The sequence below is a fragment of the Pseudoalteromonas gelatinilytica genome (assembly GCF_001641615.1).
GTDB classification, from domain to species: Bacteria; Pseudomonadota; Gammaproteobacteria; order Enterobacterales; family Alteromonadaceae; genus Pseudoalteromonas; species Pseudoalteromonas gelatinilytica.
Map to the genome: position 1 here is coordinate 173,015 of NZ_LRRU01000023.1, position 115,343 is coordinate 288,357.

102 protein-coding genes (2 of these 102 running past the window's edge) are annotated in these 115,343 nt (G+C 41.3%); 34 read left to right on the top strand and 68 right to left on the bottom strand.

Annotated features, from left to right (window positions below; all coding sequences use genetic code 11):
• Positions 1–412, top strand: partial view of a glycosyltransferase family 25 protein gene (locus NH153_RS20885; RefSeq protein ID WP_063707488.1) — the 3' portion only. 383 nt of this gene lie to the left of the window's left edge; 412 of the gene's 795 nt are visible here — the last part of the coding sequence; its start codon lies beyond the left edge, outside the window; its stop codon occupies positions 410–412.
• A 20-nt stretch (positions 413–432) separates the two neighbouring features.
• Here the strand turns inward: NH153_RS20885 and NH153_RS20890 are convergent, their stop codons facing one another.
• A complete protein-coding gene (locus tag NH153_RS20890) occupies positions 433–2,214 on the bottom strand; it encodes a M61 family metallopeptidase (protein ID WP_063707489.1) in 1,782 nt (593 codons plus the stop codon).
• 201 nt (positions 2,215–2,415) lie between these two features.
• On the opposite strand from NH153_RS20890, the gene NH153_RS20895 reads away from it, so the two are divergent.
• From NH153_RS20895 to ilvN, 9 genes are all read left to right on the top strand, one after another.
• Positions 2,416–3,951 carry a GGDEF domain-containing protein gene (locus NH153_RS20895; RefSeq protein WP_063707490.1) on the top strand — a complete coding sequence of 512 codons (1,536 nt, stop codon included), beginning with the start codon at positions 2,416–2,418 and terminating at the stop codon, positions 3,949–3,951.
• 71 nt (positions 3,952–4,022) lie between these two features.
• Positions 4,023–5,366 carry a nucleotide 5'-monophosphate nucleosidase PpnN gene (ppnN, locus tag NH153_RS20900; RefSeq protein WP_063707491.1) on the top strand — a complete coding sequence of 448 codons (1,344 nt, stop codon included), beginning with the start codon at positions 4,023–4,025 and terminating at the stop codon, positions 5,364–5,366.
• Between the two features lie 11 nt (positions 5,367–5,377).
• Complete coding sequence (xni, locus tag NH153_RS20905) at positions 5,378–6,151, top strand: flap endonuclease Xni (RefSeq protein ID WP_063707492.1); 774 nt, start codon at positions 5,378–5,380, stop codon at positions 6,149–6,151.
• A 71-nt stretch (positions 6,152–6,222) separates the two neighbouring features.
• Positions 6,223–6,606 (top strand): DUF3192 domain-containing protein, encoded by a 384-nt coding sequence (locus tag NH153_RS20910; RefSeq protein WP_063707493.1) that lies wholly within the window; start codon positions 6,223–6,225, stop codon positions 6,604–6,606.
• Between the two features lie 18 nt (positions 6,607–6,624).
• Positions 6,625–8,310: a hypothetical protein gene (locus NH153_RS20915; protein ID WP_156503662.1), complete on the top strand. Its 1,686-nt coding sequence runs from the start codon at positions 6,625–6,627 to the stop codon at positions 8,308–8,310.
• 215 nt (positions 8,311–8,525) lie between these two features.
• A complete protein-coding gene (locus tag NH153_RS20920) occupies positions 8,526–9,533 on the top strand; it encodes an isocitrate dehydrogenase (RefSeq protein ID WP_063707498.1) in 1,008 nt (335 codons plus the stop codon).
• Between the two features lie 333 nt (positions 9,534–9,866).
• The gene (locus tag NH153_RS20925) at positions 9,867–10,841 is read left to right on the top strand and encodes a transposase (RefSeq protein WP_063707501.1); all 975 of its coding nucleotides are present in this window, start codon (positions 9,867–9,869) and stop codon (positions 10,839–10,841) included.
• Between the two features lie 759 nt (positions 10,842–11,600).
• Positions 11,601–13,325 (top strand): acetolactate synthase 3 large subunit, encoded by a 1,725-nt coding sequence (locus NH153_RS20930; RefSeq protein ID WP_063707503.1) that lies wholly within the window; start codon positions 11,601–11,603, stop codon positions 13,323–13,325.
• On the top strand, positions 13,325–13,822 hold the full coding sequence (ilvN, locus tag NH153_RS20935; RefSeq protein WP_063707505.1) for an acetolactate synthase small subunit: 498 nt from the start codon (positions 13,325–13,327) through the stop codon (positions 13,820–13,822). The genes NH153_RS20930 and ilvN overlap by 1 nt, the downstream gene beginning before the upstream one ends.
• Before the next feature lie 82 nt (positions 13,823–13,904).
• On the opposite strand, the gene NH153_RS20940 is transcribed toward ilvN, so the two are convergent.
• From NH153_RS20940 to NH153_RS21010, 15 genes are all read right to left on the bottom strand, one after another.
• Entirely contained in the window at positions 13,905–14,180 is a 276-nt protein-coding gene (locus tag NH153_RS20940) for an HU family DNA-binding protein (protein WP_036972004.1), read from the bottom strand.
• A 204-nt stretch (positions 14,181–14,384) separates the two neighbouring features.
• Positions 14,385–14,918 (bottom strand): DUF3833 domain-containing protein, encoded by a 534-nt coding sequence (locus tag NH153_RS20945; protein WP_063707507.1) that lies wholly within the window; start codon positions 14,916–14,918, stop codon positions 14,385–14,387.
• Entirely contained in the window at positions 14,911–15,408 is a 498-nt protein-coding gene (locus tag NH153_RS20950) for a chalcone isomerase family protein (protein WP_063707510.1), read from the bottom strand. The genes NH153_RS20945 and NH153_RS20950 overlap by 8 nt, the downstream gene beginning before the upstream one ends.
• A 55-nt stretch (positions 15,409–15,463) precedes the next feature.
• Positions 15,464–15,958: a DUF2878 family protein gene (locus tag NH153_RS20955; protein WP_063707512.1), complete on the bottom strand. Its 495-nt coding sequence runs from the start codon at positions 15,956–15,958 to the stop codon at positions 15,464–15,466.
• Positions 15,936–17,198, bottom strand: coding sequence for an SAM-dependent methyltransferase (locus tag NH153_RS20960; protein WP_063707514.1), 1,263 nt, complete (start codon positions 17,196–17,198; stop codon positions 15,936–15,938). Before NH153_RS20960 ends, NH153_RS20955 begins: the two co-directional genes overlap by 23 nt.
• Positions 17,199–17,202: 4 nt before the next feature.
• A complete protein-coding gene (locus NH153_RS20965) occupies positions 17,203–17,952 on the bottom strand; it encodes a DUF1365 domain-containing protein (protein WP_063707517.1) in 750 nt (249 codons plus the stop codon).
• Positions 17,945–19,201, bottom strand: coding sequence for an NAD(P)/FAD-dependent oxidoreductase (locus tag NH153_RS20970; protein WP_063707521.1), 1,257 nt, complete (start codon positions 19,199–19,201; stop codon positions 17,945–17,947). Before NH153_RS20970 ends, NH153_RS20965 begins: the two co-directional genes overlap by 8 nt.
• On the bottom strand, positions 19,198–19,908 hold the full coding sequence (locus NH153_RS20975) for an SDR family NAD(P)-dependent oxidoreductase (protein ID WP_063707525.1): 711 nt from the start codon (positions 19,906–19,908) through the stop codon (positions 19,198–19,200). Before NH153_RS20975 ends, NH153_RS20970 begins: the two co-directional genes overlap by 4 nt.
• The gene (locus NH153_RS20980; RefSeq protein WP_063707527.1) at positions 19,908–20,354 is read right to left on the bottom strand and encodes a nuclear transport factor 2 family protein; all 447 of its coding nucleotides are present in this window, start codon (positions 20,352–20,354) and stop codon (positions 19,908–19,910) included. Before NH153_RS20980 ends, NH153_RS20975 begins: the two co-directional genes overlap by 1 nt.
• 1 nt (position 20,355) lies before the next feature.
• Positions 20,356–21,747 carry a deoxyribodipyrimidine photo-lyase gene (gene phrB / locus NH153_RS20985; RefSeq protein WP_063707529.1) on the bottom strand — a complete coding sequence of 464 codons (1,392 nt, stop codon included), beginning with the start codon at positions 21,745–21,747 and terminating at the stop codon, positions 20,356–20,358.
• Complete coding sequence (locus NH153_RS20990) at positions 21,747–22,700, bottom strand: YbgA family protein (protein ID WP_063707535.1); 954 nt, start codon at positions 22,698–22,700, stop codon at positions 21,747–21,749. Before NH153_RS20990 ends, phrB begins: the two co-directional genes overlap by 1 nt.
• A 10-nt stretch (positions 22,701–22,710) precedes the next feature.
• Entirely contained in the window at positions 22,711–23,361 is a 651-nt protein-coding gene (locus NH153_RS20995; protein ID WP_063707538.1) for a ChrR family anti-sigma-E factor, read from the bottom strand.
• Entirely contained in the window at positions 23,354–23,977 is a 624-nt protein-coding gene (locus NH153_RS21000) for a sigma-70 family RNA polymerase sigma factor (protein ID WP_063707542.1), read from the bottom strand. Before NH153_RS21000 ends, NH153_RS20995 begins: the two co-directional genes overlap by 8 nt.
• A gap of 62 nt (positions 23,978–24,039) precedes the next feature.
• Positions 24,040–24,618, bottom strand: a complete 579-nt coding sequence (locus tag NH153_RS21005) for an LON peptidase substrate-binding domain-containing protein (protein WP_063707545.1) — start codon at positions 24,616–24,618, stop codon at positions 24,040–24,042.
• A 220-nt stretch (positions 24,619–24,838) separates the two neighbouring features.
• Entirely contained in the window at positions 24,839–25,117 is a 279-nt protein-coding gene (locus NH153_RS21010) for a hypothetical protein (protein ID WP_063707548.1), read from the bottom strand.
• A 258-nt stretch (positions 25,118–25,375) separates the two neighbouring features.
• Here NH153_RS21010 and trhA point away from each other — a divergent pair, with 258 nt between their 5' ends.
• A complete protein-coding gene (gene trhA / locus NH153_RS21015; RefSeq protein ID WP_063707551.1) occupies positions 25,376–26,005 on the top strand; it encodes a PAQR family membrane homeostasis protein TrhA in 630 nt (209 codons plus the stop codon).
• On the opposite strand, the gene NH153_RS21020 is transcribed toward trhA, so the two are convergent.
• The gene (locus tag NH153_RS21020) at positions 26,002–26,310 is read right to left on the bottom strand and encodes an MGMT family protein (RefSeq protein WP_063707554.1); all 309 of its coding nucleotides are present in this window, start codon (positions 26,308–26,310) and stop codon (positions 26,002–26,004) included. The two genes, trhA and NH153_RS21020, sit on opposite strands and share 4 nt — an antisense overlap.
• On the bottom strand, positions 26,294–27,205 hold the full coding sequence (locus NH153_RS21025) for a LysR family transcriptional regulator (protein ID WP_063707562.1): 912 nt from the start codon (positions 27,203–27,205) through the stop codon (positions 26,294–26,296). The genes NH153_RS21020 and NH153_RS21025 overlap by 17 nt, the downstream gene beginning before the upstream one ends.
• Positions 27,206–27,322: 117 nt before the next feature.
• Here NH153_RS21025 and NH153_RS21030 point away from each other — a divergent pair, with 117 nt between their 5' ends.
• The 3 genes from NH153_RS21030 (at position 27,323) to NH153_RS21050 (ending at position 33,287) form a co-directional block, all read left to right on the top strand.
• A complete protein-coding gene (locus NH153_RS21030; protein ID WP_063707563.1) occupies positions 27,323–28,408 on the top strand; it encodes an efflux RND transporter periplasmic adaptor subunit in 1,086 nt (361 codons plus the stop codon).
• Complete coding sequence (locus NH153_RS21035; RefSeq protein ID WP_063707568.1) at positions 28,408–31,479, top strand: efflux RND transporter permease subunit; 3,072 nt, start codon at positions 28,408–28,410, stop codon at positions 31,477–31,479. Before NH153_RS21030 ends, NH153_RS21035 begins: the two co-directional genes overlap by 1 nt.
• A 1,265-nt stretch (positions 31,480–32,744) precedes the next feature.
• Positions 32,745–33,287 (top strand): hypothetical protein, encoded by a 543-nt coding sequence (locus tag NH153_RS21050; RefSeq protein ID WP_063707579.1) that lies wholly within the window; start codon positions 32,745–32,747, stop codon positions 33,285–33,287.
• Positions 33,288–33,359: 72 nt separating this feature from the next.
• Here the strand turns inward: NH153_RS21050 and rluF are convergent, their stop codons facing one another.
• From rluF to NH153_RS21105, 11 genes are all read right to left on the bottom strand, one after another.
• Positions 33,360–34,304 carry a 23S rRNA pseudouridine(2604) synthase RluF gene (rluF, locus tag NH153_RS21055; RefSeq protein WP_063707582.1) on the bottom strand — a complete coding sequence of 315 codons (945 nt, stop codon included), beginning with the start codon at positions 34,302–34,304 and terminating at the stop codon, positions 33,360–33,362.
• 89 nt (positions 34,305–34,393) lie between these two features.
• On the bottom strand, positions 34,394–35,485 hold the full coding sequence (locus NH153_RS21060; RefSeq protein ID WP_234003610.1) for an ABC transporter substrate-binding protein: 1,092 nt from the start codon (positions 35,483–35,485) through the stop codon (positions 34,394–34,396).
• A 43-nt stretch (positions 35,486–35,528) separates the two neighbouring features.
• Positions 35,529–36,611 carry a DUF418 domain-containing protein gene (locus NH153_RS21065; protein ID WP_082874131.1) on the bottom strand — a complete coding sequence of 361 codons (1,083 nt, stop codon included), beginning with the start codon at positions 36,609–36,611 and terminating at the stop codon, positions 35,529–35,531.
• 7 nt (positions 36,612–36,618) lie between these two features.
• Entirely contained in the window at positions 36,619–37,833 is a 1,215-nt protein-coding gene (locus tag NH153_RS21070; protein ID WP_063707588.1) for an EAL and HDOD domain-containing protein, read from the bottom strand.
• A gap of 91 nt (positions 37,834–37,924) precedes the next feature.
• Positions 37,925–39,463, bottom strand: coding sequence for a glycogen synthase (locus tag NH153_RS21075; RefSeq protein WP_063707590.1), 1,539 nt, complete (start codon positions 39,461–39,463; stop codon positions 37,925–37,927).
• 122 nt (positions 39,464–39,585) lie between these two features.
• The gene (gene glgC / locus NH153_RS21080) at positions 39,586–40,887 is read right to left on the bottom strand and encodes a glucose-1-phosphate adenylyltransferase (protein ID WP_063707593.1); all 1,302 of its coding nucleotides are present in this window, start codon (positions 40,885–40,887) and stop codon (positions 39,586–39,588) included.
• Positions 40,888–40,905: 18 nt separating this feature from the next.
• Entirely contained in the window at positions 40,906–43,428 is a 2,523-nt protein-coding gene (locus NH153_RS21085; RefSeq protein ID WP_063707596.1) for a glycogen/starch/alpha-glucan phosphorylase, read from the bottom strand.
• Positions 43,421–45,478: a glycogen debranching protein GlgX gene (gene glgX / locus NH153_RS21090; protein WP_063707598.1), complete on the bottom strand. Its 2,058-nt coding sequence runs from the start codon at positions 45,476–45,478 to the stop codon at positions 43,421–43,423. Before glgX ends, NH153_RS21085 begins: the two co-directional genes overlap by 8 nt.
• The gene (gene glgB, locus NH153_RS21095) at positions 45,468–47,705 is read right to left on the bottom strand and encodes a 1,4-alpha-glucan branching protein GlgB (protein ID WP_063707599.1); all 2,238 of its coding nucleotides are present in this window, start codon (positions 47,703–47,705) and stop codon (positions 45,468–45,470) included. The genes glgX and glgB overlap by 11 nt, the downstream gene beginning before the upstream one ends.
• Positions 47,705–49,681, bottom strand: a complete 1,977-nt coding sequence (malQ, locus tag NH153_RS21100) for a 4-alpha-glucanotransferase (RefSeq protein WP_063707602.1) — start codon at positions 49,679–49,681, stop codon at positions 47,705–47,707. The genes glgB and malQ overlap by 1 nt, the downstream gene beginning before the upstream one ends.
• An 8-nt stretch (positions 49,682–49,689) precedes the next feature.
• Complete coding sequence (locus NH153_RS21105) at positions 49,690–49,989, bottom strand: isoamylase early set domain-containing protein (RefSeq protein ID WP_054562386.1); 300 nt, start codon at positions 49,987–49,989, stop codon at positions 49,690–49,692.
• A 1,207-nt stretch (positions 49,990–51,196) separates the two neighbouring features.
• Here NH153_RS21105 and NH153_RS21110 point away from each other — a divergent pair.
• Together NH153_RS21110 and NH153_RS21115 are read left to right on the top strand one after the other, a co-directional pair.
• A complete protein-coding gene (locus tag NH153_RS21110; RefSeq protein ID WP_063707606.1) occupies positions 51,197–53,119 on the top strand; it encodes a putative bifunctional diguanylate cyclase/phosphodiesterase in 1,923 nt (640 codons plus the stop codon).
• A gap of 42 nt (positions 53,120–53,161) precedes the next feature.
• Positions 53,162–54,085: a hypothetical protein gene (locus NH153_RS21115; protein ID WP_063707609.1), complete on the top strand. Its 924-nt coding sequence runs from the start codon at positions 53,162–53,164 to the stop codon at positions 54,083–54,085.
• A gap of 9 nt (positions 54,086–54,094) precedes the next feature.
• Here the strand turns inward: NH153_RS21115 and NH153_RS21120 are convergent, their stop codons facing one another.
• Together NH153_RS21120 and NH153_RS21125 are read right to left on the bottom strand one after the other, a co-directional pair.
• Positions 54,095–55,243, bottom strand: a complete 1,149-nt coding sequence (locus tag NH153_RS21120) for a transporter substrate-binding domain-containing protein (protein ID WP_063707610.1) — start codon at positions 55,241–55,243, stop codon at positions 54,095–54,097.
• Positions 55,244–55,314: 71 nt separating this feature from the next.
• Entirely contained in the window at positions 55,315–55,743 is a 429-nt protein-coding gene (locus NH153_RS21125) for an Lrp/AsnC family transcriptional regulator (protein WP_054554593.1), read from the bottom strand.
• A 203-nt stretch (positions 55,744–55,946) separates the two neighbouring features.
• Here NH153_RS21125 and NH153_RS21130 point away from each other — a divergent pair, with 203 nt between their 5' ends.
• The 6 genes from NH153_RS21130 to NH153_RS21155 all read left to right on the top strand — a co-directional run bounded on the left by NH153_RS21130 (position 55,947) and on the right by NH153_RS21155 (position 62,932).
• Positions 55,947–57,152 (top strand): aspartate aminotransferase family protein, encoded by a 1,206-nt coding sequence (locus NH153_RS21130; protein WP_063707612.1) that lies wholly within the window; start codon positions 55,947–55,949, stop codon positions 57,150–57,152.
• 46 nt (positions 57,153–57,198) lie between these two features.
• Positions 57,199–58,233: an arginine N-succinyltransferase gene (gene astA, locus NH153_RS21135; protein ID WP_063707614.1), complete on the top strand. Its 1,035-nt coding sequence runs from the start codon at positions 57,199–57,201 to the stop codon at positions 58,231–58,233.
• Positions 58,234–58,251: 18 nt separating this feature from the next.
• On the top strand, positions 58,252–59,724 hold the full coding sequence (gene astD, locus NH153_RS21140) for a succinylglutamate-semialdehyde dehydrogenase (protein ID WP_063707617.1): 1,473 nt from the start codon (positions 58,252–58,254) through the stop codon (positions 59,722–59,724).
• Between the two features lie 40 nt (positions 59,725–59,764).
• Positions 59,765–60,568: a DUF1338 domain-containing protein gene (locus NH153_RS21145; RefSeq protein WP_063707620.1), complete on the top strand. Its 804-nt coding sequence runs from the start codon at positions 59,765–59,767 to the stop codon at positions 60,566–60,568.
• A 55-nt stretch (positions 60,569–60,623) separates the two neighbouring features.
• On the top strand, positions 60,624–61,454 hold the full coding sequence (locus NH153_RS21150) for a hypothetical protein (protein WP_063707623.1): 831 nt from the start codon (positions 60,624–60,626) through the stop codon (positions 61,452–61,454).
• Positions 61,455–61,714: 260 nt separating this feature from the next.
• On the top strand, positions 61,715–62,932 hold the full coding sequence (locus tag NH153_RS21155; RefSeq protein WP_063707626.1) for a type III PLP-dependent enzyme: 1,218 nt from the start codon (positions 61,715–61,717) through the stop codon (positions 62,930–62,932).
• 90 nt (positions 62,933–63,022) lie between these two features.
• On the opposite strand, the gene NH153_RS21160 is transcribed toward NH153_RS21155, so the two are convergent.
• Together NH153_RS21160 and NH153_RS21165 are read right to left on the bottom strand one after the other, a co-directional pair.
• Positions 63,023–64,303: a flavohemoglobin expression-modulating QEGLA motif protein gene (locus NH153_RS21160; RefSeq protein ID WP_063707629.1), complete on the bottom strand. Its 1,281-nt coding sequence runs from the start codon at positions 64,301–64,303 to the stop codon at positions 63,023–63,025.
• A 78-nt stretch (positions 64,304–64,381) separates the two neighbouring features.
• Complete coding sequence (locus NH153_RS21165; RefSeq protein WP_082874132.1) at positions 64,382–65,248, bottom strand: TlpA family protein disulfide reductase; 867 nt, start codon at positions 65,246–65,248, stop codon at positions 64,382–64,384.
• Between the two features lie 201 nt (positions 65,249–65,449).
• On the opposite strand from NH153_RS21165, the gene NH153_RS21170 reads away from it, so the two are divergent.
• The 6 genes from NH153_RS21170 (at position 65,450) to NH153_RS21195 (ending at position 71,120) form a co-directional block, all read left to right on the top strand.
• Positions 65,450–65,710 (top strand): DUF3081 domain-containing protein, encoded by a 261-nt coding sequence (locus NH153_RS21170; RefSeq protein ID WP_062567116.1) that lies wholly within the window; start codon positions 65,450–65,452, stop codon positions 65,708–65,710.
• 7 nt (positions 65,711–65,717) lie between these two features.
• Positions 65,718–66,017 carry a hypothetical protein gene (locus NH153_RS21175; RefSeq protein ID WP_063707636.1) on the top strand — a complete coding sequence of 100 codons (300 nt, stop codon included), beginning with the start codon at positions 65,718–65,720 and terminating at the stop codon, positions 66,015–66,017.
• Between the two features lie 77 nt (positions 66,018–66,094).
• Positions 66,095–67,690 carry an AbgT family transporter gene (locus tag NH153_RS21180; protein WP_063707639.1) on the top strand — a complete coding sequence of 532 codons (1,596 nt, stop codon included), beginning with the start codon at positions 66,095–66,097 and terminating at the stop codon, positions 67,688–67,690.
• Positions 67,691–67,806: 116 nt separating this feature from the next.
• Complete coding sequence (locus NH153_RS21185; RefSeq protein ID WP_063707642.1) at positions 67,807–68,772, top strand: Solitary outer membrane autotransporter beta-barrel domain; 966 nt, start codon at positions 67,807–67,809, stop codon at positions 68,770–68,772.
• A 73-nt stretch (positions 68,773–68,845) separates the two neighbouring features.
• A complete protein-coding gene (locus tag NH153_RS21190) occupies positions 68,846–70,582 on the top strand; it encodes a metal-dependent bile salt hydrolase (RefSeq protein ID WP_063707646.1) in 1,737 nt (578 codons plus the stop codon).
• A 19-nt stretch (positions 70,583–70,601) separates the two neighbouring features.
• Positions 70,602–71,120, top strand: a complete 519-nt coding sequence (locus tag NH153_RS21195) for a protein tyrosine phosphatase family protein (protein WP_063707649.1) — start codon at positions 70,602–70,604, stop codon at positions 71,118–71,120.
• Positions 71,121–71,138: 18 nt separating this feature from the next.
• Here NH153_RS21195 and NH153_RS21200 read toward each other — a convergent pair whose 3' ends face one another.
• From NH153_RS21200 to dapA, 25 genes are all read right to left on the bottom strand, one after another.
• Complete coding sequence (locus tag NH153_RS21200; RefSeq protein WP_063707652.1) at positions 71,139–71,645, bottom strand: Sbal_3080 family lipoprotein; 507 nt, start codon at positions 71,643–71,645, stop codon at positions 71,139–71,141.
• 24 nt (positions 71,646–71,669) lie between these two features.
• Positions 71,670–73,916 (bottom strand): carbohydrate binding family 9 domain-containing protein, encoded by a 2,247-nt coding sequence (locus NH153_RS21205; RefSeq protein ID WP_063707655.1) that lies wholly within the window; start codon positions 73,914–73,916, stop codon positions 71,670–71,672.
• Positions 73,917–74,137: 221 nt separating this feature from the next.
• Complete coding sequence (locus NH153_RS21210) at positions 74,138–75,439, bottom strand: DEAD/DEAH box helicase (protein WP_063707657.1); 1,302 nt, start codon at positions 75,437–75,439, stop codon at positions 74,138–74,140.
• A 67-nt stretch (positions 75,440–75,506) separates the two neighbouring features.
• Entirely contained in the window at positions 75,507–75,938 is a 432-nt protein-coding gene (locus NH153_RS21215; RefSeq protein WP_063707659.1) for a hypothetical protein, read from the bottom strand.
• A complete protein-coding gene (locus NH153_RS21220; RefSeq protein ID WP_063707661.1) occupies positions 75,939–76,769 on the bottom strand; it encodes a MipA/OmpV family protein in 831 nt (276 codons plus the stop codon).
• On the bottom strand, positions 76,766–77,992 hold the full coding sequence (locus tag NH153_RS21225) for a beta-ketoacyl-ACP synthase (protein WP_063707664.1): 1,227 nt from the start codon (positions 77,990–77,992) through the stop codon (positions 76,766–76,768). Before NH153_RS21225 ends, NH153_RS21220 begins: the two co-directional genes overlap by 4 nt.
• Positions 77,992–78,717 (bottom strand): 3-oxoacyl-ACP reductase FabG, encoded by a 726-nt coding sequence (fabG, locus tag NH153_RS21230; RefSeq protein WP_063707666.1) that lies wholly within the window; start codon positions 78,715–78,717, stop codon positions 77,992–77,994. The genes NH153_RS21225 and fabG overlap by 1 nt, the downstream gene beginning before the upstream one ends.
• Positions 78,714–79,169, bottom strand: coding sequence for a hotdog family protein (locus NH153_RS21235; protein ID WP_063707668.1), 456 nt, complete (start codon positions 79,167–79,169; stop codon positions 78,714–78,716). Before NH153_RS21235 ends, fabG begins: the two co-directional genes overlap by 4 nt.
• Positions 79,156–80,319 (bottom strand): beta-ketoacyl-ACP synthase, encoded by a 1,164-nt coding sequence (locus NH153_RS21240; RefSeq protein ID WP_063707670.1) that lies wholly within the window; start codon positions 80,317–80,319, stop codon positions 79,156–79,158. Before NH153_RS21240 ends, NH153_RS21235 begins: the two co-directional genes overlap by 14 nt.
• Positions 80,320–80,321: 2 nt before the next feature.
• A complete protein-coding gene (locus tag NH153_RS21245; RefSeq protein ID WP_063707672.1) occupies positions 80,322–80,873 on the bottom strand; it encodes an ApeN family LolB-like membrane protein in 552 nt (183 codons plus the stop codon).
• Entirely contained in the window at positions 80,861–82,102 is a 1,242-nt protein-coding gene (locus NH153_RS21250) for an NAD(P)/FAD-dependent oxidoreductase (protein ID WP_063707674.1), read from the bottom strand. The genes NH153_RS21245 and NH153_RS21250 overlap by 13 nt, the downstream gene beginning before the upstream one ends.
• Positions 82,103–82,105: 3 nt before the next feature.
• Positions 82,106–84,325 (bottom strand): MMPL family transporter, encoded by a 2,220-nt coding sequence (locus NH153_RS21255; protein WP_063707676.1) that lies wholly within the window; start codon positions 84,323–84,325, stop codon positions 82,106–82,108.
• On the bottom strand, positions 84,322–84,840 hold the full coding sequence (locus tag NH153_RS21260) for an outer membrane lipoprotein carrier protein LolA (RefSeq protein ID WP_063707677.1): 519 nt from the start codon (positions 84,838–84,840) through the stop codon (positions 84,322–84,324). Before NH153_RS21260 ends, NH153_RS21255 begins: the two co-directional genes overlap by 4 nt.
• Positions 84,840–85,265, bottom strand: coding sequence for an acyl-CoA thioesterase (locus NH153_RS21265; protein WP_063707680.1), 426 nt, complete (start codon positions 85,263–85,265; stop codon positions 84,840–84,842). Before NH153_RS21265 ends, NH153_RS21260 begins: the two co-directional genes overlap by 1 nt.
• Entirely contained in the window at positions 85,258–86,802 is a 1,545-nt protein-coding gene (locus NH153_RS21270; RefSeq protein ID WP_171038295.1) for an HAL/PAL/TAL family ammonia-lyase, read from the bottom strand. The genes NH153_RS21265 and NH153_RS21270 overlap by 8 nt, the downstream gene beginning before the upstream one ends.
• 1 nt (position 86,803) lies before the next feature.
• The gene (locus tag NH153_RS21275; RefSeq protein ID WP_063707682.1) at positions 86,804–87,772 is read right to left on the bottom strand and encodes a lysophospholipid acyltransferase family protein; all 969 of its coding nucleotides are present in this window, start codon (positions 87,770–87,772) and stop codon (positions 86,804–86,806) included.
• Positions 87,772–88,509, bottom strand: a complete 738-nt coding sequence (locus NH153_RS21280; protein ID WP_063707684.1) for a glycosyltransferase family 2 protein — start codon at positions 88,507–88,509, stop codon at positions 87,772–87,774. Before NH153_RS21280 ends, NH153_RS21275 begins: the two co-directional genes overlap by 1 nt.
• A gap of 3 nt (positions 88,510–88,512) precedes the next feature.
• Positions 88,513–88,866, bottom strand: a complete 354-nt coding sequence (locus NH153_RS21285) for an ApeI family dehydratase (RefSeq protein WP_063707686.1) — start codon at positions 88,864–88,866, stop codon at positions 88,513–88,515.
• Positions 88,850–90,208: an AMP-binding protein gene (locus tag NH153_RS21290; RefSeq protein WP_063707688.1), complete on the bottom strand. Its 1,359-nt coding sequence runs from the start codon at positions 90,206–90,208 to the stop codon at positions 88,850–88,852. Before NH153_RS21290 ends, NH153_RS21285 begins: the two co-directional genes overlap by 17 nt.
• Complete coding sequence (locus NH153_RS21295; protein ID WP_063707690.1) at positions 90,195–90,761, bottom strand: COG4648 family protein; 567 nt, start codon at positions 90,759–90,761, stop codon at positions 90,195–90,197. Before NH153_RS21295 ends, NH153_RS21290 begins: the two co-directional genes overlap by 14 nt.
• Before the next feature lie 8 nt (positions 90,762–90,769).
• A complete protein-coding gene (locus tag NH153_RS21300) occupies positions 90,770–91,015 on the bottom strand; it encodes an acyl carrier protein (RefSeq protein WP_054554554.1) in 246 nt (81 codons plus the stop codon).
• Between the two features lie 25 nt (positions 91,016–91,040).
• Positions 91,041–91,298, bottom strand: a complete 258-nt coding sequence (locus NH153_RS21305) for an ApeE family acyl carrier protein (protein WP_054554555.1) — start codon at positions 91,296–91,298, stop codon at positions 91,041–91,043.
• Positions 91,295–92,080, bottom strand: a complete 786-nt coding sequence (locus tag NH153_RS21310; protein WP_063707692.1) for a lysophospholipid acyltransferase family protein — start codon at positions 92,078–92,080, stop codon at positions 91,295–91,297. The genes NH153_RS21305 and NH153_RS21310 overlap by 4 nt, the downstream gene beginning before the upstream one ends.
• On the bottom strand, positions 92,070–92,780 hold the full coding sequence (locus NH153_RS21315) for a beta-ketoacyl synthase chain length factor (protein WP_105173554.1): 711 nt from the start codon (positions 92,778–92,780) through the stop codon (positions 92,070–92,072). Before NH153_RS21315 ends, NH153_RS21310 begins: the two co-directional genes overlap by 11 nt.
• 106 nt (positions 92,781–92,886) lie before the next feature.
• Positions 92,887–93,801 (bottom strand): 4-hydroxy-tetrahydrodipicolinate synthase, encoded by a 915-nt coding sequence (gene dapA / locus NH153_RS21320; RefSeq protein ID WP_063707789.1) that lies wholly within the window; start codon positions 93,799–93,801, stop codon positions 92,887–92,889.
• Between the two features lie 160 nt (positions 93,802–93,961).
• On the opposite strand from dapA, the gene NH153_RS21325 reads away from it, so the two are divergent.
• The gene (locus NH153_RS21325; RefSeq protein WP_063707694.1) at positions 93,962–94,615 is read left to right on the top strand and encodes a DUF6058 family natural product biosynthesis protein; all 654 of its coding nucleotides are present in this window, start codon (positions 93,962–93,964) and stop codon (positions 94,613–94,615) included.
• A 235-nt stretch (positions 94,616–94,850) separates the two neighbouring features.
• On the top strand, positions 94,851–98,627 hold the full coding sequence (locus tag NH153_RS21330; protein ID WP_063707696.1) for a S8 family serine peptidase: 3,777 nt from the start codon (positions 94,851–94,853) through the stop codon (positions 98,625–98,627).
• 69 nt (positions 98,628–98,696) lie between these two features.
• Here the strand turns inward: NH153_RS21330 and NH153_RS21335 are convergent, their stop codons facing one another.
• Entirely contained in the window at positions 98,697–98,924 is a 228-nt protein-coding gene (locus NH153_RS21335; RefSeq protein WP_220095044.1) for a hypothetical protein, read from the bottom strand.
• 249 nt (positions 98,925–99,173) lie between these two features.
• On the opposite strand from NH153_RS21335, the gene NH153_RS21340 reads away from it, so the two are divergent.
• Both NH153_RS21340 and ykgO read left to right on the top strand, forming a co-directional pair.
• The gene (locus NH153_RS21340) at positions 99,174–99,425 is read left to right on the top strand and encodes a type B 50S ribosomal protein L31 (protein ID WP_063707699.1); all 252 of its coding nucleotides are present in this window, start codon (positions 99,174–99,176) and stop codon (positions 99,423–99,425) included.
• Positions 99,426–99,443: 18 nt separating this feature from the next.
• Positions 99,444–99,581 (top strand): type B 50S ribosomal protein L36, encoded by a 138-nt coding sequence (ykgO, locus tag NH153_RS21345; protein ID WP_054554561.1) that lies wholly within the window; start codon positions 99,444–99,446, stop codon positions 99,579–99,581.
• Positions 99,582–99,632: 51 nt separating this feature from the next.
• Here ykgO and NH153_RS21350 read toward each other — a convergent pair whose 3' ends face one another.
• Positions 99,633–100,019, bottom strand: coding sequence for a cytochrome b562 (locus tag NH153_RS21350; protein WP_062565726.1), 387 nt, complete (start codon positions 100,017–100,019; stop codon positions 99,633–99,635).
• 310 nt (positions 100,020–100,329) lie between these two features.
• On the opposite strand from NH153_RS21350, the gene NH153_RS21355 reads away from it, so the two are divergent.
• Positions 100,330–103,176, top strand: a complete 2,847-nt coding sequence (locus NH153_RS21355; protein WP_063707701.1) for a TonB-dependent receptor plug domain-containing protein — start codon at positions 100,330–100,332, stop codon at positions 103,174–103,176.
• A 150-nt stretch (positions 103,177–103,326) separates the two neighbouring features.
• Entirely contained in the window at positions 103,327–104,370 is a 1,044-nt protein-coding gene (locus NH153_RS21360) for an ABC transporter substrate-binding protein (protein WP_063707703.1), read from the top strand.
• 35 nt (positions 104,371–104,405) lie between these two features.
• On the opposite strand, the gene NH153_RS21365 is transcribed toward NH153_RS21360, so the two are convergent.
• The 8 genes from NH153_RS21365 to upp form a co-directional block, all read right to left on the bottom strand.
• The gene (locus NH153_RS21365; protein ID WP_063707706.1) at positions 104,406–106,031 is read right to left on the bottom strand and encodes a di-heme oxidoredictase family protein; all 1,626 of its coding nucleotides are present in this window, start codon (positions 106,029–106,031) and stop codon (positions 104,406–104,408) included.
• 43 nt (positions 106,032–106,074) lie between these two features.
• Positions 106,075–107,226, bottom strand: a complete 1,152-nt coding sequence (locus tag NH153_RS21370; RefSeq protein ID WP_063707708.1) for an imelysin family protein — start codon at positions 107,224–107,226, stop codon at positions 106,075–106,077.
• Positions 107,227–107,238: 12 nt separating this feature from the next.
• Positions 107,239–108,642, bottom strand: coding sequence for a hypothetical protein (locus tag NH153_RS21375; protein WP_063707711.1), 1,404 nt, complete (start codon positions 108,640–108,642; stop codon positions 107,239–107,241).
• Between the two features lie 259 nt (positions 108,643–108,901).
• On the bottom strand, positions 108,902–110,671 hold the full coding sequence (locus NH153_RS21380) for an alpha-amylase family glycosyl hydrolase (RefSeq protein WP_063707713.1): 1,770 nt from the start codon (positions 110,669–110,671) through the stop codon (positions 108,902–108,904).
• A 12-nt stretch (positions 110,672–110,683) separates the two neighbouring features.
• On the bottom strand, positions 110,684–111,904 hold the full coding sequence (locus tag NH153_RS21385) for a glycosyltransferase family protein (RefSeq protein WP_063707715.1): 1,221 nt from the start codon (positions 111,902–111,904) through the stop codon (positions 110,684–110,686).
• The gene (locus NH153_RS21390; RefSeq protein ID WP_063707717.1) at positions 111,897–113,639 is read right to left on the bottom strand and encodes an HAD-IIB family hydrolase; all 1,743 of its coding nucleotides are present in this window, start codon (positions 113,637–113,639) and stop codon (positions 111,897–111,899) included. Before NH153_RS21390 ends, NH153_RS21385 begins: the two co-directional genes overlap by 8 nt.
• A gap of 138 nt (positions 113,640–113,777) precedes the next feature.
• Positions 113,778–115,016 (bottom strand): uracil-xanthine permease family protein, encoded by a 1,239-nt coding sequence (locus tag NH153_RS21395; RefSeq protein ID WP_063707719.1) that lies wholly within the window; start codon positions 115,014–115,016, stop codon positions 113,778–113,780.
• A 9-nt stretch (positions 115,017–115,025) separates the two neighbouring features.
• Positions 115,026–115,343, bottom strand: partial view of a uracil phosphoribosyltransferase gene (gene upp / locus NH153_RS21400; protein WP_063707721.1) — the 3' portion only. 312 nt of this gene lie beyond the right edge of the window; the window shows 318 of its 630 coding nt (coding positions 313–630); its start codon lies off the right edge, out of view; it ends in the stop codon at positions 115,026–115,028.

Consider the following 115,343-nt stretch of genomic DNA (forward strand, 5'->3'; position numbering starts at 1 on the left):
TCGCGACATTGCTTTTACAAAACCCCTTGCTGATGAGCAACATTTAGTTATTCATAAAAAGCTTATGTCTGGCTGCTGTGCAACGGCTGTTAGTTTGGCCGGAGCAAAAGCGCTATTAAAAGCCACTGCCACATTTGGCCGCCCCGTAGACTGCGATTTACAGCACGTTTGGGAAACTGGCGTATATGGATACTCTTTACTGCCCTACCCGGTATCACAACCCGATAATTCACAAAGCGATATTCGTGATAGATCAAGCAAAGTTAAAAAGTCGTTTTGGCGACGTAAAAAGCAGCAACTTCACAGTGCACTATTAAACGCACAATACACAAAGCAGTTTGTAAAAGCGCAGCAAACACCGAACAAAAAGAAAGGAGCCGCAGCTCCTCTCTTACCAATCAAAAATCATTAACGAGTTATTTTGCTTGGCTGTTATTTAGCTTGATTTGGGTGGTCAACACCCATCCATGCTTTAAACAATGCCATTTGAGCTGGTGTTGCATCTTTTAATGCTTTGACCTTTTTCTCTTTATCAAAATCTTCGCTCAGTGTCAGTGTCGTGCTTTGAAGTGCATCACGTCTAATGAAATCAACAGTGACTGTGTCGCCTGCTTTGAATGTTTCAAGGCTGGCTGTTAAATCTTTACCCACATGCTTTTTGTTGAACGCGACAATTTTATCATCTGTCGTTAAGCCCGCTTGCCATGCAGCGCCACCACGACGAACATGAGTCAGAGTTAGTAACTCACCGCTATCTTTTGCCATAGAATCAATACTCGGTACTGATTTTGCGCCTTCTGGGCGAGTTAAACCTAAACCGACTTTTGCAAGTAGCGAATCAAAGTCGATAGCAGCTGGCTCATCCACATTCGCTTGCCACCAAGCACTGTAATCGCGACCTGTTAGCTCTTTTAAAATCGCTTTTACATCATCAGGGGTAAAGCCATCTGGTAAACGATGCTTGTTGTAAAGTGCACGGTGAACATCGCGGTAACTGATTTTGCCATCGCTTTTTTCTAGCAAATCAATATCAAGTGCCATTGAGATCAATGAACCTTCTAAATAGATATTGGTGCTGTAGTTACGAGCGTGGTCGCCGCCTTGGTTGATCCACTTATCAAAGCTTGTTTCGGTTGCACTTTGCACTTCACGACCTGGTGTTTGTAAGTGACGATTAATCGTTTTTGTTAACGTACCAAAGAACTCATCCGTTGTTTCAATACCCGAGCGCACCATTAAGTGATCTTCAAAGTAGCTGGTTGAGCCCTCTGCAATCCATAATGTTTTTGCGTAGTTAATATTGGTGTAGTCGTACGGTGCAATACCTTTAGGACGGTACGCTTTCACGTTCCACGTATGAATAAATTCGTGTGCTGCGGTGCTGATAAACGCAAGGTAATCTTTGCGAGAACCAAAACGGTCACGTGGGCGCTGGATAATTGTTGAGTTTAAATGCTCTGTGGCACCGCCGGCACCTGACGTAGCATGAACCATAAATACATAACGCTCATACGGGTAACCATCCCAAATAACATTACCCGTAGTAACTAGCTTTTTAAGGTCGGTTAGCATTTTATCTACGTCGTAGTTGCCATCACCCCAAATAACGAGTTCGTATTCACGGCCATCAACGGTGAACTTATGTAGCTCATTGATGCCACTTTCGATTGGTGAATCGACTAAGATATCGTAATCAGCGGCTTTAAAGCTGTGTTTAGAACCCGCGTTTTCCATTCCCGATACTGAACGCCATGCTTTTGGTACATTTAGCTTTACGGTTACCGGGTCTTGACGGAATGATTCACTGAACATGAAAAAGCCCGATGCATCAATAAATGCATGGCTGTCATCAATGTGACGAGCACGTTTACCTAGCTCGTTTGCGTACACTTGGTAATCCACATTAACTTGAGTTGGCTCATTTAGGTGAACACGCCAAGTGCTGTGATCAATTTTTTCCCACTTTAGTGGTTTACCGTCATCGTCTTTTGCTTCGAAAAAGCGTATGCCATTGGCAAGGTTTAAAATTTCGTAACGACCAGTTCGCCATGCAGGTAGTTTAATATCTAAATGTGCTTGAGCAGTTTGGGGAAATTCAACACTCACATTACCTAGATGATGCTCAGGCTGAGTAATAGACAGTGAGTAGTTTACATCTGCAAACGCACTGCTAGAACAGGCCGCCAAAATAGACATTGCCAAAAACTTTTTCATAACAACTCTTTTTATTACTATCAAAATTGCGAAATAGCCTAACAATTGCGAGAAAAAATGTGAATTAAAAACCGATAAACTGCCATTGCAACAAGTTTGATAGACAAAATAGCTAAGTTTTTGACTTGGAACCTACATTTCGTATTAATTTGTTGTAAACTTAGCGTATAGCAATTTGAATCTTGATGGCGGTATTACTAGGTGCAGCAGCAGCATGATGTTCTTAATAAAAAGTTAAAGCAAGCGATCGACGCTCGAACAGTGGTCGAGGACGCGCGCAAGCATCAAGTTGATGTACTTTCTCAGTTCGCAGCGAAACTCTCGCTCAGCTGTAAAGGACTAGACATTGAGTTAGACAATCGTTTAGCTAAATTCAGAAATGCCCTTAAGAAAGGGGTTAAGTTTGAATTGCTGACGCCATTTATCGATGACGTGCTTGGCCTATTAAGGCAACAAGAAACCAAGCAGATGACATTGCAACGCGAATTGAACCAAAGCGTTACAGATGCAGGTAAACAGCTACAAAAAGTAAAAGGCTTACCTGATGATGCCCGTCGCTCATTACGCTATTTACTCGATCATGAATTAAATAATATTCAGTCTAATCATGACTTTGTACCACTACTTTCAAAGCTAGTGGTTATCTATCATCAAGCCCTTCAAGCTAAGCTTGCAACAACAAGTACAGCTGAGGCGCAAATTAAACCTGAACTTGCTAGACAGCTACTAACCCTAGCAAATGACTTAGTGCTTGAAGATGAAAGTGCCGAGCAAATTAAGACTATCAAAAGTCAAATTACTCATAATGATAGTGTTGACGACCTGCTTGATTCGGCGCTGAACATTATCAGCATTGTCACGCGTAATATGAGTAAAGAGCGCCAATCTGCTCAAAGCTTTTTGATCTCTTTAAATCAAACAATCGAAGATTTACATCATTCTATTGTTTCTACCAGTAAGCATTCAGAATCACTCAGCGCTGAATACGAAACGCTTAACAAACAAATTGAAGCAAAGATTAAAAACTTGCACACGCAAACGCAGCAAGCCACGTCTATTTCTTCGCTTAAAGAGCTAGTAGAAGAAGAGTTAAAATCATTAAGTGATGATTTAATTGCAAAAGAAAAACTAGAACAAGCAGAACGCGAGAACTTACTTGCAAGCTTTAACGATATTAATAGCCGCATTAGTCATTTAGAAACAAAGCTTTCGACCTACAAACAGCGCCTCAATGAGCAGCGCTTTAAAAGCTTACTCGATGGCCTAACTAAGTTGCCAAACCGTGCTGCGTTTGATGAGCGTTTTAGTCATGAATTTAACTTATTTAATGTGCAAGAATCAGACATTACCTTTGTGGTGATAGATGTTGACCACTTTAAATCAATCAATGACAAATATGGCCACAGTGCTGGTGATAAAACGCTGCAAGTGATTGCTAAAGCACTACAAAAATCAATTCGTAAATCAGACTTTATTGCCCGTTACGGTGGCGAAGAGTTTGTGTTATTAATGACAGGAATGTCGATTGAAAATGCCGCTATGCCGCTTGAAAAACTGCGCAAAACAATTCAAGGCATTCCGTTTAAATTTAAAGATAAGCAAGTAGAAATCACCATTTCTCTTGGTGCAACCCAATTGAAAAAAGGTGATACCCCGCTGATTGCCTTTGACCGTGCAGACGAAGCACTATACAAAGCCAAGAACGAGGGACGAAATAAAGTTTGCATTAGCAAATAAAGGCCTCACCTACTAAGTGAGGTCTTTGACACACAATGATAAAGGCTCATTGACGAGCCGGGAGAGTGCTTATGTTAAAACAACTGAATCCTACAGGTGTACTGGATTTACTATCGCAACTAGAAGTTGATCTACTCGAACAATCATCCACCAGCGAGCGCTATAAATTATTTAGGAACTGTGTGCTCGCGGTTCTCAATGTGGGCAGCCACACCGACTCAAGCTCTGAAATTTACAATAAATACGAAGACTTTGATATTCGCTTATTAAGCCGCGAACGTGGGATTAAAATCGAACTTGAAAACCCACCTGAATCTGCTTTTGTTGATGGCGAAATTATTACCGGTATTCATGAACATATCTTCTCGGTTATTCGCGATATTCTGTTTATTTGTCAAAAGTACGAAAAAGATTTAACAGAGCAAAAAGCCATTACTCATATGGTCTTTGATATGCTGCGAAACGCAGGTGCGCTAAGAGTAAATAGCGACCCAAGCATGATAGTTTGTTGGGGCGGCCACTCCATTAACGAAGTTGAATACAAATACACCAAGCAAGTTGGTTATGAGCTTGGCCTTCGTGGCTTAAATATTTGTACTGGCTGTGGCCCTGGGGCAATGAAAGGCCCGATGAAAGGTGCCACCATTGGTCATGCCAAGCAGCGTATTACGAATAATCGTTACTTAGGTTTAACTGAACCAAGTATTATTGCTGCTGAGCCGCCTAACCCGATTGTAAACGAGCTAGTGATTTTACCAGATATCGAAAAGCGTTTAGAGGCGTTTATTCGTACAGCTCATGGCATTATTATTTTCCCTGGTGGTGCGGGTACCGCAGAAGAGCTGTTATACCTTTTAGGTATTTTGCTTCACCCAGATAACGAAAAGCAGTGTTTACCTGTGATCTTAACTGGCCCTAAACAAAGTGAAAATTACTTTATTGAGCTGTGTAAATTCGTTGAGAAAACACTGGGTAAAGCTGCACTTGATAAGTTTGAAGTGATCATTGATGACCCAGAACGCGTTGGTAAAACGCTTAAAGCCAAAATGGCTGAAGTACGTGAATACCGTAAAAGCCAAGGTGATGCTTATTACTTTAACTGGACACTTAAAATCGATCATGATTTCCAACAGCCGTTTGCACCAACACATGCTAATATGTCGGGCTTAGATTTACATTTAGATCAACCCACTCAGCAACTCGCAGCAAATTTACGCCGTGCGTTTTCAGGCATCGTGGCTGGTAATGTTAAAGATGAAGGCTTACAAGCCATTAAGCAACATGGCCGCTTTGTGCTAAGTGGCGAACCCGCGCTTATGGCTGATATGGACAAACTGCTGGCAGCATTTGTTGAGCAAGGCCGTATGAAGTTACCTGGCAGTAAGTACATTCCTTGCTATGAGATCAAAGCCTAACAGGAGCTAATGTGACAACCCAATTACTTTTAATAGATGCGCTAAATCTTATTAGGCGCATCTATGCTGTTGATAGTAATCAGAGTCATCACAGTGAAGAACATATGATAAAAGCAAGCTGTGCCCGCGTGGCACATGCTTGTAAAAAATTACGCCAGCAGTGTAATGCGACTCATGCTATTGCCGTGTTTGATGGCGAGAAAAGCTGGCGCTATCATTACTTCGAGGCATACAAAAGTACACGTTCACCAATGCCTGACACCCTCAAGCAAAACTTATCACGCTTTAAACAAGCAATTGAAGACACTGGCATTGTGGTGTTTTCACCTGATAACGATGAAGCCGACGATATCATTGCCACCCTTGCTCACAAAGCCGCGACTAACAATGTAGCTTCGACAATTGTTTCTACCGACAAAGGGTTTTTACCGTTTTTATCTGAGCAAATTGCAATTTTTGATTACTTCAAAAAGCAATACATTGAGCTTGAAGATATCAAGCAGCGCTTTGATGTACCAAAGCATCGACTTGCTGATTTTTGGGCTTTAGCTGGTGATAAAACCAACGATATTCCGGGCGTTAAAGGGATAGGTAATAAGTCGGCGCAGCAACTAATAAACGATTATGAATCAATAGAAGCAGCCATTAACGATGATGAGCTCAACCCAACTCTAAAACGCAAGCTGAGTTCAGAAATGGACATGTTTGTGATATCCAAAAACCTCGTTATGCTGCGTACCGATATTAACTTAGGCTTTAGTTTAAAGCAGTTAAGGCTCAATTAGTCGCAATCTCGTAGCACAGTTTGCTAACTGAGCGTATACTGAAAATTCGCGTTAGTTTTATAGAGTTACACATGTTTAAAAAGGTTTTCCAATATCTGGTACTTGGGTTAGGTGTTTATGCACTGATAGCAACCCTTGTGATCACTTTTTATAAAGATGATCCGCAAGCCATGATCTGGCAAGACCGTGAAGCTTTTAATAAACGCTACATCGCAAAACTAACGATTGATAAGCCTGAAAACCTTAATGCGGTGCTTGATTATTTAGGCAGCCCCGATCTAACCTATGCTAAACGAGTCAAAGACAATGTTTGGCAGATTATTTTTTACCGCACTCAGCATGTTAAATCTGATGGGATAACCACCATAGATGAATGCACAGGCCTACTTTTTAAAAATGGTCAGCTGGTATTATGGGGGCCAAGTGCCTATGAAAGCTATCAACAAGAAACCTAACCGCTTATGATGGAAAACGTGACGCCACGGGAATTGGCACGCTTATTTGATAGTACGCACCAGCTACTTAAGCTTTATCATCAAAAGCAAAAATGGTCACAAATTTTCCCTTTATTAAGTAACCTTGCTGAGCGGTATTACCTAATATACCAAGCTTGCCCAAAAGGGATGCAAGCGCAACTAAGCCTGTATGTATCAAACCACGGCTACACCACAAATTTAGTCGTAAACCAATGTGTTATAGCTTGTATATTGTGTCGTAGTCTTAACTACAACCAAGCTATTAGTGAACAAATTATTAGCTGCTGTTTAGCAAACTATCTTTGCGTGCAATCCCAAAGTAATAAATTGGCCGCAGGTCAGGCACTGACGCATCAAGATAAAAAGCTTTGGCAGTGTCGCCATCAGTTAGCAGCAAAATTGCTAAAAGACTCAGGCCCACATACACTCTCGATTCAGCATTTATTAGCGCGTTTAAATAAATATAAGCAAGCCCTATTAAGCGCGCCAAAAATTATGATTTACGATGGCGCAACAACCCTAGTTGCTTTGGCTAATATTATTGCCATGAATACGACTTATCGCGAATCAGGTGGTCACATTAGTGTGCATAAAGCCTTAGCTGATATTTATTTGCGGACACCAAACGAGTTTGCTCAAAATGCAATAAAAGCACTGATTGCGCATATTGGCCCTTATATTCCAGCCAGTGAAGTAAAGTATGCGGAACAAGTGCTTATCTATTTAACCACTGATGAACATGGTCGCCATATTTTGGTTGATGCCAGCCGCCCTGAAAAGATTCGCTGGCATCGCTTTAAAGCAAATCTAACCATATTTGATAAACAAAGACCTTGCCAAGACACTCGTTTGCTATACACAGTATGGTTTAGTGAAAACATTAACTTTGCTGAGTCACAACCACTTAATCAGCAGCGCAGGCAGCACTATTTAACGTTAATCAGTGCGCTAAAAGTATCAAAAGAATACAGCTACAGTGGCTTAAATAAGCTTTTGAGCCCCTACCCTGAATTGATTACGCAACTTACAATTGCTGTGAAGCCATACAATAAAGAACAGCAAAGAGCCAAAGATTTACGCCATTGTTTATCAATGGTCGGATACGATAACGCCCCTGCAATTATCCAAAAAGTCTTGTTTCAGCGTTTAGTTGCAACCACATCGCACCCGCTTTTTCAGCATATTTCTAAACGCCTAGAAAATATGGTGCGAATTATTCAGGCGCTATTTAAACACTCAGAGACCGTTCAATTTGAGCAGGTTGCTTTACCTTTATATGCTTATGTTTTATACCTTTGTGAGCATCAAGCAACGAGCCTTTCTCGCAAAACCGTATTTGAGCAGGCCGAAGAGCAGGTAATAAGCCCACCACTTGCCTGTTTATTTGGAGTAAACCACCTAGATCAGGCTCCTTTGACAGAGTATTTAAATCAACTGATTGGTGATAATAGCTGGACACAGCATTTACTTGGCAGTGAGCAACAAAAGAAACAACAGCTTGATATCAATGAAAAGCATTGGGTCGCGATTAAGCTATTTACCTATTACGTTTTTCAGCCTAAGGCGCTGTTTAGTAGTTGGCAAGAACAGATTATTTTCGACAGTTTATCGGCTGCTGGTTGGCACTCAAAAGCAAATTTTTATGCATATCTGAAAAACTGTGAATTTGCAGACAATTTTTAGAATGTGTTGTTAAAAAGTGCGAAAACGTTAAATAAATATGAACTTTAGTCTGTTTATAGTCAGTATTCACAGGATAAACTGGCAAAAAGCTGAATAAATTGCTATAAAAGCCGCTTAAATTTTCAAACACATCCACGTAAACCTTCTAACAAGTAAATCGCATGCTATTTCGCGACGAGTTTACGTGTTTATCTACTCATAAATAGGAAAAGTAAATGGCTAAACAAACCATCACAGTGATCAAAGGCGACGGCATTGGTCCTAGCATTATTGATTCAGCACTTGAGATCCTTAAAGCTGCAGGTTGCGATTTTGATTATGAATTCGTTGATGCTGGCCTTGCTGCCCTAGAAAAAACTGGTGAGTTACTTCCGCAAGAAACAATCGACACAATCGCGCGTAACAAGATCACTTTAAAAGGTCCATTAACGACACCAGTAGGTGAAGGTTTTACATCAATCAACGTAACTTTACGTAAAAAGTTTGGCCTTTATGCAAACGTTCGTCCTGTTAAATCATTCGCAGGTACGCAAGCTCGTTACGACGATATCGATATCATTACAGTTCGTGAAAACACGCAAGGTATGTACTCAGGTCTTGGCCAAGTTGTTTCTGAAGATGGTAACGAAGCAGAAGCAATGTCAAAAATCACCCGTGAAGGTGCTGAAAAAATCGTCACTTTTGCATACGAACTAGCGGTTCGTGAAGGTCGTAAAAAAGTAACGGCTGTACACAAAGCTAACATCCTTAAATCAACATCTGGTTTATTCTTAAAAGTTGCACGTGAAGTCGCTGAGCGTTACCCACAAATCGAATCAACTGAAATGATTGTTGATGCAACATGTATGAAACTAGTTATGACTCCTGATGAGTTTGATGTAATCGTTACTACAAACTTATTCGGTGACATCTTATCTGATCTATGTGCTGGTCTTGTTGGTGGTCTAGGTATGGCTCCTGGCGCAAACATTGGTGAAGATGCAGCTATCTTCGAAGCTGTACACGGTAGCGCACCAGACATCGCTGGTAAAAACCTTGCAAACCCAACATCAGTGATCTTAGCATCTATCCAAATGCTAGAGCACCTAGGTATGGCTGACACTGCAGAGCGTATCCGCAGCGCTGTTGCTGATGTTATCAAAACAGGCGACCGTACAACTCGCGACCTTGGCGGCAGCCACGGTACTACAGACTTCACTCAAGCTGTAATTGAGCGTCTATAAGAGAACTCTTGTTTAAGGCTTATTAGAAGCAAATAACCCTTAAACACCTCTTTATCAAAAGCCAGTCTCCGACTGGCTTTTTTGTTGCCCTACATTATTGGATTCTTATTTGGACATCCACTTTTATCTAACAAGATCTAAAAATGGATTCTTATTTGGATATCCACTTTTATCTAACAAGATCTAAAAACATAACTACACATAAATAGACACCCATTTTTACCCTTTGTTCTTCCACAAGACTAATAGACTAAATAGACATTCAACTTAATATTTCTCACTTCTCTAAATTATGGCTAAACTTAAATTGTTCAACTCATGGAGGAGAAGAGCATGGCAACCCCACGTAGAAACTTAATTAGCGTTTCAAACACCCCCTACTATCACTGTATTTCACGCTGTGTTCGTCGCGCTTATTTGTGCGGACTAGATCCACTAACTGGACGTTCATATGAACACCGGCGCGATTGGGTTGAAAACAAACTTCTTCAACTTGGCAGGATATTTTGTATTGATATTTGCGCCTACGCTGTTATGAGTAACCACACGCATTTGGTCCTTCACATCGATATAGCAAAAGCAAAGCGTCTGAATAATAAAGCAATTCTGATTAGGTGGCATAAGGTATTTAAAAGTACATTCTTATGTCAACGATTCTTAAATGGCGAATTACTAACACAAGCCGAACTCGTTGCGGTTAATGCCAGAGTTAATTTATATCGAGAACGACTCAGCAGTATTAGTTGGTTTATGCGTGTGCTTAATGAGAGCATTGCACGAAAAGCGAATCTAGAAGATGGATGCAAAGGGCGGTTTTGGGAAGGTCGCTTTAAATCACAAGCTTTACTTGATGAAGCTGCACTTGCCGCTTGCCTTGCGTATGTTGACCTAAACCCTGTAAGAGCAAAAGTGGCTGATTTACCCGAAGATTCTGACTACACCAGTATTAAATCTAGAATTAATGCAGCTCAAAATAATAAACAACCAAAATCACTAATGCGCTTTGCAGGTAAACCACGCAAACACATGCCTAGAGGGCTAGCATTTGAGCTCAAAACATATCTAAAACTTGTTGATTGGACGGGCCGCTCAATACGAGAAGATAAGCCAGGGAAAATCTCAGAAGATGCGTTACCAATTCTTGAAAGACTAAATATTTGTAGTGATAACTGGCTTACACTCACCACCTCTTTTACACGTTCATTTAAAAATACAGCGGGTAAAGAGCAAGCTATAACTACTTATACAAATCACATGAAACGAAAACGAAGAAGCTCTATAGCAAATAGCTTAGCCTTATTTGCTTAATTGAGCATTCGACACTAGAAATCAATCTTACAGATCCAATCCTTTTCATTCGAGAGGCAAAATGACTTATGCAACTAGAGCTATCCAATCTGCAAAACTCAAGAATATTTCAGCACATAAGGCTGAAATTTAATTGATGACAATGAAAAATCACTACTTTCCTAGCAATTCAACTTGTTCGCAATAATTCACATCTATATTAAGCTGCATCATATTAAAAATAAGTTGACTGTCTTTCTAAAAATTAATCACGCGTATCATCGCGAGGTGTTAAATTGGGTGTCTAATTATAAAAAAGAAACCGATTCTGATAGTAGCTAAGTTATGCAAGGCAGTAATGTAAATGCATTATCTATTGGTGTAGTTAGCAATTTGCCACACGAACAATTCAACGCATAGTTCCACCCCAAAATAATGGCAATTAAGCGCCTGGATGCAACAAAAATATCAAAAAATCGAAATAAAGAAAAATTAATGCAAAAAACCACATTTGCGGTTGACATCAGTTTCCAAAACGCTTAAAAATACTCCTAACATTTTTTAAACAGCAGCCATCTAGTCGGCTGTGCATTTTTTAGAAGAAAATTAAAAAATAATGAATATTCGCCGTCACCTTTTAGTCGTCAACGTTCTCGTACTGGTCTTAGTTACAAGCCCAGCGGGTGGCTATTAAAAGGTGAAAGCACGCTTTTTAAAAAACCCCCGCCATATGCGGGGGTTTTTTTATGCATTTATGCTTGCACACACAGAGGAATGAGGATGAGTACGACTGAATACAATGGATCCGAACTAGTTGTTCGGGCACTTAAAGAATTGAATGTTAAATATATTTTTGGCTACCCAGGTGGGTCAGTTCTTGATTTATACGACGCGTTATTTCAACAAGAAGATATTGAACATATCCTAGTACGTCACGAACAAGCCGCAACACATATGGCTGATGGTTATGCCCGTGCTACCGGTGACGTCGGTGTGGTGCTTGCAACTTCAGGCCCTGGGGCTACAAACTGTATTACTGGTATCGCGACTGCTTATATGGATTCTATTCCAATGGTGGTGTTATCTGGCCAAGTTCCTACTGGTTTAATTGGTGATGATGCATTCCAAGAGACTGATATTGTTGGTTGTTCTCGCCCTATCGTAAAACACAGCTATAACTGTCGAAGTGCAAAAGAGATCCCTGCCATCTTAGCAAAAGCTTTCTACTTAGCCAGCACAGGCCGCCCTGGTCCGGTTGTGGTTGAATTACCAAAAGATATGCTTAATCCTGAGCTAAAGTTCCCATTCGAATTTCCAAAAACCACTGAGCTTCGAACTTATAACCCGAACACTAAAGGCCACTCAAAACAAATTCGTAAAGCAGTGAACGCTATTTTAGAAGCTAAAAAGTTGGTTATTTACTCAGGTGGCGGCATTATTCTATCAAATACCTCTGAGCAACTGACTCACTTGGTTGAATCATTAAACGCGCCTATCACTAACACCTTAATGGGTCTAGGTGGTATCAGCGGTACTCACCCTAACTTTATTGGCATGTTAGGTATGCATGGTAGCCTTGAGGCAAACAAAGCTATGGCAAACGCTGATGTTATTTTAGCATTAGGTGCTCGATTCGATGATCGGGTAACGAATAATGTTAAAAAATTCTGCCCTAATGCCACGATTGTTCATGTTGATGTTGACCCAACTTCAATTTCTAAAACAATTAAAGCGCACATCCCTGTTGTTGGCTGCTTACAAACAGTGCTTGAACAGTTACAAACGGCGATTGATAAGAGCCCTATTTCAATTGATCGTTCAGCACAAGAAGATTGGTGGCGTCAAATCATTAGCTGGCGTGAACAAAAATGCCTAAGCTACAGCACGGATGGCGATAAAATCAAACCTCAAGCGGTTATCGAGGCAATTTACAAAGCAACCAATGGTGATGCTTACATTAGCTCTGATGTAGGTCAGCATCAAATGTTTGCTGCTCAGTATTATCCGTTTAAACATCCTCGCCAATGGATCAACTCTGGTGGCTTAGGCACCATGGGCTTTGGTTTACCTGCAGCAATGGGCGTTAAGCTTGCCTTCCCTGATAAAGAGTCTATCTGCGTGACGGGTGATGGTTCAATTCAGATGAACATTCAAGAGCTATCAACTTGCTTACAATACAATTTGGCTGTGAAAGTTGTGTCGTTGAATAACCGTTCACTGGGCATGGTACGTCAATGGCAAGATATGATGTATTCAGGTCGTCACTCATCATCTTACATGGAATCACTTCCTGATTTCGTAAAACTAGTAGAAAGCTATGGCCACGTAGGTATTCGCGTTGATCATATTGATGAGCTTCAGCCTGCTATTGAAAAAGCCATGTCTATTAACGACAGATTGGTATTTTTAGATATCTGTGTAGATGAAAAAGAGCATGTTTACCCAATGCAAATCAAGCTAGGGGCAGTCGATGATATGTGGTTACGTAAAGGAGTAAAAGCATAATGCGCCGTATTTTATCAATCTTATTAGAAAACGAACCTGGCTCGTTATCGCGCATTGTAGGCCTATTTTCACAGCGCGCTTACAACATCGATAGCCTAACTGTTGGCACGACTGACGATCATTCACTTTCGCGTATTACCATTACAACCATGGGTGATGATCGCATCGTTGAGCAAATTACTAAGCAAGTTAACAAACTGGTAGATGTTCTTAAGATTATTGACTTAACCGAAATGGCGCACATCGAGCGTGAGCTATTATTGGTGAAAGTTTTTGCCCAAGATGAAACCACTCGTGCAGCGGTAACGCGTGTTGCTGATGTGTTCCAAGGTGCTATTTTAGATATGGGCCGCCACAGTTACACACTGCAACTTGTAGCGAGCACAGAAAAGGTTGAATCTTTCCTTGATACCTTGCGTCACGAGTCAGACATTATTGAAGTTGTACGTTCAGGTGCGGTTGGTATTGGTCGTGGTGATAAAGCGTTAAAGGCATAAGCCTTTTTCGCTAACGCGACAAAACGTAAGATACAAAAAAAGGGCTATAAGCCCTTTTTTCAATAATTAGTAAGTTACCCTATTAAGGATTAACTTGGTCTTTAAGACCTTTACCCGCTTTAAAGCTTGGGATAGTTGCTGCTGCGATTTGGATTTCTGCACCAGTTTGTGGGTTACGGCCAGTACGCGCTGCACGCTCTTTTACTGAGAAAGTACCGAAACCAACTAATGCTACTGAGTTACCTTCTTTAAGAGAGTTAGTAACTGCGCCAGTGAATGCATCTAGTGCACGAGTTGCTGCCGCTTTTGAGATTTCTGCATCAGTAGCAATTTTTTCAACTAATTGAGCTTTATTCATTGTTAGATTCCTATTCGTTATTATTTTGCCTTCGCAAAACCTATCTTTATGCATTTTTGAGAAGTTAGCAACAGCAAATTGCTATTTTTACGTAATTTATTCAAAAATGACTACTATTTAACTATCAATCACAAGGTTAGTGACATCAGTATTAATAAAGACTTAATTTAACTACCATCACAAAAATTTATGATAGCCAAACCATCATTCAATTTTCTCGATAACCAAGGTAACTTCCCCGACCTCAAAGCCAAACTTATCAATAGCGGTACGGTTAATCAAGCGTGATTGTGTTACCAAGTACATCCAATCATCGAAATTTACCACTAAAGTACTATCATCGTACGGAAGCTCGACAGAATATGTCCAATGGAACACACTGCCATTGCTGTCACCTTTTGCTTCGCCAATCACATCTGATGCAGTCCCTGTGATACTGCCATCATCATTAATGGTGATATACCAAGTACGCGTTTGCTTTTCGCCGTCATCATAAACAAATTGCTCGTCAATCACTCCCTGATTGCCGTTCCAAGACGCTTGCATATCAACTACCAGCTTACGGGTTAATTCACCTTTGTGGTCTTGTACAACGCCGTAGGCTTTGAGCTCACCGCTAAAAAACTGCTTAAAGTCAAACTTCGGCTCTGTGCCCTGATAATAATCAACATCTGGTGCAGAGCAGCTGGTAATTAACAGTACCATAGCAAAAATAAAGAATGCTTTGAGCTTAATCATGTTTCCCTCCAATAAGCTGTTTACGAAGTGATGGTTCAGACGTGTCGGCGCTTAACCAAATTGCTAAAAAGTTGTCAGCAAATTTATTATCATCGATCTGACCTAGCTCTTTGTCATTAAAGTAAAAAGTACCAATTCCTTGCTCGTTTGTTTGAAACGACAACGAATCGTTTTTTTTGATATCAGGCCAAAGAGTTAATAATTGTTTATCGTAAGCACCTACCATGTCATTAAGCTTTAAATGTTGCCATTGCTCGTTGGTTGCTTTGACGATATCTTTCGCATCGAAATCCCGCAAATAGGTGAGTGTAAGTTTGCTGGGGTGTTGGCCAAACTGATACGAACCCGATGGGGTCTCTAATTTGGCGTTATACACATCCCAAAACAGATACTCCATCTTGGCCTGGCCCACTGTTTTAAAGCCATTTGCATACACACCTGCACAGAACGATAACGCAGCAAATAAACTTAAATTAAGTGATTGTTTCATCAAATAACCCTTAAAGTTGTATTATTAAACACTACGAAAAACCACTTAAAACTGATCATTCAGCCGCTAAAAATCGCTTATTTATAGCGATTATAGCCATAAACATACTTGCCCAACCTAAGCCATAAACAAGCCAAAATTGCCAAAGAACAAGCTCAGTATTAAGTACTTCAAAGCGCATTCCAGCGTAGTAACTAGCAGGAGCAAATAACACACAAACACCCCATGCAATATACCAAGGCAGCTTTTGTAGGAATTGCATCGAAGTATTAATGGTTAAAAGCAGTGCTGCCCAAAGTACAGCAAGCCATAAGGGAAAGGGGCTCTCTTTAAAGGCAAGTAAGTTTAAGCTGCTGGCAAGCCATTCGTAGCCGAGTGCGAGAGGTAAACCACATAAAAGTAGCCAACTATCTTGCTGACGTTGCTTTGATAGGTAAATCATCAAAGCAACAACAGCTAAAGCGGGTATTAGAGAGTTGCGCTCAAGGAGTAAGGCCATAAACCATACTCCTTGAAACAAAACAAAGTTAATAATCGAGCGCGATATCATCGCCAGAATGACCAAAACGAGGTTTACGGGCAACTAAATGCACTGTACTGATAGCACGGGTTCTAAACGCACCTTCACAGTAAGCTAAATAAAATAACCATAAACGATAGAATCGTTGGTCAAATTTGACTTTATCTATTTCAGGCCAGCTAGCGACAAAGCGCTCGCGCCAATCAGCCAATGTTCTTGCATAGTGAACGCCAATATCTTTTACACTATGCACAACCATGTCTGTTTGCTGCTTTATTTGCTTATTCATTTCATCTAAACAAGGCAAACAACCACCCGGGAAGATGTACTGCTGGATGAAATCGGAATTTTTAAGGTAGTGGCTGTAACGCTGATCAGCTATGGTGATTGCTTGAATAAGCATTGCACCACTGTCTTTTAATAAAGACTTACATTTTGCAAAAAAGCCAGGCAAATACTCATGACCGACAGCTTCAATCATTTCGATTGATACAAGCTTATCGTACTTGCCGTCTAAGAGGCGGTAATCCTGCTTTAATAAAGTAATTTTATGCTCTAGGTTAAGCTCTTTAACCTTTTGTTCCACATAAGCATGTTGCTCGTCAGAAATTGTGGTCGTCGTTACATGGCAATCAAAATGCGTTGCGGCATAAATCGCAAAGGCGCCCCACCCTGTGCCAATCTCAATCACCGAATCACCTGGTTGTAAATCAACCTGCTCACAAATCAATGCTAGTTTGTGCGCTTGGGCTTGTTCAAGGCTAGCTTGTTTTGACGGATAAACAGCACATGAATACAACATTTCGTCACTTAAAAATGCACTGTATAAATCGTTGCCTAAATCATAGTGCGCCGCAATGTTCTTTTTTGAACCACTTGCTGAGTTTTTATTTTTAATGTGATTAACTCGGTGCGCAATGCCACTTAAAAAGGCAAATTTTTTCTCGAATGCATCTAACTGATCTTGGTTTAAAGCGAATATTTCAATAAGTTTAGTGAGGTTGTCACAATCCCAATAGCCAAGAATATAAGCCTCGCCGGCACCCACACTGCCAGATAACGCAAAAGACTTATACATAGCAGCATCATTTACCGTGACCGTTGCGTGTAAATCACTTGTAATGTCACCGAATTGCTCTTTTTGATTACCCTCTTTTAGGGTAATGCAACCGACATTGATACTATTGAATGCACCTATTACCAGTTTTTTATAAAGTTTTGTCATCCAGCCGGTCGTTGGGGCTTGTGTTAAATTTGATACTTTTTCCATCACATCACCTAGTTGAATTCTCTTGTTTGCCCGAGTGGCCAATAAATGGCACACGTTTGCAAAACAACTTCAAAGCATGAAGGTAAATACCTTTAAAAATACTTAACGTCATAGCCGGAAACTGTTTAAGCACGGCACTAACCTGCTCTTTCGTGAGAGGGTGCTTTTGCAAACGCAGGGTTGCATCAAACAAAAGAGTGTCGTCTTTTTTATTTTCAATATGAATCATGGTGTTATCAGAATTCATTCTAATATGCCAATGATAGTTCATATCTAAGTTCATGAAAGGTGATACGGAGAAAACCTTTTTAAAGTTCACTTTTTTTTCAAGGGGTACGACATAATAATGACGTTCATTCCAAGGCGTGTTACTGACTTCAGCAAGCATGTGAGTGAACTCGCCATGACTAGTTTGAAAGAAGAAAAAGTTAACCGGGCTAAAATAAATTCCTAAACAGCGCACCTGTCCGAGCATAAAAACATGGGTAAATTCATCGTCAATGCCAAGCTCTTTAATTTTATTAAGTGCACGCTGTTTGAGTGGCAGTTGCATATCGGTTTGAAAATTAAAATAGTCGCTCTGATTAAATTTAAGCGCCTTAAAGCCACTTGAGCCAAGCCAAGGGTGAACACCATTAAGTTCATCAGGCTTAGCTAAATCAACCCACATCATATAAAGCGGGTACTTAAAGTGATGCTCTTTGACGGCAAAGCGCCTGTGGCGAACATCACCTACATATATGGCGCTATTCAAACTCGACTCCGAGTTGCTTTGCCACATTTACAGCACTTCTTACACCATCTTCGTGGAAGCCGTTGTACCAATAAGCACCGCAAAAATAGCTATTATTTTTACCGTCTATAAGAGGCTTTTGCTGCTGTGCGGCAATCGACTGTTTATTAAATACCGGATGATGATAAGTAAACTCACGCAGAATTTTGTCTTTTCTAATGCCGTCAAGGTGATTAAGCGTGACACAAAATTGCGTGTCGCTTTGAATGCCTTGCAGAATATTCATCTGATAAGTTACAACAGCGGCTTTATCTGTGTTGTTATTTAACAGGTAATTCCAGCTCGCCCATGCGGCTTTGCGTTTTGGTAGCAGTGTAGTATCTGTGTGTAGTACCACTGAATTAGCCGTATAAGGTATAGCTGAGAGAACGCTTTTTTCGTCCTCGCTTGGGTCTAACAACAGCTTTAAAGCTTGATCTGAGTGACAAGCAAACACAACTTTATCGAATGTTTCACTGTGGCCATCATCAAAATGAACATGCACACTGTCATCTTTTCGAGATACCGAGCTGATATTACTATTTAAACGAATTTTATCAGCAAAACCTTGGATCATAGGTTTAATGTATTCGCGAGAGCCACCCGGAATAACATACCACTGCGGGCGATTAGTGATATCCAACAAACCGTGGTTATAAAAAAACTTAACAAAAAACTCTACACCAACTTGCGCCATTTCTTTAATGCTTGTTGACCAAATAGCAGCGCCCATCGGCAAGATATAATGAAAACGGAAGAACTCGTTAAACTCATGCTCGTCTAAAAACTCGCCTAGGGTTTGATTTTCTTTGTAATTTTGTCCAGCATGCAATGATTTACACACATCATTAAAGCGAACAATGTCTTTTAAAAGTTTCCAGAATTTAGGGCGAAAGATATTGCGCTTTTGTGCGAACAAGCTCCAAAAAGTATGGCCGTTGTATTCAAAGCCTGTTTGTTCATTATGCACACTAAAGCTCATTTGGGTCTTCTGACGCTCGATACCCAAACGCTTAAGTAGCTTTTCAAAATATGGGTAAGTTCGGTCGTTAAAGACAATAAAGCCAGTATCAACAGCGTACTCAACGCCATCAACTTTTACGTCTATGGTTGCAGTATGGCCACCTATGTAGTCGTTTTTTTCAAATACGGTTACATCGTAGTGTTTATGCAATAGGTGCGCACAGCTTAAACCCGCTATGCCAGATCCAATAACAGCCACTTTTTTCAACGTGATAATCCTTTTGCAAGCTTCAGCCAAAGTGGCGTAGGAAGCATTCTTAAAAATTTTAAAATGAAAGTAAAACGGTGTGGAAAGTGCACTTCTTTGCGCCTTTTCGCGACCCCTTTATAAATATAATTTGCCGCTTTTTCTGCACTCACCGCCATAGGCATAGGAAAGTCATTTTTATCTGTAAGCGGCGTTTTAACAAAACCTGGGTGAACTAAAGTGACATCGATATCGTTTAAATCAACCGCTAAGCTATTAGCTAAATAACTTACACCGGCTTTAGACGCACCATATGCTTGGCTGCGCGGTAAGGGTAAGTAAGTCACACTAGAGCTTACGATGACTAGCTGACCACCGGACTTTATTTTTGGTAATAACGCCTCAAGGCAATAGCCCATGCTGAGCAGGTTGGTCGTGATCACCCGTTCAAACAAGCTACTGTCAAAATTGCGAGCATCATCAATGTATTCACAATTGCCGGCATTAAGAATAACCCGGTCAAATTCTGTATAAGCCACTGTGCTCGAACGAATGTCTTGAAGGTCTGTTGCATCAAATTGGCAAGACTCAATATTTTGATGTTGGCTCAATTTAGCAAGCTTTTCTGAATTTCTACCGCATGCAATGACCTGCTCATCGTTGTCTGCATAAAGCGTTGCTAATGACTCGCCAATACCTGAGGTTGCACCTGTAATTAATGTCGTCATTATGCACTCGCTCTTTTGTCGATGTATTTCACAGCTGAGCCGAGTACAGGAATATGCCTGTAAAGCATAGCGCCTACGTCAAAATAGTCGCGGTGGTTAATTATTTTATCGCCAGAAAATTTTAAACGACTATGACCTGCAACCGAAATCGCTTGGCCTTTGTTTAGCTTTGGATGGCGGTAATGCATAGTCCAATAAATAAATGCAGTGTCGTCTTTACCCTCTGCATTTTCAGTCACATAGCTGTCTTCGATAGCAAATTCACAAGAAAGCACATTGGCATAGAGGTTTTTAAAATATTCACGCAGCTCCCCAAGACCATTTACCGCATGCAAGGGATCTGCAAACTGGATATCAGGATGATAAATTTCATCCAATAACTGTAAATTGTCTTTATTGAGTGTTTGATAAACATCAATAAACCTATCAAGGATCGCCTTGTCCATGTCACACCTTAAATGCGTTTAGCGCTCGCTCTCGCGCGGCTTTATGATCAACAATTGCTGGCCAATAACTGCTCGACTTACCCTGTTTCGCTAAATAATCATGCGGAAAATGGATTTGTTTGGCAGGTATTTTTTCCAGCTCTGGTAAATATTTACGGATAAATTCACCATCTGGATCAAATCGCTCGCTTTGGGTGATAGGATTAAAAATTCGAAAATACGGCTGAGCATCACACCCCGTACTTGCAGCCCATTGCCAGCCACCGTTGTTAGATGCAAGGTCGCCGTCTATTAGGTGCTGCATAAAAAAACGCTCGCCTTTACGCCAATCAATTAATAAGTGCTTGGTTAAAAAGCTCGCGACCACCATGCGTAAACGGTTATGCATCCAGCCAGTTTGCAGTAGTTGCCTCATTGCAGCATCAACTAACGGGTAGCCTGTTTTACCTTCGCACCATGCTTTAAAGTCGCTGTCATCATCACGCCACTTCACGGCGTTGTATTTCTCATTAAAGTTATCGTATTTATTTAGGTTTGGATAAATCGCGATAAGATGGCGGTAAAACTCACGCCAAATCAATTCATTAACCCAACAAAACAAGTTACTTTTACTGCTACGTAGTACATCAGGGTGACGCTGCTGGATCAGTGCCAATAATTGATGAACGCTGACAATACCAAGGGCTAAGTAAGGGCTTAAACCCGAGGTGCCTTTAATGCTTGGGATATCTCGTTGGTCTTGATATGTTGCGAGTTTTTCTTCAATAAAGCGCGCGCAAACGTGGCTGAGCGTGTCATCATCAACAGGCCATTTTTCTGAGCTGCCGTCTGAGGCCAATAACTCACTTGGCTGCCACTCAATGGGCTCAAACATCTGCGGTGGTTCAGCAAAATAAAAGTGGGTGTCTTGATAAACTTTTAGCCATGCATTTTTAAATGGCGTAAATACTTTGAACATCTCACCGCTTTGATTTTTAATGCTTCCCGGCGGCGCAATCACATCACCGTCGTATGCGTAAAAAGCAATCCCATTGCTGTCAGCGTGCTGTAAAAAGGCTTTATCTCGGTTTACTTCGTTAAGCTCATATTCGTTGTTGGCGTAGACATTTCTTACTTGATGTTGCTCGCAAAATGACGCTAATTTTTCAACACAACCGGCATAATCGGCTGCATCAATAATGTGTAATTCAATACCTTTACTGGCTAAAAGCTCACCTAAAAAGTGAAGCCTACGCTTTAATAAATCTAGCTGAATAGCAGCCACATCATGCTTTTGCCATTGCTTTTCAGTAATAAAAAACACTGCATTTCGGCAGCCATTTTCGATTGCCTGATACAAGGCATCGTTATTAAAAAGGCGCAGATCGCGCCTAAACCAAAATAATGTGTTCATTAAATTCCGTAGCGTAGTTTTAATTCGTTCGGATAAGGGTCAAGGTACACTTGCTTAGCAAGGTACTCATTTGGATGCACTTTTAAATGATGCTTAATTAACGTAAGAGGTACGTAAAGTGGCACTAAACCTTGACGGTATTCATCAATGGCATCTCGCAGTTCTTGCTTTTCAATCTTAGAAAGCGATTTTTTAAAATAGCCTTGTAAATGCATTAAAGTGTTGGCGTTATTTTTACGAGAAGCTGGTTTTTTAAGGGCTGTCATTAACCCTAAAATGTATTCATCAGCCAAAGTTTGGATATCTTCGCCGTCAAAAGTGCCAAGCAAGTTCCCCAGACTACGGTAAGCCTCGTAGTTATGCGCCATCAATAAGTACTTATATTGGGCGTGAAACTGGGTCAATCTATGAACTGTTAATGGCTGCTCGCTTAATGTTTGCCAGTGCTTATAGGTATAAACACGCATTACAAAGTTTTCGCGAAGATGCATATCATTTAAACGACCGTTTTCTTCGCAAGGTAACAATGGGTTATGTGCCATTATTTGCTCTGCAAAAAAACCCACACCTTCTGAAGTATTGCCAGTACCCGCTTCGTTATAAATTTTAATACGTTCCATACCGCAACTAGGACTTTTCGCGCAAAACACAAAGCCGCTTAACTCAGCGGTTTGCTCTGTTGCCACTCGTTTACCATATTCTGTTAGTTTAGGGCCAACATCGCCAGTGCCATCTGGACGACACACTTTAATGGTATCGCCAACACGCACTTGACGAATAGTTGGTCTGGGGATTGGTAGCCCTACCGCTACTTCAGGGCAAAACTTTTTATATTCGACATGCTTGCCAAGCTCATCCATACAGAAATTTGATTTTTTATGGCCTGTATCAAAGCGTACTTTATCGCCTGCTAAGCAAGCACTTAAACCAATTTTTATTGTTGATTGCTGCATATAAACCCTACTAATAAATAAGATTACCAATTGGATTCAGGAGTTTGCTAATACCTTTGTTGAAGTGCAGCGCACTGCTAACTACGGTAAAACATAAACAACCTTGTTCAGTTTTTGGCGTGTGATTATGACGACCATCAAGCATCATAAAATCACCCGGTACATAGTGTCCGTCTTCATCACTAAACTCCCCATCTAATAATAAAGTGAGCTCAAAACCCGTATGTGTGTGCTCAGGAATTTCACCACCCGCATCAATATGGAGCAGGCTTGCTCGTAACGCGCCATCTTCTAAATCAATGCGAGAGCGGGCAAGTTTACCTATTTGCATAAACTTACTATGACCAATCCGGGTAAGCGCTCTAGGTAATGTGTAAGTTTTGTCTTTAACATCTACCGACACCTGTGCTTGCTCGTAAACTTCATCAATAGTTTCATCAGCTGTGATCGCATCAAACATACTGGAATCAAACATGTCATCCATATCAATAGCGGATTCTGTAAATACTGTGTCTGCATTTTTGGCTTCAAGCGCAGCGAGCTCTTTTTGACACACAGGGCACATTTCAACATGAATAGCGACTGCAACACTCAAAGTGGCAGGTAAATTACCTTCGCTGAACTTGGCAAGTAATTCATTGCTAGGATGGTGCTTAATCATGGTGATCTCCCATTTCATTGCGTAACTTCTGCAAGGCTAAGCGAAGACGAGATTTCACTGTGCCTACGGGAATGTTTAAATGCTCAGCAAGCTGCTCTTGCGACATATCTTGAAAATATACGCCGCGCACAACTTCTCGTTGCGCAAGGGGTAATTTATCAAGGTATTGCTTAATCTGTTTATCTTCTAAATGGTCACTAAATTCGTGTTGGCCCGGCTCGGCTTCATCTATCAAAGGCCAAATATCTTCACTAATACACTCTTCTTTGCTGCTCTTCATTTTTCTTAGCATATCGAAAGAAGCATTACGCATTACTGTGTATACCCATGTTGTCGCCGCCCCTTTTTCTTTGTGATAAAGATGCGCTTTACGCCAAACTGAGGTTAGTGTTTCTTGAACTAATTCCATCGCTTGCGCTTCAGAACCAAATTGTTTGATCCCAAAACGTTTTATTTTTGGCGAAAAATATTGGAACAGCACTGCAAACGCACGTTTATCACGGTGCGCAGCAACAGCAAATAAGGCATCAGCAAGCTCTTTGCTTGGTGTATCTGGCATGGCAGAGTATTGACCTGTGTTAGGTTTACAACCTGTTTGAAGTTGTTGACTTACCATCTTTGTGTCATCCAATTATTGTCGTAAGAATTTATACGCCAAAAAGTTGATGTGAGATCACATTAATCAGTAAATTCGTTGTTAATTAGAGTATGGAGGAAACTTAGCAAATTTTCAAAATTAGATTTAAAGGCAAGTTGTTGTTTTTTAACTAATGAAATAGGCAAAATTTCAAGCCAGCGGGCAACAACCCAAGCAAGATTGTCAAATTGTGGGGTTTTATATAGACCTGCTAAATCAGGCTGATTTGCAAACACAGCACGAAGCGTGTCGCTTAGTAAGGTGTTTTCGTCATTGATTGGTGTGTTTACATACCATGAAGGCGACGTAATTAGTTCGATGTCGGCATGGCGTAGTTGCTGCTTATCTTGATATGCGTTATGCATAGACACTGCATGTTCAGCATAAACATCAATTAATAATTGGCCACTATCATCTTGATTGAAGTCGGTTATTTGCACTAAACAACCCATTTCTGGCAAGTTAAGATCTGTGTCGTGTTGGTAAGTGCACAGCACAAAACCTGTATTATTTTGTACAGCTTCTTTGACCATCGTTAAGTAACGCTGCTCAAAAATTCTTAGCTTGGTGAACCCTTCAGGTAAAATAAAAACCGGTAAAGGAAAAATCGCACGCTTCATAAAGTCTACTATTCTAAAACCACATGCCTTTAATTACGTGCGTTTTTAATCCGCCGATCAATATTTCATGAAATCTTAATATCTACTTTGTACTCTAGAAGTTGAACCATTGCGCAACGTTACGAAATAATTCGATTGATGCATACGCACTGAGTAAACTCAAAACCGGTGCAACCATAAGTAAAAATAAGCTGATTTCACTACTCATTGTCTTGTTTCCTTACTGCTTGTTTGTTGCTTTAGGAGCTTGAGCAATTTTTACTTCGTCTTCTTTCGAAGCAATTGCATCTTCACTCATGTAAGTATCTAGTAACTTTTGAGCATCAAACTCAATGCTGTTCATTACGCTTTCTTTCAACTCAATGCTTGCTTGTTGAACATAGCTTTTAACAGATTGTGTAATTGTGTTGCTGATATCTAATTCAAAGTCAGTAGCGCTTGCTTGAGTTGACCCTAATACAAGTAACGCAGCAGTAGTTAATTTAAGTGAGTTATTCATAGTGGTATTCCTTGTCTCTTTAAGTAATTAGTCGTAATTACTTAATCAAAGGTTGTGCCACCCTGAAAATATTTTTTAATTTATTGATTTTTAACGATTTAAAAATAAATTAAATTTTCAACCGCATTCAGGGTTGGTTAATAAAACCAACGAATTTAAATATTTTGACCAACATTTAGTGAAAAAATAAGCATTGCTAACTTCAGCGCACACTTGTACACTGAAACTGTTTTATTCACTCATTTTTAGTAGATAGATATGACACAACAACTCCCTTATTCACGCCAAGAAGAACAACTTAACGTGCTCACTCACGGTATGGGAGTCCTGTTTGCGGTATATGTGCTGTGGGACTTAATTTCACAATCTAAAGTTGTGTCAGCTACGGTGAGTGCTATCGTGTATGGCTCAAGCCTACTGGTATTATTTTTAGCCTCGACCTTATATCACGCTAGTACCAGAGAGCGTATACGAGCCATTTATAAAAAATGTGACCACTGTGCGATTTACTTGCTTATTGCCGGAACCTACACGCCTTATTTGGTTATTTCGTTATCTGGGGCTTGGGCAATTGCTGCTTTAGTGTTTATTTGGTCTTTAGCGCTTGGTGGTGTTGCATATAAATTACTGGTCAAAAACACGAATAAAAAAGTCTCTCTCGCTACCTATTTATTAATGGGCTGGTTTGCATTAGCACTTGTTTATCCACTTTATTTGAACCTTGATTTAAGCGCTTTATGGTGGCTGCTAGCTGGCGGGATTGCGTACAGTTTAGGCACAGTGTTTTACAGCGCTAAAACCCGCCATTACAGCCATGCAATTTGGCACGTATTCGTGTTAGTTGGCTGTGTTTGTCATTATCTATCAATTAGCTTGTATGTTTATTAGTCCCACTGGTGCAGGCGCATATTAATTTTAGCCTTATTAAAGGTAACACCTTCACTGAGTAGTTTTTGTCGTTGCTCCAGATGCTTATTGCTGCCTTCAGGAAACGATATTTTACCCTGGCTATTAACTACCCGATGCCAAGGAATGTTTGAGCCTTCGGGCATTACTTTTAATAACCTGCCCACTAACCTTGAGTTATTAGGGTATCCTGCAAGCTTTGCTACTTGCCCATAACTGGCAACTTTCCCCTCAGGAATGGCACAAATAATGGTATAAATTAAATCTTCTTTAGTTGCCTGCTGCACGACTCGACTCCAAATAGTGTTTACTGACCTCGCTAAAATCTTGCCAAATAGCTCTTGCAACAGGGCCATGATGAACCGAGTGCTGTCTAAAAACTCGAATTTCTGCGCCAAACTGGTGTTCACGATCGACAATTTTAATTTGCTGCAATAAACCAGCGTCGATTTCGGCTTGGCAATGTTGCAAACTGATCATTGCCCAGCCCGCACCAGAAAGTAAAAACGACTTAACACTGGTTATATCGTCAATTTTCATTAATGCAGAGCCTAGCGTATACGAAAGCCTATCACTGTCAAAACTCAAGTCGCTTTCAAACATGGCCAAACACGGGTAATTTTGAATATCTGAAAAGCTGATTTCACTAGGCACCACATCAGGTGCACTGACAATACCGATATCAAATTTACCAATCGGTAAACTTTCGAGATCCCCTGTTGCATGAAACAAATCAAACCAAGGGCCAATTCCTAAATCAGCCTGATGACTATTAACCTGCTCAAGAGATACAAAGCGCTTCCCTGAGGAAATACTAAACTCTGTACTGGCGAAACGTTTAAAGGTTTTGCTGATCACTTGGTTATAACTGTTTTGATGGCAAAGTTGTTCATAGCAAATTTTATAATTGGCTTCATTCCCTAGTGCCAGTTCTTTAGCAAGTGAGCTTAACTCACTGTTTGCATTAAGTAATAAGCGGGCCTCACGATAAAAAATACGGCCTTTTTCTGTTAAGTGTAACCGATATTGACTGCGGTCTAGTAGCTCAAAACCTAGCTCTGATTCTAGCTTTTTGATTGCTAACGTGAGCGCGGGTTGAGTCTTATGCAATTTAAGTGCGGCTTGGCTCAAACTAGAGCTTTGCACAATAGCATCTAGAATGATTAATTGATTTAAATTCATTAATGGCAAACTATATAAATAAAATTTATGCTGTTTCTAAAATTTAATAATTTTTATTTTATATCTTTGCAGCGTATCCTGCAGCAAATTTATGCTTTCTTATCTATGGAGAAGACAATGAGATTGGCACCCGCCGTGTTAATGAGCAGCATGTTTCTGTTACTTGCGGCATGTTCAGAGCAAGCACAACAAAGTGAAGCAGAGCCGGTAGTTCGCCCTGTTAAACTTTTTAATATTGGCAATAATTCAGAGCAAAGCATTCGCAGCTTTCCTGCTGAAGTGGTTGCTAACCAAGGTTCTTATCTTGCCTTTCGTGTGAATGGTGAGTTACTTGAGTTCCCTGCTCTTGCGGGCCAACACGTTGAGAAAGACCAGCTTTTAGCCAAACTCGATCCTGAAGATTTTCAACTGCAATATGATGAGCGCAAAGCACGCTATGAACTAGCAGAATCTCAACTTGAGCGTGTGCAAAAGCTATTTAACCGCTCAATTGCCAGCCAATCTGAGTTAGACCAAGCGCTTGCTAATAAACAGGTTGCTGAGTCAGCGCTTAAAATTGCCAAAACCAACCTAGATAATAGTGAATTACGCGCGCCGTTCGCCGGTACTGTGGCAAAGGTGTTTGTGAAAAACTTTGAAAACATTCAAGCAAAACAAAACATCCTTCGCCTTGAAACCCGCGACCTAATGGACGTGGTTATTCAAGTACCCGAAAAACTCATTGCACGCATCGATAAAGATGTTCACTACCAACCTGATGTTGTATTTGATGGTTACCCAAACAAGTCATATCAATTAACGGTCAAAGAGTTCGATACCCAAGCCGACCCAATTACTTTAACGTATAAAGTTGTGTTTTCATTACCTGTGCCAGAAGATTTTAATCTACTTGCCGGTATGACTGGCCGCGTTGATATAGATTTAAGCAAAATCACCAGCTCACAATCACCTTATACATTGCTGCCAGTTGAGGCGGTATTCTCAGAGCCTACTGAGTCTGAAAACAACAACAGCTATGTATGGCTTTATGACGAAAACACCGGTTTAGTGCACAAACAAGCTGTTGAAGTTGGCCAATTACATCGTGATGGTATCGAAGTACTCTCAGGTATTAAAGAAGGCCAAATCGTTGTGGCTGCTGGCGTGCACTTTTTAGAAGAAGGTATGAAAGTGCGTCCATGGCAAAAAGAGCGAGGCTTATAATGAGCTTTGCTGCACTCGCTATTGAAAGAAAAGTCATTAGCTGGATGTTCGCGCTGTTTTTACTGATTGGTGGAACGGTCGCTTACTTTGGCTTAGGACAACTAGAAGACCCTGAATTCACCCTAAAAAAAGCCATGGTGATCACCCTTTATCCGGGCGCGTCACCACAGCAGGTAGAAGAAGAAGTCACATTCCCTATTGAAAATGCAATTCAACAGCTACCGTATGTTGATTACGTAACCAGTATTTCATCACCGGGTAAATCGCAAATTACCGTCGAGATGAAAAGCAATTATCGTAAACAAGACTTACGCCAAATATGGGACGAACTGCGTCGAAAAATTAACGATCAAGCATCGTCGATGCCCTCTGGTGTTTATCCAAGCAAGATTATGGATGACTTTGGGGATGTATACGGGGTGATGTATGCAGTCACTGGCGATGGTTATTCTTACGATGAGCTTAAAGATTACGTTGATTACTTAAAACGTGAGCTTGTTTTGGTTGATGGCGTTAGTAAAGTAACCGTGGGTGGCGAGCAACAAGCACAAGTCATGGTTGAAATTTCAACCCGCAAACTTGCCCTGTTAGGTATTTCGCCTAATCGAATTTATCAGCTTTTACAAACTCAAAATAGCGTGTCGAACGCAGGTAAAGTGCGCGTTGGCGATGAATCAATTCGCTTACACCCAACCGGTGAATTTAAAGACGTAAAAGAGCTCGAAAACTTACTTATTTCTAAGCCAGGTGAAAATGAGCTTATTTACTTAGGTGATGTTGCTACCGTTTTTCGTGAGTATGCAGAAGTCCCTAACAATATTATTCGCTATAACCAGCAACAAGCATTACTGGTTGGTGTGTCATTTAGTACAGGCGTTAACGTTGTTGATGTAGGTGCAAATATTGATGCTCATTTAGCGTCACTTGAATATCAACGTCCCCATGGTATGGAAATAAACAGCGTTTATAACCAACCTGCTGAAGTTGAAAAGTCAGTAAGTGGCTTTATTATCAGCCTACTTGAAGCTGTTGCTATTGTTATTATCGTGCTTTTAGTCTTTATGGGCTTTAAAAGCGGTGTATTGATTGGTGTAATTCTCCTACTGACCGTTCTAGGTACCTTCATTTTCATGAAGTTGTTTGCCATTGATTTACAGCGAATTTCGCTTGGTGCCTTGATCATAGCCTTAGGGATGCTGGTTGATAATGCTATTGTAGTAACCGAAGGCATATTGATAAACCTAAAGCGCGGACAAACAAAACTGCAAGCAGCAACCAATATCGTTGAACAAACCAAGTGGCCGTTACTAGGCGCAACGGTTATAGCCGTTACGGCCTTTGCGCCAATTGGCTTGAGTTCAGATGCCAGTGGTGAATTTGCTGGCAGCTTGTTCTGGGTATTGTTTATTTCATTATTACTTAGCTGGATCACCGCCATTACCTTAACGCCATTCTTCGCTGATTTAATGTTTAAACAGGCAACGGAGAAACAACCGCATCACGATGAAGACCCTTATCAAGGGGTTATATTTAATGTCTATAAAGGCGTGTTACATGCAGCAATGCGTTATCGTAAAACGACACTTCTGCTAATGGTTATCATGCTTGTAAGCTCTGTGTTTGGCTTTAAATTTATCAAGCAGTCGTTCTTCCCTGCATCTAATACACCGATGTTTTACGTTGATTATTGGCATACACAAGGCGCTGATATTCATACTACAATGGATGGCGTCGCAAAGCTTGAAAAGTTCTTACAAGCAGACCCACTGGTTGAAGAGGTAACCACAACGGTTGGCCAAGGTGCACCGCGTTTTATGCTGACTTACGCACCTGAAAAATCATACCCAGCCTATGGGCAATTGATTATTCGTGTTAAAGACCGCGAAGCTGTTACTACCATGATCAAAAAAGTGCGTGATTACCAACATGAGCATGTACTTGATGCTCAGCTTAAAGTTAAACGTATGGAAATTGGCCCATCAACAGATGCAAAAATTGAAGCGCGTTTTTCTGGTGCTGATCCTGTGGTACTTCGCCAATTAGCGAAACAAGCGAAAGATATTCTGCATCAAGATGCGGGAGCATTTAATATTCGTGACGATTGGCGTGCTCGCTCGAAGTTAATTCGTCCGCAATTTAACGAGCAAAAAGCCCGTCGTTTAGGAATTGCTAAATCAGACCTTGATCAGCTGCTTCTCACTAGCTTATCGGGTAAACAAGTGGGTGTTTATAAAGACGGCACACAAATGCTGCCAATTATTGCTCGCTCGCCTGCTGAAGAGCGCTTAAACGTTGAAAGCCTTCGAGACTTACAAATTTACAGCCCAGTGTTAGGTGTGTTTGTACCGGTGACACAAGTAGTTGATGATTTTATTGTTGAATGGGAAGACAGCTTGATCATGCGACGTGACCGTAAGCGAACCATCACAGTGATGGCCGACCACGATGTCATTGGCGATGAAACACCTGCTAAACTCTTTGCCCGTGTACGAAAGAACATTGAGGCAATTGAGCTCCCACATGGCTACGAATTGCAATGGGGCGGCGAATTTGAATCATCAAGCAAAGCACAAAAAGCGATTTTTGGTTCATTACCACTTGGTTACTTAGCCATGTTCGCAATCACAGTGCTGCTGTTTAACTCGGTTAAACAACCTTTAGTAATATGGGCGACGGTGCCATTGGCAATCATCGGTGTATCGGCAGGTTTATTACTAATGAATGCAGCATTTAGCTTTATGGCCCTGCTTGGCTTACTTAGTTTAAGCGGCATGCTCATCAAAAACGGCATTGTGTTAGTTGACCAAATTAACCTTGAACTCGATAGCGGCAAAGACCCTTACAAAGCTGTGTTTGACTCAGGTGTAAGTCGTGTGCGTCCTGTAGCGATGGCTGCGATTACCACCATTTTAGGCATGATCCCACTGCTATTTGACGTGTTCTTCCAGTCAATGGCGGTAACTATTATGTTTGGCCTTGGTTTTGCCACAGTGCTGACCCTGATTGTTGTGCCTGTGCTTTATACCATGCTGTTTAAGATCAAAGTACCTAAACAGCGTCACGCTAATTAATACAGATTGACTCTCAACCAAAAGCCCTATCAGCAAATTGTTAGGGCTTTTTTATTACCTTTTATTTTAATAAACAAAAAGGTAATAAAATCCGCCACAGCCAGCAAATGAAAATAAGCAACACCAAAAATAAAAGCGCACTGGTTCTTGGTGCTTATAAATGGTGCTAATGCTCCCTGTATAACTTCGGCTACCTACACGAATTTTATTCGTTAATAACCCCAACACCCCATAACCAACAAACAATAGGGATGCGATAAAGATAAATACATTCTGAAAGCTAGCCATTGATAACCCTGTTTATGAGTCGTGCAAAATTGGTCAGCTATCAATTATTAACTTATTTATAATTCTCGGTAAAGTCGAATGCAGAGAGCTCGCCTGTGTCTAGCATAAATTTTTTTATTTAAGATGGGTGTCTAGTTAACGGCGTTTAAAGTGGGTGTCCATTTTCGGGGAAGCGCAACAGCTTTCATGAGGTTTATTTAACGTGGGTGCCTGTGTAATGATTAGTTTTAAGGTGGGTGTCCATTTATGGTGGTCTAGTTATGGTTGTGAATAAAGTGGGTGTCTATTTAACTAATGGCACTGACACAGGCTGTACTGCAAATATCAGCAAGTACTCATCGCTCCTACTGAGGGTTAACTGTGCTTGATAGCTTTTACAAGATAACAAATGAGAAATGGAAAGACGTGCATCTACTTATTTTCTATTCTCATACTCACCAAATAAATAGTAATTACGAAGATAAAAAAAGAGAAAACTCCAAGATAAAACATGTCTTCACTCTCCATAAAAGCATTCATCGAAAAGACGCTAAAAATGACGGTAGCAATATAAAATAACCAAGCCGCAAGCCCACTTTTTGTCCTCGCAAATAGCTTAAAATATATAAATCCCAAAAATGAGATTACAAGAGAAGTAAATAACATTTATTTTTTCACCAGATTCAACCCATCACCAATCTTTAAAAAAAGCTATAAAGATAAAACCAGTACAGCCTATCCAAATATCAACACTAACTACCTAGAATTAGCACCAGCTTTATTAAATAAGTCAACCTTTCAGTGAGAGTACCTTAGCAAGTATGCTCTTAGCTGCCAAAAGGTTTGTTTAAAGTGGGTGTCTGTTTAATGATTAGCATTAATGTGGATGTCCATTTATGGTGGACTTTTTGTTATTTAAAGTGGGTGTCTATTTAATGATTAATCTATCAGCTTGTGTGCTAACCTATTGCTGCTGATTTAATACTTGAAGGGCTAAGATGCGTAGAAAAGTACTTTACTTATTGATTGCAATATTCAGTGGTACCTTAAGCGCCAATGAAAATACACACTATCAGCATGAGTCTAATGTAGCTTTTCATGTTGCCGTTGAAAGTTTATCTGATGCTGTTTTAGCAATTGAAGGACAAAATGGATTGATATTTAACTCAAGATGGATTTTTGGGGAAATAGGCACGCCAATCGCAGATATTTGTGAAGGGCAACAATCAGCCGATTTAGAGCTCGAGTGTGATTCTGTTTCAAACCGCACTGTTGAATCTCATTATGACTTTCCACAACACAGCCAGGTTGCTCTGTATTTTAGACCTAACTTGATTGTGAATGGACTCAAATTGATTGAAGCAAGCGTTAAAAACAATGAAGTAGCACTATTACTATTTGAAGATAACAATACAAAAGAGCTGTTCTTTGTAAACAAACATCAACTTAACGATATTATCGCGAAAAAACTCTCTAAAAAAGAATTTAAACCGAAAAGAGACCTTTTGGAAGATGATGCCATTTACCCTAATAAAGGCTAAGGTTGAAATCTGTATCATTTAGAACCCTGAAGCAAACCAGTAAAGACTAGTCAGGGCTCTAATGCACTAAGTTTACTTTTTCAGGCTTAATCTGCCGATGCGTTTAGTACTGCTACGCTTCGTTTGGTTTGGTTTTGATGAGTGTGAATTGCCAGCCTTAGATCTTGATTGTCCTTGCTTGGCATCACTGCGTGCTTTTTTTACGTATTTAGAAAAGTCGCGCTTTTTTTCTTCTTCATTACGTGGCTTTTGCTTAGCACGAGCTTGGGTTGGCTGTTTGTTTTCATCAATTGAACGCTCTTCCGTTTTACCTGAGCCGGCAATTGAATTATTGATCTCAGCCATTTCTTGTTCGGTTAAGTGGCGCCACTGCCCTACTTTTAAACCCTTTAGGGTCACGTTCATAATTCGTGTGCGCTTTAGAGTCACCACTTCATAGCCTAAATATTCACACATACGGCGTATTTGGCGGTTTAAGCCTTGTGTTAGCACTATAGTAAATTGCTGCGGGCCTGTTTGTTTAACCTTACACTTTTTAGTAACGGTATCGAGGATAGGAATGCCGTTTGCCATCTTATTCACGAACTGGCGGTTTAGCGGCTTATCAACCGTTACTACGTATTCTTTTTCATGATTATTACCAGCACGAAGAATTTTATTAACGATGTCGCCTTCGTTAGTTAAGAAAATTAAGCCTTCTGATGGTCTATCTAAGCGTCCAATCGGGAAAATACGTTCTGGGTAATTAACAGCTTTAACAATATTGCTTTGGATTTTTCGCTCAGTTGTACAAGTAATGCCAACAGGTTTGTTGTAGGCAATATAAACCAGCTTAGGCTTTGCTTTTAAAGGTTTGCCATCTATAAGTACATCATCGGCGTCACTAACTTTTACGCCCATTTCAGGCAAGTTGCCGTTAACAGTAACACGACCTTCTTCAATATATTTATCTGCCTCACGGCGTGAACAAAAACCTGTTTCACTGATAAATTTATTTAATCGCTTTAACTCTGTCATGGCACACTTCTGTCTGGATTTTAAAGCCGCTAGTTTATACCAGAAGCCTTTACCAAGCTAGGTAGAATCTAGGCTCTTTGACTACACTTTTAGTGTTGCGCTGCGTTTTTGGGCTTTTCGCTCAATAAACTATGTAGCGTATCAAAATCGAAGGCGTACTCAGTGCTTTTGCTGTTTTGCAGTAAGAAGGTTTCAAAAGGGATAACCGACCAATCTTTGATGTTTCTTAGCCAGCTGTAACTTTGAATATTGTGCTTTGTGATCACCCCAAGCTGAAACTTAATCTCATCGTGATTTTGCCAATAAGGGTTACCATTATGATGATCGACCACGCTAATTAAAGCCCATGCTCCCATCATAAAATGCCCGCCAACACTGGCAGTGAGTTTTTGTTGTTCTATTAAGTCTAAATTATCATCAAGCCAATCAATGCCACCTATGAAATAGGCTTTATCTTTTTTACCTTTTACTGCTTCTAGGGCACCTTGCGCCATCAAATCAGACGCACACCAAATCACATTCGTATCTGGGTATCGCTGTAATAATCGGCTCACTTTATTCTCGGCTTCTTGCTTATTCCAACTGGCATACACAACTTGCTCAAGCTCAACATCTTGTTTTCGTAAATAATGAACAAGGCCGTCACTGCGGGTGTCTGACTCTGTGCCATAATGACCATTAATCGCAACAAAGTGAGGCGTTTGCTTTGCATTTATTGCCTCATTAAGTAAGGCTTTACCAAGTTGCTCACCGGCTTTGAAGTTATCGTGAAATACTTCACCTAACCAATACTTAAAGCGCTGACGGGGTTTACCCACTTCGTCACGCTCTACGCCAACAATCGTTTCTTCGAGAGTGATAAAATTCACTTTGTGTTGTTCAAGCAAGCTCATTGACTGCTCTGCGCCACCTGGGTAATTAATTAAAATGGCGTAATCAGGTTTAGGGTTATATTGCAGGTATTGTTTGAGTTCGGCTAATTGAATGTGGCGATTTCCACCGCCATAAATTGTTGTGAGAGAAACATTATTTTGCTTTGCAGCAACCTGCATCACATTAGTCACTTTTTGCCAAAACAAATCAGTTTTAACTGAGGGATTAACTAACAGCACAGAGAATTGCTCGCCAGCATAAAGTGGTGAACAGCAAAGCAATGTAAAAACCAACAAGCAAACTCGCATTACCACCCCGCTTTGTTTTTCTTTGATTGTAGTATACGAGGAATTATCTAGACAATTTTCGCCAAATTAATTCACACGGACCATGTGTAAAGTACTGACTATACACTTTACAAAAAAACAATTGAAAAACAAGCACAACAGCAATGACCAACCAATAATCTATGCGATCAAAATTAACTGCTGCGGTTGGGTATGCGACTTTAAAAAACAGGATAAATATGACTGTTTGCATTAGATATAACGTCAATGACATGCGTCCAGCCTGCTGTAGCAGCAACCAGTTACTGGGAGAGTTTTTAACTATTTTCACAATGATGTGGCAATAACAAATGGCCATGGCTAAAGCTGCCAGCCAATTAATCGGTTCTAAAATCGCGTACATAAATACGCTCTGATCCGAGTTTATCAGCAACCTCAGAGCCGTAAAACTTATCGCTGCAGCAGTAATCAACTTAAGCTGAGGGTGTGTTAAACCATGAACAAATACCCCTTGTTTATATAAATAAACACCCACCAGCATTAACCCTGCAGCCATCCACATTGTGATGAGTGGCACAGCAATAAGCATTATGATAAACATCAAAAAATTGCTGACGAATCCTGCAAAATAAGAAGAATAAGCTGCATCATACGCCATTAAAAAGCTCTCAGAGCTTCTCGTTACAGGGCTAAACTCTGGCTCTATAAAGGAGAGTAAAAATGAAATGAAGGCACCAAGAAGTAAAAACAGCATGCCCATACGCAGTATTTTTTCGTCATCTTGCTGGCTAAATTTAAGCGTTAACCAGCCTGCACAAGAATAAATAAACAAAATATCGCCAGCCCACAATAAAAAACCATGGGCAAGGCCTATAAAAGCCAAAACTTTTAGTCGCTTATGTTGCTTCTCGACGCTTTGCCAAAGCTGCCATTGAATAACTAAAGACGCACCAAATAACAAGCAAAAAAGGCTCCTAAAGCGCCCATCAATAAAAGCAGTATTAAAAATGTATATTAGTGAATCTGAAAATGGTGGCGTAGCACTTGGGGTATAATCGTACTCGAACACAGCAAAAGTGTAGATGTTCATAAACATCAAGCCGAGTACTGCAATACCCCGTAAAACATCCATATTTATATTGCGCATAAATCCCTTATAGGTTCTGTCTGCAGCTATCGCTCCAATTTACCGCATTTTCGTATATCTTGGGAAGGTCAGCACTTTCAATACTTAAATAGGCAACAGCCTGTTCAAGTGCCCACCAACTGCCAGTTTCGTAAGCTTTGACAGTTTCTAGTATGTAATAGAGGATATTTTTTTCTTGCATGAGAGCAGCATGAATTTCGTCAGGAAACGGCAATCGATCCAATAGCTTTTCCATTGGCTGATCTAAGATGGCATCGAGCAACGAAAACAGTCCCGTTAAAAATGCCTCACCTGATTGTTGCTTAGCAACACGCTGCGCAATAAGTTCACAAAATCGCGCTCTAACAACACAAAGCCGAGTAAGCTCAGCGGGTTTTGACTGGGCACTGTGGGCAGTAATAATTAGGCTAACAAACTTTTTCAGTCGTTCATGACCTAAATAGACAAGCGCTTGTTTTAGAGAGCCAATTTTGCTTTTAATAGGAAACACGCCGCTATTAATTAAGCGCAGCAATTTATAAGCAAGTGCGGTATCTAACGAGAACAAGCCCGCAATTTCACTTATATTTGGATCTGGGCGCATGACTTCAGCATAAATTGATAATACCAGCGCGTAGTTGTAATCAATATCGCGATGCTGAATCATTTTGGGTTTAGCAAAGAAATAACCTTGAAAGAAATCAAAGCCCATTTTATAGGCTTTGTCGTAATCATCGGCTGTTTCAAGCTTTTCTGCCAAAAGCTTTATTTTTTTATGTTTTTTAAGCTTATTTACAACAGGGGCAATTTCTTCAAAGGGTGTCTGCTGAACATCAAACTTGATAAGACGAATAAGTTTTAAAAAGCGATCCCACTCGGGTTGGTAAACAAAATCATCCAGTGCCAACTTATAGTTGTTATGAAAAAGCTCACGACAATATTCGTAATTTTCGTCAGTAGGCTCCATGGTTTCGAGTAACTCAATCACCACATCTTGAGTTGGCAAAAACGCGCAAAGGTCCAGCTTCAGAGACTCTGGACCTATATTAATTAACGCTTTTTTGCCCGACGTAATATGACGGGTACCTAAATTGAGCTGGTTTTCCATAATGAGTCGAGCTGTTGCTGTACTCTCAGACACATCAGGAAAACTATTCTGTAAACTATCTCTAAATAGTAGCTCATAGGCGACAACTTGTTGACGACGATTAAAGACCGCTTGCCTAGCAACAAATACAGCCACTTTACCTACTTTTTATATTTTATCTCACACTAAGTAATTAATAGCTGAAATTGACAAAAAAGTCACTTAATTACCATGAATCACGCATTTTTTATTGATATAAGCCTGATAAATAGCCTTCTGCAACGGATTGCCACGTAAAACGGGCATTTTTAGCCTGTTCACATATTGCACACCATTGCTCTGGTTGTGATTTCTTAAGCTCAAGCGCATCGCTAAAACTAGTAACAAGTTCGTAGCTTTGTGATGCTAAACTCTCACCATGGAAACTAAAACCACTCACATGATGCTCTACCGTATCACGCAAACCGCCTACACCATGTACTAAACATGGCTGACCTGCTCGCATCGCTAACATCTGACTGATACCACAGGGCTCAAACGAACTTGGCATTAAAAATAAATCGCCTAAGTGATACATGTATTCGCCAACAAAATGTGCGTACCCTTTTAAAAATAGCAGGTTTTCTTGACGAGCCATAACTGATGTCATAATTTGCTCAAGTTCAGCATCCCCTGAGCCTAAAATAATCATATAGCCGTTATGTTGTTTTAAGCGCTGACATAACTCATCTAACACCAGTCCTTTATCATAAGGCTGGCGAAGTAACAGTGCTTTTTGGTCCGTTAAACGACCCACACTGGTTACTAATGGCCCTGAAAACGGCTGAGTTTTAAATTTAAGTAAGCGTTGATGCGCGATGTAATAGCTTGAATCTAATACCGGGCTTTTTGCCATCCATTGAAATAACGCATTTTCGGCATGTTGATAAAGACTCGCTAAGCTAATGTCATCAAGCTTCATTCCTGGGTATTCGCAACCATTAAGAATGCCCACTACGCGGCCTTGTTCATAGGCTGCTTGCAAGTCAGCTTCAAGCCCTTCACCACCAAAAAAGCCCTTTTCAGCATCACTTGGACGCAATACTTCTTGGCAATAGGTTGGCGAAACGAGGTGTACTTTATCAACCAGATTAATTGCTGTACGCATTGGATTGAAGCAATCAAAATAACGCGGATCGCATAATCGTTCGCCGTTATAGCCTAAGCTTGGGAACCAGGCTTCTAGGCTTGAGCTATCCCCTTTAAAAGGTCGTATCCCTTGCAATGCAAGGTTATGAACAGTGTAGGCTAAAAATAAATGCGCTAGCTTTCTATAGCGGTTGTCTGTTTTAAGTAACAAAGCAACACAGGCACTATGCCAATCATGTAAGTGAACAACATCAGGAGTGCGAATAAGTCCTTGCAGCAGTGCCTCACAAACAGCAGCGTTGAAAAGCGCAAACTTACTTGCGTCTGTAGCAAACGGGCGACCTGGTTCATCATTACAATAAACAGCGCCGTTATGGCGGCTAAATTCCCAATGAGATATAAGCAGTTGCGTTACACCTTCATCACTCTTAGCAAGCTTCCACACATCCAGTTTTTGCATTTGACCTGCAAATGGTACATGCACTACACCTATGTGATGACGCTCTAAATAATCAAAGCCATAATCAGGGATCACTACATCAACACTAAGGCCTTTTTCAACTAACGCTTTAGGGCAATCTCTAACAACATCCGCTACACCACCGACTTTTGCATTCGGTAATGCATCATTCTCTGCAGCTACCATCAATACATGCATGCTTTGCAGTACTCCATAAAACTGTTATACCAATCCGCACTACCACTTAATTAACGAATTGGTATTATTCAAATATAAATAAGGGAGGGACATGCCCTCCCTTTTTCATTTAGCGTAATTGCTTAAGCAAGTCGTTTATTATCTTGCTCTTGTTGCTTTAACTTCTTTGCAAGTTCATTCAACATATCACGAGTTACCAATACAATCCCTTTTTTCGAAACTCTAAAGCCATTTTCTTTGTCGGCTTTGTGATCGTAACCAATTTCAAGACCCGCTGGGATCTCACAATTGCGGTCAATAATAGCACGCCTAATTCGGCAGTTTCGCTGTATTTTTGCACCAGGTAAAATCACAGACTCTTGAATTTCACAAAATGAATGTACATACACATTCGAGAACAATAGTGATTTTCTCACTAACGATCCTGAGATAATACAGCCACCCGATACCGTTGAATCAACTGCCATACCACGTCTATCATCATCATCAAAAATGAACTTAGCAGGAGGTAATTGCTCTTGATATGTCCAGATTGGCCATTTTGGATCATAAAGGTCAAGCTGAGGCTCTGGCATTACCAGCTCCATGTTGGCTTCCCAGAACGAATCAAGGGTACCTACATCGCGCCAGTAGGGCTGACCATCGGTGTTAGAGTCTCTAAACGGATAAGCAAACACGTTATGCTCTTCGATGATAGCAGGGATAATATCGTGACCGAAATCTCGGCCCGAGCCTTCCGTTTCAGCATCTTTTTTCAATTGTTCAAATAAGAATTCAGTATTGAAAATATAGTTACCCATTGATGCTAAGCAGGTGCCTGGCTTACCCGGCACAGAGGTTGGCGCAGCTGGTTTTTCATCAAAACGACGAACTCGATTACTTTCATCAACCGTCATTACACCAAATGTATCAGCAGCTTCTTCGCAAGGTACTTCAATACAACATACTGTCATATCTGCACCTGTTTCAACGTGTTTTGCCAATAAACCGCCGTAATCCATACAGTAAACGTGGTCACCAGAGAGGATCATTACATACTTAGGCAGCTCATGACGGATAATATCCATATTCTGGAATACCGCATCGGCTGTGCCGCAGTACCATTCATCACCGTAACGCTGTGATGCTGGTAAGATCTCGACTGATTCGCCAAGTTCTTTCTTAAAGTGGCCCCATGCACGGTTTACGTGACGAATTAATGAGTGCGACTTATATTGAGTAGCAATACCAACACGACGAATACCTGAATTAATACAGTTCGACAGTGGAAAGTCGATAATTCGGTGTTTACCACCAAAATACACTGCTGGTTTAGCACGCCAGTCTGTTAATTCATGTAAACGCGAACCTCGCCCCCCTGCTAGGATAAGGGCATACGTTTCTCTGGTTAAACTACTTATGTATCGATTTGCATAACTTGGCATAACTCTCTCCGTCTTAAGCTAGCTGCTTTTCTTCTGTGTGTTTTGCTGTGCACTAGTATCCAGTAATGGCTCCAAATGCCAGATGTCGTCACTGTATTGACCAATGGTTCTATCGCTCGAAAACATGCCACTGGCTGCAGTATTCAAAATACTCATTTTGGTCCAGTGAGCAGTGTCTAAGTAGGCTTGTTCAACTTGCTCTTGCGCTTCTACAAAGCTGGCAAAATCATGAGCGACTAACCATGGATCGTGCGGGCTCTTAATCGCCGCGATAATGTCGTCAAATAAATTAGGCTCAAACAAGTTGAAGTGACCGCTCTCAAGTAATTGCATTACTTTATAGAGGCTGTCAGTTTGGTGAATAATCTGCTCAGGATTATAGTGCGCTTTGATATCATCAATTTGCTCTGCACGTGCACCAAATAAGAAGAAGTTGTCAGCACCCACTGCATCACGAATTTCGATGTTAGCGCCATCTAACGTACCTATAGTCAATGCGCCGTTCATCATGAACTTCATGTTACCTGTGCCAGATGCCTCTTTACCTGCTGTAGATATTTGCTCAGATAAGTCCGTCGCTGGGCAAATAGTCTCCATTGCTGTCACGTTGTAATTAGGTAAAAAAGCAACTCTTAAATACGGTTTAGCTAGCGGATCTTTGTTGATCACTTCTGCTACGTTATTAATTAATTTAATAATTTTCTTCGCCATGTAGTAACCTGGTGCAGCTTTACCGCCCAATAGCACACAACGAGGAACAATGTTTGCTGTATCGCCTTGGCGAATACGGTCGTAAAGGTGAATAACGTGCAGTACGTTTAATAGCTGACGCTTATATTCATGAATACGTTTAACTTGCACGTCAAACATCATTTCGGCATCAAACTCTACGCCACAGCGGTTTTTCACTAATTCAACAAGGCGTTGCTTATTGCTGTGTTTTACAGCTTGCCATTGCTTATGGAATTTAGGGTCGTCATATAAACGGCGTAACTGGCTAACTTTACTAAAGTCAGCAACCCATTCATCGCCAATATGTTGATTAAGCAGTTTAGCCAACTCAGGGTTACAGTGTGCTAACCAGCGACGTGGTGTTACACCATTGGTTTTGTTGTTGAATTTTTCAGGCCAAAGCTGATAAAACTCATTGAATAAGCCCGCTTTAAGAAGCTCAGTGTGAAGTGCAGCCACACCATTCACCGAATAACTACCCACAATCGCTAAATACGCCATGCGGATTTGTGGCTCAGGGCCTTCTTCGATAAGTGACAACGCACGTTGCTTTTCAACATCACCAGGCCAAGCTAACGCCACTTCAGCTAAGAAACGCGCATTGATTTCGTAGATAATCTCTAAAATACGCGGTAATAACCGGGCAAATAAAGATACTGACCACTTCTCTAATGCTTCAGGAAGCAAAGTGTGGTTTGTATACGCCATAGTTTTAGTCGTGATAGACCAGGCTTCTTGCCAATCAAGCTCATACTCATCAACCAAAATACGCATTAGCTCTGCTACTGCAATACTTGGGTGTGTATCGTTTAATTGAAAAACATGGTAATCGGCAAAGTCAGAGAAGTCTTCGCCATGTTTGCTAACCCACGTATCAATGATGTCTTGTAAGCTCGCTGATGATAAGAAGTATTGCTGACGTAAACGCAGTTCTTTACCGTTCTCACTACTGTCATTCGGGTAAAGAACCATAGTGATTTGTTCAGCTAAGTTTTTACGCGCTACTGCTTCAGAGTAACTACCCGCATTGAATTCGCTTAAATCAAATTCGTCGGTGGCTTCTGATTTCCATAAACGTAAGGTATTAACGATATCGTTTTTATAGCCAGGAATTGGCACATCATAAGGCACAGCTAACACATCTTGAGAATCTAGCCATTGGCGGTGCTCACGACCGTATTTATCAGTATAGCTTTCAACATGACCAAAGAATTTTACGCGTTTTGATTGCTCTGGTGCACTCAGCTCCCACGGGTGCCCTTCACGTAACCAATTATCCGGTTGCTCAATCTGATGACCATTTTCAATAGCTTGATTAAACATGCCGTATTCATAACGAATACCATAACCAATTACAGGTAATGCGAGGCTTGCACAGCTATCTAAGAAACAAGCAGCTAAGCGTCCTAAGCCACCATTACCCAGACCCGCATCGTGCTCCGCCTCAGCCACCTGCTCAAGTTCAGTACAGTATTCTTGTAACGCTTTAGCTACTTGCTCATCTAAGTCTAAGTTTAAAATCGCATTACCAAGGGCACGGCCCATTAAAAACTCAAGTGATAAGTAAGCTGTTTTACGGCGTTTTTGTTCATGAATTTGCTGTTTTGTCACACGGCAACGAGCAACTAATCGGTCACGAATAGTTAATGCTAATGCATGGTATAAATACAGTTGTGACTTACCCACTTTGTCACGCCCAAGGGTGTAATAAAAATGGCGTGATAAATCATCGTCTAAGGTACTTTCATCAACTGTAGGCGCATCCTGCCAGCCCTTAACAACACATACTTGATCGGCATTTTTAGCCATGATTTAGATCCTCTGAATTGGCGGTAAAAACCCAGCTGCTCATTGCAGCAATCTGGTGTTCCTTATCAACAAACTGTGTTGACATAGGATGAATGCTAGTCAGTGCTAACTGCCACTTACCTTTATCTAAACTTGGAAGTTGGCAAGTTACCGGCTCTGATCCTGCATTTAATATGATCAATAAAGCTTGATTTGTGTGCTTGTCTGTCAGGCTGTATATCAACACTTGACGATCGCCTTGATGCCAATCGTCTTGTTGCATATTGCTGCCTGATTCGGTGAACCACGCCACGTCATAACGCGGGTCATTATCGTGCACAAAAAAGCGATGTTTAAAAATGCTGAACTGCTTACGAATGCGCAGTACGTCATCAATGAATCGAGTTAGAGGATGGCTTAACTGTGAGTCTTTCCATGCTAACCAGCTTGTGCGATTGTTTTGACAATAGGCGTTGTTGTTACCACCTTGTGAGTGTGCCATTTCGCTTCCTAATGAAAGCATAGGCACGCCTTTAGAAAGTAACAAAGTTAACAGCATATTTTTTTGTTGTTGTAAGCGTAATTTGCTCACTTGTGGGTCATTGGTAAAGCCTTCGACACCACAATTGAATGAATGATTACCGCTGTGGCCATCACGATTTTGCTCACCATTGGCTTCGTTGTGTTTATGCTCGTAGCTGACTAAGTCTGCAAGCGTGAAGCCATCATGACTGGTGATGAAATTAATACTGTTAAGTGGCCCACGTAGGTTATGCTCAAACAAGTCGAACGACCCATGTAAGCGTTTTGCAAGCTCGCCAATTACGCCCTGCTCTTGTTTCCAAAAGCGTCTAATCGTATCGCGATATTTATCATTCCATTCACGCCAAGGCGCAGGGAAAGCCCCTAATTGGTAACCACCTGGGCCAATATCCCATGGCTCTGCAATGAGTTTAACTTGGCTGAGTACAGGGTCTTGATTAATCGCTTGGAAAAACGCATGTGCCTGATTAAAGCCATTTGGGTTTCGCGCTAAAATGGTTGCTAAGTCAAAACGAAAGCCATCGACCCCCATCACTTCAACCCAATAACGCAAGCTATCAAGTACCAGCTGTAAAGAGTGAGGCGAATCAATATTTACCGTGTTACCACAGCCGGTATCATTAATATAATGCTGTGGTTTATCAGCAATGGTGCGGTAATATCCTAAGTTGTCTAAGCCACGTAGCGACAAGATAGGTCCATCGGTGCCCGCCTCTGCTGTGTGGTTATAAACCACATCGAGTATCACTTCGATATCTGCTTTGTGAAGCGCCGCGACCATTTCTTGAAACTCACTAATATCATCATTAACGAGATACTCTTTATGCGGCGTAAAGAAGTTAAGCGTGTTGTAGCCCCAGTAATTTTGTAAGCCTTTGGCTGTTAAAAACTGCTCGCTGATAAAAGCATGAACTGGTAATAACTCTAAGCAAGTCACACCAATAGTGCGTAGGTGTTCAATAAAGCTAGGGTGGCTTAAACCTAAAAACTTACCTTGTAACGATTTTGGAATTTCAGGGTGACGGCAGGTTGCACCAACCACATGACATTCATAAATAACCGTTTTTCCCCAGCAGTGATTCGGTTTTTTACCGGTGTAAGGTGCTAACTCACGGACTCGTGATTTTGGCATATCAATGGCATTGTTAACCTGGCTTAACTTTCCTACAGGCATTTGCCCATAGTGACGTTCACTCCAAGTAAACTCACCATACAAATCTCGGGCATACGGGTCTAACAGCAGTTTGTGATTATTAAAAAAGAGTCCTTTTTCGGGTGCGTACTCACCATCAGCGCGAAAACCATACAAGGCGCCACTTTTCAGAGGGCTCACTTTTAGTGTCCAGATACCACCTTCATTCAAATGCATCGCTAAGGTGAGAATTTCTGAATGACCACTGCTATCAAATAAGCACAATGACATATGCTGTGCTTGTGGCGCGTACACAGCAAAGTTAACGCCATTACCAATAACAGACGCACCCAACGGCGAGCTCACACCGACTTCGAGTTCGACACTATGACTCATCGTTCACCTTCTTAAGGTAAATTGTCGCAAGACCAGGCAAAGACACGCTAATGCTTTGATTAAAGCCATGGCTTTCTTTCGCTTGGCTTACAATGATTTGCTCTGCATGATTAGTTGCTGCAACGCCAGAACCAAAATAGTCCGCCTTATCTGTATTCAAAATAACTTGATAAGCACCTGCTTTTGGCACACCTATCACGTAGTCGTGATACACCTGAGGCGTCAAGTTACAGATCACCACCACAAAGTCTTCAGCTTTTTTTGCATAGCGAATAAAGCTAAACATACTTTGTTCAGCATTATTGCTATCGAGCCACGCAAAACCCGCAGGGCTGGTGTCTTGCTCGTATAAAGCTGGCGTACTGGTGTAAACAGCATTTAAATCTTTAATCGTTTGCTGCATGCCACTGTGGCTAATATGCTCAAGTAAATGCCAATCAAGCGATTGGTCGTGGTTCCACTCTTTACGCTGGGCGATTTCTGCACCCATAAACAATAACTTTTTACCTGGATGCGCCCACATAAAGGCATAGTATGCACGTAAGTTTGCAAACTTTTGCCAGTCGTCCCCTGGCATCTTTTCAATTAATGAGCCTTTGCCATGTACCACTTCATCGTGGCTAAGCGGTAAAATGTAGTTCTCACTGTAGGCGTAAACCATTGAAAACGTCATTTCATGGTGGTGATGCGAACGGTAAAGGGAATCGCGCTGCATATAATGCAAACTGTCGTTCATCCAACCCATGTTCCACTTATAACCAAAACCTAAACCATCATGGTCAACTTGGCGCGTAACACCCGGCCATGCTGTTGACTCTTCAGCCACCATCATAATGCCTGGGTTTTTCGCATAGCAGCGCATATTGACTTGTTTTAAACACTCAATGGCACCTAAGTTTTCTCGGCCACCGTACTGATTTGCAACCCACTGCCCTTCTTCACGGCTGTAATCTAAATAAAGCATTGAGGCAACCGCATCCACACGTAAGCCATCAATGCCAAATTCATGTAGCCAGTACATTGCATTCGCAATTAAAAAGCTACGAACCTCTGCGCGGTCATAATTGTAGATATAGGTATTCCAATCAGGGTGAAAGCCTTGTCTTACATCGGCATGTTCGTATAAGTGGGTGCCATCAAAACGATGTAAACCATGTGGATCACTTGGGAAATGACCAGGTACCCAGTCAAGAATAAGACCAATTTCGGCTTCGTGACATTGCTCTACAAAGTAAACAAAATCTTCAAAGCTGCCATAGCGACTGGTCGGGGCAAATAATCCAACGGGTTGATATCCCCAAGAACCATCAAAAGGGTATTCACTAATTGGCATTAATTGCAGATGCGTAAAGCCGAGCTCTTTAGTGTAAGGAATAAGATTATCAGCAAGTTCACGCCATGTTAGATAGCGCTCACCGTTATCTCGTCTTTGCCAAGAACCCGCGTGCACTTCATAAATACTAACAGGTGCATTAACACTGTTTCGTTTCGCACGATTTGCTAACGCTTTTTCAGAAAGTTGAATTCCCGTTTTTAGCTTTTGCAGTACGGACGCCGTCCCCGGTGCTTGTTGCATCTTAAACGCAAATGGATCGGCTTTATCAAGCACTTCTCCGCTCAAAGTGGTGATAGCAAATTTATAGCATTGATGCTCTTTAAGCCCAGGGATAAATAACTCCCATACCCCACTGGCAGGATGAAAACGCATAAAATGACGGTTACGCTGCCAATAGTTAAATTCACCAATAACAGATACACTGCTGGCATTCGGCGCCCACACAGTAAAACGAACACCATCAACGCCTTGTTGAGTGACAAAATGCGCACCAAAATGCTGATAGGCATGCTCTAAACTGCCTTCATTAAACAGATACATTGCCTGTTCATCTAAGCTGCTTTCAAAGCTGTACTCATCATATTGTTGATGATTAAATTCATCGCTATAACTGACATCTAGTTGGTAGTCAGGTTTCAATTTTGATTTGATATTAGCGATAAATAAATGACTATCACCTTGTTGCTGCGCAACGATTTTTTCTGTGCCAAGCAGAACCGAAACACTGCTTGCGCCAGGCAAAAAGCAACGAATTTCATAGCTTGAATCGCCACTTTTGTGCGCCCCAAGAAAGCTGAAAGGATCTCTAAAACAACCACTGGCTAATGCATCAATTTGTTTTTGATAAATAACAGGTTGTGCACTTTGCTCTTGACGAACACGACTTCGCATTATTGATTCCTTATCGAAATTAAATTGGCTAACAATGTCTGTTGCGTTTTAATAATTTGCGCCGCTGGGCGCGACAATAAACGCCGCCAATTTGGGTACTCTTTGTCAGTACCGGGGATATTCACAGGCAGTATTTGCTGGTCTAAATCATCTATTTGAATAGTAAATAATTTTGCTGGTGCTGCCGCTAAAGAGGATGCCAACGCTTCATAAACTATAAAGGCATCTGTATCTAACGATAAATGCTGATTTGACTCTCGCGAGATAAAATTAAGCATGCGATGCTTTTCTATGTTTCGCGCATCGAATTGAGCCTGAGTTTGGTCTTCATCAAGCAAACCATATTGTTGTTTAATCGTAATATCATGACCAACCCACCAACCTTTAAAAGGTGGCACGTCATGGTTGGCTATCATTAAAAGACTATGGGGAGCAAAATGCTCAGCGGCTAAAAAGTCCCCTTGGTGATCTTTTTCAAAATAGAACAACCCATTTGAATAGATTGCACTCGCTTTTAAAGCTTCACGTACTTCATTAGGTACCACGCCTAAATCTTCACCTATTACTACGCATTGATTAAGGTGAGACTCAATCTTAAGAACCGCTAATAATTGCTCAAATGGATAATAGACATAACAGCCATCTTGCTTGGCGTTATTTTCAAAACACCACCAAAGACGACGAATTGCCATTACATGGTCAATCCTAAGACCACCCACATCTTCCATATTGGCGCGGATAAGTGAACGATAAAAAGCAAAGTTGTCTTTACTTAGCTTTTGTGGATTGAGTGCCGGCAAGCCCCAATTCTGACCATGTTCAGCCCAAGGATCTGGCGGAGCTCCAACATGTGCATTATCTGCAAATAGCTCATTTTGGCTTTTGAACTCACTACCATCACCAGCACAGCCAACGGCTAAGTCATTAATAAGGCCAATTGCCATACCACTGTCTCGGGCAGCTTGCTGGCAGATATTTAATTGTAGGTGAGCTTGCCATTGTAAGTAGCTAGCATAATCACGCTCCCCGACCAACATGGTCGACAAGCTGTGTTTATGAGTTTCACAAAAACGAGCGAACTGCTGTTTTCGCTGTGCTGAAGCAAACTCACAAAAATGCTGATACAAGAGACTAAATACTTGATATTTGAAATCACTGACCGAAGTGTAATCAATATAAGGCGCACTATTGTGGGGCTTATCGGCCAATAATTTATCAAGTGCACTATTATTTTTGGCGTCTTCACATAATGACACTGCAATATACAGCGGGTTCAATAACGCTCGGCTATTTGGGCTGTAAGGACTTGCTCGCTCAGGGCTGTGTTCAAAGAGTAAATGCAGCGGGTTTAGTAACACATAATCCATGTTATGTGTTGCAGCTTCTGTAATTAGTTTTGCTAAATCAGCAAAGTCACCAATTCCGAGCCCCTCTTCATTGCATAAGCTATAAAGCTGAATCGATAAGCCCAGACGCTTTTTATCATCAATTGAGAAGCACTCTTTTGGGGTAATCCATAACTGACTGTGGGATTGCTGATCTGCCACAGTAATGAGGGCATCATGATAACCAATTGGCATGTCAGGAACTGGCAAAGCAAGCTCAAGATAACGAATGCCGTTTAGACCATAATCACCAAGAACAGCTAAGTCTTGTAAGTTTTCACGCGTAAAGTGAATATCAAGCGAAGGCACGCTTAATGTACATGAACGTGATAATAAACGCTCATCAACGCGTACTTTCAAAATTGGGTGGTGTGCCTCAATAATACTTGTATGAGGCAACAAGTTCAGCCAAGTACCTGCATCTAATGCAAAATTAAGTTGTTTAATTGCATCTGCATCTTGGGTATCGATACCGCAACAACTAAGTGCCTGCCTACGTGTACTTTCATCGAAAATAACATGTTCGCCAGTGTACTTAGTATATTCATAGCCTATGCCGTGCAGGTAATATAACTGGGAAAGTGACTGCATTAAAACACCTAAGCGCGTTGGGTATTAACAATGCTGTTATCAGTACCAAAACCGTTTGGAATATAACCATCAGCTTGGTGATCGTTATCCCATGTTTCGCCATTGATTAAGTAGCGGAAGTGAAATTCTTGATCAAGCGGTAAGCGCTGTTTGCATTTGAATACTTGTTCTTTTTTATTGAACTTCATTGGCACGGGTTGCCAATCTGTGAACTCTGCAACTAATTGTACGTCATCAGCGTCAGGGTGTTGGAATTCAAAGGTAACTTCTGTTTCGTCTTTAGTTTTAAAAAAACGTTTACTTAGCATAGTGGGCTCCAATTCAACCAATTGGTAAATTAATCCTTGCCACAGTACCGCATTGACGACTAATTCAGCGGAAGCTGTGCGTTCCAGGTCTCTAAACTTGCTTACTAAAACATCAAGTTCACTGTTAGTAAATCAAACCTATATTTACGCATTATGACAGTGCAGCTGTTTGTTTTTCGCACCACCATAGTGCACAAAACATACAAAAACTACAATAATCATATTGCTATATTATTACGAGCAATAACTGAACCAAGTTGATAATAAAATATACTTTATTTTCAGTACCTTTTTTATCAACTCACATCGCAACTTATAAAAAAAATAGATAACAATTTAGGTTGGGTAAAGTGAATAAAATTGAAGTGGAGAATTAGAGCAATCACACTAAAAGAAACACGACTTCATTCGTCAAAAACACATTATCGATAATTTACAAAAACAAACTAAAGACATTTACATCATATAGCCTTGCCAAATAGATTAACGAACCCTATGAAAATAAAACATTTATTGTTCTGACTAATTATTAATTTTTTATCACACATTAACTTATAAAACACAACGCATATTTAGTTCTATAAACTAATCGTTAATTCAGCACTACCCAATTAACGTTTTTAAAAACTATCCCAGCGCATATGCAAACACAATAAGTAGAAAAGCGTAAATTCAAACAGGTTAGCCATCCATAAAAGCATTGACAGTGCTGCTTTCCAGCTTTTCTATCGCCACTTTTTCTGACCTTGTAACTTGCTATTCAGAAATCTGATTCGAATAAAACTCGCAATCCTTTTTGAAAAGTGACATATAACATTTAAAAATTTACAGATGGGTGAAGAAATAATTAATTCAACACACAAGAATTTGAAAGAATAAAAGTAGATAATGTAATTAATTTTTATTTAGCAGAACACTAACCATAGATATTATCAGTATGAAAATTATAAGCGTTTTTGTCAGTACTAGAGAAAAAGATTACTTAATGAATGGCAACAATGCAGTATAAAAGTAAGGTCTTATAAAAATTATATAAGAAAAACATTTTAGAGCATTAACACTAATTACTATGAATTTTCACATTCTGTACTCATCCATGCCCAAAGTATGAGAAAGGTTTTGTCTAATCTAGATGCACACAATATACTCGGTGTATTAACTGGTGAGGTTTTATTGTAAAACAAAAACACCACAATGGTAGTAATGTATGGCCAATGCTCTTCGAACTTTATCAATAAGTATTATAACTTTAATAGCTTTTATATATGGCTTAAATATCTTCTTGACTAAACAAGTCAATGATCTGATGTACGCGCCAAAAGGCTTAGAACTTCATACTTTCTCAGGTACTGATGTTACTGTGGTAGCGGCACCTTGGTATAACCTTGTATTAAGTGGCCAGCATTTAATCTACGACAATAACATTTCTTATATTGTTATAAATACAACAACTGAGTCAGTCGTCACCGCGATGACTTCAGAACTTATACTCACTACATTATTCTCACCAGTCAACATTATCATTTTAATCTTGTTAGCATTAGCAGTCAGTTGGTTAGTTAACTTAAGATTCCAAAACAACCATGAGAAATACGCAATCAAAATGCTTAACACTAAGGCAATTGAATTACTCAACAGCCTAAATTTAGCCACAGACTCGGACCTAACAAAGCATACGCAACTTGATCAGTTACAAAATAACTTTCAGACACTAACTACCCATATCACTAATTACACGCGTGAATCTGAAGTCAGTATTTATCAAGATAAGTTAACCCACCTTATTGCCCGACATGCCTATATAGAACACCTAGCAAAACAATTAAGACTCGCTGAAATGGATAAGTTCAGCTGTGCTTTACTATTTATAGATTTAGACGGGTTCAAACAGGTGAATGACTCATTTGGTCACAGTTTTGGTGATGATGTGTTAATTCAAGTAGCAACACGCTTGAGCAGTGTTTTACGACACCATAAGATAAGTAACATTTCACCCATTAGCCAATTAGAGCAAAATCTAGCACGTCTTGGTGGAGATGAGTTTTCTATTTTCATTAACTTAAAAGACGATAAAGAGAAAGCATTAGAAGTCGCACAAAATGTATTACACGAAATTGAACGAGACTTTGTATTAGGGAATAAGTTAATAAAAATTAGCGCCAGCATAGGTATTGCTGTTTACCCTGATAGCGCATCCACTCCACAAGCATTACTGCAAATGGCTGATGTAGCAATGTATCGAGCAAAAACAGATGGTCGTGGAATTTTTAAGGTGTATTCACCCGAAATGGGCAAAAAAATTCGCCGCTATCATTACTTGCTAGAAGAAATGCGTCTTGCGATAGCTAGCAGCAGTTTTCATTTGTCTTTTCAACCTATTGTACATGTAGATGACTGCGCCATTGATTATTTTGAAGCATTGGTTCGCTGGGATCACCCTGTTGAAGGCTCAATTACGCCTGACGAGTTTATCCCCATTGCTGAAGAATCTAATCTGATATTAGAACTTGGTGATTGGATCATGTTGGAATCATGTCGGCAAATGTCCGCTTGGTATAATGCAGGGATGAAAAAAGTGTCTATTTCTGTGAATATATCTGGCGTGCAGTTAAAGCATTACGATATTTATGAGTGGGTCATGGAAAAGCTTGCTAAAACGGGGCTGCCTGCAAAAGCACTAATGCTTGAAATTACCGAATCAACGTTAATCAAAGCAAGTAATAAAATCATTCAATCATTAGAAAAGCTTCGAGGTGAAGGGATCACTATAGCAATCGATGATTTTGGCACAGGTTTTAGCTCGCTAAGCACCCTTGCAGATTTGCCCATCGATGTAATCAAACTAGATAAACTGTTTGTAGCACAGGCTAACGATAATCTTAAATATAATGAAATCATGCACTCAGTCAGTGAGCTGGGCCGTAAACTCGGATTAAAAGTGGTGGCTGAAGGAGTAGAAGAACTCGCCCAATTCGAGCTTGTAAAATCGATGGGCATTAACAGTGTTCAAGGTTACCTAGTCAGCCACCCTGAATCGTCTGTTAATGTTGGGCATAAAGTGTTGCAAGATAACATTAACTTTATGTCTGTCACTGGAACAGGGGTTTGGAATATACAGCAACCGCTTTAGTAAGTTATACTGAACACATTATTCAAAGCCATTCCCTTGTTAATGTTAAAAAAAAGCTTACTTACGGTTTTTATCTTGTCAGTCACCATTATTGGATTACTGGTTGGCTCTTCTATTTATACTCTTTATAGTAAAAAACGTTTAACTGTAGACCCTAAACTTAGAGAAATCTCAGGGATTGAATTTGATAAATTTAATCGACTTTGGGCTATTAACGACAGTGGCGACGAGCCAAAACTGTATCGCCTTAATGAAGATGGCTCTATAGCAAAAGAAATTTTAGTTACCAATGCTAAAAACATTGACTGGGAAGACATGACACAAAACAAATTTGGTCACTTTTTCTTGGGCGACTTTGGCAATAATAAAAACGACAGAAAATGGTTAACTATTTATAAAATCGAAAACCCAATCGATATTAAGGGCGACACAACAGAAGCAGAGATAATCAAGTTTACTTATCCTGAAATGGACGGCAGCCCAATCCAACCAGATCAACGTAACTTTGATTTGGAGGCCTTTGTCGCGCTTGGCCGACATCTCTATTTATTTACCAAAAATCGCACTGAACCATTTGATGGCATTACAAAAGTATATAAAGTCGGCGATCATGCAGCGAACTTTGATGCACAATTAATAGATTCATTTCAAACTTGCACCACAATGGAAAAACTTTGTTGGATCACTTCTGCGGCTCTAAGCCCTGATAGAACCAAGTTAGTTCTACTCGATTCAACCAGCATTTGGTTATTTGAAAACTTTCAGGGTGATAAGTTTTTTTCTGGTGATGTATCTCGTATTGATCTTGGGATCGTAACGCAAAAAGAAGCCATCACTTTTTACGATGACAACACGATTGTCTTTACAGACGAAGAATTTAAAGGCATTGGTGGTAATGCCTATGTCATTAAGCTCGATGAAGTAGAAAAGAAAGTTATTCGCAAAGTGCCCAAAGCGAATCAATAACCAAACACATTATTTAGAGAGCGCTTTTTCGATGTCTACACCTAAAATCAGCACCCCCATGTGCTGATTTTTCTCATCAAAGATAGGCACGCTAAACTGCACCTGAAAGTGTTTGGTAGATTCATCAAATTCCACAGTATCAATGTAGTAATCGTCATCTTGCTGATACATATTTAAAAATTTAGCTTCATCACCCTGCCAATAGTCAGTGGTGACTTCACTAATAATGACATTTTTACCTTGTTTATCAGTGACGATTATCTCTGTAATAACACCTTGCATTTGCTTTTGCCATACTTGTAAGAATTGTGAACCTTCAAGTTTTAGATAGCGCTCTGCAAGTATCGGTGTATTGTCACGAACTTGTTGTGCCCACTGATTATCAAGCTGATCGAGGTCTTGCTGCGCGAGCGGTTGCCGATTACTTTTCATTACCGCTTGTTGTACATTGTCTGTATTCGCTAATTGCTTTATTTGCTCTAAAAGCACATTCACTAAGGTTAGTTTTTCAATCTTTGACAATACAAAGGGACTTTGAGAACAGCTACTTATATGACTGTTAAAGGCATTTAAAAAGTCAGGGAATTCCTTGAGCGTTTTATTTGCTGCAAATAAACCCAAAGGCACATAACGATAGAATGTTTGTGTATATTCATCAGGCTTTATTTGTAACTGCACAGCATTGAACTCAAACTCTTCTAAATCAAGCAAGATTCTATCTACCCGCTGCTTTTTGAACACTTTGATAAGCTCTTGTGTGGTGTTAACTTCGACTTCGATTTTCCGATTTGTCAATTGATACCAATCAGCCTGATGACTCCCTCTTACGACGCCATAACGCAAATCGTGTTCAGCTATTGAAGCCGAATCTGCATGGGTAAACCAGTACCAGTTTTCTAAAAACATCGGGGCAGAAAGCTCACCATACTCTTGCATTTGCGATAACAGGTTTGCGGTAAAGTAACCATCTAGCCGATCTAGCTGCACTTCCCTTTTAGCCCTTAACCAAGGTAGTTTCTGTAACTTAAATGGCACATTGATTTGCTTAAAAATACATTCAACATGATTAATTGCATTATGTGGTGCGTTAATTGGCAGGTTAGTACCTAACTGAAAAGGCTGAGCCACAGTGAGCGAAAGCAATAATGAAGCAAGCATCGACATAAGCCTAAATAACTAACAAACTAAAGTCATTATAGACAATAGAGTCAGATTTACCTGATAAAGGGTTAACGCTTAAACTTTGTCTCTAAAATCACTGACGACGTTGTTCGCTCAACGCCATCTAAGTTACCAATGTCATCTAATAGGTGGCTTAACTTTTCAAGGTTTTGCGCTTGCACAACGGCAATCAAATCAAATTCACCGCTAATTGCGTAGAGCTGTGAAATAGCATCAATCTGCTTTAGTTCAAGATTCGTTTTGGTGGTTAGTTTTTGTTTCACTTTAATCGAAACATGCGCCGATACCATTTGGCTCAAATAGGCATCACCATAGTCTACGCTATAACCTTTGATCACACCTGTTTCTTCTAATTTCAACATTCGGCTTTGAACTGTTGAGCGCGATAAATTAAGCGCTCTCGCTAGGTCAGAAATACTCGCACGCGCATTGGTTCTTAAGATAGCTAATAGTTTTTCATCTTGAGAAGTTATCACTTTGACTACTCTTTTCGTTAATTTGCATTTTATTTTAGTCATTTTTCACAAAATAGCACTGCAAATTTAAGTTCCTAACCCAGATAATAAGAAAAATAGATAAGAAAAATAATCTCATCGTGCTTAATTAGGCAGGAACGGCTTAACTGACCTATTTTTTGCAATTTAACTTTTTCATACTAAGCCAGATTTAGGTGCAACAAATGCAAGTAACAAGAGAACTTTTTAACGACGTAATGGTACCAAACTACAACCCATCAGAGGTTATTCCTGTTCGCGGTGAAGGCTCACGTGTTTGGGATCAAAACGGTAAAGAATTTATCGATTTTGCAGGTGGTATCGCTGTTAACTGTTTAGGCCATTGTCACCCAGCGCTTGTCAATGCACTAAAAGAGCAAGGCGAAAAAATTTGGCACTTATCAAACGTAATGACAAATGAGCCTGCACTGCGCTTAGCTAAAAAATTAACGGACGCTACATTTGCCGATAAAGTGTATTTTGCAAACTCAGGTGCAGAAGCTAACGAAGCAGCATTAAAATTAGCGCGTCGCTGGGCATTAGATGTACACGGCGAGCAAAAGAACCAAATCATCGCGTTCAACAAAGGTTTCCACGGTCGTACATTCTTCACTGTTACGGTAGGTGGTCAAGCAGCTTACTCAGATGGTTTCGGTCCTAAGCCTGCTGCAATCGATCACTGTGACTATAACGATTTAGCTGCGTTTGAAGCACTTATCAGCGACAACACGTGTGCCGTGATGATGGAGCCATTACAAGGCGAAGGCGGTATCATTTCGCCAACGAACGAATTTATTAAAGGTGTTCGCGCGTTATGTGACAAACACAATGCTTTACTTATTTTTGATGAAGTACAAACAGGTGTTGGCCGTACAGGTGATTTATACGCATACCAAGGTTTAGATGTAACACCAGATATTCTTACGACAGCAAAAGCGTTAGGTGGTGGTTTCCCAATCGGTGCGATGATCACAACTGCAAGCATTGCAGAGCATTTAAAAGTAGGCACACATGGTTCAACTTACGGTGGTAACCCACTTGCATGTGCTGTAGCAGAAGCGGCTTTTGATACTGTTAATAACGAAGAAGTACTTGCAGGTGTTAAACAGCGTGAACAACTTTTACGCGACGGTTTTGCTGCAATCAACGAAAAATACGACGTATTTAGTGAAGTTCGTGGTAAAGGTCTATTATTAGGTGCGGTTCTTAACAGCAAATTTGAAGGCCGTGCACGCGACTTTCTTGTAGCAAGCACTAAACACGGTTTAATGAGCCTTGTTGCTGGTACAAACGTTGTGCGCTTTACGCCATCTTTAGTTATTCCTTTAGAGGATATCAAAGAAGGTTTAGCTCGCTTTGAAAAAGCGGTTGCAGACGTTGTAAACGGTTAATCCTAGTTGGCGCATGCTATAGGTATGCGCCATTGGAGTGCAATTAATGCAAGTATTACGTCCTATAACAGCAAATGATTTTGCCGCGTTAAAGCAAATTGCAATGGAATCCGGGCATGGTTTTACCTCGTTACCGGTCGACGACAATTTACTACAAGAAAAAATTGAACGCGCTGAACGCAGTTTTGCAAAAGACATTAATAAACCACAAGACGAAACCTACTTATTTGTTTTAGAAGACAGTAAAACAGGTGACGTAATTGGCACAACCGCTATTGAAGCTGCCGTGGGTATGTCGGTTCCTTTGTACCATTACCACCTTGGTAAAACTGTTCACCATTCACCTACTCTCAACGTATATAACACTGTTGATATTCTGAGTATGTGTAATGACTACACAGGTTGCTCTGAAATTTGTACCTTGTTCTTAAGGGAGCAAAATCGCAAAGGCTTAACAGGTCGCTTTTTATCACGATCACGTTTTCTATTTATGGCTCAGCACAGTGAACGCTTTGCTGACACCATCATCGCAGAAATGCGTGGTGTGAGTGATGAAGACGGTCATTCGCCTTTCTGGCAGTGGTTACAAGAGCACTTTTTTAGTATTGAGTTCCCACAGGCTGACCATTTAGTTGGTTTAGGCGATAAAGTCTTCATCAGCGAGTTAATGCCTAAGTACCCTATTTATGCCAACTTACTGAGCAAAAAAGCCCAAGCTGTGATTGGTAAGGTTCATGAAAAAACCAAGCCTGCACTTAAACTCTTAGAAAAAGAAGGGTTTGAGCACCGTGGTTATGTTGACCTCTTCGATGCAGGGCCTACTGTTGAAGCAAAACTTGGCAATATTCGCAGTGTTCGTGAGTCACAAGTGTGCCCTATCAGCATTGGTGAGCTTGCGCATATCAATGAGCAGAGCTCAGATACATTAGCTATCTGCAACCAAGGCGTGAATGACTTTAGAGCAACATTCACCAAACATGCTCACTATAACCACGCTAAGCACACGTTAATCGTCAGCCAAGAAGTGGCAGATGCACTTAAATTAAAACAAGGGGATGCAGCACGGTTCTTCCGTTTGTAACCACTTAAGGAGTTTAAAATGAGTGTAACAACTCAACTTATTGCTAACCAATGGCAAGCAGGCCTTGGTCATGATTTTAGTTCAATCAACCCAAGTAATGGCGAGGTTGTTTGGCAAGGTAAAACAGCCACTGCTGAACAAGTCGCTGATGCAATCAAAGCTGCTCGCAGTGCTCAGCTTGGCTGGGCTGATATGGCCCTTGAAGAGCGTATCGTTATTCTTGAAAACTTTGCAGCAGAGCTTAAAGAGCACAGCGAAGAGTTTGCAACGATTATCGCCCGTGAAACAGGTAAACCACTTTGGGAAACACGTACCGAAGTAGGCGCAATGACAGGTAAGATTGCCATTTCAATTAAAGCCTATCACGAACGTACTGGGACCACAGAAAACCCAATGCCGGGCGCAAAAGCGTTTATTCGTCACAAGCCACATGGCGTTGTTGCCGTATTTGGCCCTTACAATTTCCCAGGTCACTTACCAAATGGCCATATTGTGCCTGCTATTTTAGCGGGTAATACGGTTGTATTTAAGCCATCAGAACTGACGCCTCATGTTGCTGAGTTCACTTTAAAACTTTGGCTAAAAGCAGGCTTACCAGCCGGTGTCATTAACCTTGTACAAGGTGAAGTAGACACAGGTATTGCTTTGGCCTCTCACCAAGATATTGATGGCTTATTCTTTACGGGTAGCTCAAATACAGGTCACCTATTACATAAGCAATTTGCAGGTCATCCAGGTAAAATCTTAGCGCTGGAAATGGGTGGTAATAATCCACTGATCGTAAAAGATGTCGCAGATGTAAGTGCGGCTGTTCACGACATTATCCAGTCTGGTTTCATTACGTCTGGCCAACGTTGTACCTGTTCTCGTCGTTTATTCATCGAGAACTCGGCAAATGGTGATGCAATTTTAGAAAAATTAATTGCTGCAACAAAAAACATCAAAGTAGCCGACAGCTTTAGCGAAGATCAACCATTTATGGGGGCAATGATCAGCGAAAAAGCAGCACTAGGTATGGTTGCAGCTCAGCAGCAGTTACTTGATATGGGAGCTACTTCTCTTGTTGAGCTTAAACATCTTGAGCCGGGTACAGGTTTTGTAAGCCCAGGTATTATTGATGTAACCGCTGTTAAAGACATGCCTGATGAAGAGCACTTTGGTCCTCTTATCAAGGTTTACCGTTATACAGATTTCGATAGCGCGATTAATGAAGCAAATAACACCTCTTTTGGTTTATCTGCTGGTTTATTAAGTGATGATAGTAATGACTACCAGCATTTCTTAAAACGTATTCGTGCCGGTATTGTTAACTGGAACCGACCAATTACAGGCGCATCAAGCGCTGCACCGTTTGGTGGTATTGGTGCTAGTGGTAACCACAGAGCGAGCGCTTATTACGCAGCTGACTACTGTGCATACCCTGTTGCTTCTGTTGAAGCCGATAAAGTTAACTTACCACAGACCCTTGCGCCGGGCTTAATTATTGAATAATTGTTTGGCGGCCTCGCCGCCTTAATTGAAGGAATTAAACATGCACACAGATGTAAACGCCCTATTTGAAAACCTATGGGACAACTATTTATCAGTTACGCCATCGGCAGTAAAAGTACATGAGTTACTTGGCTCTACACAACAAGATGACGTGATCAACGATCACATCGCTTTACGTACTTTTAACCATGAAAAAATCGGTTTAGAAAAACTAGCTGCGCACTTTTTAGCAGTTGGTTACAAAGAATGCGGCGAGTACCACTTCGAAGCGAAAAAACTATACGCTAAGCACTTCGAACACTCAGATCCTAAGCAACCTAAAGTTTTCATTTCTGAATTACTTGTTGAGCAATGCTCAGAAGAATTACAAGCTATCGTTAATGACATGGTTGATCAGATTGACGAAGACGCTGTAACAGCGGATAATTTCCTCTATTCAGGTACGCACTGGCAAGTAAGCTCAGACACCTACAAAAAGCTGCTTGCAGAAAGCGAATACGCAGCATGGATGTCAGCATGGGGTTACCGTGCTAATCACTTTACCGTGAGCATCAATGAATTAGCAAAATTCGATGATATCGAAAGTGTAAACCAAGCACTTAAAGATGCGGGTTTTGCGCTAAATACATCTGGCGGCGAAATCAAAGGTTCACCAGAAGTATTACTTGAGCAATCTTCAACCCTTGCTGATGACAGCGAAGTTGAATTTAGTGATGGTGTTGTTGCCGTACCGAGTTGTTTTTATGAGTTCGCTCTGCGTTACGCAAAACCAGATGGCGAGCTATACACAGGTTTTGTGGCAGCATCAGCTGACAAAATTTTTGAGAGCACCAATGCTCGCTAATTAGCACAGACCAATTCGCTTAACGCAATAAGCGAATTGGTACACAAGGAAATGTATGAGACTAATTGCGTTTATCGTAATTCTTATTACCCTAAACACAGCAACGGCAACAGAAAAACCCACGCTTACAATTTTGTCTCATGCATATTTTGCCAGCGAAGCAGATAAACTCAGCATTAACCTCCACCTTGCTGCTGTTATCAATCCAGCCCTTGCTGATGAATTCGATATAGACGTCGACTTTACCAATCATGCGCGCTTAATGAAGCGCTTATCAAGTAATGAGGCCAGTTGCACCTTTAACGCAATCAAAACCCCTGAACGAGCAGAATCCATGGTGTTTTCTAACATACCCACCTATATGCATGTACAGCGTCAAATCTATGCACTTAAAAGCACTTTAGAGTCAGGTTCGGCGCCTATTTCTGTCACTAAGCTTCTCAAAAACAAAGGTAGTTTTGGCATTATTGGTTCCACCAGCTATCGCGAACTCGATGAGGTTTTTGCTAATAAACAATACAACGTTGCGGCTATTTACGGAGAAAATGCATTTTTACAACTGAGTCGGCTATTACTTAATAAGCGTATTGATTACATTGTTGCATACAAACAAGCACTTGAAGCGCATATACCTGCCCATGAGTTAAACCAACTCACATCAAGACGAATTGCCGAATATCCTGAATTTATCAATGGCTTTTTTACCTGCAGTAAAACCGCAGCGGGTTATCGTGCTATTGCACTTATCAATGATTATATGAAAAGTGCTGAGATGGCCGCCTATATTCAGCAACTACACAGCAAAAGTAATCACCCTGATGATGCAAAAGCCATGCTCAACATTTATACACAAAGCTATGGAATTCGCTTTGAAAACAGTGACTAAGCCAACTCGATTTGCTGTACAAAAATAACTCGAAATATTATGAAAAAATACTTGCGTAAATAAAAAAGCAGATCTATTATCTCGCCGCTTCTTGATGATAGCCAATCCGAGTACATTACAAACCCTGTTTGTAGCAAGGCGATAGAGCAACTATCCAAGAGTGTATTTGATTGCACAGAACATACTGTGCGCTTAATAACACTCAACTGACTCGGACTTCCATTTTTTTCCGAGCAGTTGCTTAATTGCCGGAGAGTAAAATGGCTATTTCAACACTTACACAAGACTTAACAATCAAAGTACCTGCAGCATCGGTTGCTGCAAACGAACCAGTAGCACAACCTTCAAACCAATTTATTGAACAACTCGTTGCACAACATGGCGCGCCATTAATGGTGCTTGATTGTGAATCAGTTCGTCATCAATACCGTGCATTAAGCCGTGCTTTACCTGGCGTTGCTTTACACTTTGCCTTAAAACCACTTCCTCATCCAGCGGTTGTTCGTACGCTTTTAGAAGAAGGTGCCAGCTTTGATTTAGCAACCAGCGGTGAAGTTGACTTAGTCGCCAGCCAAGGCGTACCCAGTGATCGTACGATTCACACGCACCCAATCAAACGTGATCGTGATATTCGTGATGCACTTGAATACGGTTGTAATGTGTTTGTGGTTGATAACATCAACGAATTAGAAAAGTTCATTGCATACAAAGAGCAGGTTGAGTTACTTGTTCGCTTAAGTTTTCGTAATGCGGAAGCATTCGCTGATTTATCGAAAAAATTTGGTTGTAGCCCAGCAATGGCTATTGAAATCATTAGCTATGCGCAACAATTAGGTATTCGTATCAAAGGGTTGTCGTTCCATGTTGGCTCGCAAACAGCAAGCCCAGCTAAATATGTCACTGCCATTGCTGCATGTAATCAAGTGATTAACCACGTAGCCGCATTAGGATTACCTGCGCTTAGTACGCTTGATATCGGCGGTGGTTTCCCTGTGCCTTACAACAAAGACGTGCTGCCAATTGAAGAATTTTGTGCACCGATTAATGATGCCTTAGCACAGTTACCAGAGACAGTTCGCGTAATTGCTGAACCAGGTCGCTTTATTGTAGCCAGTGCTGTAACCAGCGTTGCATCGGTAATGGGTCAAGCAGTACGTGATGGCAAGCCTTGGTACTATTTAGATGATGGAATTTACGGCTCTTTCAGTGGTTTATTGTTCGATGAAGCTTCATACCCTATCGACTCGTTCAAGCAATCAAACGAACGTGTTGAGTCAGTATTAGCAGGCCCGACTTGCGATAGCATCGACGTAGTAAGTGAGTCAATTATGCTACCAAAATTAAACAATGGTGATTTAATCATCAGCCGTATGATGGGTGCTTACACATTAGCAACCGCAACAGATTTTAACTTCTTCAAACGTGCAGAAGTTATCGTACTGAATGATGTAGTGCAGGTTGACGCACTCACCGGTTAATCGTTTCCTCGACTAAAAGCATGTAAGGCAACATGCTTTAACTCTTAAAATGCAGCTGCTCATTCCAGCTGCATTTTTTTATATATTTATTTAAATAAAGAGTGGTTTGTAATCGTTTTCTAATTGTTCAAACGACAAGTTTCCAATAAAACGTCCAAAGCTTAGCCAAGTTGCTAGGCCTCGTAAGTCTTTAAAGTGTGGTGGAATAAATTTAGGGTCTTCAATCACACCTAAATCATGTAGTTGCGATATCAGTCTAAAATCATCTATTGAGATTTTACCAACCAATAACAAGTGCAGTTGATCAATTCGACCTAACTGAATGGCAACTCGTATAAGGTTATACACCAACACGAAACCTTTGATATAAGCGATATCTTTGGTAAATGGTAAGCCTGTTGCCGTACTGCCTCTAAACACTCGCTGAGTAAGTGTATAACTGTCGTCTTTACTCAAACCTTGCGCTACATAATCACGATAAATATCAACAAACTCCGCACCATCAATAACCTTAGTAATACCTTGAATACGGTTCACTAACTTTGCTAAACGTCGTGGCGTCGACTTTAAGGTAATAATTTCGGTCAATACCGCAAGGCCTTCTTGGGTAACTGTGGAGCTCGGTGTGCCTTTACTTAAACAGGTTAAATAAGGCTGAGCAAGACCGTTTTGCGTGGTTCCGACATGGATCCAGCCTTCATGCACCTCAAGAATATCTAGCTCTCTTTGAGAGAATTTAACATCTTGATTAAGTTTAATATTATTTGCACCTGCCGCGGCGTCACTCACAATACCGTCACTCAGAATAACCTCAACATCGATGCCCGGCATCGTTTGAGCCACTTGTGATGCTAAAATTTTAACCGCGTCTTCTGCATCTATGTTTTTTGGATCATCAGGTAAAATATCCGCATCAAGCATACTCTTTAGCGGCTGCTCAAGCATGGTTGCAAGCTCAGAAAGTGAAGGCTCTCCAGCATGGAATAAATCTTTGGGGTGACCAAACAACTCAACAGACAAATCATGAAATTCAGGGGTACCGCGATATTCAATCATACTAAGTACGGTTTTATATTCAGTACACATTTTGCTCATGTATTGCGCAATCGGGTTTAACTGCCCTAGCTGGCTGATGATATCGCGATTTAAATCAGAGAACGCACGACGTAACTCACTTGGTACAAAACCAAGGTCACGCTGTTGGTAATAGGCTTGATCAACCGTTGGGTTCTTTTGGCACTTATGCTTAAAAAACTCTTCTTTGATTTGTTTATCCCAGTTGATCGCATCAAGGATACGAATGGGTGTTTGCAGTGCGATTAATCGGTCAGATAACTCGCGTGTTTTTGCTAATAATGCCTTATCTATCATGCTCTAGGCTCACTGTGTAATGAGCCTTGAGCATAGGCTAAATTTGCATAATTACAAAGCAAAATCATGCTGTTTTAATTAAAATTTAGCTTTTTTAGAGACTAATTTTCCGTCGTTGTAGAGAAGTAAACTGGGTACCGAATTAATGCCATTTTCGATAAATAAATCATTACCATAATCGATTGAAACCGGCATGGTTGCAGAGAATTTATCAACATATTCTTGCACTGCGCTTTGATCAGTCCACAGCTGACTCACTTTAACCTCGACATCAACTCCTTGCTCTACCAACTGATTAACATGTTGCTGCGCTAATACACACTGCTTTGCCATTGCAGGGCGCGTGTCGGCTAAGTACCAGTCGCACCATGTTGCGGTGAATAGCACAGCTTTTTTGCCTTTATTCGGAATTACCAAAGGAGTGGCTTGGCCTTGCTTTTCGTTTAGTAAGCGCGCTTCATCAACTTTGCCATTGTGTGATAACAAACGTAATGTGTTATCAAGCGGTTTATCTGCTTCGTGGCCTTGAAAAATCACCTTTTTATCACTATCAATCAACACATGAAAAGGGGTGCCCATAAATTCATAATGTTTAGCAACCTGGCCTGTGTGATCAGTAAATATTGGCATAGTGAGTGAAAAACGCTCTTTAACCTTAGCAACAGCGTCTGCATCATCATTAAGGTCAATATTAATAGCCACGAATTGAATTTTATCGCCATATTGCTCATATGCATGCTGAAAATGTGGCATTTGCTCCATACATGGCTTGCACCAAGTCGCCCAAAACTTTAAGTAAACGGGTTTCTTGCCTAAGTAACTGTCAAGTTTAACTATTTGCCCCGCTTCATTTTCTAACACCAAGGGGGCTGTATTTGCTGATATGCTTTTGCTTACAAGCACCAAGCCTGCTAGTAGTATCAGGGGTATAAATTTATATCTCATTGTGCGTCCCTCAAATAAAATCTATCTTAAGTTTAAGATAAGAGAAAATATTGTAAATTTTCGACATCCGCTTACTCAATGTGATTTTACTGATATATCGCAAAGTAAGGTTTTAAAAATACTCAAAACAGTTAATACCTGCATAAAATAACACTAAACTTTTTATAGGTTTGAAACGTATTACATCAAAAAGGAGTCATCATGAAAAATGAGCTAGACGGTAAATTAATTCTTTCTGTGTATGAAAAAATCATTCAACACGGTGAAGATCATGAAGATGGTAAGCTCTATGAAGGTATTTGTGCTTTTTCGGATATCGATGGTTATACGGTATATCTAAAAGGCAGTGGTGTGTTACTACGCTTTGGCTTTCATAATACCTATCACCTTGACTATCAACATGAAAAGAACAAAGAAGATTTTTTAAAGAAAGTGCTTTATATCGCTGAAAAGGAACTGTGAAGAAGTAATGAAACGACGGGTAAAAGCTGAGTCAAAGCAACAGCAAGCGTTTATCAACCAAGTAATTGATGAACTTAAATCTAACCCAGGTAAGTTAGATATCATTCGCGATAATCTTAGTTACTATCGTGAACAACAGTTCCTCAAGCGTGGTTTTCTGCTTGCAATCGAGCGCTTTGATTGGGTATTTGAAGCAAGTAACGATGTAGAGCAAATCTGTGCGCAAATTCTAGCTGATGATTACATTGGCAAACGTTTGCGCCGCTACCCCTTGCTATATAAGGGTGTATTGGAACGTACCTATTAGAACGCCTACCGCTAAAACATGATCTGTCCGGTAAAAAATGCTAGGTTAGCGCCATTTTGAAATAACGAGAACTGGACATGTCAAAAGCAATAAACTCTCACAACACCCATGAGGGTGGTAACAATGGGTTATTTAACCGATTTTTAGCCACCGTTGAATTTTTGGGTAATATGCTACCCCATCCTATCACCTTATTTGCAATGTTCTGCGTTGCTATCATTGTCTTTAGCGGAATTGCCGACTGGTTTGGTTTAAGTGCTATCGACCCACGCCCTGAGGGCGCAGCAGTTCGCGATCCTGATGGTGTAATTGAAGTGGTCAGCCTGCTCAGTGCCGAAGGCCTGCAGCGTATCGTTACCGGCCTTGTTACGAACTTCACCAGCTTTGCACCACTTGGGACGGTATTAGTTGCTCTATTAGGTGTAAGTGTTGCAGAGCACTCTGGTTTACTCTCTGCTGCTATGCGTGGCATGGTAATGGGCGCATCTAAACGCCTAGTTACTTTTATGGTGGTGTTTGCTGCGATTTTATCAAATACGGCATCTGAACTTGGCTACGTCGTACTTATTCCATTAGCAGCCATGATATTCCACAGTCTTGGTCGTCATCCGCTTGCCGGTCTTGCTGCAGCATTTGCCGGTGTTTCAGGTGGTTACAGTGCCAATTTATTACTTGGTACCATAGACCCGCTGCTTGCAGGTATCACCACGCCAGCAGCACAAATGATTGATCCAAATTACCAAGTTGGCGCTGAAGCAAACTGGTATTTCATGATGATCTCAGTATTTTTAATTGCCATTTTAGGCACGTTCGTTACCGAGAAAATCGTTGAGCCACGCCTTGGCAAATACAACCCAGATGAAGCAAGCAATGATTTACCTAAAAATGACATTGCAGGTTTAACCGATAAAGAAAAATCAGGCCTTAAGTGGGCCGGTGTTTCACTGTTAGTGGTGTCATTATTACTTGCTTGGACAATTGTTCCTGAAGACGGCATTTTGCGTAACCCAGAAACAGGCCTTGTTGCACACTCGCCATTTTTAAAAGGCATTGTGGTCTTTATCTTTGTAACTTTCGGTATTCCAGGTTTTGTTTACGGCCGCGTTGTTGGCACCATGAAAAACGATAAAGATGTCATCGATGCCATGAGTAAAAGTATGAGCTCGATGGGTATGTACATTGTGCTGGTTTTCTTTGCAGCACAGTTCGTTGCTTTCTTTAAATGGACCAACCTTGGCACAATATTAGCCATTAACGGCGCCGCTCTATTACAAGCGTTAAACCTAACTGGCCCAGAAGTATTTGTGCTATTCATCTTAATGTGTGCATTAGTAAACTTAAGCTTAGGCTCTTCATCAGCACAATGGGCTGTCACGGCACCTATCTTCGTACCAATGTTAATGCTAATAGGCTATGCGCCAGAAACCATCCAAGCAGCGTACCGCATTGGTGACTCTGTTACGAACCTTATCACCCCAATGATGAGCTATTTTGGCTTGATACTGGCTGTGGCAACGAAGTATAAGAAAGACATGGGGATTGGTACATTGGTTGCGACCATGCTTCCTTACAGCATCATCTTCTTTGTTGGTTGGGTCGCGTTATTCTACTTATGGGTGTTTGTACTGGGCTTCCCAGTTGGCCCTGAATCACCGATTTATTATCAGCCTTAATCTCTTATTCAAGAGATGAAAAAAGCCAAGCTAATGCTTGGCTTTTTTGTACCTGAGATTGTTGAAAACTAACTTTGCGACTATTATTAAGACATTAATTTTTATTGTTATTTTTTATGAAAAAGCAATTTAAGCTGTGGCTTCTCCTGTACGCATTAAATGTATTTAATTTATATGCTAATCCAACCAAACAACTTGAAACCGCATTTGCAACGTCGTTAGTTTTAACGGATGGTGACAGTATTACTTTGGGGTTTGGTGATTTTGATCCGCAAACACTGTTTGACCCGCAACATGCCAGCAAAGATGAAGACAGTATCGCACTTAGAAAGGAGCTTAAGCTCTACAGTATTCCTTACACATGGCAGCTTGATGAGCCTATTTATCAACACAAACTAAGTTTGACCGGCAGAATAAGTTATTTAAATCAATCAGATTTTATCTCTTTGTATGAGAATGTCGCTGACGACTATATTTCAGAAACTGTGTATAACGGGATGCTCGGTTTTAATGCTGAGAAAGCACTTGGCTCTAAATGGTCATATCAATTTGGCTTTAATACTCACTACTTACATTACAACAATGATTATGATTACAACTCCTCTGAATCCAGACGCGACTTACAGCCTTTAGCTGATAACCTTTACACCAACCTCAATAGTAATGCACTGGTGTTAAACCCAAATGCGACTATGATCTATCGACTTCCTAGGTATTGGGGCTATTACGAGTACAAGCTTAACTTTAATTATTACTATGGCTGGGCTCTGTCTCATCCTGATGGGATAAGTAATGCAGCACCAGAGACGTGGCGTACTCTCAATGGTATAAAAGCTAAATTTAACATGTTTAAAATCGGGCCTTTTGAGCAAGCTTTTTATATCAAAGGACAGCGAATTGATTTAGGCGGTGATAGTCGTGTAGCGTTTGGGACCGACCACTTTTATGAATACGGTATTGGCTTTTTATGGGACAGTAGAAAGTGGACATCGTGGTTTGACAACTTTGGAGTGGGTATCAACATTCATAACGGCAGTAGCCTCGATGGCGCTGCTATTGTCTTGTACTTTAATGAAATTTAAGTCCATTTTTTAAAGACAAAATTTTAAAACAGACTATATTCTTAGACATAATTAAAATTCATGGAAGAGTTATATGAAACATCATCTCGCGATCGCTTGTGCATTCCTTGCCTTAACGGCTTGCGATAACCCCCCTGAGCAAACAGCTAAAACCCTACCTTTGCAAGTAAGTGCTGCAGATGCCATTTATTATGGTGGCGATATTCTTACAATGACTGGCGATGAACCAGAATATGCGCAGGCAATCGCAACGCAAGGTGACAAGATCATCTTTGTGGGTGATAAAACTAAAGCACTTGAGCATAAGTTTGGCAAAACAAAGCTGATTGATTTACAAGGTAAAACTTTAATGCCAGGCTTTGTAGATGGCCATAGCCATGTCTATGGTGTTGGTTTGCAAGCTATGGTGGCCAATGTATTACCTAGCCCAGATGGTGATGCCAATAGCGTTGAACAAATTGTTAATATTCTCACCGCCGCACAAAATAACCCTGACTACACTACATTTATTGAAAAAACGGGGGCAATTTTAGGCTTTGGTTACGATGATGCTGAGCTTGATAGATACCCAACTAAAATGGATTTAGACCGCGTGAGCACCGAAAAGCCGGTCATTATCATTCATACCTCAGGGCATTTGAGTGTTGCAAATAGTAAAGCCTTAGCCATGGCTGGCATCGATGAAAACACAGAAAACCCTAAAGGCGGGCTAATTCGTCGTATGCCGAACTCGCAAGAACCCAATGGCGTGCTCGAAGAAAACGCACACTTTGGTTTACTGTTTAAACTCATGCAGTCCTTTGATCCTGACTTACAAGATTTAATGCTCCAAGAAGGACAAAAGCTCTATACAAAATACGGCTACACTACAGCGCAAGAGGGCCGAGCAACTCAAGAAGCCTATGATTCAATGGTAAGGGCATCAAAAGCGGATAAATTCGTGATTGATGTGGTTGCCTATGCCGATATGGCCACCAGCAGCAGTTTTATGGATTCAAGCTATAACAGTAAAAACTACACGAATCATTTTCGCATTGGGGGTGTAAAACTTAACTTTGATGGCTCACCACAAGGTAAAACTGCTTGGTTATCTCATCCTTACCTAAAAGCCCCCGAAGGCCAAGAGCAAGGTTATGCAGGCTACCCTACTTTTAATGATGAACAAGCTTATGAATATGTAGAAACGGCCTTTGCCAATGGCTGGCAAGTGATGACGCATGCAAATGGTGATGCTGCTATTGAGCAGTTCTTAAATGCCGTTGAAAATGCCAATAACAAGCTTGGTAAAAAAGACCGCCGCCCAGTGCTCATTCATGGTCAAACAATTCGTCAAGATCAGGTAAATCGCCTTAAAGAGTTAGGCATATTTCCATCGCTCTTCCCAATGCATACCTTTTATTGGGGCGACTGGCATGTAAATTCGGTACTTGGTCACCCCCGAGCTGATTTTATTTCACCTACTCATGCGGTCCTCGAACAAGGATTAATGTTTAGCACCCATCATGATGCACCCGTGGCCTTGCCAAACGCACTGCGCGTATTAGATGCAACGGTTAACCGTACGACCCGTACAGATCAAGTATTAGGCCCAGATCAACGCGTTTCTGTGTATACTGCCCTACAAGCAATGACGACATGGCCTGCGTATCAACACTTTGAAGAAAGCTCAAAAGGGCAATTAAAACAAGGGATGCAAGCAGATTTAATTATCCTTGATAACAACCCGTTGAAAATAAAGCCCGCAGAGCTACATAACTTACAAGTGTTAGAAACTATTAGCCGTGGTAAAACCGTCTACAGCAAAAATTAAACACACTTTAAGGAGTAACATGAATAAGTTCATACAATTAGCATGTGCTGCGCTGCTGTCTTTTTCTGCATTAGCTGCACAAACAGCTGTAACGCAACTAGATATTTTAAATCTCAAGGCGCAGTCTGAGCATGTATTAACGTCAGGTCAGCCAAATCAAACCGATTTTGCCAAGCTAAAACAACTTGGTGTTGTGAACATTATCAACCTTCGTGGTGATAACGAAACGAATTGGTCTGAGCAAGAGTTAGTCACAGAGCTTGGCATGAACTATTTCCATATTCCTGTGCAATCTAAAGCTGATATTACCATTGAAAACGCCACTAAACTTCAGGCTTTACTCAATGAGCACCAACAACAAACCACCTTACTTCACTGTGCGAGTAGCAACCGTGTTGGCGCTCTCGTTGCGCTATACAATGCCGTAACCTTGAAAAAGCCTATTGAAGAAGCTGTCGAAATTGGTAAGCAATGGGGCTTAAAAAGCCTTGAAGGGGTAGTAAGAAGTAAAGTAAACGAAGAAGTTGGTCAGCTATAAGCTGACCAACATATTATTTTATATTGCTTTTTTCTGGCTTTCTTGTTGTTTCTTGGCTTCAACTTGCTGGAACATTGAATCAACTAATTCGATGATTTTATCGTTTGCATCAATAAACTTATCTAACCCACCACCCGTGCGATAGCTTGCCTGAGCAATTGTTTTAGTTTGGTCAACATTAGTGACCCAAATATTGGCATAGGCCATGTATAGGGCTAAATCCCAATGCCAGTTAGCAACATAAAATGCAATCGCATCACAACCATCTGTGTTAGCAGCTGAAATGTCTGTTTGATACGCTTGATGTTTCATTACATAATTGGCAGGGATAACACGCGTTTGCACATTATGTTTTGCAAAACCAGATTGTAGTGATGCTACAACACCTTCTTTAACTGCTTGGTGCTCTGCAATACACACGGTTTTTGGTTTTTCCGCTTCAAAACGACTTACATCTTGTTTCGCTGCACAACCCGCAAGTACAGTAGCTGCAACTGCAACAGCTGATATTTTTGCAATATTCATTATGATTTTCCTTTTTTATAATTTTTAAAGCTGCCATGCATAGCTTAGTTTAGTGAAGAAGGTACGCTGATCACGCTCAAGACTCTTCAACGAATCATCTTGATACCCTTTATCAGAATACCCTAAATAAAACAGTGTCTGCGAGTTAATTTTGTACGAATACACTAGCTGAGTACCATAATCGCGGTTAGTTTGGCTTACATCAAATCGATAAGCTTCATTGTTTCGATCGACATCTTCAAACTGTAAAACGAGTTTCAGCATCGAGCGCATATTAAATTTATAATAAACACGTAGATCCGTTAAGTTTGCAGTATAAACACGCTCATTTTGCTCGTTATCTAGGTAGCTGTAGCTGTGCTCTAATTGAATCTGCCAATGGTCGTTAATATCCCATGTCATCTCAGGTTCAATGCGCACCATAGTACCGAGAGCGGCATTACTGTAATCGATTTTACTGCCATATTGAGCATACAATAAGAAACGAACATCGCGGATGGGTCTAAAACCGCCGTAGATATAGCCTATGTTTTGGTTAAAGTACTCGCCGGCATAAAACTCATTTCGATGAATAAAACCAATTTCTGTTTGCGATTGCATCTTACCTTTAAAGGTAAAATAGCCATCATATTCTTCTTCGAGTAGGTCGCCATTTTGCGCCCATGTTTTATCCCACTCAACATTGTAACTGTACTCTGTGATTGCATCATCAGCATCACGATACCAGGTTTGCCCACCACCTAATTGTACTTGTTCATAATCAACTTTAGCTTGGTAACCTAAGTCTGAGCGGTATTCTTTACCGATATTTTCGTAATTAGCATAGACTTCGTAATCACGCTTAGTTCTCGTGAATTCAATGGCATAAGCTTGATCGGATTGGTCTTTATCAACGCCATAATAATCCACTAAAAAATCGGGGTTGGTAGTATCTGTAGTTGCTACTTGATACTGCAAACTATCTGATTGATTAAACCAGTAGCTTCCATCTAGAGATAACACCGTATTATGATAATCATCATTTTCACGGTGAGTACTCATCACACCAATCGTACTTTTTTCACCAATATCAAACTGATAACGCCCTGCTACTGCTTGTGTTTTATCTGCAAGATTGGCAAAGCCCGACCCTTGATTCGTCGGAAGTAAGACACTGGTATTCTGATCGTCAGCGTACATAAAGCCATAGCTGTGTGCGCCAGTTTTACCCGTTAATTTTAAACCCACATCAGGTTCAGCAATCATTCGCGTGTATAAAAGCTCTAATTGGCTGGTATTAAAGTAAGAGGCGCCATCTAAAAAGAATGGGCGCTTTTCAGCATAGTAAATTGAGTAAGTGGTATTTACATCAAGTTCAAGTGAATCTGCCTCAACCTGCGAAAAGTCAGGGTTAATGGTGGCATTAATAACCGCATCTTGCGTGACCCCCCAACGTAAGTCCAAGCCCGCTTCAGTATCAATATCACCATTTTGCCAATCACCCGGCACTGTATCTTTGGTATCATGGCGAAGCGCAGTTAATGTTGGCGTAAGCTGAATATTTTGGCTTTCAGTCATGTTGGCAAAGCCTGTGAGTTTATCAAACTGACAAAAGCTACACTTCACATCTCGGTCAAAACCAACGTTCGACATTTGATAATACACATCACGCGGGTAATTACGCCATACTGCAAAACTCCACGTTAACTGGGCTTGATCCTTTGGAAAGCGAAGTGCAGTAAATGGAATACGCATTTCAACCACATACCCATCGTCAGTTATTTGCCCTGCACTATCCCAAATGGCGTCCCATGATGGGTCTTCCGCCCAATCATCGATATCGGTCATGCGCATATCGCCTTGCGCACCCAGTGGGTTTACATAAAACTCATAGCCAGTTCGTTCATCATTGAAGGTATCAATCATCAAGGCAACATTGTCGTCTTGCCAGAGTGTATCGCGGTCTCGAAGGGCGGCACGAATTTGCGAAGGGTCATTATCTTTTGCAATAAAACCAACATACAAGTATTTACCATCTTCATACATGTAAGCATCAGTTTGAACGAGAGGCGTACCTTTTTCAGTTGGTTCATTTTGATATTTTAGTGGCACTTTTGTAGCGTATTGCCAGTGCGATTCATCCATCACACCATCAACGCTAATCGACTCTTTAATATGGGCAAGGGAGAATTCTGCTTTATCAAATGCATTAGCATAAAAAGGCACACTAGCAACACTGAGTAAAAATGTAGGGGCGATTATTTTATTTATTATTCTTTTTAAGTACTGCATAAACATCCATTTAGATACTGGCGCGTTAGAAACGCTACTTGACTGATTTCAAAGCGATTGTAATTCAGCAAGGTACATTTGTTAATCTTATTTTCAATTTAACGTCATAAAATTTAACAAAACACTCCATTTGTACTAATAACAGAGCCAAAAAAAGCCCCATAGCCAAACAGCAATGGGGCTTTTTTATAGAAGCTCTTATCGTTTGTTATCGAAATTCATTACTTTTTAAGGCTTAATTTATTGCCTTTCAAAGATTTGCGAACATTTGCGATACGTGAACGATTCTTCGCACGCGCTTCACCCGTAGCCTGACCTGAAGCCTTATTTGTACGGCTACGGCGTAAATGCGACGGCTTTTTACCAATTTTATCAATCAGTACTTCACGGCTGCTTACTTCGTAACCTGGTAAAACAACACGCTTGATGCGCTGTCCGATTAGCTTTTCGATATCAAATAAAGTGTTTTCTTCTTCACGGCTGACAAACGAAATAGCTTGACCCGGCTTACCAGCACGACCTGTACGGCCGATACGGTGCACGTAGTCTTCTGCAAGCCAAGGTAGGTCGATGTTGATCACACGTGGTAAACCTTCAATATCAATACCACGGGCAGCCACTTCGGTTGCGACCAGCACACGAACTTTACCTTCTTTAAACTCGCGCAAAGCGCGGCGACGATTACCTTGGGTTTTATCACCATGACAAACAACCGCTGGAATACCATCAAGGTTAAGCTCTTTTACAAGCTCATCAGCAGTCTCTTTCATGTTTACGAAAACAAGTACCTGCTGCCAATTTTTCTTACCAATCAATTCAGATAAAAGTTCTTGCTTTCGGCGCTCTTCAACAGGATAAACAACGTGTTGCACTGTTTCTGCGGTACTGTTTGTTTGATCGACACGAATGATTTCAGGCTGCTTTAGTACTTTACTCGCAAATTGTTTAATTGCAGCAGGGAAAGTGGCAGAGAACAACAAGATTTGACGCGCTTCATCACAGCTATTTATAACCGTTTGCATATCGCTGATAAAACCCATGTCTAGCATACGGTCAGCTTCATCAAGCACTAAATGCTTAACATTAGCTAAGCTGATGTTACCTAAACGAATATGATCAAGTAAGCGCCCTGGCGTTGCAACCACGATGTCAACACCCGCTTTCAAATCGTTAGCTTGACCCGCTAAATTGATACCACCAAACAAGCACACTGTTTTGAGTTCAGTGTATTTTGCAAACGCTTTAAAATTATTAGCGATTTGTTCAGCTAACTCGCGAGTAGGTGCAAGCACTAATGCACTCGGTGCATTATTTTCACTAACCGCTGATTCTGATAATTTTTGGATAAGTGGTAAAGCAAATGCTGCGGTTTTACCCGTGCCTGTTTGCGCACTAACAAGTACGTCTTTGCCTTTTCTTACCGCAGGAATTGCACTACGTTGAACGGGAGTAAGCGTTTCGAAATTAAGCTCTTCTAATGCCTGTAAAAGCTCAGAAGAAAAACTAAATGATTTAAAATTCATGCTGTATAACCTGCGGCCATCATATCAAGGGTCGCAAATTATACAGAAAAAAAATGACTTTAGTTAGTTATAACTTAACTAAAGTGCCTTTTAATGCCACGCCAGCAACAAATGTGCCCGCACCACATTGATATTCTGTTTGGCTGACAAACTCACGCTTCTTGTAATACGACTGAATATTTACAACTGCATTCATGCCTTCACGAACAGCACGCTCTTGTAATGCTTTTAAAGCACTGAGCATTACCCATTCACACGCCTCTCGGTCAGTTTTATTAAATGCGTTGGTTTTCTTGTTGGTGATAACTTCACCATAATTGGTTTTAATGCTGGTATGACTTTGATCAGCAAAATACAGCGGAATATCTAACAGCGCTTGTTTCGCTTTGGTGGTTTCAAGTAGTGCTTGTACAGGTAGCGTTTGTATATCATCACGTGCAAAACTGTTTGTTGAAAACAAACAAGCCGCTAAAACACATGCAAGGGGCAATAACTTCATTTAAAAATTCCTTCTATAAAACTTCCATGCAACACCAAAACCGACCGAAACATTATAATCTTGCTTCACGAGTGGGCTTGCATCTTGTTGACTGTTAGCAAGGTGATGATATTTAACAAAACCACCTAACCAATACTTTGGTGTGTCAAAATGTACCCCAATTGATACATCAGCGCCAGAAAAACCTGAACGACTTGAGTATGCTTGGCGAGTTTCATTGCTATGTAAGTCACTCACTCCATAGTAGTAATCAAGGTATTTATCGCTAGCAAAGTTGATATTGCCACGAAACGCTAATGAAAATTGTGAATCCGCTTTTTCGATGATCGGCACTCGATAATACACACTTGGCCCATAACGCCAGCCAATATCATCAATACCTGAGAAATCTGTCGCAATGGCTTTGCGTGCAAACAGGCTTAAATACAAATGCTGTTTAGCGTTTGGTTCACCTATTAGGTAGTAATTAAGTGAAGGCCCTAATTCAAACACCCAATCTAGATCATCCATACCTTCTCGGGCTTTGTTGTCTTCACTGTCAACTGCAAGACCTACGTTGGCAGATAAATCTAAATGGAGGTTTTCTTGCTGCCACAAAAAGCCAGTGAAGTTATTGCGGTCGATGGCCATTTTATCGCTTTGATAACGAAAATAAGGCACAGGCAATAGGTATTGCTCACTTTCATCTGAACCTAAATAATGCGGGATATCAGCATAAAAAAGGCCTGCACCGAACTCCATTTTTGCAGTGCCCTTTTCTACACTATCTTCTGCAGCATAAGCATTAAAAGTTAGAATAAATAAAATACTTATGATGCTGCGCTTGATCATGCTTGCCACTTTTTAAAGATTAACGAGGTATTGATGCCACCAAACGCAAAGTTATTACTCATAATGTAATCTGTTTGCATTTCACGGCCATTGCCCTTGATATAATCTAAATCAGCACACTCAGGATCGACATCCGTTAAATTGATAGTAGGTGCAAACCAACCATCATTCATCATATTGATACTTGCCCATGCTTCAATGGCGCCACACGCTCCTAAGGTATGACCTAAATAGCTTTTTAATGAACTAATAGGTTTCTTGCCAAGGGCATTGAAAGTCGCCAGAGACTCCGCAATATCACCCCGATCTGTTGACGTACCATGAGCATTCACATAGCCAATTTGATCCGCTGTAAGCTGTGCATCATTAAGGGCCATTTCAATAGCCACTTGCATTGTTTCTGCGGTAGGTTGCGTAACATGTTGACCATCTGAGTTACAACCAAAACCAACTAGCTCCGCATAAATGGTCGCTCCACGTGCAAGGGCATGCTCATACTCTTCTAAAATCAGTGTGCCTGCACCTTCACCAATAACCAGACCATCACGATTTTGATCAAATGGTCGTGGCGTGCTTTTCGCAGCATCATTTTTTGTGCTGGTCGCGTACAAGGTGTCAAATACAGCGGCTTCTGTAATGCATAACTCTTCTGCACCACCAGCCACCATGGCTTTTTGACGGCCATACTTAATCGCTTCGTAGGCATAACCAATACCTTGCGACCCCGATGTACAGGCAGAGCTGGTAGTGATCACGCGGCCTTTTAAACCAAAAAAGACACCCACATTCACAGGCGCCGTATGTGCCATCATCTGGATGTAACTGGTGGCCGTTACGCCCGTCATTTCACCGGTTTCCATCATTTTTGCAAAAGCCAGTAATGGTGGCGTTGACCCCGTTGACGAGCCAAAAGCAATCCCTGTAGAACCGTCGGTTAGACTTGGGTGGTCTAATAGCCCAGCTTCTTCTAAAGCAAGCTCTGTAGTACGGGTCGACATCAAAGCAACACGCCCCATTGAGCGAACTTGTTTACGCTTATAATGGCTTGGTTTAGTAAAATGAGTAACTGGTGCCGCTAGTCGAGTGTTTAATTCTGGCGCCACATCCCAATCAGTCATGTACTGAACAGCATTTTCACCTTTTTGCAAAGCGGTTTTAAACTCGCCCCAGGTATCACCTAATGCTGTGATAGCAGACATGCCTGTAACAACAACACGCTTCATTACACCATACCGCCATTCACAGAAATAACTTGGCGGGTGATATACGCGGCGTCATCGGAACACAAGAACGACACAGTGCCAGCTACTTCATTAACAGAACCCATACGTTTTAATGGGATCATTTTTAGCATTTCATCAACCGGTAAATCGTCTGTCATTTCGGTTTCGATTAACCCTGGTGCCACGCAGTTAACGGTGATCTTACGTTTTGCAAGCTCAAGCGAAAGTGCTTTGGTCGCACCAATAATGCCCGCTTTAGCGGCACTGTAGTTAACTTGCCCGCGATTACCAGCAATCCCTGATACTGACGCCATAGTGACAATACGGCCACCTTTACGACCTTGCACCATTGGCATCACCGTTGGATGCACTACATTGTAAAATCCGTCAAGGCCAGTACGGATCACTTTATCCCAATCATCACCTTGCATCGCAGGAAACGCCATATCATTCGTGATACCTGCATTACAGATCACCCCATAATACGCACCGTGCTCGGCAATATCAGCTTCAATTTGTTGTTTAGCAAGTTCTCTATCGCAAACATCAAATTGCAATAAGCTTGCATGACGACCAAGCGCACTAATTTCTTCACAGGTTTGCTCTGCTTCAGCCACGCCACTGCGACAATGAACAGCAATATCAAAGCCATCGTTAGCTAGTCTCAGTGCGATTGCTTTGCCTATACCGCGGCTTGAGCCGGTGACTAAAATACGTTTTGTCATTGATTTTCTCTTATAAACTGCATGGGGTCTTGTGGTTGAAACACATTGATTTTTGCTTCTGCTAAGCATGTTTCATCGCTATGTATTTGACACTCAAATACACTTAACCCTGATTCTTCTTGATATAATTTTGTCACCGAGACTTTAAGCGTTTGCTCGTTTTTAAATACCGGTGCATAGGTTTTATATTTGCGCGTGCCAATTAAAAAACCAATTTGTACTTCATTCCCTTTGTCTTTTGCCAGCGCACCCGCATAAGCTGCGATAGTTTGCGCCATATATTCACAGCCAATATAACTGGCAACCCCATTTAAGCTTTCGTCATAAAACGGGCTGTGTGAACTTATATCCACTTCACAACAACCTGACTCTTCGCTGTAACTAGATAAGCGATTGAGCAATATCATTGGTTCACTATGAGGGACTACTTGCTCAATTTTATAGTGATTCATTTAGATGTCCTAGTACTACACTGACATTATTGCCACCAAAGGCAAACGAATTTGATAAACAGGTGTTAATTTCTGCCGTTTCTGGTTGTGTTATTAAACCAATTTCAGCCAATGATTCGTCTTTGATCACCTGATTACATACTAATTGATTAAACTCTGGGTAGGCCAAATAGAGCCAACATAATCCAGCTTCTAAGGCACCTGCAGCGCCTAGGGTATGGCCGGTCAAATGTTTAGAAGAGCTCACTTTAGTATCTTTGCCAAATACCTCACTGATTGCCAGAGATTCCATCGCATCATTTTGCGGTGTGGCTGTTCCATGGGCATTAATGTAGTCGATATCTGAAGGCGTTAAATTCGCGTCTTGCAATGCCATTGTCATCGCTGCGATTGCGCCAGAACCATCTGCAATCGGAGCTGAAATATGGTGGGCATCGGAGCTTTCACCACCACCTAAAAAAGCAATACTTTGTTTTGTGTGCTGCTCTTTACTCATAACAAATAACGCTGCGGCTTCACCAATATTGATGCCTGACCTGTCGCCGCTAAATGGCTTACAGATTTCATCGCTGATCGAAGATAACGAATCAAAGCCATTGATAGTGAGTTGGCACAAGCTATCTACCCCACCACAAATTACCACATCGGCTAAATCAGCACTGAGTAAGGCACGCGCACTAATAAGCGCCTTGGCACTTGAACTACACGCAGTTGAAATGCTGTAACTTGGCCCCTTCGCAGCGAGTTTTTTAGCAATATAATTGGCGGGTGCAACGAGCGCTTGGTCGTAATAATCAAATTCCTCTGGCCACTTTCCCTTCGCTGCGTGGGCTTTTCGGCCTCTCTCACCTTCTTGAATTGCAGCAGTACTGGTACCAATCACCACAGCAATACGGCTACTCGGAATGTCTATGTTTGCTAATGTGTCAGCAATTTGCGCCAGCGCTAAATCGATTAGCTGATAAAATCGCATTGATGCTGTTAATGGCAGTTCATCAACCAAACCCACAAAGGTTGGGCGCTGCTCAAATGCAAGCGACGTCACCTCTGTGAGTGTTTGTTTAGGTTGCAAGCTGATACTTTGCATCGTTTGTTGATGACCAACCCCCAATGCACTAACAATACCTAAGTCGTTAAGCCAAAATGGCATAATCAATTAACCCTTTGAAATTTAATTTTATAATCTCGCTGAAAGTTTACAAGTTCTGTTGCACCGTCTAAATAGCGAATTTCACTAATTAACTGCTCACCCTGATATAAGCGTCGCGTTGAGCCTTGTTCAACCAAGTTCAAGCCATAAAGCTGCGAGTTAAGCACAGTAACCGGCCAGTGTACAAGCATGATATCAGCAAGAATATAGCGAGGATCAACCGCACTGATAGGAAGCATTTTTTCGCTTTTAATTGGCCCTAGTGGCGCTTTTTCTAACTGAAAAATTGGCATACCTTGAGCCGTCATAACAGCCAAGTTAATACCCGTTTCACTGTTTAAACTCAGTTGCGCTAGTAATGTATGCTGCTCATCGCCATGGCGTACTTCAAGCACTTGCTGCCAATTATCGGCAACTAATGACGGCGGTGGATCAAGCAAATAAATCCCTGCATTTGGCGCTAAATCAACGCCCGTTTTTACTGCAAATTCACTGGCACAACTTGCCACTAATATGCTCAAAGATAAGAGCAAAGAGCGTGTTAGTCGCGACATAATTCAACCAACGTATTTAAGCGTTTGTTGCTTTGTTTTACAAATGGGTTTTGTAAGTCCCATGCATAACCGGCAAGAATAGCACTGATCATCTCGCGCACTTGTTGGTTTTTCTCACTGTAAAAAATCACGTCTTGAAAAGAGCCATCATACCAAGCACTGACGTAGGTTCTAAAGCAATTAACCCCTTGTTGCAAAGGCTCACTGTAATCGTTTTTGAAATCAACTTGCTCACCACGTAAGTAGCTATCAACTAAAGGAGCGACCAATGAGGCTGATTTTAATGCAATCGTCACCCCAGATGAAAATACCGGATCTAAAAACTCACCGGCATTACCAAGTAGTGCAAAATGTTCACCATACAAGCTCGACACATTAGCCGAATAGCCTTTGATAGCACGCGCTTCGCCAATTGCTTCACGATTGGCTAATAACTCACTTAAATAGCTATCTTGTTCAATAAATTCATTTAAACCAGCGAGTGGTTGTTTATCCTCAAGCTGCTCTGGTTTACCAACGACACCAATGCTTGCCGTACCATCACTAAATGGGATCAGCCAATACCAAATATCTTTATGCTCTGGGTGAACGTTAATTAAGATTTTTTCGCGGTCAAACTGTGTATCGCTAATATTATCTTTAAAATGGCTGAAAAAAGCCCAACGTACTGGGAAATTTGATGCTGACTCTAAATCAAGTAAGCGAGGTAATACTCTTCCAAAACCACTGGCATCAAGTACAAAACGCCCTTTAATTTGATAGCCTTGCTGGTTTTCATCCGTAACTTCAAGTAAAGCGCCATCCTCACAATCGGTGAACGCTAACACGCTATGTTGGTAACGTATTTCAGCCCCTTGCTGCATGGCACCATCGGCTAAGCATTTATCAAAGTCAGCACGTTTTACCTGAAAAGTCGTGCCAGGGCCTTCGCTAAATTTCTCAGTAAAATCGATTGTTGTGTGGTCGCCCCGACGCTGAAACGCCGCACCATTTTTAAACTGAAAACCAAGCGATTGTGCCTGTGTTTGCACCGCTTGCTCAAGGCCTGCTTCTGCTAAAAAGCTCATGCACTGGGGTAATAAACTTTCACCAATCGAAAAACGCGGAAAGGTTTGCTGCTCTAACACCACCACATGCCAACCTTTTTTCACCAGTAAACTGGCAGCCACGGCACCTGAAGGGCCCGCACCAATAATAACAACATCAGCCTGTTGAACTTGATTATTCACCTATTATTTTTCCTTATTTTTAGGTAATGCAATACTAAGCGGCGCAAAGATATAGATACAAACTAGCCCCACTAATACCGTTAATCCGAAACTGAAAATGGCTGGCGTTTTCGAAACGGCCAACATGCCAAATACCCACATCGATGATGCCGCTGACAAACTAATTGCGAGTACATTGCTCGGGCTTAAATTATTAACCTGATAAAACACCAAGTAATCGATTGCCAACGCTAATATCAATAAACAGCCTAACAAATTAAAAATCGATAGCTGAGATTGCAGCGCACTGCATAGTAGCAGTACAGCTGCGGTAGTTAGTACAAGTACTAACGTTTGCTTACACGCCGTTTTAAAACCAAATTTAACGCTAAAGAGTAGTAACGCAAAGGTCATCGCAATGGCCAGTGTCACCAGTAGCGAATTTGAGTAATGACTTAAACCTTCGCTTATCATCGCGACTTTATCGTAAACAATTAAATCTGGGTAAGCGTTGGTTAAATCCATCAGCTCGGTTTTATTTACACCCGTTACCATAAACCAGCTTGCGGTTAGTGTATTGTTTGAGATCACTTGGTTAGCGATTAACGGCGCTAACGGAGAATTAAGTGCCGCGTTTAAATCAAGCATTGGTGTTGAGAGCTCAACGGGCATCCCTGTCATTTGGCTAACCACACTCATCGCTTGCTGGGCCGAATGCATTTGCGCATAGTTTTGCTGTTGTAATTGTTTACTAGGCACTAAGTCACTAAGCATCAAGACACGGCCATTAAGACCGCGAATAGTTGCTTTTAATGCTTCTTGTTGTACTAATAACTGCTGCGCATTATCGGCAAATAAAATCATGATTTGGCCATTATCCTTACCTAATAAAGACATATGCAAAGCTTCGTTTTGCATTAAGTCAGCAGGACTTGCATTTAACAGCTTTACATCATCATTAATCACAGGGGGTTTTAGTAAAGCAAAGGCACTTAATAGCACTAACATCAGCATACTGAGTGCGACGCGGTAATGCGTTAAGCGTTTTAAATAACCACTTAACATGTTTGCTAACTGATGCGCAGCAGTGTTAATGGTTAATCCTGTTTGCCAATAAGGCAATAAGATACGTGTGCAGAGCCAAGCTGTAACTAGCCCTGCAACAACAAACACGCCCACTTGACTGAGTAACTGCACCGGTGAGAAAAACAAACTCGCGTAACCGAGTGTGGTGGTTAGTAACGACAACAAAAGCGCCAGTTTGAGCCCTTGGCTAAAACCTTGTGGCTGCTCAGTTAAATCAAGCATGCCATGAAATGCATAATCAATGGCAATACCAATCAGTGTCACGGCAAACACCATGGTTAATACATGGATTTGACTAAAAATACAGATCAGCGCAATGGTGCCGCCAATAGCGGCGCTTATCACGGTTACATAGGCCAGCCACAATGCATTGATCGAGCGAAACACCCACACCACCATCACAATAAGCGCCAGCAAGCTCACCGAACCAAACAAGGTCATTTCAAATTTGGCTTGCTGCGCATTTGCTGCGGTGTGAAATAAAGCACCAGCATAACGAATTTGTGTATCGGGATAGCGGCTTTCAAGCTCAGCGATATAGGCAACAATCTCATTGCTTAAAGCTATTGATTGATTTATTGAAAAGGCATTGTCAGCACTTTGCACGAATAACATTAAATACTCATCACCTTGATAGTTAATGTTAATTCGGCCATCTTGCAGCTCAAATTGCTGCATGTGTGCCATAGCCTCAGATAAGAACCCCGCTGTGGCAAGTGAAGGGTCTTGGTTGATAGTACTTGAAACAAAAGGATCAGCGACTTTACTCAATTGGCTAAAGTAATACTGTTGAAAGCGATTAGCATCGCCAATCGCTTGCTTATATTCCTCGGAAACTAAATGCCCTGCGTACTGACCGTAAAATGCTGCCAACTGGGATATTTCTGGTAACTTAAAACGAGGCTCAATATGTTTACTCGCCAGCCACTGTTCTAAATTATCATAAGCTTTTACTGCATTTTCACCACGAAAAGAAAAGCTCAACTGCTGTTTATTAGCCGCAAAAAAGTGTTCTTCGACTTGCTGTAAACGCGGTTCTGACTTTGGCAACAAAGCCAAAATATCATTATTCAACGTCGGCTGTTTTAGAATAAAAACAACCACTAAGGCGCTAACTAATAGGCTTAGCCAAGCAAGCGTTAGGCCCCATGCTTTCACTGTTTTTGCTCTTTATGAGGATAAGCAAAGCGTAATACCGTAAAGTTACCACTTGCTTCTTGCAGACGCACACGGCTCACTTGCTCTGCTGCTTCACATAATTCGAACTGACTAAATAGCTGCTTTAGCAAGTCATCTTTAGGTAATAAAGTCTGACAACCGGGCTCTGCATGCTCTGCCATCGTAAATTGCTCAGCAAGTGCAACTTCATCATGCTTTAAAATCGCTTGCAGTAAATTAACGTATGGCTCCGCGCCTTTTTGTAGCTGCGGCTCACCTTGATCGTTAAGGGTATATACTTGCCCTTGCTTGATTAATAGCGTGCTTTTAACCGGAGATTCAACCTGCCAAGTGAGGCCATCTTCAGCAAGTTCAAACGAACCTGTTGAAATAAAAGGTTTATTGAATCCTTTAAAATGCTTTTCTTGGCTAAATGTGCCTTGCTCTGTCACCGCGCTTGATGCAAACACAGGGAAAAGAACTAGCACACTCAGTAACAACACGCTTAATCGCATTAAATCACCTTTTGAAGTTTTTCATGTAGTACAGGCGGCGAAACAAACTGCATTTCTTTATTCTCTATATCAACCGCAACTTGGATAGTCGTTGCTTTGGTTAACTTTTTACCTGTAGCACAATCAGTGATTACGTAATCAATACGTAATCGTGTTTCATATTCTTTTAAGTAGGCATCAACGCGGATTTTTTGTGTAAACAATGCAGAGCCGACGTACTTAATATGCATGTCAATAATCGGCCACGCATAGCCAGATTCTTGCATTTGCACATAATCATAATCAAACAAACGCAGTAATTCGCACCGCGCGACTTCTAAATAGCGCGGGTAATTACCATGCCATACCACATTCATTGGATCGCAATCATGAAAAGGAATTTCAATCTCAACATGAGTGCTCAACAACGAGCCTCTACTATGCATATAAACTCCAACGTTTTGTTTGAATAGCGTCAACCGTAAAGCGAAGAACAGCCTCTAGAGGACGGTCTTCATCAAGCAGCGGGAAAAACTCGCTAATGTCTTGATACATACTTTGTACATCACTGGTTAAACTGGCAAATTCAAGCTCACCGCTTTTAATACGTAAACGCAAACCTTGAATACTTGCAAGCAAGGTACTTGCAACCACTTGCTCAGTAAGCTGTAAGATACGTAAGCAATCTCGTGCAGCGATGGTTCCCATGCTCACTTTATCTTGGTTGTGACACTCGGTTGAACGAGAAAACACACTTGCTGGCATGGTTAGTTTTAATGCTTCAGCCGTGTATGCACTGGCACCAATTTGTACCGCTTTAAAACCATGGTTAATGTAACGACGTTCATCATTACTCGCCGATAGATTAGAAGGTAAACCATTGTTATAGCGCGTATCAACTAAGGATGCGATTTGTCTGTCTGCTAAGTCGGCTAAATTAGCAACAGCGGTTTTCATGCTATCCATAACCATTGCAATATGACCGCCATAGAAGTGACCACCATGCAATACGTGTTCACCTTCGCCATCGATAATTGGATTATCATTTGCCGAATTTAGTTCATTTTCAATCATTTGCCTAAACCACGGCAAACTATCTTGCAGCACACCAATAACATGTGGAGCACAGCGAATTGAATACCTATCTTGTAAGCGGTCAGCATTACGCGGGTGTTCTACATGGTTTAAATCTCCACGGATCCATGCAGCTACTTGCTGTTGCCCTGGATGTGGCTTCACCGAAAACAAAATATCATCAAAGTGATGACTGTTACCTTTTAATGCAAGGCTTGCAAGGGCTGTTATACGGCTGGTCAGTTTGGCTAGATAATCAGCTCTATCATAAGCAAGACATGCCAAAGCTGTCATAACGGCCGTGCCATTCATGACTGCCAGCCCTTCTTTCGGGCGCAGCTTTAATGGCTTTAAGCCAAGTTCTTGCATCACCTCTAGACTGTTTTTAATTTCGCCTTTGTAATAAACATCTCGCTCGCCAACCATAGCACCAGCTACATACGAAAGCGGCGTTAAATCACCACTGGCTCCCACTGACCCTTCTTGTGGGATCACCGGTACAATATTGTGATTTAAAAAGTCACGTAATAAATTCAACATCTCCCAGCTAACGCCAGAATACCCTTGCGAAAGCGAGGTTAAACGGGTCGCTAAAATAGCGCGCCCTTGGGCTTGATTAAACACATCGCCAAGACCACAACCATGAAATCGAGTAAGATGCAGTGGTAACTCATTGACTAAATCAAGTGGCACTTTTACGGTTACCGAGTCGCCATAACCTGTGGTAACGCCATATATCACGCCATCATCTTCAAGCAGCTTATCTAAAAACGCGACGGCGCTGTCTATTTTATTCGCAAATTGACGGTCTGATGTTAACGCTACAGCACCTTGCTCTAATGCAATATGAACAATATCTTCGATTGATAAACGCTGTTGGCCAAATACGGTAGTCGAGTGCTCTGACACCTTAGTTCTCCTTGTTTTGACTACGAGAAACTTGCTCGTCATTTTGCCAAAAATCATAAAAATTAAACCATTGATACGGATAGGCCGCAGCATAAAAACTGAGCCTTTGCGCATAATCGCTAACAATTTGTTGTAATGTTTGTTGCCTCGTTTTACGGGGTAAAACGAGTTTGTCGGCGTATTTTTCAAAAATCACGCGGTAACATGTTTCGCCATTTGGTTTTTTATCTTTTAAACAAAACAGATGAAACACTGGGCAATCTAACAGCGCAGCTAAAATAAATGGCCCTTGTGAAAAAGGGGCTGGCTTACCTAAAAAGTCCGCTTCAATAACTCTTCCTGCGGTGGTGGTACTGGTTCTGTCACCGACAATCACCACAATTTCACCCTGCTCTACTTTCTCTTTGAGCATAATTGCCATATCTGGGCCAAGATCGGTTACTTGAATGAGGTTTACCGCGACATCCGGATTAATACTTTTCAGTAATTTATTAAACTCAACCGCATGATGTGTAAACACTAATACATTAATCGTTTTACTGTTTCTGTGTTGGCTAAGGGCCCTACATACCTCTAGGTTGCCAAGGTGCGAGCCGATAAAAATAGCTCCTTGCTGTTGCTCATCAAGTTGTTTAAAAAGGGCTTCGTTAGTGTAAAGAATATTATGTTGATGAATTCGCCCAAGCCAGGCATCTATTTTGTCAAAAGCGCTGTCTGCAAAGCAGCGAAAATGACGAAAGCTATCGCGCCAAGTAACAGCTTTGCTATTGCCATTCACCTTACGCGCTTGGGTTAAGAATGCATGAGACGCTTGGCGGGCAATTTTGCCAGTTAAAAACAAATAAAATACCACCGGAAACAACACCAACCACAAGCCTTTTCGGCCAAATACCCGATAACACACAAGCAATATCTGCATGCCTAAGCGATTGCCTCGTTCTTGCATTTTTGACCAGTGCTTTACAGCCATTAGCCAGCCACCTTACGCCAAAGTAACTTAGGTGAGCGTAGCAACATGCCAAAGAATAAACGCGTATGCAGCCACGAAATTCCCACGTTATCATGTAAAGCTCGAAAGTGAGATACACCATTTTCAGGGTAAATGACCTGGGTTGGCAAAAACGTGACCTTAACACCTTGCCAATAAAGCCTGACTAAAATTTCAATATCAAAGTCCATGCGCTTGCCAAGTGTTTGTCTTGTCATTAAATGCTCAACGGCTGCTAAGGGATAAACCCGAAAACCACACATTGAATCAACAATATCAAAGCTGAGCGTTTCTACCCAAACCCAAAAATGGGTGATGTAACGACTCAAATAACGATGCTTAGGCACGGAGCTATCATAAATAGGACAACCACTGATCACCTTGTTAGGTGATGCATTGCTCAGTTCAATCAACTTACTAATATCGGCTAACGAATGCTGGCCGTCGGCATCAACCTGAATGGCATGGCTAAACCCTTGCTGGTAGGCAGCCATCAACCCAGTTTGAACTGCGCCACCCTTACCTTGATTTTGAGCATGGTGAATCAAGGTTAAGAAATCGTACTGCGCGTCAAGCTCTGAAAATACTTGCTTGGCATCTGCGTCACTGCCATCATCAACCATGATTATCGGCAGCTTTAACGCTTTTAGCTCATCGAGTACTGCAGCGATAGCATGGGTGTGATTGTAATTAGGAATAACAATACAAAACTGGTTCATGGCTTAATCACAAAATACAATTCGACCAGACGCATGCTGGCCTTTGTCCGATTGATAGCTAAACAAACATTTACCTTTTGCATTGCGCTCAAGAGTTAGGTTTACCGTCATATCGGGGGTTGTTACTACCTGAAACTTTAACACTTCTAAATCTTGTACTAGTTTGCCAAAACCCAAATATTGCTGAGCATATTTCACTGCCCAATCCAGCTGTACTACGCCTGCTAAAATTGGCGCATCAGGAAAGTGGCCGCGAAAATAATCTAAATCAGCCGCAATGGTTAACGCTAAACTCACGCTAGTTTCTGTTTGTGATAAAACGGCCACCTCTGGGGTTACGTTATTCAGGCTTGGCAAAATACTGCTCCAATGTTTTTAAACTTAATTTAGCTTGGCTGTTAAAAGGAAGTGCATCGATATAGCGCCATTTGCGTGGTAAGCAAATACGTTCAAAGCGGTTTGAGAGGTACGCTTGTAAAGCGCGGTTAACTGCCAGTTTACCCTGCTGTTCAAGCTCCTTATTAGCCTCATCACTGAGTACAACCACCGCGCCAATTTGCACGCGCTTAGCTGGAATAACCACCACTTTTACTTCTTTTACCCAGTCATGGCTTTGCAGATAACTCTCAAGCTCATCTAGATTCAAACGTTTTTCTTCAATTTTTATCGTTCTGTCTATACGGCCCAACAGTTTAAATTGACCATTTTTATGAACGAGTGCTCTATCATCTAAAGGGAAATTCGATTGCTCTAAAATCGCAGAATCTAGCATCAAGCGCCCTTCATGATTCAACGACAAATAATTACCATTAAACGGCTGCCATGGTACATCAACCGCTGCCTGTGTAACTTGTCGATAAGCAATACCGCCGGTTTCGGTACTACCAAATACTTGGGTAGCAGGGCGAGCTAACTGGTTAAATAAAGTTTCGGCATGCTCATTATTGAGTGGTCCACCAGAGGAAAAAATCCACTTAATTTTGTCGCGCTCAGGAATTAACACGTTATCAGCACATAAACGGCCGAGTTGTGCAGGGCTTGAAACGAGCGCTGCATAACGAATATTTTCTAGCCTTTGCGCAATATGTTCAGGATACTGAATTTGTTCACTATCAATAATATGACCTTTCGCCAACGGCCATAATAAGCGAAACAATAAACCATAGATATGCTGATGCGAAACGGTTGCTAAAAACGTAAATTGACGAGGTAAGTCAAATGACATTGATAATACTGCAAGCTCTCGGTTTAGTACCCGCCACGGTTTTACTATCGGTTTAGATTGTCCAGATGAGCCTGACGTATAAAAAATAACAGCTGTGTTTGTTGGCCATTGTAAACGGTTAGTTTGTAAAGGCGTGTGACCAAGACTATGTTCAAGGTTGGTAAATAGCACATCGTCATCGATATTGGTCGCATCGCCGGCAAAAAAAGCAGACTGAGCAAGCAATAAACTTAAGGTTTCGTGCTGACCATTAGGTGGCAGAATGACATTATGACCACTACACGCTAAAGCAAATAAGCGCACTGCAAATTGGTAGGTATCAGGATGAAATAACACCACATGGCTGCCAGCTTTCAATGCTGTGAGTTTACTTTGATAAGCCGCAATATCAGCAAAAAACTGTGTATGTGTTATTGGCTGTCCTGCAACAACAAATGCAGCGTCTGGGTGAAATTTCAGATTACTCGCTACCATTACTTTTAACCTTTTGTCTAACAAGCCATTCCACAAGGCCTAAGAGAGCTATCAGAATATAGGCTATTAATCCGTTGTACAGAGTCCATGTCTGTAACGAAGTAAATAGGCTCGTGTATAACGCAATACTGCCATTAATAATAAAAAACGCGCACCAAATTTTAGTAACTTGGCGCGTATAATTAACCCCTTTTTCATCAAGCTCGGGCTCTTTAATTCGAGCAAAGCTTTCGATGACTGTTGGGCCACTTTTCAGCGAATAAGCAAAGGTTACTGCCATTACCGTATTAATAATAACGGGGTAAAGTTTTAAACCCAGATCACTGTTAAAAAACTGCGTTGTTGCTAAAGCGATAATAGCCAAAATAGAGGCGGGCTTTATCCATGGCATAGATGTGAGTAACTTTTTGCTAAGTAAAAGCCTTAAGCCTAACAATACCATTAGTACCAAGCTCACTTGTCTTATTGAGATATGCTGTAATCCAAAGTACACAATAAATGGGTATAAAGATAAGCATACTAAGAGCAGTGTTGTGGTTATCGCTTTGAGCATACTATTGTTTAAGAAACGAGTTTTTCTACTTCGTTTACAACATCTTGCACAGTACGCACTTGCTTAAATGCATCTGGCTCAATTTTCTTACCAGTAATTTCGCGTAGTTTTACAACTAAATCAACAGCATCAATGCTATCAAGATCTAGGTCTTGATACAGGTGCGCATCTAGGCTGATATCATCAGCATCGATCTCAAATTCATCTACTAAAATGCCCTGTAAAACGTTGTAAATGTCAGCAGCGGTTTTCATGCTTATTCCTACTTCTAAGTCTGTATTATGATTGGTGTTGGTTAATAAATTCTGCCAATGCATCTACCGATGCAAAATGGGCTTTTGTTTGTTCTGAGTTTGCGTCAATTTTAACGTTAAACTCTTTTTTAATGGCTAAGCCAAGCTCAAGCGCATCGATACTATCTAGGCCTAAACCATCAACAAACAAAGGTTGGTCATTTTCAATATCATCCACGGTAATATCTTCAAGATCTAAGCTGCTAATGATTAATTGTTTTATTTTGTTCTTTAGTTCAGTCATAGGTGCCTGAGTTCCTCTGAAAAGTAATGTTGCAAATCACGGGTTAATTGTCGCGCTTGCATGGCGGGTTGTTCATTATTAAATGTGTTGTCAAACGTAAATGGGTCAGTGGCAAAGCGCATCTCAAAATGCGCTTTTGTTGCGGCAACGCAATACCATGGTGTGCCTTTGGTCAAAGTACTGGGTTTCATACTAATCAGCACTGAAGTAATTGGGGCTTTACAACGCGCAGCAATATTCGCAGCGCCACGCTTAAATGTTAACTGTTCACCTGGGGTTGTGCGGGTGCCTTCAGGAAAGATAATCAGGTTATTTCCAGCAGCGAGTGATGCTTCACAATCATTCAGTAACTCTTGTGGGTCTTCATTACTAATATAACCTGTGCCTTTAATTACACCGCGCATAAATGGATTTTTAAATAAGTGTGCTTTGACCACGCAGTCAGCATTTTTAATCACAGATATCAGCACCACAACATCAATTAATGAAGGGTGATTGGCAAGTACTAACTGCCCTTTAAGATCATGAAATTTCTGTTTATCTTGCACAGAAAAATGGATAGCACCAGTGTAATGCATCAAGGCAACAAAGAATTTAAAACTATAGTGAACCGTTAAACGGGCTTTTTGCTTACGTTTCGCTTGGCAAGGTTCAAATAAACGTTGTAAAGGCAAAACCAACAAAGTGAGTACAATACCGCCAAAGCCAAATACAGAAAAACAAAACCCGGTTGCCAGTACCCGCCAAATTTTATTCAACTTAATGTAAACGTTAGTCGCCATGGTACTGTAGCATCCAAGCTGATTGTTGATGTGAAAGCAGCGATTGTGATCCTTTGCTTGTTAAAGCAGCTGCTAATTGCAAACTCAGTGGTAAACACGAGTCACTTTGAGTATGTTCTGATTCAGGAAGTTTTGTTAATTCAAAATACGGCTTACCGGCCTGCGCTGTTGATAATACGAACGATACACTATGAGCAATTTGTTGCTCGTCGCTAAATGGTAAGTATTCATCAGGTAATACACTTTCGGCATGGGCAATTAAAATTTGCTGCTCTACACCACTATGAACACGAGCAAAACCATCAATCATGGCTGAAATAATGCTGTCTTGGCCACCAGCGATAGCATTCATTGGGGCTTTGTTTTTTGCAATAATCGAAAATAATCCGGTTGCAGCATTATGTACACTCAAACCAAATGCGGTTGGAGATAGCGGTTCTTGTTCGACGAGTGAATGTAACAATTGCGCTGTTTTTGGTAAGTCGCCATGACGAGATGAAAAATTAACGGCTAGCTGCTGATGCTCGCCTTGCGCTTGATGCATAGTATGAAGCGCCATTTTCATAAACGGGCTTAAGCGGCGGCGCTGCATCGGTGCAACCCAGCTTAAATCAAGGTCAGCAATATTGAGATGGCTTAATTCTGCTATTTGTTGCTCGGGTGCAACCCATAAACACAAATTATCAACAACAAATTTCACAAATATTATTCTTATAACGCCAAACGATTGCTAATTTTACCTATTAGCTACAAAAAAGTAAAACAATGGTGCTTAATTACAGCCGCAATTAAGCACTCATTCATTTTTATCGTAAAATAACGTCTTTTTCGGTTAAAAGTTGTGCTTTTTCACCAACTATATCAGCAATATCAAGTTCGTTAATGTAACCTAAACCGATCTCTTGCTGTGCACGTGTAAGTGGCACATAAGGAAGACGGAACACAGGATTTACCGCGCCTGTCATCATCAGCGCCGTATTGATTGCAATTGGATTAGGCTCGCAGAATAACCAGCCCATAAGTGGCTGTAGTTTTGCATTAAGTGCATCATTTTTTTCATCCATCAACTGACGGAATAAGCCAGGGATGATATTTGATGTAACCGAGATAACACCGTGCGCATTATGAATATGCCTTGCATCATGCGCTTCATCATCGTTACCTGACCAACAAGCAATGCCTTGCTGTTCATAATGAGCAATACGCTCATTGCCACCGCACTCTTTTACACCGATAAAGTTTTCGTGCTTCGCAAGTGGCTCAATGATATCTGGTGTTAAATCTTGGCCTGTACGACCTGCGACGTTGTAGATAAACGCAGGACCAATATCAAGTAAACGGTTAAAGTGCTCTTTCACACCCGCCAGCGACGTACGCCCATAATATGGGTTAATTTGCAGGGCTGCATCCATACCGGTGGCAAAACCATACTCGGTTGCTTTAATTGCTTCACGCGTATTGTTGCTACCTGTATTACCAACAATTAATAAACGGTCCGAGAATTTGCTAACACTGTGAGCAATTAGCATTAAGTGTTCTTCCCAATTCATTAATTGGCCTTCACCTGTGGTCCCACCCACAATGATGCCATCAACACCAGCTGCAATTTGCTGCTCAACAAGGTCGTCATAACATGCAAGATCAATTTCACCATTAGTTAAATAAGGTGTTTTTATAGCGGTGATCAAACTTGCTTGTTTAATTGTTTCTAGGTTGCGCATAACTTTTTTAATGTTTGGAAAATTTGCGCTAGTTGTATCATAAACACGGGCATTTTCCGAGTAGTGTGATGCAATAAATAAAAATACTTGAGAAAAAATCAAAGTTAAGCCAAAATCAAACACTGTATAAATTAACAGTGTTTATTGTGAGTATTTGATAATGCAACTTTCAAAATTTTTGGCAACCTACTTTTATACTACCGAAGAGCTGTGCCATACCCTCTCAATTGATGAGGAAACGCTATCGGCATGGCAACAAAGTAGTTTATTTCCAAAACCGAGTTATTGTTTGCAGAGCCAATTAGAATGCAGCTCGTATTCGGGCATTTATCAATGCGAAGAATATCAAGACTATTACCCTCGTGGTGCCGCTAGTTGGGGGCAATTAATTATCAAACATGACATAAGCTCATCCTGCCAAGCGTTTAATTATTTTGCTCAGCAATATTCAAATCAACTCAGTAAGCTTGCTGAGCAAGGCTTTGCTATCGATGAAGAATTATTTGGCAGTGAAATTGACGAGCACTTACAGCAAGTTTGGCAACAGTTTTTATACAGTAAATACGGTGTGCTCACACAAAATGGCTTAGTTGAAGAAGCCGTACAGCTCGACGTAGCTAAGTTATTAATTGATGATATTACTGAACTACGCACTAAAACAGGTTTAAGCGTAGAAGAGCGCCAAAGCTTACATAAGGCACTCAAATTAATGAACCGCGCGTTAAGCCATGGTACGGGCAACGAAGGTAAAAACACCTTGCGCCATCGTTATATTGATGATGTCGTTGCAAAATACGACCTATCGGTAAAATAACTGCTCATTTTGCGCTTTAAATGAAGCGCAACTGAATAACCGCACAAAGTTACAACAGTGTTTATTTTGTTATAAATAGGTTAATACAATTTGCTACCTTTGTTTTGTAGGTTTTCATCTGCTTGATCGATAGATTGGTCTGGTTGAGTTATTGCTCTTGTCATGTTTGTTGTTTTGGCACCTAGCAATAATTCCTTTCTTCCAAACTAATTAAATCAAAATACAGGATGAAAAGATGAAACCTTTTCCAAGGCTTGGTCGCTTAAAGGCGACCTACTTAGCCATGCTCGGCTTATCGATTGCCCAACCAGCAACCGCAGAAGAATCATTTGTTACACAACAAAGTAAAGCGGATGCCCTTACATTCACTTTGATCACTGGGGACAAAGTGTCGGCTGTTGTCAATAAAGACGGCAAGCTAGGCGGCATTCGATTAGTGAATGCAGATGGTTCAGATACATTCACCAGTATCTTTAAACGTGGTAACAACACCTATGTAGTTCCAAACCATGCACAAGCTTTAGTAGATTCAAATGCGATTGATTTAGAGCTTTTCAATATTAATAAGTTATATGAATCGGGTTACGATGATGCATCAACCGACGCCCTTCCCGTCATTGTTGAATACCGCGATGGCACCCTTGCAGGACCTGCAGTCCCAGCAACGCTTGCTGGTATGTCATTAACCGGTGAAATTGAGCTAATCGATAGCGCCGCATTTGCAATCAGCAAAGACAAAGCAGCGCAAACTTGGCAAACCTTGGTTGCACAAGCTGACGTTGAAGGTATTTGGCTTGATGCTGTCGTTCATGCTCACAAGGTTTCACAGTCAGAAACCCTGACTCCGACAGTACCGCTTACAGGCGCATATGGTGAGTCAGCGATTAACTATAATGGCGCAGGTATTAAAGTTGCTGTACTTGATACAGGCTATGATACCGAGCACCCAGACTTACTAGGTCGTGTCATTGCATCCCGTGATTTTACATATTCGAGCAACGGTGTAGATGATTTAAATGGTCATGGTACTCATACAGCCTCAACCGTTGCAGGCAATGGTCATGAGTCAGAAGGTAAATGGGTCGGTGTGGCACCAGCTGCCGATTTAATTATCGCTAAAGTATTAAGCAATACGGGTTCAGGTTCAACTTACGGTATTTTAAATGGCATGCAATGGGCGGTGCTTTCAGAGCACGCTGACATTGTAAATATGTCATTGGGTGGTACAGCAACAACGTGTAGTGGCCCATTGGTTGAGATGGTTGAAGCGCTGAGCAATAAGGCCTTATTTGTTATCTCTGCGGGCAATAGCTTTACCCGTGAAACAATTGGTTCACCGGGCTGTGCGCCAAGTGCATTAACCGTAGGTGCCATTGATCGTGACGGCAATACGGCGTCGTTCTCTTCACGCGGTCCATCGCCAGATGGCCACTCAGCAAAACCAGATATTGCCTCGCAAGGTGTATCTGTTGTTGCCGCAGCATCTGGTGGCTTAGGTGATACGGCTTACCGCGTGTATTCAGGTACATCAATGGCAGCCCCGCATGTTGCCGGTGGTGCTGCAATTGTTATGCAAGCTCGCCAAGATCTTACGCCAAAAGAAATTAAAGATGTGCTCACATCATCCGTATTTAGTGGTAACTCACACGTCCTTGAGCAAGGTGCCGGTGCCATGAATATCGACCGCGCCATTAACCAAGCTATTGTGGCTCCTGCGAACCGTGAACTTGGCTATTTTGATAATGCTAATAATGCATTTACAGAAACACAGATCACGCTAACAAACACGTCTGATGAAAGTATTCAATTAAAATTGAAATTAGACTTAATTGGTGAAGATGGCAAAACACAATTGCCAGCGACTCTGGCAGGATTAGATGTTAACTCAGTGACAATCCCAGCCAAAGGTATTGCTCAAGTCCCTATGTGGATTGACCCAAGTGTGGCCCTTAATAACAGTGCTTATGGTGCAATTACAGGTCGCATCACAGGCACAACTGTTGGCAATACAGATCAGCAAGTGACGGTGCCAGTGTCATTTTGGATTGACCAACCTCACGTTAATTTAACGGTTAACCTGACAGATCGCTGGGGCAATCAAGCAGGCTCTCCATCAAAGCTTTACTTAATTAATGAAGAAGATGATTGGGGCAGTCTTGTTAGACTCACTGGCGGCAAAGCCAATATCGATGTACCTGCTGGTTACTATACGTTGATTGCTAACATTATGACTTACGATAACCCGCAAACCAGCTCTGGTTTAGTTGAATCAGCGGCACAAATGGCTGTATTAAATCGTAAGATTGATGGCAAAACAGAGATTAACTTTGATGCACGTAACGCTCAACCTGTCACCTTTAAAGCTGACCAGCCTCTTGATCCACAAGGCTATTCATTTGGCTTTACTTACGCGATTGACGATCAAGAAGTGGCGAAGCTTGCTGCTATCGAAATGGCACCTGATTACGTAAATGATATGTATGCATGGTCACAAGGTCATGACGACCGTTTTCGCTCATTTATCACCACCCGCGCGGTGGCTCCAGAAACAACCGTCACTATGCAAAACGGGGTTGAACTTGATTACATCAAACAAGGTTTAGCACTGTCTTTTCATGGTGAAGGGTCAGCAGAAGTCGTGCCAGTAGGTGATGCCGGCTACAGCACTGATTGGAGTCAATTTGAGTTAGACGGAAAAATAGCGCTTATTGCGAATCCTAATTACCTCACGTCGTACATGGTCGGTAACGCGATGAAACATGGCGCTAGTGGCGTAATCTTTTACCGCCCTGGTCGTGGCGGCCGATATAAAGGCGCGATCACAGGCACACCAAAAGTACCCGTGATTGGTATTAGTACCGAACAAGGTGAAGCCTTAATGGCAGAAATCGAAGCTGGCAACAATATCGTTAGCTGGTCTGGTATTGCGGCTGAACGCTCACCTTATGCCTATTCAATCAACCACATTACTGATGGCCGAATTCAATCTGGGCAAATCAATGTTGCTGAGCATAAAATGCATAAAATGAGTGCGTCTTATCATTCGCAAAATGATGAGCGCCCGGCATGGACTGATGTTATGGCAATGACCAACAGTACCGGAGAGTTCTACTCGACAGGTAGCTCGCAGTTAATTATGTTGCCTCATCAACGTGATGAATATTACACAGCAAGTGCAAAAAATGCGTGGACGAATGTCGTTATGCCAAACTATCAAATTCAAAGTGCAGGCGCTTACTTTGATGGCCCACGCGCAATGACTGAAGGTGCTGAGCAAAGCACCACTTGGTTTAAAGGTCCTCGTGCTGGCAGCTTAGGCAGCAGTGGCTCAGCGATTATTAGCCGCGATACCAATGTCCTTTACTTTAATCTTGCTTCGTTTGGCGATGCCGCAAACCATGATGGTATTTTTGGTTATATGGGTAGCTCAGCATTTGGTTTAAAAGTAAATGGTGAGCCAGCCTCTCCGTATCAAGGCACGTTAACGCTTGAACCGGGCTCTCATCAAATTACCTTAGAAATGCGATCTTATGCCCGCGGTGTCGGTGAGCGCTCTCCGGTCAATGATAAACTTGGTTCTCTTTACCAAGGCTTCTATACATTTACGGCTGACGAGCAACAACAAGGTGTTCAGCCAATTTTAGTGCCTATGATTGATTTACCTGTTGATATTAATAACAGCATGAAAGCAGGTGAAGCGGCTCACGTTAAGTTAACGGGTTTATTGGATGGTGTAGGTGAAGTGGCGCTGGCAGATGTACAATTCCAATATGCGTACGGCCAAGAATGCACAATTGCTAACGTGCCTGCTTATATCTATTGCCCTGTATCAACCAAGTTCTCAAGCGAAAACTGGTTAGATGCACAGGTTGAACACATTGACGGTAAATGGGTGGCAACTATCCCTAATACTGGCAACGTCGGTGACTTTGTCCATATTCGTACGATTGTTTCTGATTATGGTTCAAGCCAAGCTGAGCAAATTACCATGCGAGCTTACATGTTAGATTAATTAGTTAGCGCTAATCAACAAAGCCGCCTTCGGGTGGCTTTTTTAATCTAAAAACAACATGGTCAAGTATTAAGAATCTAAATGCTCGTACTGACCACGATACACTTCAAACGTTTTTACGACAGTGTGTTGCTCTTTACTTAGATTATCAAACCAGGTATCGAAACGCTCATCATCATCTTGTTCACTCAGTGCTAAATACTGTGCCAACAACTCAATAATATCGTTGTGAGTACACGACAAGGTGTCTACATGATTAGCTAAAACAGAATGGTCTTTATCGCGAAGCGTGTTCATTACATTTTGATCTAGTTCTTCACGGCTAGTTTTATCATTCACTTCCATATCCCTCTTTAAAATAAGCACGCATACCTAGTTATAACAGCCTTATCGACAATATCCAGCTTTTTAAATCTAACTGCTTATTGATTGTTCAGCTTGTACAAATTTAAGACAAAAAAATATAAATAAGAATCATTTTTATCTTGACCCAAATAGTCGATCACTCTACAATCGCTACATTATCACATAACAAATAGGTGCATTATGAAGCCAAATATCCACCCTGATTACCAGCAAGTCGCGTTTCATGATACAGCGGCAGACAGCTATTTTATTATTGGTTCGACAATCAAAACTTCGCGCACGATTGAACTTGAGGGCAAAACCTACCCTTATGTGCCAATTGACGTATCAAGCGATTCACACCCGTTTTATACCGGTAAGCAAAAAGCCGTTGCAAGCGATGGCCGTGTTGCTGCGTTTAATCGTCGTTTTAAAAGCTTAGCGAGCAAATAGTTGCTATAAGGAAAGAACATGAAAGTATTAAGTTCATTAAAAAGCGCGAAGAACCGCCCGGGCTGCCAAATCGTAAAGCGTAAAGGTCGTGTCTATGTTATTAATAAAGACAATCCGCGCTTTAAAGCCGTTCAAGGTAAAAAGAAAAAGCGTTAAAAAAGGTGCCTAGGCACCTTTTTTAAATTAAAGTAATTTTAACTCAATAACTTACTTACCAAATAGCAATTCCCAAAAACCTGGCGGCTCATGGAGCTCATGGTATTTTTTACGTAGCTCATCAATAGATTTAAGCGGCGCTTTTGCTGCTTCAAGGCCACGAGTCGTTGCAAGTTGCTTAGCTTGCTTTGCTTGATTTATGACTTTATCAAGCCCTTCTAAAGACGCCGTTTTATGCTGTTTAAAATCAGCTGTTTTGGCTGTCTCTAACAACTCAATAAATTCATCAATAGCGGTATTAAAGGTAGCTAAATCAGTTGCTCGCACTGAGTTTTTATAAGCAAGCCCCATGTTTTTCATATTGGCCTCAAGGTCAATATTGTTGGCCGCGCTCAGACTGGAAAAAACGATTAAAAAACTAATAAAAATGGCTTTCATACACTCTCAACCAAATACAAATTATGCACCCATTATAAAGCGAAACGCTACGTAAACCTAATGCCATTAAAATACCGAATACAGCAACAAAGTAAATATTCTGTAACCACCTTTTCACAACAAACAAAAAACACCTGAACCCCACAAAGAACCTAACACACTGTTTAAATTGAAATTAGATGTGTACAAATTGATACGTAGTTTTTGTTTGCAAATAATAGGGACAATGATAAAGTGCACCGCGTTAACATTTTAAGAACAACTGTTAACAACCCTTTAAGGGATAAAATAAAAACTAACAGGTGAAACAATGAAAAAACATAACATCTTAGGTGCAAGTATTAAGCTTGCCCTGTGCACATCTGCACTTGCAATTTCGGGTCAGTCATTTGCTGCTGATGAAGAAGGTGTACAATCAATCGACCGCATCGAAGTTACGGGCTCTCGCATTTTACGTGAAGGCGCAATTGCACCTGCACCAGTGACCGTGATCAGTGGTGATGACTTAATTAATACTGGTGCTGTTAATATCGGTGAAGCGCTTAATAAATTACCAGCTCTTGGTAATACGTTTTCGCTTTCAAACTCTGGCCGTTACATCGGTACTGCGGGTTTAAGCATTCTTGATTTACGTAATATGGGTACTGACCGTACGCTGGTACTTGTCAATGGTAAGCGTCACGTTTCTAGCTCTGCTGGCTCTCAATCAGTTGATACAAATACAATTCCAAGCACATGGGTTGAGCGTGTTGAAATCATCACAGGTGGTGCATCAGCTGTATACGGTGCCGATGCTGTAACAGGTGTAGTTAACTTCATTCTTAAAAAGAACATCGAAGGTTTTAGCGCGAGTGTTACTCGAGGCGAATCTGATCTAAGCGATTACAGCAACGAAAAAGCAACATTCTCTTACGGCACTAACTTCGATAATGACCGCGGTAACGTGGCATTCTCTGTTGAGTATTCTGGCCAAGATACTTTAAATGCGTTAGACCACCCTTGGACTGATGGCTCTTACCGCAATATGCGCAACACTGCGCAAACAGCAGAAAACAAAGATGATCCTGCTTTCCCTGACTACATTTATACGCCAAATGCAGGCTACTATGCGATTAATAACGCAGGTGTATTCGCGCTAAGTAATGGCTTTGTAAATTCATTTAACCCAGATGGTACTTATCGTGAACTTAACATTGGCGACCAAGTGGATGGCCTTGCATGTGCTAACTGTGATTCATTTAACCTAGCACAGTTCAACCAAATTCAACCTGAATTTGAACGCTACAACATAAACTTCAAAGCGAACTATGATATCGCAGAAAACATGAATGCGTATCTTGAAGCTAAATACGTAAATAGCGAAGGTCAGAGCATTGGTCAGCCAGCATTCTTCTTCTTTAACCCAAATAACAGTATCAAGATTGATAACCCTTACCTTGATTCAAGTGTTAAAGATCTAATGGAACAAGAAGGTGTTAGCTCAATCATGGTTAACCGCATGATGACTGATTTAGGTCGTCGTGTTGAAGACAATACACGTGAAACGACTCGTTTTGTTGCAGGTTTAAAAGGCACTGTATTCACAGATTGGGAATTAGATGCGTCAGTTGTATATGGTCAAACTGATTTAGAGCGTGTTAATGGCGCTAACATGATCATGGCAAACTACTACAATGCCCTTGATGCTGTAGATGATGGTTCAGGCAATGTTGTTTGTCGCAGCGAAGAAGCGCGTGCTGAAGGTTGTGTCCCTGTTAATATCATGGGCTTCGGTGCACCAAGCCAAGAAGCGATTGATTACATCAATACTGTTTCAGTAGGTACTTCAAAGATTACCCAAACAGTTGTGTCTGCTTCACTTGCAAATTCAGCAATTTATGAATTACCAGCTGGTTATATTGGTTTTGCAGCGGGTGTTGAATACCGTAAAGAAGAAAGCGAAACTAAAGAGCCAGACAACGCAGCCGGTACCTTCTTTAACGCGCTTGGCGAAGACAAAGGTGAGTTTGACGTAAACGAAATTTACTTCGAAGCATCAATCCCACTTCTTGCTGACTTGCCACTTGTACAAGACTTAGTACTCGATACAGCGGTACGTTACGCTGATTACAGCACAATTGGTAATGCAACAAGCTGGAAACTTGGTTTAGATTGGACAGTTAACGATCAACTACGAGTACGTGCAACGCAATCTGAAGCACTTCGCGCGCCAAACATTGGCGAAATCTTTGGTGCACCAAGCCAAACATTCTACAGTGTTGACGATCCGTGTTTAGCTGACAACCTAAATGATTTACAAAACTCAGAAGTACGCCGCGCGAACTGTGCTGCCCTTGGTGTACCTGCTGATTTTGAATCAGATTACGATGCACAAACCCTTGAAGGTTTAGTAAGTGGTAACCGAGATGTTAAAGGCGAAGAATCAACCAGTACAACAATTGGTTTTGTTTACCAACCTTCATTCATTGAAAACGCAGTAGTGACAGTTGACTACTGGAAAATTGAGCTTGAAGACGCGATTTCAACCATCGGTTCACAAGACATTCTTGACCGCTGTGTGGATGCAGAAGGTGGTATTAATAACCAATACTGTAACCTGATCACGCGTGATAGCAGCTCACATGAAATTACACTTATTCAAAACTCAGTTCTGAACGTGTCTGGTCAAGAAGCATCAGGTGTTGACTTCGAATTAGGTTATGACTTTGATGCACTAGAAGGCAACTTCTCAACACGTTTAATTGGTACGTACTTAATCGAGCGTAAAACCTTCCCATTCCAAGACCAACCTAGCGACTACTATGAGTACGCTGGCACAACCGGTGAAGCGAAATGGCAAGCAAACCTTTCAATTTCGTATAAGCGTGATGGCTTCTTTACAACGTTTGATACACGTTATCTAGATGAAGTGAGCCTTTACACTGACCAAGAACTTGCAGATAACCCGAATCCAAATAGCTTAATGACATTTGGTACTTACGTTATCTCTGATGCAACAATTGGTTATAACTTTGAAAATGGTTTTGGTGTGAAGCTGGGTGTAGATAATATCTTCAACCGCAAACTTCCATACGGTACGTTAGGTACAGGTTCTGGTAGTGCGAGTTACGATAACATCGGTCGTTTCGGCTACTTAAGACTATCTTACGATTTCTAATCGTAAAATATTTGATTCTCTTGGGGCTACACATTTGTGCAGCCCTTTTTCTATCCGGTATTAAAAATACTATCCAATTCCAATCATTTACTTAAAACCTGACAATTCAAGCTATACTCTTCCCTATCGGCCTTTTAACCTAATAAGACTATGCTTAAAGCGGTATTTTTCACTATCTGCCTATTTTGCTTACCGAGTGTTTTTGCCAAGCAAAGTATTATTTTTATAAACCCCGGTCATGCCGATACCAATGTCACGGGCCCGTTTTGGTTTGAAGTGTCGCAGTTGATGCGTGACGCTGCCAAAGACTTTGATCTCGATTTAACGATTCATTATGCCAACCGGAATCATATTGAAATGAAGTCATTAGTGGCTAAGGCGCTTAAAGCTAAGCCAGATATGTTGATTTTAGTTGATGAGAAAAGTGTGCTTACCCAACAACTTTTGAGCTTAAAGCACATCTCTACGCCCATCTATTTTTTACTTAACCGCCCATCAGAACAAGAACTAAACCGTTTGATTGATCAGGGTATTAATATCGCAGGTAGCGTGGTGCCCGATAATAAACAAGCGGGGCAACTATTAGCCGATAAGCTAATAGAACAAACGCAGCACACGGCTAATATTTTCGCGATAAATGGTGATTACACGACCCATGCAGCACTTGATAGAGAGCATGGTTTAGAGCAAAGTGTTCAAACGCATGATAATGCGACTATCACCGCGAAAACAGTTGCCAACTGGTCAGCAACACAAGCGTATCGCCAGAGCCTCGGCTATTTTAGCCATCAACCAAGTATTAATATTGTTTGGGCTGCCAACGATGCCATGGCAATAGGGGCGATTGCAGCGCTTGATGAGTTAAACAAACGCAAAGATGTAAGGGTTGGTGCAATAAATTGGCCACTCAGCGTTGTAGCAGAAAAAATAGACGTCACTATCGGCGGTCATGTTACGTTGGGGGCGTTTGCTTTGGTAAATATTTATGATTTACTGAATAAGCACGCAACCGGACCTATGCATCATGAAGTGGCCATTTTCAGCCAACATAACGAACAAACGCTCAAGCTAGTTGAACAAATTCACAGTGATAACTTAGCAATTAACTTTCGCGTTTTCAGTAAAGCGAATAAAAATCCCCTTCCCTTTTGTGTTGAATCACTTCTCTTAGAGGCAACAAAAAGCGCACTGTAAAGGGCGTTGACAGTGCGCTTTTAAAGGGTTTAAAGCTATAGTGATTGTAAAAAGCTAATTAACTGAGCTCTTTTTTCACTGTTAAGCTCTGTAAATTCACGCTTACTTTTTTCAGCTTCACCACCATGCCATAAAATCGCTTCTTCAAGTGTGGCTGCGCGCCCATCATGTAAGAAACCTGCGGCAGGGTTAACTGTTTTCGTTAAACCAATCCCCCAAAGCGGACGCGTTTTCCACTCACGGCCTGTTGCCATAAAATCACGACGGTTATCAGCAAGCTCTTCACCCATGTCATGTAACAACATGTCGGTAAATGGCCAAATTTCTTGCCCTTTTACAGCCGCAGGCGCTGCAATACCGCCCAACAATAAAGCGGCACCATTTGCGGTTACAAAACGAGGCGTATGACAACCAGTACAGTTTAATTCGTTGAATAAACGTGCACCGGCTTTAACATCTTCGTCGGCAACATTACGACGAGCTGGCACAGCAAGCGTTTCTGCGTAAAACACGACCGTATCAGAAAACTCATCACTCGCTTCTGGCAATCCTTGCTCATCAGAACCGGTATCTTGATAGTTAGTACGAGATAAATAACTTTCGTGCATTAATGTATTAGCAATGCTTTCTTCAGGGAACAATGAGTTGGTTACCCCCATGTCACCACGCAGTGCACCTAGTGATTGCTGTCTGACTGATGGTGTACTGGCTTTCCAACCAAATCGTCCAAGTGACACAGGGTTTTCATCACCCGCTTGAGCCTTAACAGCATCAAATACCCAGTTTGCTTTACCAGAAATTCCATCGTTGTCGGCATCATCAACATCTTCAAGGGCTAAAATATCTTGCTCTTCAATCGCTTCAAGCAATCCAAGACCAAAGACAGGCATGCCATTACGGGCACTAAAACGTACATCTTCATTGGCAAGGGCACTTAAACTGAAGTTTTCAGGTGAGTCCCATGCATTGTCGATAGTAAATACCGGCTTTTTCAACGTGACAGTACTACCATCCGGGTAGCTAAACTCCGTGTAATCATAGCTTAGATATACATCAGCTTGGCCACCAAAATTATGCGTTTGCCAGTCTTCACGGGCTTGTAAAATCCCCCGATGAAAGAGTTGATCCCCAAACCCTTCAACGCCTGTAGCCTGACAAAAATCATTGACACTACTTGGCATTTCACACACGCCATCAGCTAAGCTAACGCGTAAAAAGATCCCTGCATCATTCGCTAACTTCACAGTTTGCTGTTCAGCGGTTGGAACAATGGTACTTGGGCGACCATCTCGTTGGTGACAAGCATTACAGTTATTGTTATTAAAAACAGGCCCTAAACCATCGAGTTCCGGGTGTGCATCATTCGGGGCTGTCGTAAAGGATGTTTCAAAATTAGCATCGCCAGTTAAGTGAATATCGAGTTCTGAATCACTTAAATTAGGCATAGGTGTAGAGAAACCATGGCCTGAATTATTGGTATCGAGGGCTGTCGCATCACCTGCCAAGGCAACGACATCAATATAATTTGGATCAGTTTCGCTGCTTGTCGGTGGTGGTGTTGTCGTTTCGTTCGCGCTTTTATCGCTGGTTTTACTTCCACATGCCACTAAAGATATGGCTGTGAAAGCAAATAGAATTGGTTTAATTGCTTTTACATTCATGACGGTATCTTGTAAAGAGGGGAAGCAGATGCTTCCCCAGCGATTATAAATTCCACTCTTTGATAAGTGGCACAACTTCTTCTTCAAGGGTCGCTTGTAATTCACCTAGCGCATCAATCGCTGTTTGAATTCGAACGCGACCAGCATCATCCTTAATCGCTTGTCTAAATGGCATATCATCTGCGCCTGCAATGGCATCAATCGCTGAAATCGCTGCTGAAATTTGAGTTTCAACTTTCGCTGCTAGTTCAGCGTCACCGGCATTGATAAATGCTTTAAGACCTGGGCTGTCGTTTTCATCGCTGAATGTGCCTAAAAACACATTTTGTACACCAACAATGTTGTTGCTAAAGTCAGTTAATGAGTTCCAGCTATATTGTGATTCAACCAATGATGTGTCAGCTGTGTCTTTGCTAGTACCAAATGGTTCTGCAATTTTACCGTTACCTACCTCATCAACAATACCAATAACCCCATTGACTAACTCTTCGATAACACCTAACTCAGATGAGTATTTATCATTGCCCGGTGTTAATAAATAATCTTTATAAGCAGGTTCATCATCCGCATTTGCAGAGATAACCCATGCATCAACAAGGCTTTGTGTATGAATATTAAATACTTCAGCACATGCAATTAAGTATTCCATTTCACGCACAGTCATTTCGTCAATTGACTTATCGTTATCTTCAACGCCATTACCGAATAATAAGAACTCCATGGTGTGGAAACCTTGTACACCATCGTCAAAGTTCTTCACATTATCAGCAGAGAACGTTGTGTTACTTGCAAGTAGTGCTTCTAAATCAGCGGTATTCAGTGGCCAAGTATCAAGATGTGGATCAATTGATAAACTATCAACAGGACCAAAGATATGTGACTCTCCTTGCTCCCAGAATACACGTGCATCTTTCCAAGCTTGTTGAGCAGCAGCCAGCGCAGCTTCGTTTTTGTTTTCTAATAATGTGAGTGTCGCGTTATGTAGAACCGTTGCCTTGCTGTTTAGCATTTCGTAACCATCAACAATTACTTGCTCAGTTACGTTTTCAATTAAGTCAGTTGCATCATAGCTAAAGCCTGTTACTTCAGTAACGGGTGTGCTTGTATCTGAAGAATCATCCGAAGAAGACGAACCACATGCAACAAGTGTTGACGCTAAAATGACAGCTGTGATGCTGTTTAATACAGTTTTCATCCCAAGGTTCCTTTATAGTTCTGTTGAAAATTTATAGCCAAGAGAGGCGCTAAAGTGAGTCGTGTCATCGATATCGTCTTGTGCGTAATAACGTTGACCGCCCTGAAGTTTTAGAATTAAGTTTTTGTTTGGAAGGTAATTTAAACCAAAGTTAAGCTCACGAATGTCGTAACGATGGATAGCCGCACCACTGGCCACTTCAAGCATTGGATTGGCATAATCAAACGAGGTAAATACATACAGCGGCGAAGATAAATCAAACAGCCCCTGCATATTATAAGCGGCTTCTACAAATGCAGATTCAGCTTTGCTACCAAGCTGTGCAAAGCTTCCCGGACGAAGACCCGGCGTAGTTTTATTAGCAGCAGTGATAGCAACTGAGTCTTCTAACTCGCCATATAAGTACTGACCACGGAACACAAGATCATCTAACGTCCATGCACCATGTAACCCGAGAATAGACACGTTTCCATCCACATCAAGTTTGCCCTGATTGCGACGGTTATCAGATGTATTTGCCGTATAGTAACTAACCCCAAAACCTTTACCGGCTTTAACATTGCCATAATCAAGGCGTAATGTGAGCGCTAAATCATCTGCGGTATTTTCTTCAAAGCGTTGCTGTGCACCACCCGCGACCCAATTAGTGGAACGGAAGTATTCAGAGTTAAGACCCGTCGTCACCAATGTTTGCAGTGTAAAGTCAGACCAACGAGAAATTAAGTTAACCCCAGTTTCATGCCAAACTTGCGGGATCATAGTTGCCTCACCCCAATGGCGAGTCGTGGTAAAGTATTGATCAGGCTTGTTTAAGTCTGTGCCTAAGCCTACCGGAACATATATATGACCAAACTTGACTGTAAAGTTAGGGTTATATTCATATTCTAGCTGTAGCTTTTCGACAATAACTTCACCACCCGCTTCAACTTCTGATTCAAATTCGCCAAATTCTTCAAAGCCGTCGTATTCAAGCGTGGTACCTGTACCGCCGTGTTCATACTCAAGTTCAAATTCGACTTTCCATTTATCATCAATTTCATATTCGAACTCAGTAACAACACGCTCTAAATCTGTTGTGGCGCGGCGCTCTGGAGAAGTATCTTGAACGTTGGCAAATACTTCGTCATTTTTATAAAGCAAAGTACCGTAGCTTTTAAAAGTAAGTTTTGATTCTTTTTTGCTTGCGACTGTAGCAACGGGTGCTGCCTGCTCAGTAACAACTGGGGCTTTTTGTTGCACTGCAACTTGCTGGGTGTTTTTTGCTTCTAATTGACTTTTTAAGTAATCAATCGCTTTTTGTTGTTCAAGGAGTTGTTGTTGAAGTTTTTCGAGTTGAGCTTGCATGTCATCATTTGCAACACTGTATAGTGGAGTCAAAGCCAATGACACAGCGAGAGAGAGTACTGCTTTCTTCATTGTAAAACGCACCTAAAAATAAAAGCAGAATGATAATAGTTGCTTTTTACATTGTAAATATTGTTAACCATATTTTTTGAGAAAAAAGGTAATTTAGATTAAATAAGCCTTATTTACTAAGACGATTTCACTATAAATTAGGGCGAAGTGATAATTTGGTGTGTAATAAGGTAGTATTGTACGATAATTCTGAATTATTTGTTAACAAGCAAACCCTATGGTGGGCTTGCTTGTTAACGAACGGATTTGCATGAAAAGTTTATTTATTACTAAGCCAAACTGCTTGGTAAGGAGCCAAAGACAAGGTTTGAGTATGTTCTGCAATCACTTCTGCGCTGATCAGATCTTTCCACTGCTCTGTTTCTATTAAGTTCAAATCAGCAAGGGTGAGTGTTTGTACCTCATCACTAATGTTATAAACACAAAACATGCTCTGTGAACGGTTAATACTTTGTCGCCAAAAACCAAATAACCCCTCGCTTAAATGCAACGTATATTGGGTTGCATTAGGATGAAATGCACTTTGTGCCTTCCGAATAGCCATTAGGTTTTTCATCGCTTTAAACACAGTACGATGATGAGCATTTTCGTTACTCAGCTTTGCCAATAAATCAGATTCCTGCCAACGGTGACGGTTAATCGCTCGGTTATGCTGACTATTTTCAAAGCGATCATAATCGTTGGTGGTACCAAGTAGGCTATGAATATACAAACCAGGAATACCTTCAAGCGCAAACATAATGGCATGTGCACATAAAAAGCGAGCAACCCCCCACTTATCAGGGCCTTGATGCGTTCCTTGCAATGCATCAAATAAGGCAATGTTTAACTCATAAGGGGTATTGGTACCATCTGGTGCGGTACGTAATGAGACTTTACCGCCATATTTTGCAGTTGTACTTACCATTTCCGCTATTTGCGCTTGATCGAGCAAGCCTTCAACGGGGCGCAAACCAATGCCATCATGAGATGCGATAAAGTTAAAGTAAGCCGTACCTTGTTGGGCTGGCGGCATACTCATCATCCAATGTTTTAATGCGGTGCTGTCACCACTGAGCAAAGTGTGCAATAACAGCGGTGGCAGTGAGAAATTGTAAATACAGTGCGCTTCGTTGGCATTACCAAAGTACGACAGGTTTTCGCGGTTAGGAATGTTGGTTTCAGTGATAATAATCACATTAGGTTCAACATGCTCTATAAGGGTACGAAGTAACCTGATCACCTCATGAGTTTCAGGTAAGTTGATGCAGCGGGTATTAAGCTTTTTCCATAAAAATGCCACTGCATCAAGACGAAAAATACGTACACCATTATCTAAGTAATGGCGAATTATCCCCACAAATTCATTCAGTACATCTGGGTTGGCAAAATCAAAATCAACTTGGTCATGACTAAAGGTACACCATACATGTTGCAAACCATCTTTTGTTTCAACCGCTTGTAAAAGCGGTGATGTACGCGGGCGAACAACTTGCACAAGGTCGTCACTTGGCTTCGCGGTTTTAAAGTACCCTTTCCCCGGCTCTTTGCCTTGAATAAAGTTTTCAAACCAAACGCTGCGGCTTGAACAATGGTTAATCACTAAATCGGCCATCAACCTAACATCCGCTGAAATATCGCGAACATGCTGCCAATTGCCAAGTGCTTCATTCACTTGCACATAGTTCATCACCGCAAAACCTTCGTCGGAACTATATGGGTAAAACGGCAAAATATGCAGGGCATTGAGTTCAGGCAAACACTGGTTTTTAACAAAGCGATGCAAGGTATGCAAAGGCGGCTCTTCAGGCTTAGCAACCGCGTCATCCGTATTAGCATGACGAATGATAGAATCACCATAAGCGATTAAAATCATATCTTGCTCATCCCAACGGTTTTTATGCGGCGTTGGGTCACGAACAGGATCATCACCTTGCATCGTATTGATCAGCCTGTCGGCAAGTTGTTCAAGGGTTGTTGGTAGTTCAACCTCAGCATAAATACACGTTAAATGTTGTATAACCCGTTGTTGCAAAAGCTCTAAAGTCACGTGCCTTCCCCGTTAAATATAATCTTTGTTATCAAGCTCTACGGCTTCTTCTAAGCGAGCAAATACATCTGGCATTGCCGAAGCAACTCGGTTCCAACTCGGCACAAACGGTGCTTCCATTGGGTTTTCTAAAAAGTGCTGACCCGCATTCATGATATTTTGTGCAAACATTTCGACCGCTTTTTCTTCATGGTGAATATCAAGTGTTAAGCCATTCATCAGCGCATCATTGTGATAGGTTTCAATAAAATCGAGTGCGATACGGTAATAGGTTGCTTTTAACGACCGAATTGTTTCACTGGTAAAGGTAACCCCCTGCGTAGCCAGCTTCCTGAATAAAGCTTTGGTAATATCAATCGACATTTTTGACAAGCCTGCCGCTTGGTTTTCTAGCGATAGGTCTTGGTGTTTATGATCATAGTTATCAGCAATATCGACCTGACACAAACGGTTATGCGAGTAGTTACGATACATCTCTGATAACACGCCAATTTCGAGACCCCAGTCACTTGGAATACGAATATCGTTGAGTACATCACGGCGGAATGAAAACTCACCCGCTAATGGGTAGCGAAACGAATCCATGTATTCTAAATAATCGTTGCTGCCTAAAATTGTTTTAAATGAACGCAATAATGGGGTTACCAGCAAACGTGACACGCGACCATTAATTTTGCCCTCAGCGGTGCGCGGGTAAAACCCTTTACAAAATTCATAGTTAAAACGAGGGTGAGCAACGGGGTAAATTAAGCGTGCTAAAAGCGCTCTGTCGTAAGTCAAAATATCGCAGTCATGCAGCGCAATTGACTCAACTTTTGAGGTTGCCAACTTATAGCCCATGCAATACCAAACATTGCGACCTTTACCTAGCTCTCGTGGGGCAACGCCCAATTTTTGTAGTTCTTTATCAAGAGCCTGTAAACGCGGACCATCATTCCAAAGTACTTTATGAGGCTGATCAAGCTCCGCAAAAAACTGCAGGGCATGACGATATTGGCTTTCATCAGCGCGATCTAAACCAATGGTAATTTGCGATAAATAAGGTACATGTTTCAGTTCTGCAATTATATTTTGCAATGCGGGTCCTTCTAGCTCACTGTAAAGCGAAGGTAAAATTAGGCCCATTGGGCGTTGTTTTGAAAAGCCCAACAACTCTTTTTCTAGTTCTTCTACTGGGCGGTCAGCAATATTGTGTAAGGTCGTGATAATGCCATTTTGATAAAAATCAGCCATGAGATTGCTCCTGTTTTGCTGCAAAACGCGCTTTGATGATAGTTAACGCAGAAACTTCTTGAACCCAACCTGCTGGGGCTGGTTTTTCGCTGAGCTGCCATGCTTTTTGTAATATTTGTGATTGCACTTGGCTGCCAGGATTATTGATTAAAATAGCGGTGTCAGCCGCTTTTAGCATGGCTACATCGTTTTGACTGTCGCCAAGGGCAATCACAGTAAATGGATTGCGATAGGCTTTTTTGAACTGATTTAACAGCCACTTTTGTGCAAGTCCTTTATTGTTACCTTTGGTTAAATGGATAAAACGCCCGCCAACAAGCACTTCGTAGCCTGCTTGGCTCATTGCATCTATCAAGCCCTGCTTTTCTTCATCACTGCCCGAAAAACAAACCGGATCTGAGTACTGTCTTTGTAGAGCCAATTCACTTTTATCGACGGGGAGTCCTGTTAACTCGGCTATTTCTTGTGCACTAAATTGGCTAAACAAACGTACACAATGACTAAATTGACTGGCATATTGTTTAAGATCGTCATGCAATTTATCGGTACTTTGCGTCATGGCAAAGCGCCAATAACCTTTATATTCATCACAGCCAATCGGCTTTACTTTAAAATAGTCTTTCGGGATATAAACAGCCGCACCATTTTCCACAATAAAAGGTTGGTGATGATCCAAACCTTTTTGAATATCAGTGACTTCAGCAAAGGTTTTGCTGGTATTAAAAATCACATTGACACCGGTATCATTCAACTTTGCCAAAAATGGTTTGATCACCTCACATTCGTAACTGTCGTGATCGAGCAATGTCCCATCTAAGTCAGTAAAAATAAGTGGTTGAGCAATTTTGTCGGCGAGCAGTTCCATCTTGGTGATATCACGCTCGGTATCAAGCAATAGTAACGCATCCACGCTGTGCGCAAGCGTGGCTAAGTTTTCCCGCGTAATACGTTCAAAATGAGAGATAAAACGTTTTAAGCTCACTTCGTCAAATGTGCCCTGCCCTTGGCCTTTTTTGGCAATTAACTTGTGCTCTTGCTCTAAGCGCCACGCATACACATCTTCGAATGAAGGCGCTTTTAACATAATGGTGTAATCAGCCATTGCGAATACATGTTGATATTCATTTGCTAGGCAGCTATTTACGCAGCGGCGCCAAATGCCGTCGGCATCTTCTAGTTGTTCTAATTCATTTACCGGGGTTTGTAGTTGATAAGGCTGCTGGGGCGTACTGGCTACACACCAGCCTTCAAAAAACACGATATCAATCGGCTTTTGGTTGCTCGGCCACTGGTCTTTTGGCACTGGATCATCCGTTAGCTTATCAAATTGAGGTAATGGCACGCCCACTTTACCAGCCAACAAAGCTGATAAGGTTTGTTCCATTAATTGCGTATCATGTGTACCCGGTACACCACGACTCGCAAACAAAGGATGAACATCTTTAGCAAGCTCATTGCGCGCATCACGACTTAAATAAAAGTCATCGATTGATAATGACACGCTATTAAATTCGGTATTGCTATTTAGCCAAGTCACTAAGAAATCAGCGAGGGTTGTTTTGCCTGAGCCTTGGCAGCCGTTAATAGCCACCAGCATTGTTTGGCCGGTCATTTTTGCGCTCAAGATATCGTGCGCGAGGGGTATAAAAAACTGCTCACTTAAGTATTGATACTTGAGTGGTAACTGATGCTTTGCTAAAAACGGGGTAATATCCACAACATTTGCCTCTTGCATAATCGCTCCTACCAGTATGACATAGAGATAAATGCAGTTAGTAGACCAGTTTTATAATTCCTTATTTTTTAAATGGTTACAAAAAAAGCGCATATTTAATGCGCTTTTTTGGTGCAATATTCAAGCAGTATTTAAGTTCTAATCAGCTTGTTGCACTGCTTTGGGGAGAACAGCATTTAAGATAATCCCCAAAATTGCGCATAAGCTCACACCTTGTAAACTAAACTCATCACCACCGATATGCATGCCACCAATACCAAACACTAAAATCAGTGCGACGATAGTCAGATTACGAGGCGCGGTAAGGTCTTCACCTGATTTTACTAAGGTATTTAAACCTACAACGGCGATAGAACCAAACAGCAAAATCATGATGCCGCCCATCACAGGAACCGGAATAGTTTGTAAACCCGCGCCCATTTTTGCCACAAACGCGAGCACAATTGCGATAATTGCCGTCCAAAGCATCACGCGAGGGTTGAAGTTACGCGTAAGCATTACCGCCCCCGTTACTTCAGAGTACGTTGTATTAGGTGGACCACCAAAAACTGATGCCGCAGAGGTTGCTAAGCCATCACCAAATAAAGTGCGGTGTAAACCTGGTTTCTTTAAATAGTCTTTACCCGTGACTTGGCTAATAGCCATCATATCGCCAATATGTTCAATAGCGGGCGCAATGGCCACCGGCACCATAAACAAAATAGCTTGCCACTTAAACTCAGGGTAAGTAAATGCCGGCACAGCAAACCAGTTTGCTTCAGTAACCGCATTAAATTCAACAATTCCTAAAAAGAGCGAAGCTAGGTAACCTGCAACCACACCTGCAAGAATAGGAATAAGTTTAAATACACCTTTGCCCCATACCGCAAAAATCAGCGTAACCAGTAATGATAAACCAGATACCCAAATTGCTTGCTCATAAGGAACTAATTGTGCACTGCCATCCCCTGCTTTACCCATTGCCATATTCACAGCGACGGGGGCTAAGGCTAAACCAATCACCATGATCACAGGGCCAACAACCACAGGTGGTAACACTTTATGCAGCGCATTCACGCCTTTAAATTTTACAATCAAGCTAAGCGCAAAATAGCAAAAGCCTGCCACCATTAAACCACCCATAGTTGCGGGAATGCCCCACATTTGTACCGAGGCGATAATAGGTGCAATGAAAGCAAAAGATGATGCTAAAAAGATGGGAACTTGGCCTTTGGTAACCACATGAAACAGTAAAGTTCCTAAACCTGCAGTAAATAAAGCCACATTAGGATCAAGGCCTGTAAGTAACGGCACAAGTACCAGTGCGCCAAATGCGACAAACAGCATTTGCGCGCCAGTTAGAATGGTTTTTAACGAAAATGTTTGATGATTTTCCACGTGAGCGCCTTACACTGTGCCAAAAATCTTGTCACCGGCATCTCCTAAGCCTGGAATGATATATCCTTTTTCGTTTAAGTGACTGTCTAGAGATGCTGTGAAAATTTCAACATCTGGGTGCGCTGCAAGGGTTTTTTCTACGCCTTCTGGTGCTGCCACTAATACAATCACTTTAATATCTTTACAGCCTGCTTTTTTCAGCATATCGATAGTTGCGATCATTGAACCACCGGTTGCCAGCATTGGATCAATAACAAGGCTTAAACGCTCATCAATTTTACCAACCAGCTTTTCAAAGTAAGGTACTGGCTCTAATGTTTCTTCGTT

Bases quoted from the DNA above. Each gene is read 5' to 3' on its own strand.
- NH153_RS20890 (WP_063707489.1), bottom strand. From the start codon at position 2,214: ATGAAAAAGTTTTTGGCAATGTCTATTTTGGCGGCCTGTTCTAGCAGT.
- ppnN (WP_063707491.1), top strand. From the start codon at position 4,023: ATGTTAAAACAACTGAATCCTACAGGTGTACTGGATTTACTATCGCAA.
- NH153_RS20910 (WP_063707493.1), top strand. From the start codon at position 6,223: ATGTTTAAAAAGGTTTTCCAATATCTGGTACTTGGGTTAGGTGTTTAT.
- NH153_RS20920 (WP_063707498.1), top strand. From the start codon at position 8,526: ATGGCTAAACAAACCATCACAGTGATCAAAGGCGACGGCATTGGTCCT.
- NH153_RS20925 (WP_063707501.1), top strand. From the start codon at position 9,867: ATGGCAACCCCACGTAGAAACTTAATTAGCGTTTCAAACACCCCCTAC.
- NH153_RS20930 (WP_063707503.1), top strand. From the start codon at position 11,601: ATGAGTACGACTGAATACAATGGATCCGAACTAGTTGTTCGGGCACTT.
- ilvN (WP_063707505.1), top strand. From the start codon at position 13,325: ATGCGCCGTATTTTATCAATCTTATTAGAAAACGAACCTGGCTCGTTA.
- NH153_RS20940 (WP_036972004.1), bottom strand. From the start codon at position 14,180: ATGAATAAAGCTCAATTAGTTGAAAAAATTGCTACTGATGCAGAAATC.
- NH153_RS20945 (WP_063707507.1), bottom strand. From the start codon at position 14,918: ATGATTAAGCTCAAAGCATTCTTTATTTTTGCTATGGTACTGTTAATT.
- NH153_RS20950 (WP_063707510.1), bottom strand. From the start codon at position 15,408: ATGAAACAATCACTTAATTTAAGTTTATTTGCTGCGTTATCGTTCTGT.
- NH153_RS20955 (WP_063707512.1), bottom strand. From the start codon at position 15,958: ATGATATCGCGCTCGATTATTAACTTTGTTTTGTTTCAAGGAGTATGG.
- NH153_RS20960 (WP_063707514.1), bottom strand. From the start codon at position 17,198: ATGGAAAAAGTATCAAATTTAACACAAGCCCCAACGACCGGCTGGATG.
- NH153_RS20975 (WP_063707525.1), bottom strand. From the start codon at position 19,908: ATGACGACATTAATTACAGGTGCAACCTCAGGTATTGGCGAGTCATTA.
- NH153_RS20980 (WP_063707527.1), bottom strand. From the start codon at position 20,354: ATGGACAAGGCGATCCTTGATAGGTTTATTGATGTTTATCAAACACTC.
- phrB (WP_063707529.1), bottom strand. From the start codon at position 21,747: ATGAACACATTATTTTGGTTTAGGCGCGATCTGCGCCTTTTTAATAAC.
- NH153_RS20990 (WP_063707535.1), bottom strand. From the start codon at position 22,700: ATGCAGCAATCAACAATAAAAATTGGTTTAAGTGCTTGCTTAGCAGGC.
- NH153_RS20995 (WP_063707538.1), bottom strand. From the start codon at position 23,361: ATGATTAAGCACCATCCTAGCAATGAATTACTTGCCAAGTTCAGCGAA.
- NH153_RS21000 (WP_063707542.1), bottom strand. From the start codon at position 23,977: ATGGTAAGTCAACAACTTCAAACAGGTTGTAAACCTAACACAGGTCAA.
- NH153_RS21005 (WP_063707545.1), bottom strand. From the start codon at position 24,618: ATGAAGCGTGCGATTTTTCCTTTACCGGTTTTTATTTTACCTGAAGGG.
- NH153_RS21010 (WP_063707548.1), bottom strand. From the start codon at position 25,117: ATGAATAACTCACTTAAATTAACTACTGCTGCGTTACTTGTATTAGGG.
- trhA (WP_063707551.1), top strand. From the start codon at position 25,376: ATGACACAACAACTCCCTTATTCACGCCAAGAAGAACAACTTAACGTG.
- NH153_RS21025 (WP_063707562.1), bottom strand. From the start codon at position 27,205: ATGAATTTAAATCAATTAATCATTCTAGATGCTATTGTGCAAAGCTCT.
- NH153_RS21030 (WP_063707563.1), top strand. From the start codon at position 27,323: ATGAGATTGGCACCCGCCGTGTTAATGAGCAGCATGTTTCTGTTACTT.
- NH153_RS21035 (WP_063707568.1), top strand. From the start codon at position 28,408: ATGAGCTTTGCTGCACTCGCTATTGAAAGAAAAGTCATTAGCTGGATG.
- NH153_RS21050 (WP_063707579.1), top strand. From the start codon at position 32,745: ATGCGTAGAAAAGTACTTTACTTATTGATTGCAATATTCAGTGGTACC.
- rluF (WP_063707582.1), bottom strand. From the start codon at position 34,304: ATGACAGAGTTAAAGCGATTAAATAAATTTATCAGTGAAACAGGTTTT.
- NH153_RS21060 (WP_234003610.1), bottom strand. From the start codon at position 35,485: ATGCGAGTTTGCTTGTTGGTTTTTACATTGCTTTGCTGTTCACCACTT.
- NH153_RS21065 (WP_082874131.1), bottom strand. From the start codon at position 36,611: ATGCGCAATATAAATATGGATGTTTTACGGGGTATTGCAGTACTCGGC.
- NH153_RS21075 (WP_063707590.1), bottom strand. From the start codon at position 39,463: ATGCATGTATTGATGGTAGCTGCAGAGAATGATGCATTACCGAATGCA.
- glgC (WP_063707593.1), bottom strand. From the start codon at position 40,887: ATGCCAAGTTATGCAAATCGATACATAAGTAGTTTAACCAGAGAAACG.
- NH153_RS21085 (WP_063707596.1), bottom strand. From the start codon at position 43,428: ATGGCTAAAAATGCCGATCAAGTATGTGTTGTTAAGGGCTGGCAGGAT.
- glgX (WP_063707598.1), bottom strand. From the start codon at position 45,478: ATGAGTCATAGTGTCGAACTCGAAGTCGGTGTGAGCTCGCCGTTGGGT.
- glgB (WP_063707599.1), bottom strand. From the start codon at position 47,705: ATGCGAAGTCGTGTTCGTCAAGAGCAAAGTGCACAACCTGTTATTTAT.
- malQ (WP_063707602.1), bottom strand. From the start codon at position 49,681: ATGCAGTCACTTTCCCAGTTATATTACCTGCACGGCATAGGCTATGAA.
- NH153_RS21105 (WP_054562386.1), bottom strand. From the start codon at position 49,989: ATGCTAAGTAAACGTTTTTTTAAAACTAAAGACGAAACAGAAGTTACC.
- NH153_RS21110 (WP_063707606.1), top strand. From the start codon at position 51,197: ATGGCCAATGCTCTTCGAACTTTATCAATAAGTATTATAACTTTAATA.
- NH153_RS21115 (WP_063707609.1), top strand. From the start codon at position 53,162: ATGTTAAAAAAAAGCTTACTTACGGTTTTTATCTTGTCAGTCACCATT.
- NH153_RS21120 (WP_063707610.1), bottom strand. From the start codon at position 55,243: ATGCTTGCTTCATTATTGCTTTCGCTCACTGTGGCTCAGCCTTTTCAG.
- NH153_RS21130 (WP_063707612.1), top strand. From the start codon at position 55,947: ATGCAAGTAACAAGAGAACTTTTTAACGACGTAATGGTACCAAACTAC.
- astA (WP_063707614.1), top strand. From the start codon at position 57,199: ATGCAAGTATTACGTCCTATAACAGCAAATGATTTTGCCGCGTTAAAG.
- astD (WP_063707617.1), top strand. From the start codon at position 58,252: ATGAGTGTAACAACTCAACTTATTGCTAACCAATGGCAAGCAGGCCTT.
- NH153_RS21145 (WP_063707620.1), top strand. From the start codon at position 59,765: ATGCACACAGATGTAAACGCCCTATTTGAAAACCTATGGGACAACTAT.
- NH153_RS21150 (WP_063707623.1), top strand. From the start codon at position 60,624: ATGAGACTAATTGCGTTTATCGTAATTCTTATTACCCTAAACACAGCA.
- NH153_RS21155 (WP_063707626.1), top strand. From the start codon at position 61,715: ATGGCTATTTCAACACTTACACAAGACTTAACAATCAAAGTACCTGCA.
- NH153_RS21160 (WP_063707629.1), bottom strand. From the start codon at position 64,303: ATGATAGATAAGGCATTATTAGCAAAAACACGCGAGTTATCTGACCGA.
- NH153_RS21165 (WP_082874132.1), bottom strand. From the start codon at position 65,248: ATGAGATATAAATTTATACCCCTGATACTACTAGCAGGCTTGGTGCTT.
- NH153_RS21170 (WP_062567116.1), top strand. From the start codon at position 65,450: ATGAAAAATGAGCTAGACGGTAAATTAATTCTTTCTGTGTATGAAAAA.
- NH153_RS21175 (WP_063707636.1), top strand. From the start codon at position 65,718: ATGAAACGACGGGTAAAAGCTGAGTCAAAGCAACAGCAAGCGTTTATC.
- NH153_RS21180 (WP_063707639.1), top strand. From the start codon at position 66,095: ATGTCAAAAGCAATAAACTCTCACAACACCCATGAGGGTGGTAACAAT.
- NH153_RS21185 (WP_063707642.1), top strand. From the start codon at position 67,807: ATGAAAAAGCAATTTAAGCTGTGGCTTCTCCTGTACGCATTAAATGTA.
- NH153_RS21190 (WP_063707646.1), top strand. From the start codon at position 68,846: ATGAAACATCATCTCGCGATCGCTTGTGCATTCCTTGCCTTAACGGCT.
- NH153_RS21195 (WP_063707649.1), top strand. From the start codon at position 70,602: ATGAATAAGTTCATACAATTAGCATGTGCTGCGCTGCTGTCTTTTTCT.
- NH153_RS21200 (WP_063707652.1), bottom strand. From the start codon at position 71,645: ATGAATATTGCAAAAATATCAGCTGTTGCAGTTGCAGCTACTGTACTT.
- NH153_RS21205 (WP_063707655.1), bottom strand. From the start codon at position 73,916: ATGCAGTACTTAAAAAGAATAATAAATAAAATAATCGCCCCTACATTT.
- NH153_RS21210 (WP_063707657.1), bottom strand. From the start codon at position 75,439: ATGAATTTTAAATCATTTAGTTTTTCTTCTGAGCTTTTACAGGCATTA.
- NH153_RS21215 (WP_063707659.1), bottom strand. From the start codon at position 75,938: ATGAAGTTATTGCCCCTTGCATGTGTTTTAGCGGCTTGTTTGTTTTCA.
- NH153_RS21220 (WP_063707661.1), bottom strand. From the start codon at position 76,769: ATGATCAAGCGCAGCATCATAAGTATTTTATTTATTCTAACTTTTAAT.
- NH153_RS21225 (WP_063707664.1), bottom strand. From the start codon at position 77,992: ATGAAGCGTGTTGTTGTTACAGGCATGTCTGCTATCACAGCATTAGGT.
- fabG (WP_063707666.1), bottom strand. From the start codon at position 78,717: ATGACAAAACGTATTTTAGTCACCGGCTCAAGCCGCGGTATAGGCAAA.
- NH153_RS21235 (WP_063707668.1), bottom strand. From the start codon at position 79,169: ATGAATCACTATAAAATTGAGCAAGTAGTCCCTCATAGTGAACCAATG.
- NH153_RS21240 (WP_063707670.1), bottom strand. From the start codon at position 80,319: ATGCCATTTTGGCTTAACGACTTAGGTATTGTTAGTGCATTGGGGGTT.
- NH153_RS21245 (WP_063707672.1), bottom strand. From the start codon at position 80,873: ATGTCGCGACTAACACGCTCTTTGCTCTTATCTTTGAGCATATTAGTG.
- NH153_RS21260 (WP_063707677.1), bottom strand. From the start codon at position 84,840: ATGCGATTAAGCGTGTTGTTACTGAGTGTGCTAGTTCTTTTCCCTGTG.
- NH153_RS21265 (WP_063707680.1), bottom strand. From the start codon at position 85,265: ATGCATAGTAGAGGCTCGTTGTTGAGCACTCATGTTGAGATTGAAATT.
- NH153_RS21275 (WP_063707682.1), bottom strand. From the start codon at position 87,772: ATGGCTGTAAAGCACTGGTCAAAAATGCAAGAACGAGGCAATCGCTTA.
- NH153_RS21280 (WP_063707684.1), bottom strand. From the start codon at position 88,509: ATGAACCAGTTTTGTATTGTTATTCCTAATTACAATCACACCCATGCT.
- NH153_RS21290 (WP_063707688.1), bottom strand. From the start codon at position 90,208: ATGGTAGCGAGTAATCTGAAATTTCACCCAGACGCTGCATTTGTTGTT.
- NH153_RS21295 (WP_063707690.1), bottom strand. From the start codon at position 90,761: ATGCTCAAAGCGATAACCACAACACTGCTCTTAGTATGCTTATCTTTA.
- NH153_RS21300 (WP_054554554.1), bottom strand. From the start codon at position 91,015: ATGAAAACCGCTGCTGACATTTACAACGTTTTACAGGGCATTTTAGTA.
- NH153_RS21305 (WP_054554555.1), bottom strand. From the start codon at position 91,298: ATGACTGAACTAAAGAACAAAATAAAACAATTAATCATTAGCAGCTTA.
- NH153_RS21310 (WP_063707692.1), bottom strand. From the start codon at position 92,080: ATGGCGACTAACGTTTACATTAAGTTGAATAAAATTTGGCGGGTACTG.
- dapA (WP_063707789.1), bottom strand. From the start codon at position 93,801: ATGCGCAACCTAGAAACAATTAAACAAGCAAGTTTGATCACCGCTATA.
- NH153_RS21325 (WP_063707694.1), top strand. From the start codon at position 93,962: ATGCAACTTTCAAAATTTTTGGCAACCTACTTTTATACTACCGAAGAG.
- NH153_RS21330 (WP_063707696.1), top strand. From the start codon at position 94,851: ATGAAACCTTTTCCAAGGCTTGGTCGCTTAAAGGCGACCTACTTAGCC.
- NH153_RS21335 (WP_220095044.1), bottom strand. From the start codon at position 98,924: ATGAACACGCTTCGCGATAAAGACCATTCTGTTTTAGCTAATCATGTA.
- NH153_RS21340 (WP_063707699.1), top strand. From the start codon at position 99,174: ATGAAGCCAAATATCCACCCTGATTACCAGCAAGTCGCGTTTCATGAT.
- ykgO (WP_054554561.1), top strand. From the start codon at position 99,444: ATGAAAGTATTAAGTTCATTAAAAAGCGCGAAGAACCGCCCGGGCTGC.
- NH153_RS21350 (WP_062565726.1), bottom strand. From the start codon at position 100,019: ATGAAAGCCATTTTTATTAGTTTTTTAATCGTTTTTTCCAGTCTGAGC.
- NH153_RS21355 (WP_063707701.1), top strand. From the start codon at position 100,330: ATGAAAAAACATAACATCTTAGGTGCAAGTATTAAGCTTGCCCTGTGC.
- NH153_RS21360 (WP_063707703.1), top strand. From the start codon at position 103,327: ATGCTTAAAGCGGTATTTTTCACTATCTGCCTATTTTGCTTACCGAGT.
- NH153_RS21365 (WP_063707706.1), bottom strand. From the start codon at position 106,031: ATGAATGTAAAAGCAATTAAACCAATTCTATTTGCTTTCACAGCCATA.
- NH153_RS21370 (WP_063707708.1), bottom strand. From the start codon at position 107,226: ATGAAAACTGTATTAAACAGCATCACAGCTGTCATTTTAGCGTCAACA.
- NH153_RS21375 (WP_063707711.1), bottom strand. From the start codon at position 108,642: ATGAAGAAAGCAGTACTCTCTCTCGCTGTGTCATTGGCTTTGACTCCA.
- NH153_RS21385 (WP_063707715.1), bottom strand. From the start codon at position 111,904: ATGGCTGATTTTTATCAAAATGGCATTATCACGACCTTACACAATATT.
- NH153_RS21390 (WP_063707717.1), bottom strand. From the start codon at position 113,639: ATGCAAGAGGCAAATGTTGTGGATATTACCCCGTTTTTAGCAAAGCAT.